The sequence below is a fragment of the Psychrobacter sp. NPDC078409 genome (assembly GCF_050268505.1).
Taxonomy (GTDB): Bacteria; Pseudomonadota; Gammaproteobacteria; order Pseudomonadales; family Moraxellaceae; genus Psychrobacter.
This window is the reverse complement of record NZ_JBNNGW010000003.1, coordinates 461,372-576,714: the sequence shown is the minus strand read 5'-3', so window position 1 is coordinate 576,714 and position 115,343 is coordinate 461,372. Positions and strand designations below refer to the sequence as shown.

98 protein-coding genes, 2 tRNA genes, 1 pseudogene and 1 riboswitch (1 of these 102 cut by a window edge) are annotated in these 115,343 nt (G+C 42.9%); of the genes and pseudogenes, 55 read left to right on the top strand and 46 right to left on the bottom strand.

The genetic code is table 11. The annotated features are described in order from the left end of the window. The 6 genes and pseudogenes from dnaA to ACQKC9_RS08415 all read left to right on the top strand — a co-directional run. On the top strand, positions 1–438 hold the 3' end of the coding sequence (gene dnaA / locus ACQKC9_RS08440; protein WP_427621366.1) for a chromosomal replication initiator protein DnaA. 1,002 nt of this gene lie to the left of the window's left edge; the window shows 438 of its 1,440 coding nt (coding positions 1,003–1,440); its start codon lies beyond the left edge, outside the window; the stop codon is at positions 436–438. Positions 439–598: 160 nt separating this feature from the next. Further along, the gene (gene dnaN, locus ACQKC9_RS08435; protein WP_427621365.1) at positions 599–1,774 is read left to right on the top strand and encodes a DNA polymerase III subunit beta; all 1,176 of its coding nucleotides are present in this window, start codon (positions 599–601) and stop codon (positions 1,772–1,774) included. A 138-nt stretch (positions 1,775–1,912) separates the two neighbouring features. After that, positions 1,913–3,124: a DNA replication/repair protein RecF gene (gene recF / locus ACQKC9_RS08430; protein WP_427621363.1), complete on the top strand. Its 1,212-nt coding sequence runs from the start codon at positions 1,913–1,915 to the stop codon at positions 3,122–3,124. 532 nt (positions 3,125–3,656) lie between these two features. Next, positions 3,657–6,272, top strand: a complete 2,616-nt coding sequence (gene gyrB / locus ACQKC9_RS08425) for a DNA topoisomerase (ATP-hydrolyzing) subunit B (protein WP_427621361.1) — start codon at positions 3,657–3,659, stop codon at positions 6,270–6,272. A 126-nt stretch (positions 6,273–6,398) separates the two neighbouring features. Then, a pseudogene (locus ACQKC9_RS08420) lies at positions 6,399–6,614 on the top strand (manganese efflux pump MntP family protein); the annotation flags it as partial. A 39-nt stretch (positions 6,615–6,653) separates the two neighbouring features. Then, positions 6,654–7,022 carry a manganese efflux pump MntP family protein gene (locus ACQKC9_RS08415; RefSeq protein ID WP_427621360.1) on the top strand — a complete coding sequence of 123 codons (369 nt, stop codon included), beginning with the start codon at positions 6,654–6,656 and terminating at the stop codon, positions 7,020–7,022. Positions 7,023–7,132: 110 nt separating this feature from the next. Here ACQKC9_RS08415 and rlmF read toward each other — a convergent pair whose 3' ends face one another. Both rlmF and ACQKC9_RS08405 read right to left on the bottom strand, forming a co-directional pair. After that, on the bottom strand, positions 7,133–8,170 hold the full coding sequence (gene rlmF, locus ACQKC9_RS08410; RefSeq protein WP_427621359.1) for a 23S rRNA (adenine(1618)-N(6))-methyltransferase RlmF: 1,038 nt from the start codon (positions 8,168–8,170) through the stop codon (positions 7,133–7,135). Positions 8,171–8,257: 87 nt separating this feature from the next. Further along, positions 8,258–9,013 (bottom strand): LysE family translocator, encoded by a 756-nt coding sequence (locus ACQKC9_RS08405; RefSeq protein WP_427621357.1) that lies wholly within the window; start codon positions 9,011–9,013, stop codon positions 8,258–8,260. Positions 9,014–9,251: 238 nt separating this feature from the next. Here ACQKC9_RS08405 and ACQKC9_RS08400 point away from each other — a divergent pair, with 238 nt between their 5' ends. Beyond that, on the top strand, positions 9,252–10,052 hold the full coding sequence (locus tag ACQKC9_RS08400) for a crotonase/enoyl-CoA hydratase family protein (RefSeq protein ID WP_427621355.1): 801 nt from the start codon (positions 9,252–9,254) through the stop codon (positions 10,050–10,052). A gap of 195 nt (positions 10,053–10,247) precedes the next feature. On the opposite strand, the gene ACQKC9_RS08395 is transcribed toward ACQKC9_RS08400, so the two are convergent. Next, positions 10,248–11,066, bottom strand: coding sequence for a hypothetical protein (locus tag ACQKC9_RS08395; protein ID WP_427621354.1), 819 nt, complete (start codon positions 11,064–11,066; stop codon positions 10,248–10,250). Positions 11,067–11,432: 366 nt separating this feature from the next. On the opposite strand from ACQKC9_RS08395, the gene ACQKC9_RS08390 reads away from it, so the two are divergent. Continuing rightward, positions 11,433–12,593, top strand: coding sequence for a MalY/PatB family protein (locus ACQKC9_RS08390; RefSeq protein ID WP_427621353.1), 1,161 nt, complete (start codon positions 11,433–11,435; stop codon positions 12,591–12,593). 201 nt (positions 12,594–12,794) lie between these two features. On the opposite strand, the gene ACQKC9_RS08385 is transcribed toward ACQKC9_RS08390, so the two are convergent. Continuing rightward, positions 12,795–14,963, bottom strand: coding sequence for a YadA-like family protein (locus ACQKC9_RS08385; RefSeq protein ID WP_427621351.1), 2,169 nt, complete (start codon positions 14,961–14,963; stop codon positions 12,795–12,797). Positions 14,964–15,657: 694 nt separating this feature from the next. On the opposite strand from ACQKC9_RS08385, the gene guaA reads away from it, so the two are divergent. After that, on the top strand, positions 15,658–17,268 hold the full coding sequence (gene guaA / locus ACQKC9_RS08380; protein WP_057757585.1) for a glutamine-hydrolyzing GMP synthase: 1,611 nt from the start codon (positions 15,658–15,660) through the stop codon (positions 17,266–17,268). Positions 17,269–17,498: 230 nt separating this feature from the next. Further along, positions 17,499–19,232 (top strand): DUF262 domain-containing protein, encoded by a 1,734-nt coding sequence (locus tag ACQKC9_RS08375; RefSeq protein WP_427621349.1) that lies wholly within the window; start codon positions 17,499–17,501, stop codon positions 19,230–19,232. 130 nt (positions 19,233–19,362) lie between these two features. Here ACQKC9_RS08375 and ACQKC9_RS08370 read toward each other — a convergent pair whose 3' ends face one another. From ACQKC9_RS08370 to ACQKC9_RS08360, 3 genes are all read right to left on the bottom strand, one after another. Further along, positions 19,363–20,379, bottom strand: a complete 1,017-nt coding sequence (locus ACQKC9_RS08370) for a YhdH/YhfP family quinone oxidoreductase (RefSeq protein ID WP_427621348.1) — start codon at positions 20,377–20,379, stop codon at positions 19,363–19,365. A gap of 192 nt (positions 20,380–20,571) precedes the next feature. Then, positions 20,572–21,549 carry a zinc-binding dehydrogenase gene (locus ACQKC9_RS08365; RefSeq protein WP_427621347.1) on the bottom strand — a complete coding sequence of 326 codons (978 nt, stop codon included), beginning with the start codon at positions 21,547–21,549 and terminating at the stop codon, positions 20,572–20,574. Positions 21,550–21,784: 235 nt separating this feature from the next. Beyond that, positions 21,785–22,039 carry a DUF2798 domain-containing protein gene (locus ACQKC9_RS08360; protein ID WP_101204702.1) on the bottom strand — a complete coding sequence of 85 codons (255 nt, stop codon included), beginning with the start codon at positions 22,037–22,039 and terminating at the stop codon, positions 21,785–21,787. A gap of 343 nt (positions 22,040–22,382) precedes the next feature. Between ACQKC9_RS08360 and ACQKC9_RS08355 the strand changes: the two genes are divergently transcribed. Further along, positions 22,383–23,102, top strand: a complete 720-nt coding sequence (locus ACQKC9_RS08355; protein WP_427621346.1) for an aspartate/glutamate racemase family protein — start codon at positions 22,383–22,385, stop codon at positions 23,100–23,102. A 25-nt stretch (positions 23,103–23,127) separates the two neighbouring features. On the opposite strand, the gene ACQKC9_RS08350 is transcribed toward ACQKC9_RS08355, so the two are convergent. Further along, entirely contained in the window at positions 23,128–24,171 is a 1,044-nt protein-coding gene (locus ACQKC9_RS08350; RefSeq protein ID WP_427621345.1) for an NAD(P)H-dependent flavin oxidoreductase, read from the bottom strand. A 217-nt stretch (positions 24,172–24,388) separates the two neighbouring features. Between ACQKC9_RS08350 and ACQKC9_RS08345 the strand changes: the two genes are divergently transcribed. Next, positions 24,389–25,297 (top strand): abortive infection family protein, encoded by a 909-nt coding sequence (locus tag ACQKC9_RS08345; RefSeq protein WP_427621344.1) that lies wholly within the window; start codon positions 24,389–24,391, stop codon positions 25,295–25,297. Positions 25,298–25,422: 125 nt separating this feature from the next. On the opposite strand, the gene ACQKC9_RS08340 is transcribed toward ACQKC9_RS08345, so the two are convergent. From ACQKC9_RS08340 to ACQKC9_RS08325, 4 genes are all read right to left on the bottom strand, one after another. Next, positions 25,423–25,800 carry a DsrE family protein gene (locus ACQKC9_RS08340; RefSeq protein ID WP_102078217.1) on the bottom strand — a complete coding sequence of 126 codons (378 nt, stop codon included), beginning with the start codon at positions 25,798–25,800 and terminating at the stop codon, positions 25,423–25,425. Positions 25,801–25,977: 177 nt separating this feature from the next. After that, positions 25,978–26,529 (bottom strand): acyl-CoA thioesterase, encoded by a 552-nt coding sequence (locus tag ACQKC9_RS08335; RefSeq protein WP_057757622.1) that lies wholly within the window; start codon positions 26,527–26,529, stop codon positions 25,978–25,980. Positions 26,530–26,588: 59 nt separating this feature from the next. Next, positions 26,589–27,686, bottom strand: coding sequence for a YheT family hydrolase (locus ACQKC9_RS08330; RefSeq protein ID WP_427621343.1), 1,098 nt, complete (start codon positions 27,684–27,686; stop codon positions 26,589–26,591). A gap of 207 nt (positions 27,687–27,893) precedes the next feature. Then, positions 27,894–28,496 carry a YigZ family protein gene (locus tag ACQKC9_RS08325; protein WP_414559790.1) on the bottom strand — a complete coding sequence of 201 codons (603 nt, stop codon included), beginning with the start codon at positions 28,494–28,496 and terminating at the stop codon, positions 27,894–27,896. A 197-nt stretch (positions 28,497–28,693) separates the two neighbouring features. Between ACQKC9_RS08325 and ACQKC9_RS08320 the strand changes: the two genes are divergently transcribed. Together ACQKC9_RS08320 and ACQKC9_RS08315 are read left to right on the top strand one after the other, a co-directional pair. After that, a complete protein-coding gene (locus ACQKC9_RS08320) occupies positions 28,694–29,398 on the top strand; it encodes a pseudouridine synthase (RefSeq protein ID WP_057757631.1) in 705 nt (234 codons plus the stop codon). 377 nt (positions 29,399–29,775) lie between these two features. Then, positions 29,776–30,840: a disulfide isomerase DsbC N-terminal domain-containing protein gene (locus ACQKC9_RS08315; protein ID WP_427621341.1), complete on the top strand. Its 1,065-nt coding sequence runs from the start codon at positions 29,776–29,778 to the stop codon at positions 30,838–30,840. Positions 30,841–30,993: 153 nt separating this feature from the next. On the opposite strand, the gene ACQKC9_RS08310 is transcribed toward ACQKC9_RS08315, so the two are convergent. Further along, positions 30,994–31,644 (bottom strand): DUF2939 domain-containing protein, encoded by a 651-nt coding sequence (locus ACQKC9_RS08310; protein ID WP_057762251.1) that lies wholly within the window; start codon positions 31,642–31,644, stop codon positions 30,994–30,996. Positions 31,645–31,687: 43 nt separating this feature from the next. On the opposite strand from ACQKC9_RS08310, the gene ACQKC9_RS08305 reads away from it, so the two are divergent. The 4 genes from ACQKC9_RS08305 (at position 31,688) to ACQKC9_RS08290 (ending at position 35,220) form a co-directional block, all read left to right on the top strand. Further along, entirely contained in the window at positions 31,688–31,816 is a 129-nt protein-coding gene (locus ACQKC9_RS08305; protein WP_265089150.1) for a hypothetical protein, read from the top strand. A gap of 251 nt (positions 31,817–32,067) precedes the next feature. Then, positions 32,068–33,204: a molecular chaperone DnaJ gene (dnaJ, locus tag ACQKC9_RS08300; protein ID WP_057757637.1), complete on the top strand. Its 1,137-nt coding sequence runs from the start codon at positions 32,068–32,070 to the stop codon at positions 33,202–33,204. Between the two features lie 172 nt (positions 33,205–33,376). Next, on the top strand, positions 33,377–34,207 hold the full coding sequence (gene dapB, locus ACQKC9_RS08295) for a 4-hydroxy-tetrahydrodipicolinate reductase (protein ID WP_427621340.1): 831 nt from the start codon (positions 33,377–33,379) through the stop codon (positions 34,205–34,207). Between the two features lie 77 nt (positions 34,208–34,284). Further along, positions 34,285–35,220 carry a hypothetical protein gene (locus tag ACQKC9_RS08290; RefSeq protein WP_427621339.1) on the top strand — a complete coding sequence of 312 codons (936 nt, stop codon included), beginning with the start codon at positions 34,285–34,287 and terminating at the stop codon, positions 35,218–35,220. 78 nt (positions 35,221–35,298) lie between these two features. Here ACQKC9_RS08290 and ACQKC9_RS08285 read toward each other — a convergent pair whose 3' ends face one another. From ACQKC9_RS08285 to erpA, 8 genes are all read right to left on the bottom strand, one after another. Then, positions 35,299–36,474 carry a type III PLP-dependent enzyme gene (locus tag ACQKC9_RS08285; protein WP_427621428.1) on the bottom strand — a complete coding sequence of 392 codons (1,176 nt, stop codon included), beginning with the start codon at positions 36,472–36,474 and terminating at the stop codon, positions 35,299–35,301. Positions 36,475–36,621: 147 nt separating this feature from the next. After that, complete coding sequence (gene def, locus ACQKC9_RS08280; protein ID WP_057757649.1) at positions 36,622–37,176, bottom strand: peptide deformylase; 555 nt, start codon at positions 37,174–37,176, stop codon at positions 36,622–36,624. A gap of 233 nt (positions 37,177–37,409) precedes the next feature. Continuing rightward, complete coding sequence (locus ACQKC9_RS08275; protein WP_057757652.1) at positions 37,410–37,664, bottom strand: GlsB/YeaQ/YmgE family stress response membrane protein; 255 nt, start codon at positions 37,662–37,664, stop codon at positions 37,410–37,412. Between the two features lie 336 nt (positions 37,665–38,000). Further along, on the bottom strand, positions 38,001–39,482 hold the full coding sequence (gene mpl / locus ACQKC9_RS08270; RefSeq protein ID WP_427621338.1) for a UDP-N-acetylmuramate:L-alanyl-gamma-D-glutamyl-meso-diaminopimelate ligase: 1,482 nt from the start codon (positions 39,480–39,482) through the stop codon (positions 38,001–38,003). Between the two features lie 261 nt (positions 39,483–39,743). Then, on the bottom strand, positions 39,744–40,382 hold the full coding sequence (locus ACQKC9_RS08265) for a copper resistance protein NlpE N-terminal domain-containing protein (protein WP_427621337.1): 639 nt from the start codon (positions 40,380–40,382) through the stop codon (positions 39,744–39,746). Positions 40,383–40,822: 440 nt separating this feature from the next. Next, on the bottom strand, positions 40,823–41,335 hold the full coding sequence (locus tag ACQKC9_RS08260; RefSeq protein ID WP_057757661.1) for a disulfide bond formation protein B: 513 nt from the start codon (positions 41,333–41,335) through the stop codon (positions 40,823–40,825). Between the two features lie 125 nt (positions 41,336–41,460). Then, positions 41,461–43,035, bottom strand: a complete 1,575-nt coding sequence (gshA, locus tag ACQKC9_RS08255; protein ID WP_427621336.1) for a glutamate--cysteine ligase — start codon at positions 43,033–43,035, stop codon at positions 41,461–41,463. 353 nt (positions 43,036–43,388) lie between these two features. Continuing rightward, positions 43,389–43,769 carry an iron-sulfur cluster insertion protein ErpA gene (erpA, locus tag ACQKC9_RS08250; RefSeq protein ID WP_057757666.1) on the bottom strand — a complete coding sequence of 127 codons (381 nt, stop codon included), beginning with the start codon at positions 43,767–43,769 and terminating at the stop codon, positions 43,389–43,391. A gap of 661 nt (positions 43,770–44,430) precedes the next feature. On the opposite strand from erpA, the gene ACQKC9_RS08245 reads away from it, so the two are divergent. Beyond that, positions 44,431–46,452: an ATP-binding cassette domain-containing protein gene (locus ACQKC9_RS08245; RefSeq protein ID WP_427621335.1), complete on the top strand. Its 2,022-nt coding sequence runs from the start codon at positions 44,431–44,433 to the stop codon at positions 46,450–46,452. A 72-nt stretch (positions 46,453–46,524) separates the two neighbouring features. Here the strand turns inward: ACQKC9_RS08245 and ACQKC9_RS08240 are convergent, their stop codons facing one another. Then, positions 46,525–46,887 (bottom strand): septal ring lytic transglycosylase RlpA family protein, encoded by a 363-nt coding sequence (locus ACQKC9_RS08240; protein ID WP_057757673.1) that lies wholly within the window; start codon positions 46,885–46,887, stop codon positions 46,525–46,527. 499 nt (positions 46,888–47,386) lie between these two features. Here ACQKC9_RS08240 and ACQKC9_RS08235 point away from each other — a divergent pair, with 499 nt between their 5' ends. From ACQKC9_RS08235 to ACQKC9_RS08220, 4 genes are all read left to right on the top strand, one after another. Beyond that, positions 47,387–47,878, top strand: a complete 492-nt coding sequence (locus ACQKC9_RS08235) for a DUF3015 family protein (protein WP_427621334.1) — start codon at positions 47,387–47,389, stop codon at positions 47,876–47,878. Between the two features lie 128 nt (positions 47,879–48,006). Then, positions 48,007–50,061, top strand: coding sequence for a DUF4105 domain-containing protein (locus ACQKC9_RS08230; protein ID WP_427621333.1), 2,055 nt, complete (start codon positions 48,007–48,009; stop codon positions 50,059–50,061). A 151-nt stretch (positions 50,062–50,212) separates the two neighbouring features. Next, complete coding sequence (locus ACQKC9_RS08225; protein WP_427621332.1) at positions 50,213–51,238, top strand: DnaJ C-terminal domain-containing protein; 1,026 nt, start codon at positions 50,213–50,215, stop codon at positions 51,236–51,238. Positions 51,239–51,338: 100 nt separating this feature from the next. Continuing rightward, on the top strand, positions 51,339–51,662 hold the full coding sequence (locus tag ACQKC9_RS08220; protein ID WP_102083164.1) for a chaperone modulator CbpM: 324 nt from the start codon (positions 51,339–51,341) through the stop codon (positions 51,660–51,662). 81 nt (positions 51,663–51,743) lie between these two features. On the opposite strand, the gene sstT is transcribed toward ACQKC9_RS08220, so the two are convergent. From sstT to ACQKC9_RS08200, 4 genes are all read right to left on the bottom strand, one after another. Next, positions 51,744–52,946, bottom strand: a complete 1,203-nt coding sequence (sstT, locus tag ACQKC9_RS08215) for a serine/threonine transporter SstT (protein WP_057757687.1) — start codon at positions 52,944–52,946, stop codon at positions 51,744–51,746. A 294-nt stretch (positions 52,947–53,240) separates the two neighbouring features. Beyond that, positions 53,241–53,738 (bottom strand): DNA polymerase III subunit chi, encoded by a 498-nt coding sequence (locus ACQKC9_RS08210; RefSeq protein ID WP_427621331.1) that lies wholly within the window; start codon positions 53,736–53,738, stop codon positions 53,241–53,243. Between the two features lie 7 nt (positions 53,739–53,745). Continuing rightward, positions 53,746–55,401, bottom strand: coding sequence for a leucyl aminopeptidase (locus tag ACQKC9_RS08205; RefSeq protein ID WP_427621330.1), 1,656 nt, complete (start codon positions 55,399–55,401; stop codon positions 53,746–53,748). Positions 55,402–55,626: 225 nt separating this feature from the next. Further along, positions 55,627–56,244 carry a cysteine hydrolase family protein gene (locus ACQKC9_RS08200; protein ID WP_427621329.1) on the bottom strand — a complete coding sequence of 206 codons (618 nt, stop codon included), beginning with the start codon at positions 56,242–56,244 and terminating at the stop codon, positions 55,627–55,629. 493 nt (positions 56,245–56,737) lie between these two features. Between ACQKC9_RS08200 and ACQKC9_RS08195 the strand changes: the two genes are divergently transcribed. Next, entirely contained in the window at positions 56,738–58,054 is a 1,317-nt protein-coding gene (locus ACQKC9_RS08195; RefSeq protein WP_427621328.1) for an LPS export ABC transporter permease LptF, read from the top strand. After that, positions 58,054–59,262, top strand: a complete 1,209-nt coding sequence (gene lptG, locus ACQKC9_RS08190; RefSeq protein ID WP_427621326.1) for an LPS export ABC transporter permease LptG — start codon at positions 58,054–58,056, stop codon at positions 59,260–59,262. Before ACQKC9_RS08195 ends, lptG begins: the two co-directional genes overlap by 1 nt. Positions 59,263–59,374: 112 nt before the next feature. Here lptG and ACQKC9_RS08185 read toward each other — a convergent pair whose 3' ends face one another. Next, positions 59,375–59,983 (bottom strand): class I SAM-dependent methyltransferase, encoded by a 609-nt coding sequence (locus ACQKC9_RS08185; RefSeq protein ID WP_102092644.1) that lies wholly within the window; start codon positions 59,981–59,983, stop codon positions 59,375–59,377. 241 nt (positions 59,984–60,224) lie between these two features. On the opposite strand from ACQKC9_RS08185, the gene ACQKC9_RS08180 reads away from it, so the two are divergent. Beyond that, positions 60,225–60,668: a PH domain-containing protein gene (locus tag ACQKC9_RS08180; RefSeq protein WP_427621325.1), complete on the top strand. Its 444-nt coding sequence runs from the start codon at positions 60,225–60,227 to the stop codon at positions 60,666–60,668. Positions 60,669–60,731: 63 nt separating this feature from the next. Here ACQKC9_RS08180 and ACQKC9_RS08175 read toward each other — a convergent pair whose 3' ends face one another. From ACQKC9_RS08175 to recN, 7 genes are all read right to left on the bottom strand, one after another. Then, a complete protein-coding gene (locus ACQKC9_RS08175) occupies positions 60,732–61,061 on the bottom strand; it encodes a DUF3817 domain-containing protein (protein WP_427621324.1) in 330 nt (109 codons plus the stop codon). Between the two features lie 60 nt (positions 61,062–61,121). Then, entirely contained in the window at positions 61,122–62,060 is a 939-nt protein-coding gene (gene xerD, locus ACQKC9_RS08170; RefSeq protein ID WP_427621323.1) for a site-specific tyrosine recombinase XerD, read from the bottom strand. 66 nt (positions 62,061–62,126) lie between these two features. Further along, positions 62,127–62,453: a sulfurtransferase TusA gene (tusA, locus tag ACQKC9_RS08165; protein ID WP_427621321.1), complete on the bottom strand. Its 327-nt coding sequence runs from the start codon at positions 62,451–62,453 to the stop codon at positions 62,127–62,129. Between the two features lie 83 nt (positions 62,454–62,536). Further along, positions 62,537–63,031, bottom strand: a complete 495-nt coding sequence (locus ACQKC9_RS08160) for a hypothetical protein (RefSeq protein ID WP_427621320.1) — start codon at positions 63,029–63,031, stop codon at positions 62,537–62,539. Between the two features lie 86 nt (positions 63,032–63,117). Continuing rightward, positions 63,118–63,699, bottom strand: coding sequence for a Holliday junction resolvase RuvX (gene ruvX / locus ACQKC9_RS08155; RefSeq protein WP_427621319.1), 582 nt, complete (start codon positions 63,697–63,699; stop codon positions 63,118–63,120). A gap of 50 nt (positions 63,700–63,749) precedes the next feature. Further along, positions 63,750–64,313, bottom strand: a complete 564-nt coding sequence (locus ACQKC9_RS08150; protein ID WP_319050758.1) for a YqgE/AlgH family protein — start codon at positions 64,311–64,313, stop codon at positions 63,750–63,752. A gap of 166 nt (positions 64,314–64,479) precedes the next feature. Next, positions 64,480–66,159 carry a DNA repair protein RecN gene (gene recN, locus ACQKC9_RS08145; protein WP_427621318.1) on the bottom strand — a complete coding sequence of 560 codons (1,680 nt, stop codon included), beginning with the start codon at positions 66,157–66,159 and terminating at the stop codon, positions 64,480–64,482. Between the two features lie 764 nt (positions 66,160–66,923). On the opposite strand from recN, the gene ACQKC9_RS08140 reads away from it, so the two are divergent. Both ACQKC9_RS08140 and rlmB read left to right on the top strand, forming a co-directional pair. Beyond that, positions 66,924–67,259: a pyrimidine/purine nucleoside phosphorylase gene (locus ACQKC9_RS08140; RefSeq protein WP_057757729.1), complete on the top strand. Its 336-nt coding sequence runs from the start codon at positions 66,924–66,926 to the stop codon at positions 67,257–67,259. Between the two features lie 223 nt (positions 67,260–67,482). Continuing rightward, positions 67,483–68,253 carry a 23S rRNA (guanosine(2251)-2'-O)-methyltransferase RlmB gene (rlmB, locus tag ACQKC9_RS08135; protein ID WP_102078746.1) on the top strand — a complete coding sequence of 257 codons (771 nt, stop codon included), beginning with the start codon at positions 67,483–67,485 and terminating at the stop codon, positions 68,251–68,253. Here the strand turns inward: rlmB and coaE are convergent. The 4 genes from coaE to pilB form a co-directional block, all read right to left on the bottom strand. Beyond that, positions 68,216–68,902: a dephospho-CoA kinase gene (gene coaE / locus ACQKC9_RS08130; RefSeq protein ID WP_427621316.1), complete on the bottom strand. Its 687-nt coding sequence runs from the start codon at positions 68,900–68,902 to the stop codon at positions 68,216–68,218. The two genes, rlmB and coaE, sit on opposite strands and share 38 nt — an antisense overlap. Before the next feature lie 126 nt (positions 68,903–69,028). Continuing rightward, a complete protein-coding gene (locus tag ACQKC9_RS08125) occupies positions 69,029–69,928 on the bottom strand; it encodes a prepilin peptidase (protein ID WP_427621426.1) in 900 nt (299 codons plus the stop codon). 7 nt (positions 69,929–69,935) lie between these two features. Beyond that, positions 69,936–71,159: a type II secretion system F family protein gene (locus ACQKC9_RS08120; protein WP_427621315.1), complete on the bottom strand. Its 1,224-nt coding sequence runs from the start codon at positions 71,157–71,159 to the stop codon at positions 69,936–69,938. Positions 71,160–71,378: 219 nt separating this feature from the next. After that, entirely contained in the window at positions 71,379–73,088 is a 1,710-nt protein-coding gene (gene pilB, locus ACQKC9_RS08115; protein WP_427621314.1) for a type IV-A pilus assembly ATPase PilB, read from the bottom strand. A gap of 384 nt (positions 73,089–73,472) precedes the next feature. Here pilB and tpiA point away from each other — a divergent pair, with 384 nt between their 5' ends. From tpiA to pnp, 14 genes are all read left to right on the top strand, one after another. Further along, complete coding sequence (gene tpiA / locus ACQKC9_RS08110) at positions 73,473–74,285, top strand: triose-phosphate isomerase (protein ID WP_427621312.1); 813 nt, start codon at positions 73,473–73,475, stop codon at positions 74,283–74,285. Positions 74,286–74,499: 214 nt separating this feature from the next. Next, positions 74,500–74,808: a preprotein translocase subunit SecG gene (gene secG, locus ACQKC9_RS08105; RefSeq protein WP_021814138.1), complete on the top strand. Its 309-nt coding sequence runs from the start codon at positions 74,500–74,502 to the stop codon at positions 74,806–74,808. Between the two features lie 141 nt (positions 74,809–74,949). Further along, positions 74,950–75,033: transfer RNA gene (locus ACQKC9_RS08100), tRNA-Leu, on the top strand. A 123-nt stretch (positions 75,034–75,156) separates the two neighbouring features. After that, a tRNA-Met gene (locus ACQKC9_RS08095) sits at positions 75,157–75,233 on the top strand. Positions 75,234–75,685: 452 nt separating this feature from the next. Further along, positions 75,686–76,186, top strand: coding sequence for a ribosome maturation factor RimP (gene rimP / locus ACQKC9_RS08090; RefSeq protein ID WP_057757748.1), 501 nt, complete (start codon positions 75,686–75,688; stop codon positions 76,184–76,186). 135 nt (positions 76,187–76,321) lie between these two features. Then, positions 76,322–77,806, top strand: a complete 1,485-nt coding sequence (gene nusA, locus ACQKC9_RS08085) for a transcription termination factor NusA (RefSeq protein ID WP_057757751.1) — start codon at positions 76,322–76,324, stop codon at positions 77,804–77,806. Positions 77,807–77,953: 147 nt separating this feature from the next. After that, a complete protein-coding gene (gene infB / locus ACQKC9_RS08080) occupies positions 77,954–80,680 on the top strand; it encodes a translation initiation factor IF-2 (protein ID WP_057757754.1) in 2,727 nt (908 codons plus the stop codon). A 201-nt stretch (positions 80,681–80,881) separates the two neighbouring features. Continuing rightward, positions 80,882–81,271 (top strand): ribosome-binding factor A, encoded by a 390-nt coding sequence (locus ACQKC9_RS08075; protein WP_102078739.1) that lies wholly within the window; start codon positions 80,882–80,884, stop codon positions 81,269–81,271. Between the two features lie 9 nt (positions 81,272–81,280). Further along, positions 81,281–82,372 carry a tRNA pseudouridine(55) synthase TruB gene (gene truB, locus ACQKC9_RS08070; RefSeq protein ID WP_427621311.1) on the top strand — a complete coding sequence of 364 codons (1,092 nt, stop codon included), beginning with the start codon at positions 81,281–81,283 and terminating at the stop codon, positions 82,370–82,372. 400 nt (positions 82,373–82,772) lie between these two features. Then, positions 82,773–83,297 carry a type 1 glutamine amidotransferase domain-containing protein gene (locus ACQKC9_RS08065; protein WP_427621310.1) on the top strand — a complete coding sequence of 175 codons (525 nt, stop codon included), beginning with the start codon at positions 82,773–82,775 and terminating at the stop codon, positions 83,295–83,297. A 97-nt stretch (positions 83,298–83,394) separates the two neighbouring features. Continuing rightward, on the top strand, positions 83,395–83,556 hold the full coding sequence (locus ACQKC9_RS08060; RefSeq protein ID WP_185156577.1) for a hypothetical protein: 162 nt from the start codon (positions 83,395–83,397) through the stop codon (positions 83,554–83,556). A gap of 113 nt (positions 83,557–83,669) precedes the next feature. After that, a complete protein-coding gene (locus ACQKC9_RS08055; protein WP_427621309.1) occupies positions 83,670–83,846 on the top strand; it encodes a hypothetical protein in 177 nt (58 codons plus the stop codon). Positions 83,847–84,223: 377 nt separating this feature from the next. Then, entirely contained in the window at positions 84,224–84,490 is a 267-nt protein-coding gene (gene rpsO, locus ACQKC9_RS08050) for a 30S ribosomal protein S15 (RefSeq protein WP_045443035.1), read from the top strand. A 690-nt stretch (positions 84,491–85,180) separates the two neighbouring features. Then, positions 85,181–87,283 carry a polyribonucleotide nucleotidyltransferase gene (gene pnp, locus ACQKC9_RS08045; RefSeq protein ID WP_101204658.1) on the top strand — a complete coding sequence of 701 codons (2,103 nt, stop codon included), beginning with the start codon at positions 85,181–85,183 and terminating at the stop codon, positions 87,281–87,283. Positions 87,284–87,402: 119 nt separating this feature from the next. On the opposite strand, the gene ACQKC9_RS08040 is transcribed toward pnp, so the two are convergent. The 4 genes from ACQKC9_RS08040 to ACQKC9_RS08025 all read right to left on the bottom strand — a co-directional run bounded on the left by ACQKC9_RS08040 (position 87,403) and on the right by ACQKC9_RS08025 (position 91,160). Further along, positions 87,403–87,966 (bottom strand): hypothetical protein, encoded by a 564-nt coding sequence (locus ACQKC9_RS08040; protein WP_427621308.1) that lies wholly within the window; start codon positions 87,964–87,966, stop codon positions 87,403–87,405. Between the two features lie 34 nt (positions 87,967–88,000). Then, on the bottom strand, positions 88,001–88,549 hold the full coding sequence (locus tag ACQKC9_RS08035; RefSeq protein ID WP_427621307.1) for a hypothetical protein: 549 nt from the start codon (positions 88,547–88,549) through the stop codon (positions 88,001–88,003). Positions 88,550–88,691: 142 nt separating this feature from the next. Beyond that, positions 88,692–88,949 carry a YheV family putative metal-binding protein gene (locus ACQKC9_RS08030; protein WP_427621306.1) on the bottom strand — a complete coding sequence of 86 codons (258 nt, stop codon included), beginning with the start codon at positions 88,947–88,949 and terminating at the stop codon, positions 88,692–88,694. After that, positions 88,950–91,160, bottom strand: a complete 2,211-nt coding sequence (locus tag ACQKC9_RS08025; RefSeq protein WP_427621305.1) for a M3 family metallopeptidase — start codon at positions 91,158–91,160, stop codon at positions 88,950–88,952. 496 nt (positions 91,161–91,656) lie between these two features. Between ACQKC9_RS08025 and ACQKC9_RS08020 the strand changes: the two genes are divergently transcribed. From ACQKC9_RS08020 to ACQKC9_RS07970, 11 genes are all read left to right on the top strand, one after another. Next, positions 91,657–92,769 (top strand): hypothetical protein, encoded by a 1,113-nt coding sequence (locus tag ACQKC9_RS08020; RefSeq protein WP_427621304.1) that lies wholly within the window; start codon positions 91,657–91,659, stop codon positions 92,767–92,769. Between the two features lie 596 nt (positions 92,770–93,365). Then, positions 93,366–93,479, top strand: a riboswitch (guanidine-I (ykkC/yxkD leader). Between the two features lie 45 nt (positions 93,480–93,524). Next, on the top strand, positions 93,525–94,289 hold the full coding sequence (locus ACQKC9_RS08015) for an urea amidolyase associated protein UAAP1 (protein WP_427621303.1): 765 nt from the start codon (positions 93,525–93,527) through the stop codon (positions 94,287–94,289). A gap of 186 nt (positions 94,290–94,475) precedes the next feature. Further along, positions 94,476–95,177, top strand: coding sequence for an urea amidolyase associated protein UAAP2 (locus tag ACQKC9_RS08010; protein WP_427621302.1), 702 nt, complete (start codon positions 94,476–94,478; stop codon positions 95,175–95,177). Positions 95,178–95,236: 59 nt separating this feature from the next. After that, the gene (gene uca / locus ACQKC9_RS08005) at positions 95,237–98,890 is read left to right on the top strand and encodes an urea carboxylase (RefSeq protein ID WP_427621301.1); all 3,654 of its coding nucleotides are present in this window, start codon (positions 95,237–95,239) and stop codon (positions 98,888–98,890) included. 79 nt (positions 98,891–98,969) lie between these two features. Beyond that, complete coding sequence (gene atzF, locus ACQKC9_RS08000) at positions 98,970–100,796, top strand: allophanate hydrolase (RefSeq protein WP_427621300.1); 1,827 nt, start codon at positions 98,970–98,972, stop codon at positions 100,794–100,796. A 170-nt stretch (positions 100,797–100,966) separates the two neighbouring features. Beyond that, the gene (locus ACQKC9_RS07995; protein ID WP_427621299.1) at positions 100,967–101,992 is read left to right on the top strand and encodes an ABC transporter substrate-binding protein; all 1,026 of its coding nucleotides are present in this window, start codon (positions 100,967–100,969) and stop codon (positions 101,990–101,992) included. Between the two features lie 72 nt (positions 101,993–102,064). Continuing rightward, the gene (locus ACQKC9_RS07990) at positions 102,065–103,006 is read left to right on the top strand and encodes an ABC transporter permease (protein WP_319050728.1); all 942 of its coding nucleotides are present in this window, start codon (positions 102,065–102,067) and stop codon (positions 103,004–103,006) included. 15 nt (positions 103,007–103,021) lie between these two features. Continuing rightward, entirely contained in the window at positions 103,022–103,939 is a 918-nt protein-coding gene (locus ACQKC9_RS07985) for an ABC transporter ATP-binding protein (protein ID WP_427621425.1), read from the top strand. 244 nt (positions 103,940–104,183) lie between these two features. Continuing rightward, positions 104,184–104,939, top strand: coding sequence for an endonuclease/exonuclease/phosphatase family protein (locus tag ACQKC9_RS07980; RefSeq protein ID WP_427621298.1), 756 nt, complete (start codon positions 104,184–104,186; stop codon positions 104,937–104,939). A 186-nt stretch (positions 104,940–105,125) separates the two neighbouring features. Beyond that, complete coding sequence (locus tag ACQKC9_RS07975) at positions 105,126–106,157, top strand: NADP-dependent oxidoreductase (protein ID WP_427621297.1); 1,032 nt, start codon at positions 105,126–105,128, stop codon at positions 106,155–106,157. A 205-nt stretch (positions 106,158–106,362) separates the two neighbouring features. Beyond that, positions 106,363–107,205, top strand: coding sequence for an EcsC family protein (locus ACQKC9_RS07970; RefSeq protein WP_427621295.1), 843 nt, complete (start codon positions 106,363–106,365; stop codon positions 107,203–107,205). Positions 107,206–107,283: 78 nt separating this feature from the next. On the opposite strand, the gene ACQKC9_RS07965 is transcribed toward ACQKC9_RS07970, so the two are convergent. From ACQKC9_RS07965 to ACQKC9_RS07955, 3 genes are all read right to left on the bottom strand, one after another. Next, positions 107,284–107,901 (bottom strand): alpha-ketoglutarate-dependent dioxygenase AlkB family protein, encoded by a 618-nt coding sequence (locus ACQKC9_RS07965; protein WP_427621294.1) that lies wholly within the window; start codon positions 107,899–107,901, stop codon positions 107,284–107,286. Between the two features lie 3 nt (positions 107,902–107,904). After that, entirely contained in the window at positions 107,905–108,804 is a 900-nt protein-coding gene (locus ACQKC9_RS07960; RefSeq protein WP_427621293.1) for an alpha/beta fold hydrolase, read from the bottom strand. Between the two features lie 83 nt (positions 108,805–108,887). After that, positions 108,888–110,795 (bottom strand): ABC transporter ATP-binding protein, encoded by a 1,908-nt coding sequence (locus ACQKC9_RS07955; protein ID WP_427621291.1) that lies wholly within the window; start codon positions 110,793–110,795, stop codon positions 108,888–108,890. Between the two features lie 369 nt (positions 110,796–111,164). Between ACQKC9_RS07955 and ACQKC9_RS07950 the strand changes: the two genes are divergently transcribed. Together ACQKC9_RS07950 and ACQKC9_RS07945 are read left to right on the top strand one after the other, a co-directional pair. Beyond that, entirely contained in the window at positions 111,165–112,013 is an 849-nt protein-coding gene (locus tag ACQKC9_RS07950) for an EamA/RhaT family transporter (RefSeq protein WP_427621290.1), read from the top strand. 176 nt (positions 112,014–112,189) lie between these two features. Further along, positions 112,190–113,080: a fructose bisphosphate aldolase gene (locus ACQKC9_RS07945; RefSeq protein WP_427621289.1), complete on the top strand. Its 891-nt coding sequence runs from the start codon at positions 112,190–112,192 to the stop codon at positions 113,078–113,080. Between the two features lie 124 nt (positions 113,081–113,204). Here the strand turns inward: ACQKC9_RS07945 and thiC are convergent, their stop codons facing one another. Next, positions 113,205–115,319, bottom strand: a complete 2,115-nt coding sequence (gene thiC / locus ACQKC9_RS07940; protein WP_427621288.1) for a phosphomethylpyrimidine synthase ThiC — start codon at positions 115,317–115,319, stop codon at positions 113,205–113,207. Between the last annotated feature and the right edge of the window lie 24 nt (positions 115,320–115,343).

The following is a 115,343-nucleotide window of genomic DNA, read 5'->3' as shown; positions in this document are numbered from 1 at the left end:
TTCATTGCACAAAATGTGGTGTCTAATGTCAGACGTTTAGAAGGTGCCTTAAATCAGGTGTTTGCCAATGCTAACTTAACAGGGGCACAGATTACTCTTGAAATGGTGCAATATGCGCTAAAAGACATCGTTGCGATGCGTGTGCAAGCAGTCAATATGGATAACATCCGTAAGATAGTTGCTGAGTACTATGATGTCACGGTCAAAGATATTATGGGGCGTAAACGTACGCGTAGTATTGCAAGACCACGTCAAATAGCGATGGCTTTGTCGCGTGAATTAACAGGCGATAGCTTCCCTGAAATTGGTCAGTCGTTCGGTGGACGCGACCATACGACGGTGATGCACGCTTGCGATAAAGTAAATGAGTTAAGAGCAGCAGATCCTGCATTTGATAAGGATTATAAAACCCTAGCTCTGATGTTACAGGCAGGATAAAAGCGTTAGATATCGTTGTATTCTAGTAGATACAGATGGTTTATAATATCGAAAATATAAGTGCACAGATGCTCTGTAGATTATCGTCAGCAGACAAGGTATTATTGAGTCATTACGACAAATTTTTATAAAAGAATCATTCAAATAAGAGTAACTAAGCATGCAATTATCGATCAATCGAGAATCGTTACTAAAAGCTATCAACTTGATCGCCAAAGCCGCTGATAAACGCCACAATATGGTTATATTGGGTAATATTAAGCTACAGCTATCAGATTCTGAGCTTATCTTAACAGCGTCAGATTTAGAGGTAGAGCTGACATCGACATTGAAATTGCCTGCTGGTGCTTGTGTAGAAGCAGGTACAACGACGCTTCCTGCAACCAAGCTAAAAGATATTTGTAAATCGCTACCTGCCCAGGCGCAAGTTAATCTAGCAACTCAAGCAAATGAGCGTTGCTTGTTAACTAGTGGTAAGAGTCGTTTTACATTAGGGACACTACCAAGCGAAGACTATCCGAGCTTGGGTAACCCTGAAAATATCACACCTCTGACTATTAGCCGTAATCGTCTGACAGATTTGATTCACAAAACGCAGTTTGCAATGGCGATTCAAGATGTACGCTATTATCTAACAGGTATGCTCTTTGACGTTTCACAGCAGCAACTAACAACGGTAGCAACAGATGGCCATAGATTGGCATTAGCCCGTAGTGTTATCAATGTAAGCGCAGATCTCAATATGCAGGCTATTTTGCCACGTAAGGCAGTGATTGAGCTTGAGCGTTTAGCTTCTGAGCTTGGTAAAATGCTGGGTGATCAAGACAACGCAGTTACCCTAAGTTTTGGCCGAGAGTTTTTACAAGTAAGTTTGCCATTTGGTGATGTAGATAGTGCAGGGCAAGTTAGCCAAGATCTAATGGTGACATTTACCGCACGTTTGATTGATGGTAAGTTCCCTGATTATCGCCGTGTGATGCCGAGCAATACTGACAAGCTGGCTTTATTTAGTCAGGAAAAAATGACAGATGTTCTACGTCGTGTTGCCATCTTGAGTAATGAAAAATCTCGTGGTGTGGTCTTTAATTTTGCTAGCGATGGCATGGTCGAAGTACGTGCTAATAATGCTGAGCAGGATGAAGCAGTCGAGATGATACAAGCTAAGTATCAAGGTGAGCCAATGGAGTTGTCATTTAATGCTGCTTATCTGCAAGATGTATTAAGCGTTATCCAAGGCGATTTACAAATGCATATGAGCCAATCGAATGCCTCTGTATTGGTCAATCAACTAAATGATGAGTTCCATCAGTATGTCATTATGCCAATGCGTATATAATGCGTTTTTCTTTAGAAACAAACAAAATTGAATAGAAATAGTACGTTTCAAAGAGCTTTATTTTCAGTACTATATATTGGTTTTTAATAAACTTTTGCCTGCTAAATAAGTAGGCTTTAATGGGCGGCTATCGATACTATGATTGAACGTCTACAAATATCCCATCTTAGAAACCTTACTAAAATTAGTGTAGAGCCTGCTGCTTGCAACATTATTATCGGCGCAAATGGTAGTGGTAAAACCTCGTTGCTCGAAGCAATATTCTTGTTATCAAGAGGTAAGAGTTTTCGCCATCACCAGCCCAAACGTTATATCCAGCATCATCAAAACAATACGACTGTCCATGCTAAGCTCAACGATAGCCGTACTTTAGCTATTCAAAAGCAAGCAGATGCTACGACCATCTTACGCCTCAATCAAACCACTGTTTACAACCAAAGTGTCTTGACAGAGCAGCTACCTACGTTGCTGATAGATCCATCGTCAATGGATATGTTGGAGCAGGGAAGTGCGAGCCGTCGGCAGCTGTTAGATTGGTTGGTGTTTCACATGAAACAAGGTTTTCATCCACAATGGATGGCTTATCAACGCCTTCTAAAACAGCGCAATAGTTTGCTAAAAAGCACTCGTCATTTAACTCAAGCACAGCTTACTGAGCTAAAATCATGGGATAAAGGGTTGAGCAACCATGCTGCTTTGATTCATCATTATCGCGAGCAAGTATTTACTGAATGGCAGCCTTATTTTGCCAAGAGTATCGTACAGCTATTGCCTTCTTATGCTGAGCAACTGAGCCTAAGCTATAACGCTGGTTATGACACCAGTGTCGCGCTAGATGTGCAGCTTAATGAGCGGTTAGAGCAGGATTTGCAACTGGGATATACCCGTATAGGTAATCATCGTGCTGATATTCATGTGCATTGGCGTTCTGATGAGTCTATAAGCGACCAAACGACAGATGCCAGAACAGCATCTTTAGCACATAGTATTCAAACCAAATTACCGACTTTAAAAGAGCAGGCCGCCAATGTTTTGTCTCGCGGTGAAAAGAAGCTGCTCATAACTGCGCTACGGTTATCGCAGTTGCCGTTATTGCTCAATGATAATAAAGATAGTGGTTCGTTCGATAATAGCTCAACATCGAGAGCGACCCCTGTTGTGCTACTAGATGACATCACTGCAGAGCTAGACGACAGGGCAATAAGCATTCTTTTATCAACGTTATCGCAGCTACCTTGTCAGGTGTTCATGACCAGTTTAACGGATGATATCGTACCTCTGGTTAATGAGCTGTGGTCAAAACCTAAGTTGTTTCACGTGAAACAAGGCCAGATATTGTCTGTTGATTAATTCCTGTTGATTAATTCTTAGTCGCTTATCATCGCTTTAAGCATTTTCCTGCCTACTTGTAACTCCTTTTATACGTCCTTTATTGAGCATCACAGTCGCGACTATCACTCATATTAGCTATTAGGCTAAGACACTGACTCATAAGTCGTAAAACTCCCAGTAAACAGTGACTTACAGACAAAAAAATGCTAAAATAACCCTTTATTTTTGTCCTGTTCTCAGCAATTTATCTGATAGCATCATATAAAAGATTTCTATTTTTCGTTTCTTTATAAGTAGTTGATAATTAAATATTTTATTTATTTCAATAGTTTTAACAACGGCTAGCAAAATAAAGACTATTACTAATAAGTAATTTGCCAATTTTATCTCTATGCAGCCTTTTTGAGGTTAACGGTGGTTAGTGGTTTAGCCGCTCATATGCACTCTAAGTTATGAATAATAGAAGTTGATTTTAAGATGCCATCATGAGGTGCATTTTTATAAGTGCGCTGACAAAAACGGCTGATTATGGCTAGATTAAGGAATGTACATGAGTGATTCATTACCTATTGACCACGAGCAATTGATAGATGCCAGTGCTACTGAAGCCGCTGTGCCTACTGTAATTTCAGAAGTATTACCTTCTGATTATAGTTCTAAGGATATCCGTGTACTACGTGGGTTAGAGGCTGTACGCGTGCGCCCTGGTATGTATATCGGTGACACTGACGATGGCACAGGCTTGCATCACATGGTCTTTGAGGTCGTGGATAACTCTATCGATGAGGCGCTGGCCGGTCACTGTGATCAGATCGATATCATCATTCACGAAGATGAGTCTGTCAGTGTAATGGATAATGGCCGCGGTGTACCAGTCGATATTCATCCAGAAGAGGGTGTATCAGCGGCACAGGTCATTATGACTGTTTTGCATGCAGGCGGTAAGTTCGATGATAATAGCTATAAAGTATCAGGTGGCCTGCATGGTGTTGGGGTATCGGTCGTCAATGCGTTGTCTAAAAAGCTTGAGATGAATATCTGGCGTGAAGGCTATCATTACCATCAGACCTATACTGATGGCGTACCTGACGCCGACATTCAGCAGATGGAAGCGACCGATCAAACCGGTACGCAAATCCGCTTTTATCCAAGTAGCGACGTATTCACCGGTACAGTCTTTGAATATGATATTTTGGCAAAACGCCTACGCGAGCTGTCATTTTTGAACTCTGGTGTGCGTATCGTTCTGACCGATGAGCGTATTGATAAGCGTCATGAGTTTGAGCACAAAGGTGGTTTACTAGAATTTGTCAGCTATATCAATGCAGGCAAAGACGGTATCAATGAAGTCTTCCATTTTACCAGTCAACAAGACGATGGTATCAGTGTCGAGGTTGCGCTGCAATGGACCGATACGTATAACGAAAAAGTGTTGTGCTTTACCAATAATATTCCGCAAAAAGATGGCGGTACGCATCTATCAGGTTTCCGCTCAGCACTTACACGTGGCCTCAATAGCTATATGGATCGCGAGAATTTATTCAAAAAAGAAAAGGTCGCTGCGACTGGTGATGACGCTCGTGAAGGCCTAACGGCTATTGTCTCGGTGAAAGTGCCAGATCCAAAATTCTCAAGTCAGACCAAAGACAAGCTAGTCTCAAGTGAAGTGAAGTCTGCTGTCGAATCAGCGATGCATGATAAGTTCAATGACTATCTGCTAGAGAATCCAACTGCTGGTAAAGCCATTGCTAATAAAATTATGGAAGCAGCAAGGGCGCGTGACGCCGCTCGTAAAGCGCGTGAAATGACCCGTCGCAAGACGACTCTGGATATTGCAGGTCTGCCCGGTAAACTTGCTGATTGCCAAGAAAAAGATCCAGTACTATCTGAGCTATATATTGTGGAGGGTGACTCTGCAGGTGGCTCAGCTAAACAAGGTCGTAGCCGTAAGACCCAAGCTATTTTGCCACTAAAAGGTAAAATTCTAAACGTTGAGCGTGCGCGCTTTGATAAGATGTTATCATCTGCTGAAGTGGGTAACCTGATTACTGCATTAGGTTGTGGTATTGGTCCTGATGAGTATAATCCTGACAAAGTACGCTATCACAAAATCATCATCATGACCGATGCCGATGTTGATGGATCGCATATTCGTACGTTGCTATTGACGTTCTTCTTCCGTCAAACGCCTGAATTGATCGAGCGTGGTTATGTATATATTGCTCAGCCGCCGCTATACAAAGTGAAAAAAGGTCGTCAAGAGTTATACCTAAAAGATGACGAAGCGCTTAAAGCGTATCTATTGTCTTCAACCATTGACAATACTAAGCTGCATATCAGTGCCGATTCGCCTGCGATTACTGGTCAAGCGCTTGAGACACTGCTCAACGACTACAACCAGACACAGTTGATCAAGGCGCGTCTGCAGATTCGCTTCCCAGCGGTAATTTTGGACGCATTGACGCATACGCCAAAACTTAGCACTGACATGACTTATGATGAGTCTGCCATGCAGGATTGGAAAGCATCGATGCAGACTAAGCTTGATCACTTCGGTAGCGATCTAAGCCCTGAGATTGAATTGGTTAATATCCATGCGCCGCAGCCAAAAAATATGGATGCAGCCGCAGCAGATCTATTGGGTATGACGCCAGTAGTAGGTACTGAAGGCGGCGAAGCGTCAGATAGTGAGGCTTTATCTGCCAAGGCTCAATGGCTACCACGCGTCACGGTATACGTGCATCAACTGGCACACCATTACCTGTTAGATGCTAGCTTTATCAACTCGGGTGAGTATGGCAAACTGCTACGTTTATCAAGTGAATGGAATACGTTGCTTGAGAGCGATGCCTTTATTCGCCGTGAAGCGTCTGCGGGCACAACGAAAGATATCCCAGTACGTGACTTCGATTATTTATGGCAACAGATGATGTTGGATGCACGTCGTGGTCTAGCTATCCAACGTTACAAAGGGCTAGGTGAGATGAACGCCGACCAGCTATGGGATACAACGATGGACCCTGAAAATCGTCGTATGCTACGCGTTACTATCGAAGATGCTATCGCCGCTGACCATATGTTTACTTGCCTAATGGGTGATCACGTTGAGCCGCGTCGTATCTTTATTGAAGAGAATGCGCTAACAGTATCGAACTTAGATATCTAAATTTGAAATTGGTTACTGACAATTTATAAAAATACCGCTTTGATATTCAAGGCGGTATTTTTGTTTCACGTGAAACTCATTTGTTAGCGTTGCTATTATTTAATAATTACAATCTGTGGAAATCAAATGGTTGAAGTAATTTTACTCGCTATTGCTTTAGCGATGGATGCGTTTGCAGTGTCGATAGGGTTGGGTGCTAAGGCTCAAAAATACAGTCATCAATATATACTGCGCTTGGCTATCTATGCTGCGCTTTACTTTGGTATTGCTCAGGGCGTAATGCCGCTTATTGGATACTTATTGGGTGCGGCAATGTTGGGTTGGTTGGCCGCTGCTGCACCCTAGATTGGCGGTACTATATTGATTGCTCTAGGTGGGAAAATGCTTTATGAAGTGTTTACTGCTGACGAGTCAGATACTGACAGTGATGATCTGGACGTCAATGATGATGTTACTAACACTGATAGTGATACAGTAACAGCCACGAGTAAGCATGGACATATCAATCACCACACCATTTTTACCTTAGCGGTTGCAACCAGTATCGATGCAATGGCGGCAGGGTTTACGCTGAATTTATTGGCACTGAACGCGTGGTTAGCTTGCTTGATTATCGCTGTAGTAACCGCTATATTTGGCTGGCTCGGGATCTATTTGGGACGTCGCTCAGGCACATGGCTAGAGGATAAAGCTGAAGCATTGGGCGGTATCGTGCTTATTGCAATTGGTCTAAAAGTAATGTTTTTTTAGCTAATATATTTAGATTTTTACTGAGTATTTATAAAAAAGCACCGCTTTGAATATCAAAGCGGTGCTTTTTTGTTTCACGTGAAACTCGAATTAGTAATTTTGCTTAGTGATTATTCTTCGTCAGTGTCAAAGCGCCAAGCTAGTACGCGAGTGCTTTTCTGACCTTGGCTCATTTCGATAATACGCATTTGAGCGACGTCTAACTGCTTTAATAATAATTGCAATGGCTTAACGTTTTCAGATTTCGACACTAAGGTAGTGAACCAACCCACATGCTCTGCAAAGCTCTGGCTTTCTTTTGCCATCTTGGTCAAGAACGCAATCTCGCCACCTTCACTCCATAGCTCTTTGTGCTGACCACCAAAGTTTAGATTTTGCGCAGCGTTGCCTGATTTGGTTGAACTGCGGCTGATTTGCTCGCTTTCATTTTTACCACGATGACGCTGCAAATTATGCTGCTTGCGACTATTGGCTTCCATCGCTTCCTCTAATGAAGCATGAAATGGAGGGTTGCAAACCACGACGTCAAAATAATCTTGACGACCAATGATGTTTTTAAAGATAAACTTAGGCTCAGGCTGCAGTTTTACTTTGACCGCACTTTTCAGCTTTGGATTGGCTTCACAAATCAGCGCTGCGGTATTGACCGAGATAGGGTCAATGTCACTTGCCGTGAAGCGCCAGCCATAGCTCTGACTACCAACGATAGGGTAGATAGCACTGGCACCAGTACCGATATCAAGCGCATGAATCTCTTTACCCGTTGGAGGTGTGTTATCGGTGTTTACGTGAGTGGTTTGCGCCAACAAGTCCGCGATATAGTGAATATAATCGGCACGTCCAGGAATCGGCGGACATAGATAACCTTCAGGAATGTCCCAAAACTTAACCCCGTAATAGTTCGCTAACAGTGCTTTATTTAGCACGCGAACAGCCTGATGATCCGAGAAGTTAATCGTCGACTCACCTTTAGGGTTGGTAATGGTGTGGTCAGCAAGCTCTGGTAAGGCGCGAGTCAGTACCGCAAAGTCATAACGACCTTGGTGCGGGTTGCGTGGGTGCAGCTGACCGAGTTTCTTCGCGGTCGCAGGAGATCTGTTTCTGTGTTTACTATTTGCAGGGTTACGGGTCATGGGCTTACTTGTCATAATGTCAGGCTACGATATATGGATATAATTAACCAGTGTAGCAGATTTCGCAGGTTGCTAATTGTTTATCCGCGCTTTATCGGTCGCTTATCGATGACGTAATATCAAGTTAAGCCCTAATACGATCATCGCAGTACCCAATACGCGGTCGATCCAATGCTCAAATCTTTGGAAGCGTCGATGTACCGCAGGGATAGAGAGTAGCATGACGACCGTACTAAACCATGCCATCTGTAACACCATCATCCATACACCATAAATAGCCAATTGCCAAAGCGGGATGTCAGGCGACAATACAAGAGTAAAAATAGCTACAAAATAGACAGGTGCTTTTGGATTAAAGACATTACAAAGGAATCCGCGACGCAACGTAGCAAAGGTAGATTCGCTATTGCTAGATGATTTTTCGATAGTGGTTTCTTTGGTTGTAGGTGTGGTCTGGCTAGTAAGCGCATCTTGCGAAGTGTGAGTGCTTGAACCTACTTGTGAATCTGCTTTTTCTAAAGCATGTGTTTTTTCTAAAAGATGAGCTGTTTCTAAATCTGCTGGTTTTTTAGGCTTGGCTTGGATACCTTGCCAACCTAAATAAATCAGATAGCCGCCCCCCAACCATTTAATAGCAGTCAATAATGGCTGTGAATGAGCAATGACAGTCGCCAGTCCTAATACAGAATAGATAATATGGACGGCAAGACCCAAGGTAATACCGAGACTACAAATCAAACCTGTGCGTCGACCTTTTGCTAATGTCTGCTGCGAGACTAAGACAAAATCAGGGCCAGGTGAGGCCGCAGCCAATAGATGTACGCTAGTGATAAGTAAAAAACCGTGCCAAAATTCCATAAAATACTCTGAACCATATTTAGACCTGCAACATAGTTGCACTTATCGTAAATGAGGTCAACTTTTATCGATCTTTGCACTATGCGAGTCATCTCTATTGCTTGTGTTATAGAACGAGGGTGTCTATATTAAAGGTGACTTATCGCTCAATCTCTACCGATAAATTATTGAGATTCGACTATATAACCACTCATTATATGCAAAATATGCAAATAATTACTTTAACAAGGATGGAACCATGACTACGGATAGTAACGCCACAGAAAACCGCATCACTTATAACACGCAAGGCCATGTTTGCCTTGTCGGGCTAAACCGTGCCAACAAACGCAACGCCTTTGACAGTCATATGATTGCCCAACTGTCTGACGCCATGACTCGCTACGAGCAAGATGACAACTTACGTTGTGTATTGGTATTTGCCCATGGAGATCACTTTACCGCTGGGCTAGATTTGGTAGAGCTACAAGACAAGCTAAACGATGGCGTATTTGAGTTTAATGACGATCAAATCGATCCATGGGGCATTAGCGGGAAACTACGTACCAAACCTGTGGTCGTGGCGGTCAAGGGCACTTGCTTCACCGTGGCTATCGAGCTGATGCTAAACAGTGATGTGGTCATCGCTAGTGATAACTGTAACTTTGCACAAATGGAAGTCCAGCGCGGTATCATGCCATTTGGCGGTGCAACGGTACGCTTTGTCGCCGCTGCTGGCTGGCAAAAAGCCATGCCGTATCTACTCACTGGTAAAGCATTCGATGCGCAAACGGCCGATAGGCTGAATTTGGTCAGTGAAGTAGTAGCAAATGGGACTGAGTACGAGCGTGCATTAACGTTGGCAGAAGAAATCTGTAAAGCGGCACCTTTAGGCGTGAGAGGGGCATTGTCTTCAGCACAAGATGCCAGCCGTAATGGGGCAGCGACTGCATTGGCTAATATCCATAGCTATCTGCCGCCGCTGTTTCATTCAGAAGATGCCAAAGAAGGTGTAATGGCGATGGTTGAGAGACGTGAGGCGGAGTTTAAGGGGCGTTAATACTAGTATGGTTTAAGAGTTATTTCTCATAAGCAAAAGATAAAAGTTCGATATGTGTGATTATCTTTTAAACTTCCGTAAAAGTCCTGTTTAGTCGAACATACCACCCAAAAAAAACCTCGCAATCGCGAGGTTTTATTACTTTATCTAGCATGGCTGGTTATAGCTATACCAGTGTTATTGGCTTAACTATAATTATTTAGCTTTTTGGTAGTAGTCAACCATCATAGTACCCAAAGTGCCGTTGTCATCGATCGTAACGATTCTGACCGTACCTGATTGTGCTGCGGTACTCGACTGTACTTGTCCAGCGTTACCTAAGACAACTTGGTTGTCTTTAGATGCTTTTGCCTCGTTACCGATAGCGATACTGTTCATGCCGCCTGCCATAGATTTATTACCGACTGCGACCGAAGTCGCGCCTTGTGCCATAGCCGCTTCACCGACAGCGGTAGAGCGCATACCACTTGCATTGGCTAGATGACCAAATGCTTGTGCACGTTCAGCGGTAGCTTTTGACTGCCAACCGATAGAGGTTGAGCCTAGACCAGCAGCATTGGCTTCACCACCAATGGCAGTGGCTGAGTTGAGACCTGCATTGGCTTTATTGCCGACAGCAACCGTATCATTATTGCCACCTGCCATGGCTGCTTCACCGACAGCAGTAGAGCGCACACCACTTGCATTGGCTAGATGACCAAAAGCTTGCGCACGTTCGGCAGTGGCTTTTGATTGCCAACCGATAGAGGTTGAGCCTAGACCAGCAGCGTTAGCTTGACCGCCAACGGCAGTAGCTGAGTTTAATCCTGCATTGGCCTGACTACCGATGGCAACGGTATCATTGGTGCCGCTAGTCGTGGCAGCATTGCCGAGAGTGATAGCAGTGCTGCTAGTTACGTTTGCAGTTTGATGGTCAGTTCCTGTTGCCATAGCAGTGCAAGAAGCGGTTGCGGCAATGGCAAAGGTAAGGGCACTAATCTTTAGTACTGATTTCGGTAAAAAGTCCATTTTCATTCTTCATTCCTTTTTGTTAGCCTTGATGGCTTATTAGATAGTTTGGGTAGATGTTGATAGATTATAATCATGGCAACATCAGCGCACTTTGGCATAAATAACTTTATCATAGATAGAGTCCGAAACCTTAATGTAGCATTAATTTTTAATCATTATTGAAATAAAGTTTACTTTATATCTTTGACGGTTATTTAAGCCGATAAATGGATAATTAAGGTCTAAAAATACTTTAATTCTTTGTGAAAAATTGAATGCGCCTTAATCTACTAGAGCAGATAGCGTAGCGTATATTGATAATACAATGCATATATTGCGCTGTATTTTTTACGTTCCAAACCATTATTATTCCAAATAAGAAGAGTACCAATGCAATATAACTTTGATGAAATAATCGACAGACGCGATACCGGTTCACTCAAGTGGCACTATAGCGATGACACGATTGCGCTATGGGTAGCAGATATGGATTTTAAGGCTGCCACACCGATATTAAGTGCGGTTGAGCAAGTCATGCAGCATGGCATCTTGGGTTATACCAAACCTACTGACGCTTTATATAACTCGATTATGAAGTGGCATGGCAGTCGTTATGACTTGCAGTTAGAGAAGCAAAATATCTTGTTTTCCCTTGGTGTCGTGCCAAGCCTAGCGCTGATGATGAATGTCTTTACCAATGTAGGCGAGGCTGTAATGGTCAACGATCCTATCTATACGCCTTTTATGAGCAAGGTTGAGCAAAATGGCCGCAAGCTTGTACTTTCTACACTGAAGGAAGTCGAAGGTAAATATCATTTAGATTTGGCTGATATCGAAGCCAAAATCATCGAGCATGAGGTTAAGCTTTATCTACTGTGCAATCCACATAATCCTGGTGGTCGCGTATGGACGAGGAACGAGCTGGAAGCGCTACTTGCGATTTGTAAAAAGCACAACGTGGCGATTGTTAGTGACGAGATTCATCAAGATTTGACCTTGACTAGTCATACGTTTACACCATTTCTGACGCTGGCAGAAGGCTATGAGCACAACGTAGTCAGCCTGACTTCGATGACCAAAACCTTTAATATCGCAGGTATCAAAGGCTCTATGATATTTGCTAAAGATAAGGCGCTAATTAAAAAAATCAGTCAGCAGCAGCAGTTAAATGATGAGTACGAGCTAAATCTATTTGCGTATACAGCCATGCGTAGTGCTTACGAGCACGGCGGTGAGTGGCTAGAGCAGGCGCTTAGTTATATCGAAGCCAATATTGAATTGACCGTTCAGTTTTTAAATGAGCATTTGCCTGATATTAAAATCATGCGCCCAGAAGCATCGTACCTAATCTGGCTAGATTGCTCAGCGTATAGTCAAGACGATCAGGCGCTGTATGATGCGCTTAGAGCTGCTAAAGTTGAGCTTAATGCTGGCATTAAATATGGCGAGGAAGGACATTTAAAAATGCGTTTGAATGTGGCTTGCCCTAAAGAAGTATTGATAGAAGGGTTAAATCGTATGTGTACAGCCTTTGAAGCTATTCTCAAATAGAGTATCAAACAGATATAAAATGTAAGTTAAACATGTGCATTTATCCACTAGTCTGAAAGTTAGATTAGCTTTCTACTTATAGGCTTGATTATATTTGAGCAAATAAAAACCCCGCAATTGCGGGGTTTTTATTGGGCTTGTATTAATGGTTTTTGCTTTGTCTGTATAAACCAATGGTTTAAACAAATACTTATAAGTTACTTACCAAGCAAAAGTAACGCCGCCACGTGCGCCTACTTTACCAGTATCAGTACCAAAACCAGCGCCTGTCGAAATGGTAACACTGTCACTTACTCGTCCAGCAAACGATGCGCTGATCGCAGTGCTACTGTTGTAGTAGCCGGTACCGATAGTCATTGCATATTTCTTGCCTGAAGGAATAACCGGTGTCTCCATCGACAATGCCATGGCAATACCGTCTTCTGCTTCATCCAAACGATCTTCTTGACGATTGTACTGACTACGCAAATCGTTGAACTGTCTAGCGCTTGCAAATGAGTCTATACTACTGGTACCTAATGTACCGTTTGCATCAGCTGTCACGATACTGGTAGTCCCAGATTGTGACGCAGTGCTCGCTTGTAATTGACCTGTACTGCCCAAGATAATTTGGTCATCATTTGCAGCAGAAGCACCGTTACCGATAGCAATACCGTTTGAACCACTAGCAGTGGATTGGTTGCCTAGTGCGATAGATCCTGCGCCTTGTGCCATTGCGGCTTCACCAACAGCGGTCGAACGTACGCCTGTTGCAGAAGCTAAATGACCAAAAGCTTGCGCACGTTCAGCACTAGCGGTTGATTGCCAACCTATTGCGCTAGCTCCCGCTTGCGTTGCTTGAGCTTGAGCACCAACCGCAGTTGAAGAGGTACCAGAAGCTGTGGTTTGACGAACACCGCTTCTATCCCCACCGATCGCTACACCATCTAAACCTGACGCTACTGAGTTATTACCAATAGCGACGGCATTATCTGATTCGGCGCTAGCTGCTTCACCGACTGCTGTTGAGCGTAAACCAGTCGCTGATGCTAAGTGACCAAATGCTTGCGCACGTTCGCCAGTGGCTTCTGATTGCCAACCTACTGAAGTAGACCCTAAACCTGCGGCGTTTGCTTGGCCACCGACTGCGGTGGCTGAGTTCATACCAGCATTGGCTTGGTTACCAATCGCGACTGTATCATTAGTGCCACCAGCGACTGATTCGTTACCTAGTGCCACCGAGCGTTCGCCTTGTGCTTGCGCAGCTTCACCTACGGCGGTTGAACGCACACCGTTCGCTTGAGCCAAATGACCGAATGCTTGCGCACGTTCAGCATTTGCGCCTGATTGCCAACCGATAGCCGTTGCTCCTGGACCAGTCGCTACTGACTCGCCACCAACTGCCGTAGTAGAATTGCCAGTTGCATTGGCTGCATCACCTACTGCTAGAGCATCCACACCGTTAGCAATTGATTCGTTACCGATAGCGGTAGCGAAGCCAGATTGCGCGTCAGCGTTTTCACCAATGGCTAATGATCGCTCGCCTTGGGCGGTTGCTAGATGACCAAATGCCTGCGCACGTTCGCCAGTAGCTGCTGACTGCCAGCCTACGGAAGTAGACCCTAAACCTGCAGCATTGGCTTGACCGCCGACTGCGGTGGCCGAGTTCATACCAGCATTGGCTTGGTTACCAATGGCAACTGTATCATTAGTGCCGCCTGCTATTGCTGCCTCACCCACTGCGGTAGAGCGTTCGCCGTTCGCTTGGGCCAAGTGACCGAAAGCTTGAGCGCGTTCAGCATTTGCGCTTGACTGCCAACCAATAGCAGTTGCGCCTGGACCAGTGGCTACTGATTCGCCGCCAACTGCCGTAGTAGAGTTGCCTTGCGCACTAGCACCAGCACCGATTGCCACAGCGTCATTACCATTGGCATTTGAGCCAACACCGTCTTCGTCTAAAGTACCATCATTATTGACATCGTTATTACCACCAATCGCGATTGCACCATTGCCTGTTGCGCTTGCATCTTCACCGACAGCAACTGACTGAATACCGATTGCAGAGGTCTGATGCCCTAATGCAGTTGATCGATTGCCAGCAGTAACTGCTTGCCAACCGATAGCGGTTGCTCCTGGACCAGTCGCCACTGACTCGCCACCAACTGCCGTAGTAGAGTTACCTGTTGCAGCTGAGTCTGTACCAACAGCAAGGGCATCCACACCTGTTGCAGTAGAATTAACACCGCACTCTAGAGCAGTTGCGTCAGTGCCTGCATTACAGTCTGGCGTTGCATCAGCAAATGCAGAGACTGAGGTTAGTGTTGCTGCGGCAACCGCCAAAGTGAGTGAGCTAAGCTTAAGTGCTGAGCGTTTCGAGAACTCCATTTCCATAATTTTTATCCTTTTTTAAGGCCCTAAAGGCTCTAGGTTGGTTCAGTGGGTATTGAAAGAGGTGTTTGCACTATTCGTCAGTCTAAAATAACTTTACTGCCAGATAACTTAACAATTGACCTTACAAAGTTTTGTTAAACAGTCGTTAATAAAGTCACTTTTAACTATCGTCAGAACAATGCGACTTTGTATCTAAAAGCGCAGATTGTATCTGCATTAGTAAGAACTAATTAATAATGTACACTGCTCCGTAATAAAAATCGATTAATATTTTTCTATTGTTTCAATATGATATGATATTAAATAGATTTACTTCATGAACCTTGAAGAGTAAGTGTTAATTCAAGTGGTTGTATCATGAACTAGAACAATGAAAGTGATTTCGTAAAGTCTTATAGTTGCAGTATTTTTAGATGATTGTTGACTAATTAGCATCCTAAATCAGGTGGTACTGTAATTAAGCGATTGGGGTTGAAGACTAGTGCAAATTTTATAGGCTGTTTACGTGATTAGTAGAAAGTTGCTAGTAAAAAATGAGCGCCTATCAGGCTAGTTAAGAGTATTCATAAGCTTGATTAGGCAGTTTCTGATAAAAAACCTATTGAATAACGAAATTTTGCGGAGGAAGTAACCCTTACAGTGCGTAAACTTGTTAAAATAGGGCACCAATTTATCTATTGATGGATATCGATTTATGACCACTGCTGCTGCCACTCCTGCAATCAAAGAAGATCGCATCTTAATCCTCGATTTTGGCTCGCAATATAGCCAGTTAATCGCTCGCCGTGTGCGCGATTCTGGGGTGTTTTGTGAGATGTTCCCTTATGATATCGACACTCAGCGCATCATCGATTTTGGCGCAAAAGGCGTCATCTTGTCAGGTGGCCCTGAGAGCGTCCACGCAGAAAACAGCCCACGTATTAACGATGCGGTATTTGATCTAGGCGTGCCAGTACTAGGTATCTGCTACGGTATGCAAGCGATGGCAGATCGTTTCGGCGGGCAAGTTCATGCCAGTGATATTCATGAGTTTGGTGCAGCGACTATCGAAGTAAATGGTCACTCGCAGCTGACTGACGGTATCGAAGACAGCAAGACTGACGGCGCGGCTGCCAAGCTAAACGTTTGGATGAGTCATGGTGACAAGGTCATCGAAGTACCTGAAGGCTTTGACATCATCGCTAGCACGCCAAGCTGTCCGATCGCGATTATGGCCAATGATGACAAGCAATACTACGGCCTACAGTTCCACCCAGAAGTCACGCATACGCTACAAGGTCAAGCGCTGCTTGGTCGTTTCGTGCATCAAATCTGCGAATGTGCAGGTGAGTGGACGCCAGACAATATCGCTGATATGCGTATCGCACAGCTAAAAGAGCAAATCGGTGACAAGCAAGTATTGCTAGGTCTATCGGGCGGTGTCGATAGTTCAGTCGTTGCCGCGCTATTGCACAAAGCAATCGGCGATCAGCTGACCTGTGTGTTCGTCGATAACGGTCTATTGCGTCTGCATGAAGGTGACCAAGTGATGCAAATCTTTGCAGAAAACATGGGTGTAAAAGTCATCCGTGTTGATGCAGAAGATTTGTTCTTAGATGCGCTAGCAGGCGAGTCTGATCCAGAGAAAAAACGTAAAATCATCGGCAAAACCTTCATCGACGTATTCGCTGATAGCGCGCGTCAAGTGAGTGAGCAGAGCGATGGTAAAGTCGTTGAATTCTTGGCACAGGGTACGATTTACCCAGACGTGATCGAGTCTGCCAAGTCGCATCAAGGCAAAGCTCACGTGATTAAGAGTCATCATAACGTAGGCGGTTTGCCAGATGACTTGGCATTTAAACTGATTGAGCCGTTACGTGATTTGTTCAAAGACGAAGTACGTAAGCTTGGTATTACCTTGGGTTTACCAGCCAAAATGATCTATCGTCATCCGTTCCCAGGTCCAGGTTTGGGCGTGCGTATCCTTGGTGAAGTCAAAAAAGAATACGCGGATATCTTGCGTTTGGCTGATGCAATCTTTATGCAAGAGCTTGAGCGTTCAGGCTGGTATGACAAGACTGCACAAGCATTTGCGGTATTCCAACCAATTAAATCTGTCGGCGTGGTCGGCGATGGCCGCCGCTATGCATGGGTAATCGCGCTACGTGCGGTTGAAACCGTAGACTTTATGACGGCTCGCTTTGCGCATCTGCCGTATGATTTAATCGAAACGGTATCGAATCGCATTATGAATGAAATCGCTGAGGTATCTCGCGTGACTTATGATGTGTCGAGCAAGCCGCCAGCTACGATTGAATGGGAATAACAATTAATAAAAGCTATCAAATTAAAAACCTGATTAGCGTCGTCAAACTCGTTCAGCCTACTTGATGTAGTACTATTACTCGTTTTCCTCGCTACTCAAATTTTTTGAATTGATATACAGCTTGTTATAAATAAAAAACACTCAACTTGGTTGGGTGTTTTTTTTATTTATACAGTTAAGAGCAATAGCAAGGTACTATATTAAAATCAACTAACTAAGAGTTATATAAAATGGCTAATAAAAGAATAAAAGAGTTCTTTAACAGTAAGTTTTTTGAAATCCCGAAGTATCAACGTGGTTATGCTTGGGAAAAAAGTAATGTGAGAGACCTTTTTGAAGATATACAGGAAGCTATTGAAGTAAAAGCAAATCATTATATTGGAACTATTGTGTTATCAAAGACTGATAGGAACGATTATTTTTACGTAGTAGATGGTCAACAGCGGATTACTACTATAACGATGATAATTCATGCTTTAATTTCTCATATGGATGATGAAGATGCAATGTATTATCGTAGATTCTATATCAGAGAAGGTGATTACTATAGATTGGCTCCTTTAGGTAGAGAAAAGGATTTTTTCAAAGAGCTGTTAAAGAATGGAGCAGCAAGCTTGAATCCTATAAATAGAAGCCAAAGGTTACTCATAGAAGCATATCAAGAGATCATGGATATGTTTGAACATATTCTAAAAACTACTTCACCAAAGGTATATTTAGAAAGTATTGAAAATCTGCAAATTATGGAGTTTGTCGAAGAAAGTGAAGGAGATGCTATACGCATATTCCAAACAGTTAATGACCGTGGCAAACCCTTAACGAATATGGAAAAGACAAAAAGCTTATTAGTATATTTCTCGAATCGTTATTTAGGTGGATCACTTGATAGCTCGATAAATGAAGATTTTGGGAGTATCTTTGAATTATACGATCAAATTAAACTTACTGGACAACTTAACAACATCGACTTAATCTCAGGTCGCTACGGAGAGTTTACAGAAGATAATATAATGCGCTATCATTTTGTTACTTTCAGTAGAGAAAATTATGATCCAACAGCAAGTTATATATTGCAGTATCTAAAGAATGAGCTTAAAAAGTTACGAAAGGTTGAAAATGATAATATCAATCTTGAAAGCTTTATTAAAAATTATGTAGAGAGTTTGCTTGGATTTTTCGACTCGCTAAACGAAGTAATCCAAAAAACTAATACTGACGAAAGATATTTTAAAATATTTTCAATATTAGGTTTGTCTCCTACTCTATATCCTTTAATAACAGTACTGAATGGTCAAAAACGACTAGAGAATAAACTATTTACAGATAACAACTGTGCCTATAATTTCTTAGACTTAATAGAAATTATAGATGTAAGAGTGTACAAGATAAGAGGTACAGATCCTAAATCTGATATGGCTAGATTTGTTTACAAATACAATCATAGTAAAAATTTGATAGATGATCAGATTAGAGATGATTTGACGTGGTTCAACAGTAGATGGATGAGTGAAAGTGAGTTTAGAAATAATTTATTAGGATCTGTATACAAAAGAAGTAAGGCTGTTCTACCATTTATATTACTTGATTACTCAGAATTTCTATCAAGCTTCCGACATGAATTAGAAGACTTAAAAGATTTTGTGAAAACAAAAAGTTTGACAGTAGAGCATATACTCTCTCAAACACCTAAGTTTTCTCTAGATACGCACGGTTTTCAGAGTGAAGAAGAATATTTAGAGTTTAAAGATACAATGGGAAACTTAACATTACTTGAGAAAAGTATTAACAGTTCAGTAAAAAATAGGAATATACTTGAAAAAATTAGTTTTTATGACAAGAGCAAATTCAAGATGACTAAACTGCTAGCGACAGAAATTACATACAGTAATCAATTCAATAAAAAAGATATTGAAGCTAGAACTGAAGAACTAATGAAGTATATGGAAAGGAAGTGGTGGTGTTAATGCTCGTAGCATTATGAATTTAAAATCAAAGTAATTCTTACCTTAGTAGTAATAGCAGTAATTAATGATTTTTAGAAAATAAAAAAGCAGCACCTCAAAAGAGATGCTGCTTTTTTTACGAAAATTAGTTTTAAACCAAGACCTGACCCTTCACATTCACCACATAACGCCCAACCACTTTGCTCGACATAAAGCGATCTAGGTATTCTGGCGTTTGCTCAAGTGTAATCTCTTCACCATAGCTTTCAAGATTAGGCAGTTTCATATCAGTGGCGACACGTTTCCAGATGGCTTCTTTATCTGCTAGTGGAATATAGACCGAGTCGATACCCAATAATGATACCGCTCTAGTGATAAACGGCATGACCGTCATCGAAAACTCAGCGCCACCTGCTAGACCACAGCTCGTCACCGCGCCACCCGCTTTGGTTTGTTTGAGCAAGTTAGATAGGTAATCACCACCGATGGTATCAATGGCGTTTGCCCATAGCTCACGGCCGACAGGTTTGTTACCGATTTCATTGATGGTATCGCGATGACGTACTTCGCTTGCGCCAAGCTCTTTTAAATGCTCGCTTTGTTCTGGCTTACCTGAGAATGCAATCACGTCATAGCCGAGCTGCTTTAAGATAGCGATACTGATCGTACCTACGCCGCCTGTTGCGCCAGTCACAGCAACTGGGCCATCACTTGGTTTTGCACCCATTTTTTCTAACTTTTGGACACTCAGTGCTGCGGTTAGGCCGCCTGTACCGTAGGTCATTGCTTCTTTTAGTGTCAGCGTTTCTGGGCAAGGTAGCGCCCACTCTGCGGGGATTGAGATCATTTGACCGAGACCACCATCTGTGTCCATACCGAGATCATAGCCGAATACCAATACCTCTTGTCCTGCGCTAAACGTGCCTGATTTATCACTGACGACCACGCCAGCTGCGTCGATACCTGGGGTATGCGGGTACTGTTTGGTGATTCGTTTATTACCAGTGGCTGACATCGCATCTTTAAAGTTTAACGATGAATAATGCACTTCGATGAGCAAATCATTTTCTGGCAAGTCACTGACTTTGCGCTCTTGAATGCTTTTTTTGAATTCGCCATCGCTGGTTTCTTCGACAACTAAGGCTTTGAATGTTGTATCGTTTGACATAGCTATATCCTTATTAAATATTATTATTTGGGTTGATAGGTAACTGCTGATGAAACTAATTACTTTGAAATCATCATGACAACAGCATGGTTAAAATAAAAAAGCCCATAGTATTATCTAACGAGTAATACAAATGGACTTTTCATATTTATGATGCCTTTAATGACAATCAATGCAAGGTTAGAATATCACTTAAGGTTTTAGGATAACTTTACCTTTTTTGCTTGACTGTACTTTTCCAGATACGGCAGTTGTAATGTCATCTAGACTATAAATGGCTTCGATAGGGAGTTTTAGATCGCCATTCGAAGCACGCTCTAGTAGCTCATCGATTAGACGTTGTTTGTTTTCAAGATCCATTTCTTGACTGGTTTTACTGCCCCAGAAACCTTTTACAACGGCTTGCTTAAAGATCAAGCTGCCAGCGTCTAGTGCCATTGGTTTGCCTGACATGATACCAAATGAGACCAGCGTGCCTTTGCTGCCAAGTAACGATAGTAGCTCATTGCTCGATTCACCACCGACTGAATCGACGGCTGCTGTGATCTTGTTATCGCCGATGATGGCGCGAACTTGGTCTTTCCAGTCATCATCAGCTGTGACGACATTGTTTTTGATACCGAGCGAGGTCAGCTCTTCTATCGCGTCTTTACTACGTACGAGGTTAATCGTATTTACACCGCGTGCTGCTGCTAGCATCGCAAGCGTTTTACCCACCGCGCCGTTTGCCGCGTTATGAATAATCCATTGACCTTTATCTACTTTTAGGAACTCTAATAGCATTAGGGCAGACAGCGGCATAGCGATCAGCTGGGCAGCCAACTCGTCTTCGATGCTATCAGGCATGTTAAATACCATGCTGGCAGGTGCAACAAAATACTCCGCCCACGTCTCATGCACACTGGCACAAGCCACACGCTGGCCGACGCTTAGGTCTGTGACGTCATCGCCCACAGCATCGATAATACCTAGCGCTTCACTACCACCGATGGCTGGCATCTCAGGCTTATAGCCATATTGACCACTTACCGTTAGCAAGTCATGGTTATGGATAGGGGAGAGGATGGTTTTGATGCGGACTTCGTTGGCCGCAGGCTGCGGCATGGGGCTGTCACCAACGCTCAATACGTTGGAGGGTTTGCCAAAACTGTTATGAATAGCACTACGCATGATGATTTCCTTTGTTTATTTTTAATAATCGTATTCTAGTTATTTGATTGTCTGTCGGTGATGGACACTCGAAGAAAGAGTGCAATCAGCTAATAACAGTAGCAACTTTGATGGATTGTTATCAGTACTTTTTTGGTTAAGTAACGTTGTTGCTTACTGATGAGGACATTGCACAATCATGGCAAATTTAAGATAACGATATTATTGGGAATCATGCTGTAGCGCATAGTAGTATTCAATAAAACTCTATCCTGCTCAGTACATGCTCTTGTATTAGATAGGCGCAAATATATGCACTTGGCCACGCAAAGATAAAGGCCAATCCCCAAGAATGCATCAATTCTGTAAAAAAGCCATCAACGTAGCCTACTTTTACCAATAATAGCGCTGACGAGATAATAAGCGACATCATCATCGCCATCAGACCTGTAAAGATAAGGCGATAGAGCTTGCGACGAATGCGTATTCTGATAGTGGGGAAGTTGGTCATAGTATTTGGTGTCCTACAGGATGATAGCAATTAATGACGCTCAGCCTATGATGCTGGCGTATGGCACGAATATAATTATGCGGTAATAAATAAGCGTAACTGACAAGATAGTTGGCTACGAGGGCACATGATACGCTTCGAAAATGAGTAGGTAAAATCGTTATTATTAATGGTAGGGTTTGCGATATGTTATTAATATAATCATTGTCTTTAAGGCAGTATTTTAAAACTTTTTAAGATGTTATTTCTAAAAGGAATATCTCTAGAAATAGTGCGTTCTCAGCAGTCGGTTTTGCTACGATAACTTACTATAACTAAGACCAGAAACAACTAGGAGTATAGTATGGCAGTTCAAGAACAAAGAGGGTCTCAACAAAAAACATTAGGAATCATCGGTGGTATGAGCTGGGAGAGTACCGAGAGCTATTATCGTCTGATTAATGAAGGTATCAAGCATCAGCTTGGCGGACTACATTCAGCAGATTTGTTGATTCATAGTGTGGATTTTGCGTTGATCAATACGTTACAGGAGCAAGGCAGATGGGACGAGCTAGGTATGATAATGGCTAGCAGTGCTCAGCGTCTACAAGCAGCTAGCGTACAAGGAATCATGATTGCCTCTAACACGATGCACAAACTGGTCGATGACGTGCGCTCCGCCACAGACTTGCCGTTGACTCATATCGCTGATGCGACTACTGATGCTATCAAAAAACAAAATCTTACTAAAATAGCCTTACTTGGTACTCAGTTTACGATGACTCAAGATTTTTATAAGCAGCGTCTTATTGATGCGGATTTACAAGTATTGATACCAGAAGATGAGGCGAGAGCAGAAGTACATCGCATTATCAAAAAAGAGCTGTGTGTCGGTGAGTTTAAAGACAGCTCTCGAGAGTATTATCGTCAAGTGATTAAAGATTTGGCAGCGCAAGGGGCAGAGGGTGTGATCTTGGGCTGCACAGAGATTGGTCTACTTATTAAACAGGTTGATAGCCCGATACCTGTATTTGATACCACAGCTATTCATGCAGCTGCGGCGGTAGATTTTTTGTTAGAGTAGTTCGGACTGATAAAAATATTTAAGCCTATAACGTTTTTACCACTCGCTCAAGCAGTTCAAGCGTGCTCTCTTGTTTGACCAAAGTTATCCCTTGTCCTGCCCATAAAGATTGATGTTCTGCATCCATATTCTGAGACGCATGAGCTCGCATAGATTTGGACATGGCATTTAATTGTGGGTAGGGCGGTAGCTCATCTGCACTCTCAAATTGAGCAAAATCACGTAGATAATCGTTTAATAAACCACGAGCGAGCTTACCTGAGAATAATCGAGTTAAGCGTGTCTCTGAGCTGCGTCTGCTGTGACTGGCATCGAGTAAGGCTTGTTTATAAGTATCACTGATACCGCATTGGTCGGTGGTCAAAAACGCCGTCCCCATTTGTGCAAGCTCAGCACCTGCCGCTTGTATTGATTTGATGTCTTGTCCCGTCATAATGCCACCTGCTGCAATCAAAGAAATATCAGTACAGGCGCGGGTTTGGCCAATCAAAGTCAATAATCCCAATGGATCGCTTTCACTTTGCGGTAACCAACCACCGCGATGACCTCCCGCTTCGACCCCTTGTACACATACCGCATCTGCGCCAATATCTGCCCATGCTTTCGCTTCTAGTGGATGATTGGCGGTACCGATGACGCGCGTACCGAGACTTTGCAGACGCTGAACTTGCTCAGCACTGATAATGCCAAAGGTAAAACTGGCAACAGGAACGGGATTGTCATAGAGCACTTGTAGCTGCTCTGCGAAGCTCTGCGCTGGGCGTTCAGGTAGTGCAAATTTGATATTATTGTCTTGGTAGTACTCACTCAGCCAAGCGGGAATTGCGGTATCAAAGGTGCTCGACTCATACTCAGATAACACCATGAGATTAATCATAAAAGGACGGTCGGTGAGCGATTTAATGGTATTAATTTGGCTGGTCAAAAAATTTGGCGCAGTCATGCCAGATCCTAATGAGCCCAGTCCACCAAAGTTACTGACCGTCGCTGCCAGTTCAGGTGTGGTTGCTCCTGCCATTGGTGCTTGGATGATCGGGTAGGTGATATTAAGCGTATCAAGTAAGGTCATGAATGGTTCCTTTTTATTAGGATATTTACATGGCTTACTGTAGCAGAGGAAGGCGGTGCACGTGTTGGATAGTGTTTATTTAGTTGCTGAATAGGAAAAGTGAGTTTTGACTACGGTTTTGTAGTTAAGATATTTGACTATAAAACTGTAGTTAAAGCTTATTAATACATATACTTGAGATTACTAAATATCTAGCCAAAGAAAGTTGAAATAAATAATGAATAAAATATCTCAAATTACTCGACGCAATATATTTGATATCTTGAAGATAGAAGATATTTGGTGGGCAGGAAAGCTAGATGAAACAGAGTTTTTATCTAGAATTTATGATTTAGAAAGTATGCCTTCTACAGACTCTAGGTATGAAAATGCCATAGGTGACATATGGCAACATAGAATTAATAATTATGACTGGGAAGATGATTGGATATTTAGTGATGCAAGGTTTAACTTATTAAATTGTGATGATGTCACTCTTTTGAACTTTCTCTGTCTGATGATACATCCAGTGGTAAGAACAGATCAAAAGGAAGTTGAAAGAATAGCAAAGGTACTTAACGATAATTTGTATCATGATGAGTTCGAGATTGTTGAAACAACCAATATATCTGGTAGACCAGTTTTTAATGGAAAAATGAAATTCACAGGAAAAACATCGATTGAAAGAAAAAGTAATGAGATTAGAGTTATTTTTAACGCTGATTACGTTTCTCAGCAGATTAACTTAATGGAATCATCAATTGAAACTTCTCCCTATCAGGCTATAGGAGTAGCGAAAGAGTTGATTGAAACTGCTTGTAAATCAATCTTTAAAAGTAGGCAAGAAGAATACAATAAAAGCTGGGATTTATCTAAGTTAATGAAAGAAACCACTAAACTGCTCAAAATTACGCCTGATAATATATCTAATGAAGCAAAAGCAGCGAGCTCAATAAGACAGATTCTAGGTAGTTTGTCCGCTGTTGTCCAAGGCATTGCAGAGGTTAGAAACGAATATGGTAGTGGTCATGGCAAAGATAGTAATTTTAAAGGTCTACAACCTAGACACGCTAAGTTAGCAGTTGGAGCATCATCTACCTTAGCTATATATCTACTAGAAACGCATGAAATGAGAAAAGATAATTAAAATTTATCTTTTTAAGAAAGTTTTCTCACCTAGAAGGTAAAAAATAGGTCAGCTCTCAAGCCATCCAACGATGACTAAGAAACTGACCTATTCTTATAACTTTATTAACTAATTTTGCTTATATTTTAGTTCAACTGCAAAGACCCTTTTGCATTCATCAGTAGCTCAACCACATCATCACCGCTAATCACTTCAAAGCGCTTGTCGATATCTGACTCTTCTACACCGTTGTGTTTCATGCAAGCGCCGCAGACCAATACTTGACCACCTTTTTCAATAAAGGCTTCTAGTAACTCACCAGCTGGCTCAAACGGATCGCCAATATCTACATTGTCTAGCGCGTTTGGTTTTGCCAGATGTACGGCATCCACCATTAATATCACAGTAGCAGAATGACCTTTTTTCAATGCCACGCCTGCCATGGTAAACGCTAAGGTAATTTTGCTTGGGTTTGATTCGCTATTATCAAATAGCGTACCGACATAATCTGTTGTATTAGCCATATTATTCTCCTTATAAGACTATATTTGTTTTGTCTGAGTATGTACTCACTACTATCCTAACATTTATTATATGTATTTATATAATGAGTTGTTATGGAATAGTAGCTATAAGGTTGGTTGCTTATACCATCTGTTAAATAAGCTAAAAGTAATGGGTTTCTAGCTTATAAAATTAAGTTAGTCAGCTGTATCAACAGGCGGCCACGGACGATCAGCATCACTTTTGATCCACTCAGCTACGTAACCCGTTGGCGGTAGATCCCAATCAGATTGACCCAACGCAGCCAGTACTTGTGCCGTATCGATCACTCTACCACCCTTTGTCACACCAGTACGCAGTAGTCCAGATGAGCAGGGCTGGCCCTTGACCCACATTGATTGCTCTATATACAACCAGCGCGCATCGATACCGACGATTTTGGTCTTGAGCGTGACTTTTTGAAAGGCGCGAATACGCTTACGGTATTGAATAGTACTGCCAGCGATGACCAAACCCCAGCGTTGTTTTAACAACTGCTTGCCAAGCCCAGTCCGTACTGCAAAGTCCATACGACCCAAATCATAAAGCGTAAATACGCGGCCGTTATTCATCTCCAAAAAATTATCTATATCGGATAAGCGGCAGCGAAACTGAATCTCACTGGTGTCCTTAAACGTCAGTGTATCGCCCTTTTTTGCTTTTAGAGCAGCATGAGCGATGGTGCTAGCATAACGGATAAATGGGTACATAAAACACTCTCAAAAAGTTATAAACGTTGGCGTTATTATTTTGTCATTGATGACAGTGATTATTTATTGTCAGAGCCCACATCCTGAGAAGACTCGCTAGTAGAAGCCACGCCAATCCAATTAAAATAAGCGCTAACAGTTTCAGGTATCCAGTTAATATCGAATTTTGAAGTCTTCGACTCTTTATCATTGGTGACAGGCGATTTGCTTTTGGACTGACCGTTGTCTGAGCGATAACGCAAATAACCGATGTGTCCACCGTGCTCAGTATCTAAGATAGTGACACTCTCAGAGACATCATTTGGGGTAGCGGTAAAGCCAATAAAAGGATCATCTTTTGCACTAATGAGTAGCAGAGGGTGAGTAACGTTGCGCAAATACGGCATGGCGGATGCAGTATGGTAATAATCGTTTTTGGAGCGATATCCGTGACGCGGCGCGGTAAAGATGTCATCGAAATCACTGATACGATTGGCAGCTTTGATAGAGTTGATTTCATCTTGCGTAAGATCGTTTGCCAATGCTTTTTTGATAATTGGGTTAAGCAGATAAGGCGTATAGATACGATGACTCAAAAAGCTGTGCATAGTAATGGCAGCTGAAGACATATCGACTGGCGCGGAGATAACAACGGCAGCTTTACATAGGACTTTGTCCTCATATTCGCCCATGTATTTGGCCAGTGCATTGCCTCCTAATGAGACACCAACGGCATAGATATTGGCATACTGCTCACGCAAATTCTGTAGCGCATGATGCACCTCGTCAGTGTCGCCTGCATTATAAAATACTGTGCCACTAGCAGGAATACCACCGCAACTACGGAAATGTGCCACCACAAAATGCCAGCCTTGCGCGTGCATTTGGTACGCTAGTGCGCGAGCGTAATGACTATCACTACTGCCTTCCATGCCGTGGAATAAGACAATCAATGGGGTTTGCTCAAGCTCGCCATTTTTTGACACTTCTACAGGATGCGCATCATAAAAGTCATAGGCAATATCACTCTCGTCCAATGAGTCTTTTTCGACCACGCGGCGGTAGGTCGGTGCCTTTGGCGCAAAAAATTTGGGCAAGATGCTTTGCAGATGTGGATTGGTCAGCCAAAATGGTGGCTTAAAAGGGGCTGGAGAAAAAGGTTTGGTTGAAGTTGGCATATATTGGTCTTATTTAATGATCGTGGAAAAACAAATAGAGTAGTGTAATAAGGGTTTTTTTTTATCATAACGCCAGTACTTGTGAAAACCAATAATTTTCAGTGAACGCATGATTACTGAAAAGCAACTACTGAAAAATCTAACAAATAAATATATTGAACACAGAACTGTCCAAAATTTACGACGAGAGTAGTTAATCAGAAATTTTTAGTCTTCTGGTTTATCCAATACTCGACCATCCATTGCTAAGCGCGCTTTTAAATTTTCGACATCTGCTTCAGCAAGTGTGGCGGTTAAGGTCACTTGCTTACTATAGGCGACATCGTCGATATGACCGCCAAGGCTTTCTATCATATAGCGGCATTGCGCTTCAGTCGCAAATTCGGCCAGTATCTGAATCTGGGTCATCGGTACATAAGGGTTTAATATCATCTCGTCGACGGCCGCTTGAGCAGAGCCCGCATAAGCACGGGTAAGACCGCCAGCACCCAATTTGATACCACCGAAGTAACGCACCACAATGATAATAACGTTGCCGATCGACTTATGCTGCAGTACATTTAATATTGGCCTGCCTGCCGTACCGCTTGGCTCGCCATCATCATCGAAACCAGCACTAGTGGTATTATCTGGATCACCGATGATGTATGCCCAACAGAAATGTCGGGCATCGGGATATTGTTCGCGTAGTTGTTCCACGTGAAACATTGCTTGCTCGCGAGAGGTCACCGGATAGGCGTAAGCAATAAACTCAGATTTTTTAATTTCGAGTCGCGTGGTAACGGCACGTTTTAGTGTTTGATAGCTCATATTTCATCAGGCTTAGGTTGGATATGTTAAACTGGTCTGACTTTCACTGGCTTTTGTATTGAGCACAGTGTTCATTTAATTTTTCATTATAGTACCATTTCTAACCATCGAAGATAACGAGCCGCTCACGGCTGAGTGCTGGCGTCGTTAGTTTCTGATTTAGGGCTGGTATAATAAAACCGATGGTAGTAAATAGTATGCGTTTAGATAAATTCATTAGTAAAGCCACCGAGCTGTCGCGTAAAGAGTCAAAAAAGATCATGCACGCCGGCGAAATCACTGTAAACGATCAAGTGGTTAAAGACCCTGGCCTACATGTCGATGTGGTCAATGATGATGTGATGTGGGCGGGCGAGCCGTTGTCGGTTGCTGCGGGCAATCGCTATATCTTGTTGTATAAGCCTGAAGGCTTTGAGTGCACGCTCAAAGTTAAAGAATATCCAATCGTCACTGAACTGATTGCTGTACCAGAATTGGGCAGCTTGCGTATCGCTGGGCGTCTCGATGTCGATACCACTGGCGCATTGCTGATGAGTGATGATGGCGGCTGGCTGCACCGTGTCACCAGTCCTAAGCATGAGCATGCAAAGGTGTACGAGCTGACTTTGGCAGATGCAATGGATAGTGATGCACAAGAAAAAGCCGTTAAGAAAGTGGCTGAAGGCATCTTGCTTGAAGGGGATTACGAGCCAACCAAACCTGCTGTTCTTGAGTTCATCGATGAAAAACATGCACGCCTAACATTAGAGCAGGGCAAATACCATCAGGTCAAACGTATGATGGGTTACTTCGGTAATCGAGTCACTGAACTGCACCGCGCCAGTATCGGTCACATCAATCTAGAAGGTCTAGAAAAAGGCGATAGCCGTTTCTTAACGCCAGAAGAAGTTGCCAAGTTTTAATAAATGAGCACTGAGATTATTAAGCTTTGGCAATAATACTCATCTTGAAACTATCGTTTTGAACCCATTAGCAGCCGCTACTTAGTGTGCTGCTTTTTGCGGTCTGCTATATTGTATTTATGTCTACTATCTACCTGTGTTGCCTATCTCTTAAAGCTAAGTAGCAGTTTTGCGACATTAGCCATTTAGTGCTTTGCAAAACTATCCCATATGCTACAGTCTTTTTTATCTATATTTTTATGACAGACAACCCTTAAACCAATTCCAAAAATCTGACTAATCAGAAAATGTATTGCTACCTTTCAGTTAGTGGTAGATTTGGAATTGGTCTTAATATTGAAAACTGCTATTATTAAAAACCAGATAGGAATCTCTCTGTGACATTACCTGTATTAAAGTCCACTAGCCTGATCAGCGTCATACTATTAGCAACCACTGCTTGCGCTCAGCCAAGTCCAGCGGATGCTAATAGCAATAACGTAACGCAAAACACTACAAATTCGCAAGTAGCTGAAGCAGTGAGTGCGACTGTTGATAAGCGATTGCGTCAAATATTGACCCAAGCAGGCATCAAAACACAGATTACTTCTATTGTGCCATCCAAACTACCCAATATGTATCAAGTAAATTTAGCTGGCCAGTTGCCGCTGCACATCACCGAAGATGGTCGCTACGTCATTCAGGGTGAGCTACAGAAAAACCCAAGTAAGCAAGTTGTCACTAAAACACCATTACGTAGCACGAGTGCGCAGGTAGGCGAACCTGTCAATACGAGTGGCAAGTCTGACATGCTAGCAAATATGGCTGCGCTTAAGAACATGAGCGCTAAAACGCCATTCTTTTATACCGCAGTACCGGGTGTTATCTGGGGAGCAACGCTAGAAGGGGTGCCGTTTTTACTATCAGATGATGCGCAGTATATTACCGATGGTGAAATATCAGTCATCGAAAATGGTCAGTTTATCGGTCTCGATGAGAACTTTGAAAAACATAAAAACCAGTCTGTGTTTGCGTCATTGGACAAAAGCCAGTTGATTACTTATCCAGCAACCACTACTGAGAGAGCCGTTATCTATGTGGCGGATGATGTGAATTGCCCTTACTGCCGCCGACTGCATCAGCAAGTGCCCTCGCTTAATGCAAAAGGCGTGACGGTTAATGTCATCGGCTATCCGATATATGAGGCGTCACCGAAGCAGATGCGTGGTATCTGGTGCCAAGCGGATAGAGACAGTCGTCGTCAGGCATTTGACAAGGCAATGCTACAGGGTGAAATGACGCCTGCATCAGCAAGTTGTACAATTGACCATGTGACACCCAATCGTGAAAAAGCAGCTGGACTCGCGGTAATGGCGACGCCTGCAATCTATCGTGAAGATGGCATGCTATATCAGGCGAGTTTTGAGAGTCCAGAATTTCTAGAGTTCTTAGGTGTTGAATAATCAACTGGTATGGTTAAGTGTTTTTTAGTTTAAAAAATTAAGATATTTGACTGCTAAACAACGTAAAAAAACCGCCTTATGAATCAGTTCATAAGGCGGTTTTTTATGGTTCTATTCAGACATTTTTGCATCTCAAAAGCTGTCTTAAATAATTTATGGTAAGACGATATCAACGATTTTCCAATTGATAAGCCCTTCACGTTGCATCTCGATAGTGAGAGGGTAGCCTTTTACCTGACCACTAATACTAAAGCAGTTGATACCGCAGTAGCTCAGCGTTGGCTTCTCGCTGTCATTGCCTTGGGCTACTTGCTGCTCAAGTTCTGCCGCTTGTTTTTTCATGACTTGCTGCATTTGGCTTTTGACCACGGCATCGACATCACCGCGCTGAATGATTAAGCTCTGAATTAGGTTTTTCAAGTCAACTTGATCGCTAGCGATGGCCCATGCTGCGGCTAGCTCTTTGGTTGCTGTATTGGCTTGACCTTGGGTATTAATCACTTTTTCGATATTTTGCGGAGTGATAGCCCCTTCAACTGCCTGCGCGATAAAACCATTCGCGGCTTCGGTCAACGGCTCACCGCCCAACTCAGAAATTAGTGGGTACTTAGTCATTGTCGTCGCAAATTGGCTGGTTAGCTGATTTTGGACGCTTGGTCGCACTTGCTCATAATCAATAGCCGCTGCGATAGTGGCACCGTCTTTATCATCATAAGCGTTTTTGAGCTGATAAGCACTGTAATAAGGCGAACCTGCATACACTGCTACCGCAATGATGATTAATAGAATAACCAGCTTTTTCATAAGACTTGATACCTTGTCGCAATCGTCATCACTATGAGTATAAATGACCGTAGATGTGGCGGTAAATATTAGCACGACTGGGCATCGCTCAGGTACGAAAAGCTTTGCAGTAACCTTAATGAATCGTTTGGCTTTTGCCGCAGCGATGCCAACTGCTAATTTCATCATTTAAGAGCTTGATAAATCAGCAGACCATCTCCATAAATAGCGCAAACTTTTTATAATTGATTTGGCTAAGCAGCCTTCACCGTATTTGTTGGTTAAGTCTAAGCATTATGGTTCTATAGCATGGTGAGTTGTTATGTTTCATGTGAAACGTTATACATATCCATTAGCTAAGAACCACGAATAAGATTAAGACAATTATCAATTGAGCTGATGATTTGACGAACCGGTATGGCTGTAAAGACGATAGGAGAGAGCATGAGTAAGCGCGATTTTTATGAAATATTAGGTGTCAGCAAGACCGCTGACAGCAAAGAAATTAAGCGAGCCTACCGTAAGCTTGCCATGAAATATCATCCAGATCGCAACTCTGATGATCCTGATTCGGAAGACAAATTCAAAGAAGCTTCGATGGCTTATGAAGTATTGAGCGACGAAGAGAAACGTTCAGCCTACGACCGTATGGGCCATGCCGCTTTTGAAAACGGCATGGGTGGCGGTGGCTTCGGCGGCGCAGGTGGCGGTAACTTCCAAGATATCTTTGGTGATATCTTTGGTAACTTCGGTGATATCTTCGGTCAGCAGCGTGGTGGCGGCGGTGGGCGTTCGCGTCGCGGCTCTGACTTGCGTTATGTGATTGAGCTGACATTAGAAGAAGCCGTACGTGGCTGCAAAAAAGAAATCAGTTTCACGGCTCCTGCGCCTTGTGATACCTGTGATGGTAAAGGGGCAAAAAATGCTTCCGATGTTGTTACCTGTCAGACTTGTCATGGCCAAGGTCAAGTACGTATGCAGCAAGGTTTCTTTGCGGTACAGCAAGCTTGTCCTCATTGCGGCGGTACTGGTAAACAGATCAAAAACCCTTGTTCAGACTGTCATGGCAATGGCGTAAAAGACAAATCACGCACCTTAGAAGTCTCTATCCCTGCAGGCGTCGATGATGGTGATCGCGTTCGTCTAGCTGGCGAAGGCGAAGCGGGCGGTGCTGGCGTACAAAACGGCGATCTGTATGTCGAAGTACGCGTCAAACAGCACAATGTATTTACCCGTCAAGGCGCTGACCTATATATGGATGTACCCGTCAGCATTACTGATGCAGCGTTGGGTAAAGAAGTCGAAATCCCAACCTTAGATGGCAAAGTAAAAATCAAAGTGGCAGAAGGTACGCAAAGCGGTAAGTTACTGCGTGTACGTGGCAAAGGTGTAACGCCAGTCCGTACTACCATGAAAGGTGATTTGATTTGCCGTGTGGTTATCGAAACACCAGTGAATCTGACTCGTGAGCAAAAAGACTTGCTACGCCAATTCCAAGACACGCTGGATGACGACAGCAAGCACCAACAGTCGCCACATAAGAAGTCATTCTTCAAAAAAATCGGTGATTTATTCGATTAAGAAATAATCTAATTAAGTAGCTAGTATTAAACTAAGCCCAAAGGTTTCACATGAAACCTTTGGGCTTTTTATTGATGGTATAAAAAGCCATTCATGTGTCGATATTTGCTAAACTTACGATAAATATGGTCAAAAATAGTTTCACCAAATATAAAACATCTAAGGTAAGAGTATGAGCGAACAAGTAAATAATAAATCTATCAACGTTGGGGTAATCGGTGCAGGCGGACGTATGGGTCGTATGCTTATCGAGGCAGTACAGAATAACCCGCAAACTACATTAAAAGCAGCGATTGAGCGTCAAGGCTCTAGCCTAGTCGGTGCTGATGCCGGAGAAGTTGCTGCTATCGGTCATTTAAACGTACAAATCGTTGATGACTTAGCCGCTGTGATTAGTGATATCGATGTGCTGATTGATTTTAGCTTGCCTGACGCTACTGAAAAAAACATGCAAGTTTGTGCTGAGCATAATGTTGCTATGGTCATCGGGACGACAGGATTCAATGAACAGCAAGAACAAGTACTAGCAAAAGCAAGTGAGAAAATCACTATCGTATATGCGGGTAACTATTCGACAGGCGTTAATTTATCATTGAAGCTACTCGGTATGGCTGCCAAAGCGTTTGGTAATGATGCTGATGTAGAAATCATTGAAGCACATCATAAGCATAAAATTGATGCACCTTCTGGTACGGCATATATGATGGCTGAAGCCGTCGCAGAAGCGCGTGGACAAAACCTAAAAGACGTCGCTATTTATGGCCGCGAAGGACAAACTGGCGAGCGCGAATCTGGGACAATTGGTATTCACGCAGTACGTGGTGGCGAAATCGTAGGTGATCATACTGTGATGTTTATCGCAGATGGCGAAGTGGTCGAGATTACCCATCGTGCACGCGCGCGCATGACATTTGCAGCTGGTGCCGTACGTGCCGCAACTTGGGTCGTTGAGCAAGAAGTAGGTCAGTACAATATGCAAGACGTGCTTGGATTAAGTGACTAACGACTATTTATAGTTGACGGTCAAGTTTAGCGTTATGACTGATGGCTCGATGACTTGATAGCAGTAAGGGAGCAGGTATGAATAGTATCAAACGTTATATTAGTCATAGACTGATTGGTGCTACTTGTACCATCAACCTTACGAGCCGTGTATGTCTGTCTGTTGGTGCACTGAGTCTAGCGGTTCTACCAATTACCGTACAAGCTAGCACCTCTCAAACCTATGTTATCCATACTTATGGCGGGGCTAGTTTGTTACCTGCAGTAAGGCAGCTATTAAGTAGTAGCGCAGACGGTGGTACGGTGACTACCTATCAAGATAAATTGGTACTACAAACGACGGCACGCAATTATCAGGCGGTACAGCAATTGTTGTCTCAGATTGACCGTCAGCCACAGGCATTGACGGTCGCCGTACGTGTTGGCAATAGTAGTGGCCTGCAAGGTAATATTCAGCAAGGTCAGGTCATTATTACTAATCGTGGTATCCAAGGTGCAGGGGTTATTAGTCAGCGTAGCAGCCTGCAGCAGAGTAGTAATCTATATCAAGTACAAACATTATCTGGTAGTGCGGCGAGTATCAGCACAGGTACGCTCTACTCGTTAACTCAAACTTATAATGCTAATAACCATCCAACTTATCATCGTTCAGCTAACGATAATTTCAAACCACAGATTGTGATTCAGCAGCAAATACTACTGCCAACGACACAAGGGATTGCCGTCACACCAAGACTACTGCCCAATGGACAGGTGGAAGTACAACTCTCCCAAGTAGAAGAAAGGTTAGTGCAGCCGAATTCACCTTATAATAAAATGAGTTCTGCTGATAATTCTACTGGCAATGCTAGCAATGCTATTCGGGGTCAAAGATTTAACAGTACGATTATCGTGCCACGTGGACAATGGGTGACGATTGGACAAGTTTCACAAAACTCAAGCAGTAGCACCAGCAACGGTAGCCGAACTATTGATAACAATAATAGCGTGCCTATTTCTTTGCGAGTTGACTAGTTACTAAGTCGTTACGCACAAAAAAGCGCGATACGAGTATTAACCGTGCCGCGCTTTTTTGTGAAACAGTGTTAAGTACTAGTCAATATAAATCACTTCGAGCGGTGGGAAACCATTGAACTCTACCGATGAGTAAGAGTTGGTATAAGCACCAGTAGTGAGCCAGTAGATTTTGTCACCAATCTCAAGCTCTTCTGGTAGCTGATAGCCTGCTTCTTCATACATAATATCAGTTGAATCACAGGTTGGGCCTGCCAATACTACGGTGCCTTCACTGGTAGACGTTTCCATCTTAGGCGTATAGACAGGGTACTTGATAGCTTCACCTAGCGTCTCGATTAAGCCTTGGAATAGACCAACGTCGGTATATACCCAACGAGTCAAATCGGTATCAGACTTACGAGAGATCAGTACCACATCACTGACCAAAACGCCTGAACCACCAACCAACGAACGACCCGGCTCCAAAATAATCTCCGGCATCTCATTATCATCATAGTCATCAGTCAGATAGCTGGTAATCTCTTCCGCATAGACTTTGATAGGGTTAACTTCGCTGATGTAATTGGTCGGGAAGCCACCACCCAAATTAATCATTTGCAGCTTGATACCTTCTTCGTTCTTCATCCAGTCAAACATGTATTTAACTTTGGATAATGCATCATCCCATGCAGCGACGTCTTTTTGCTGGCTACCAACGTGGAACGAGATACCATAAGGAACCAAGCCCAGCTCGCGTGCTTGAACCAGTAGGTCGATTGCCATATTAGGATGGCAACCAAACTTACGTGATAATGGCCATTCTGCTGTCTCTGACCCTTGAACTAAGATACGAACAAATATTTTAGAGCCTGGAGCGTGTTTGGCAATGTTTCTTAGATCCGCTTCTGAGTCAGTCGCATATAGATCAATGCCTTTCTCAAAAGCATATTTAACATGTTCAGCTTTTTTGATGGTGTTGCCATATGAGATACGAGATGGCTCAACGCCGCAACCAAGCACACGATCAAGCTCATAAATAGAGGCACAGTCAAAGTTTGAACCAAGGTTTGCCAATAGGTCGATTACTTCCACCGCAGGGCTAGCTTTCATTGCATAATGCAGTTTCGCATTAGGAAACAGGCTTACCATTTCATGGTATTTAGTTTCGATACGACTAAGGTCAACTACTAAGAAAGGCGTCTCGCGACCTTCAGCAGCCTTGGTAAATTTCTGCCAGCTGGCAGGTTCAAAATATTGGTCAATTTTGATCATTGTCATAGTAGTAAACCTTTTGTGGAAACTGTATCGGTTAGAAAAATTATCGCCAAACAGTGAATGCTAAATATTAACACTCACTGTAGACGTAACTATGTGAAGGATAAAGACGAAATAAAAAAGATAAGAATAAAGAGTAGAGCTTTAAGAATTGACAGCTTGTGTCTGTTTTTCTGCTGATTGTGCTTCTTGCTTTTCACGTATTTTGAGAACTTTACGAACTTTATCACGAGCACGAGTCTGTTTAAGACGAGACAAGTAGTCAACGAAGATTACGCCATTTAGGTGATCCATTTCATGCTGAATACAAACAGCAAGCAGTCCTTCAACGACTTCGTCGATGACCTCACCGTTACCGTCTAACGCTTCGATACGGACTTTATTAGGACGTTCGACTTTGTCATAGACATCAGGTACAGATAAGCAGCCTTCTTCATACGGTTGCTTTTCTTCTACCAGTGGCGTGACTTTTGGATTGATAAAAACTCTAGGAGAGCTTTTGTCTTCAGACAAATCCATAACGATAAGCTGAATATGATGATCCACTTGACTGGCTGCAAGCCCGATGCCTTGAGCATCATACATCGTCTCGATCATGTCTGCGATTAAGGTTTTGATTTCAGCAGTCACTTCCTTGACAGGCTTGGCGATAGTACGCAAGCGAGGATCTGGGTAACTTAAGATAGGGAGTAGTGCCATAACGCTCACCTCAATGATAAGGACAAAATAGGATTGATATTATAAGATAAATGGGGACAAAAGTAATGCTTATCAATACTTTCGCAGTCATATGATGCTATATGCAGGTAGAAAGACTAAATTTCGATGATAAATAGCATAAAAAAGCCCTGCTTGACGCAAGGCTTTGTTTATATAGTATTTTAATTATCTAGTAATCATTTATGACCAAGCTATGCATGGCTTATGACTAATTATGCACGGCGTTTGTTTACAATCATTTCATATAGGAATAATAAGATAATTGCACCAATTACTGAGAATATAAGACCAGTGAAACCGCCATCAGCGTTAATACCGATTAGGCCAGCTAGGAAACCACCTAGCATTGCACCAACGATACCCAATACGATAGTCATAATCCAACCCATAGGGTCATTACCTGGTTTGATAGCACGTGCTAATAGACCTGCGACTAAACCTACAATAATCATCCAAATAAAGCTCATGTTATTCTCCTAATATTATTAATATTTATAATGTGTTACAAGTTTTGATAAATCTATTGTAAACACTCCTCGGACGCAAAAGTAAGCATAAAATGTTACTACTGTAGGGGCTATGTGAGGAAAAAGTCTGATTTGCTATCGAGTAAGGGCAATAAGTAAACGAAAGGTTACAAAGGTAGCAGTGGTACTAACAGCGTTTATCAATGTGGTACCTGTAGTGCCGAACTCATATAGTGAAGACATATAAATATTGGAAATAAAAAACGCAGCCATCTATTAGATGAGCTGCGTTTATATAAGAGAAGAGAGTCTGTTGCTTAACTCTAGCTAGGAGCTCTAGCCGTTATGTAATGCGGTTAACAAACGCTGATGAATCCCTTCAAAACCGCCATTTGACATGACCACAATCGCATCACCTGCTTTTGCATGACTGCTGATATGCTCAATAATAGCATCAATGCTTGATAGAACCTGTTGGTTGCCGATAGCGTCGCTAGTAGCCTTAGCTTGTTCGATGACCTCTTTTAAGCCCCATTCCAAACCAGTAGGCTCGTACCATAACGTGTAGTCAGCAAGTGCCGCTGATTGAGCCAAGCTGTCTTGATGAATACCCATTTTCATGGTGTTACTACGCGGCTCAATGATAGCCCAAATGCGTCTATCAGCCAGCTTCTTTTTGGCACCATCTAATGTGGTCGTAATAGCTGTTGGATGATGGGCAAAATCATCAAAGACTAAGATGTCATTGACGTCGCCAATCAGCTCCATCCGGCGCTTGATACCAGCGAAATCTGATAAAGCAGCACAAGAAGTCTCAACACTGACACCAACATCATAGGCAGCAGCTACAGCAACTAATGCATTATTGACGTTATGGATACCGCTCATTGACCAGTTTACAACGGCAGAGGCATCTTCATTAGCGGCAAAACTAACTTTGAACTTACTACCGTCTTCTTGAATCAGCTCAGACTGCCAGTCGCTACTATCTTTTAAAGCACGCGCATTTTCACTCGTATCATCTAAAGTAGAGTCGATGACGGCAGTACGCCAGATAGGTGTCCAAACCCCTTTCGCTAGCGTATCTTCTAAACTAATGGTCGCGGCTGGCATAATGATTTTGCCAGTGCTTGGAATCATGCGCACCATATGGTGGAACTGAGTTTGTATTGCATTGAGATCTGCGAAGATATCTGCATGATCAAACTCAAGGTTATTCAAAATAGCAGTACGCGGACGATAGTGAACGAACTTTGAGCGCTTATCAAAAAACGCAGAGTCGTACTCATCTGCTTCAATCACAAAGTAACCAGATTTATCATTATCGCTTTTATCAGCACCCAAATAGCTGCTGTGCGCAAACACTTGCTGTAAGTGCTCGTCAGTTGTATCAACTAGTGGTACACCGCCAATCAAAAACCCTGCGTCGATACCAGCATAATGTAATATCCACGCAAGCATAGTCGTGGTTGTGGTCTTACCATGCGTACCTGCAACGGCGATTACGTGGCGTGACTGCAATACTTGCTCAGATAAGAACTGCGGACCTGAGGTATAGCGCAAGCCATTATCTAGCATATACTCAATCACATCCATGCCGCGCTTCATCGCGTTCCCAACGACGACTAAGTCTGGCGTTGGTTGCAAATGTTCTACCAGATAGCCTTCTTCTATAGTCACGCCAGCATTTTCGAGTTGAGTGGACATAGGAGGATAGACATTGGCATCTGAACCTGTGACCGTATGCCCAAGCGCACGTGCTAGCAATGCCAGTGAGCCCATAAAAGTACCACAAATACCAAGGATATGAATATGCATAGACGTTCCGTACGCGCTTGAATGAAAAGAATAGAGAGCTGATAAAGTAAAGTGTGAAGTGCCTAGCTGTCATCAGTAAAAATAACCACTCTGATAAACAACGACCAATATATCAGCTGGGCAAACAAGCAATCATTGTAAAGTAAACCCTGTTCGATGACCAATAAAAAACGCCTAACAAGTAGGCGCTATGTAGCTAATGTAATTTGGTCATTTTAGTATGTAGCGATACGCCAACTAACAGTCAGCATGATGACGCTTTTATTTTCGTGATAACGTATAGTCATCCTCTAAATTATCGTGCTCATCGATCCGTATCAAATGATTGTCTTGGATATGGTAGGTCTCGATATTTTTCCCTTCATAGACAATGGTGATTTTATCATTGTCTTGTCGGTAGATACCCGATTCGAGTAGGGGTGTTTTTGGTTTTTCAGGATTATGATAATAACTTGCTTTTAGTACGGAACCATCGGCGAATAAGTTCAATGTAACGTCGATACTGTCGCAATCTGTACAAGAGACCATGCCGCCATAATCGCCCATCAATGTTGCTTGCAGCATACTGCTTTTTGCTTCTGATCGCTCCATAGAGCTGTCTGCATAGGTATCTTTATTTGACTGAGCAGCAGCAATTAATGATTGCCCTTCCACCATTTCGCTTGTCTCATCATCACTCGCTAGCTCAGCACTCTTAGCATTGTCATTTTGCAATGATTGTGAAGCCTCCTGCGACTCAGAACCAGTCGACGCGAACGTAGATACCATGTCTTTATCGGTATTGGACGAGGCACTATCACAGCCTACGAGTAGCACGCATAGTGACGCTACAAGTAACGAAGGACGCCACCGTTTTACGATAGCAAGCGTAGTAGAGCGAACGGGAGCAAAATATATCATGGTCATACCAAAAACAGTTTTTAACAAGTATTTTTCAAGCTCATCTATACTATCGACAACGTAAAGCCATTGTCAAAGAAGGATAATAAGGCATGGGCGCGTAGTAATAATATAAATTAAGAACTTGATAGCATTATCTTATATTCAAAATACAGATAGCTTATGAGTAGAAAGCGACAAATATCTAATGCTTATCCGTTTATAAGGTAAGCTGAGTAAAGATATCAAAGGCTTGAAAATATCTCTGTGGGCTTTTTGTTGTTGGCATTATATCTAAAAGGCATAAGTTGACATTAGCGATACCTGTTGGTATCGCTAATATGGTTTGTAAGGGCGAGTTAATAGTAGATAAAAAAACAGACATTGTATCGAAGATAGCAATGTCTGTTTTAAAAGCAGAAGTAAGAAAGAAACTTAACGTCTTATTGAGTCATACGATCTTAATTAGCAGATTTTACGATACGCATTAATATCAAGACATGTACGATCAGCAGCACACTGAATAGAATCAACGACTGCTCAGGAATACTTAATCCCATAAGCGTCCAATCAACAGAGGCGCATTCGCCAGATCCTGCAAATACTTCTTTGAATACTTGTAGGATAGGGAGGGTATCAAGCCAATAGTTCAGTCCTGGACCACAAGAAGGTACTTGGTCAGCAGGTAAATGTTGCAGCCATACATGGCGTGCTGCTACCGCAGTTGCCCAGCCGATACCTACTAGACTCCCAAGCCATAGCAATAGTCTTATCACTTTAGACTTAGGATTAAACAACGCTGATATCAGGGCAAATCCGCCCATGACGATTAGACCAACACGCTGAAAAATACAGAGTGGGCAAGGTGAAAGCCCTAGATGACGCTGTAGATAAAACAGCGCAAAACTCATGCCTATGATGGCCATTATCACCAAAAATACTTGCAGGTTACGGTAAGTGGTTAGCTGTCGCATTGTGCGGTTACTCTTATGGGTTTATCTATAATAGATGTAGGGTAGCAAATAAAATTAGGCGGTCAGAATTTCATAGTCAGGACTTAGCAATTAATAACTGGGAGTTACAAGCTAGTAATCAAGGCTTAGCGATACTGCTGTAAAAATTCCATAAAGTCTTCTGTTTCAGACTGCTCAATCTCAGCTTGCTGTAAGATAGATTTTTCTGCCAATACTTCGTATTTAGCTTGAGTGTTTGGATTAAGTGTTTGCTGTAGTAAAGACTCGCGATGCTGCTGAGCCAACGTAAAGCCAAGCTGCCATAAGCTGCCTAAGCGTTTACTGTCAGAATTTACTTGTGCAGAGATAGTCGACTCAGAGTGTCCTGCTTTGCCTTGCATCAATGCTACGGCCGCGCGGTAATCGTTACCACCGTAGTGAGCATCAAGCAGTGCAGCAAGCGGCTGCATACGTTCTAGATGCGTGAGCATCCAGCTTTCAAGTGACTGCTCTTGACCATTATTGATAATATGCAAGTCATCACGGCGACCTTCATTGACCACACGCTCAAGATTGATAGCGAGCGTGTCTTCTTCTTCAGGTAGCAAGTCTGGTGAGTCACTGAACAGACAGTACAATGCCATCACTTCTAGGAAGCAAGCACTAGATAGGCGAATACCTACGTCACTATATGGATCAAGATCGATAGCGCGGAACTCGACATAAGCGATACCGCGACGCTCAAGCGCTTCGGTTGGTGTTTCACCGCTCATTGCGATTTGTTTAGGACGAATAGGGCTGTAGTACTCGTTTTCTATTTGTAAAATATGATTATTGATTTGGATCGGGTTACCATCTTCGTCTTCTAGGCCAAGCTTAGCAAAGCTTTCGTGCGGTGTTTGAATGGCGCGGCGTAGACCATCGACATACTCTGGCAGATAGTTGTAACGGATATCAAGTTGCTCTTGCACGCTATTGGTATAGCCAAGCTTGCCCATACGCAGGCTAGTCGCAGCAGGTTTGTAATAGGTCGAATCATTAAGCAATTCTAAATCATGCTCACGCCCTGCCAAGAAACAAGGACATACGCTTGGACTGGCACCCAGCAAATATAAAACAAGGCTGGTCAAACGTTTAAAGTTACGAATCAACCCTAGGTACTTTTCGTTTTTGAACTCTGTCAATGTTTGGCTTTGTGCGGTCGGTGTTTGGGCTTGCCAAGACTCAAACAACGTATCACCAAAAGACAAGTTGTAATGTAGACCAGCAATCGTCTGCATGCGGCGACCATAGCGGATACCAAGGCCACTACGATATAGAGTTTTTAGCTTACCCGTATTAGAGCTACCATAATCAGCTAGTGGGATATCTTCGTCTTTAGAAGACAACATGCAAGGCATCGATAATGGCCACATCAGCTCACCTTCAGGTATGCCCTGATAGACCAATACGTGCAATTGGCGCAGCATATTTAGCGTCTCTTTTGGTGAGGACTTTGGTTCAGTGATGAGCTCAAGCAGGCTTTCTGAGTAATCGGTAGTAATAAAAGGATGGGTAAGCTTTGACCCAAGTTTGGCTGGATGCGGAGTCTGTGCCAAGAAACCATCAGGCTTTACGCGCAGGCCCTCTTTTTCAATACCGCGGAGCATACCCGTTAAGTGTTGGCTATCAAACCAATTAGGGATTTCGAAATTAACAAAGCTACTCGCAAAATTACTCATAATAGTCATCTATTGTTATTTATTATGGCGGATCAAAACACGATAAGCGTTTGTCCATAAAATAGGTAAATGTTAGGTCAATAATTCCGTCAGTTTAGCTCAAAGCTGTCTTGAAAACCACGGACAATTACAAATACGATAAGCTTTAGGCAACGCGATTTGTGAGGATTTTGACCCTATTTTTAATATAAATTCATCTCGAATATAGCGTTATTCTAGCCAGACAGTTTGATAAAAAAAGCATCTACCTGAGAGATAGATGCTTTGTTCATTATGCCTACAAGCCATTTGACATGGTGTTCGCACACTATTGCATTATCTTAATAACTATAGCGCGACCGCGTCTATTTGGCTTATATAGAGAATGACGAACCGCAGCCGCACGTGGTCGTGGCATTTGGATTGGTCACAACAAAACGTGCCCCTTCCAGACCTTCGGTATAGTCAACGGTAGAGCCTTGCAAGTATTGATAGCTTAGCGAATCGACGACTAACGTCACATCACCATTATCAAAATTGGCATCGTCTTCGTTTAGATCGTTGGCAAAGTTAAACCCGTAAGAGAAACCAGAACAACCGCCACCTGTCACATAGACACGTAACATAAGATCGCTATCGCCTTCTTCTTCGCGTAGACGGCGTACTTTTTGCGCCGCACTATCAGTTAGGCTTAATACGGTTGGGTCTACTGGCTGGCTTGAGCTTGGGCTAAATTGGTTGGCTGATTCGTTCATATCTACCTCAGTTGCTAGGATCAAATGCGGTCGTCGTCCTGTTTGGGTTTGCAATAGGGTACTTGCAAATAAAGATACGCACGGCGTTTGATTTAATTGGGTGCTGTCATTATGGCAAAGCTATTGGTGCATTATAAGCTGTTTGTACAATTTCAAAATAGTATTTGTGCCACCACAATGTTTTATTGGCTCTATTGATGGTGGGCACTTATCTTTTAGCAGTATATCATAATGGGGGTGCTGATTCGTTTGTCAAGAGTGATGCAACTACTGAATTTTACTAACGAATAGCAATGATCTAATTTTGATGTTGAATTGTTCAAAATAACTGCGTCAATGGGCTAAACCAATAACCAGACTAAAAAATAATAGCGTGTGACTATATAAAACACTACTTAATAATATTAGGCAGTCTTAAAGCTTATTAGTCATATTACGGTATTTTACGGCCATAACCTTTATAATAGTAACAACCATGTATGAGCTTAAGAGTCGCTTGTGCAACGTAAGGTGTTTAGCGTAATAAATACTTAGTTTTGAAATAGTTATTTAATTGTTTGCCTATGGGGCAAGCGTTTGAAATAATAGCCGCCAGTTGGCATACCCCATGTGTGTTTCTTATTGCCCTATATCTATATTATTGTTGAGATGAAGAAATTATATGATCGAATTTAAAGACGTTGGTGTTCGCCGTGATGGTCGTGAATTGTTTGCAGGTGCAAGCTTTCAGCTCCATCCAGGTCACAAAGTTGGACTGACGGGCAACAACGGCACAGGCAAATCTACCTTATTTGCGCTATTACTGACGCAGATGGGTACAGGCGATACAGAGGTCACCCTTGATAAAGGTGAAGTCAGTATTCCTGATAGCTGGCATGTGGCGCACATGGCACAGGAAGTTGGTGCTACGACGCAGTCTGCAATCGATTATGTATTGAGCGGTGATGAGCAGTGGTATGAAATTAATGCGGCGCTAAATGATTTGAGCAGTGTCAGTGATGAGCAAATTGGTGTGTTGCACCAGCAGTTCGATGAAATCGACGGATATCGTACGCCGACTAAAGCGGCACAAATTATGGCAGGTCTTGGTTTTAAAACTAGCCAGCATGAGCTGCCAGTAGAAGGGTTTTCTGGTGGTTGGCGTATGCGCTTAAACCTCGCCAAAACCTTGATGAGCCGTGCTGACTTGATGTTACTCGATGAGCCAACCAACCATTTGGACTTGGACGCTATCTTGTGGCTTGAGACATGGATCAATGCCTATATGGGTCTGGTCATCGTCATCTCGCATGACCAGGCGTTTTTAGATGCGACAGTCGGTCATATCCTACATGTAGAGCAACAAAAAATCACCCTATATACTGGTAACTATCAACAGTTTATTCGTACCCGTCACGAGCGTATGGCGCAGCAGCAGCAAGCGTTTGAGAAGCAAGAAGCGACAAAGGCTCACTTGGATGACTTTATTCGTCGTTTCCGTGCTAAAGCCAGTAAAGCCAAGCAAGCACAGAGCCGTATTAAGCAGTTAGAGCGTATGGCAGAGCTATCACCAATGATGGCTGACAATCCGTTCTCGTTCCAATTCTATGAGCCAGCAAACATGAGCTCACCACTAATTGAGCTGACCAACGCAGATATTGGCTATAGTGAGACACCGCTTCTACACAATGCCAATGTACAGGTTACCCCTGATACCCGTCTTGGCTTACTAGGTATGAATGGCGCTGGTAAATCAACGCTGATTAAAGCCTTAGTCGGTGAGCTTGGCGTACTAACAGGGAAGTATCGTGTTTCGGATACCCTAAAGCTCGGCTATTTCAATCAGCATCAAATGGATATCCTAGATGCCAAAGCAACGCCTATAGAGATGCTACGTCGCCTAGCAGGTAAAACCTCTGATGCGATGCTACGCTCATTTTTGGGTAGCTTTGATTTCCGCGGTGAGCGTATTGATACACCAAGCGAGCTATTCTCAGGTGGCGAGCGCGCGCGTTTGACCTTGGCATTGATCGTTTGGCAACGTCCAAACGTCCTTGTACTCGATGAGCCTACCAACCATTTAGACTTACAAATGCGTCAAGCACTGACTATAGCTTTACAAGGCTTTAAAGGTGCAGTGGTACTGGTCTCGCATGATCGAGAGTTGATTGCCAATGTCTGTGATGAGCTGTATCTGGTACACGATGGTATTATCGAAGAGTTCGATGGCGACATTGGTGACTATGGTAAATGGCTAGCAGAGAAGCGCAAGCAAGAGAACGCATCAGATAAAAATACAGGCAAGAAAAAAAGCAAAAAAGAGAGCAAGAAGTTTGTTTCACGTGAAACAGATAATAGCCAAGCAAGTAATAAAGCATCTGATAACTCATCAAATAGTAAAGCTGCAACACCTGCACTTAGTAAAGAAGAGCAGCGTAAGCTAGCGGCTGAACAGCGTAAGATGACAGCACCTATCCGCCGCGAGATAGAGGAAACAGAAAAGACACTGGCTAAGATTGATAAGCAGCTTGTAACGCTTGAAGAAAAACTGGCTGATACAGAGCTGTACGAAGAGAGCCGTAAGTCTGACTTGCTTGTATTACTCAATGAGCAAACAGCGCTACAGCAGCAGCATAGTGATAATGAAGAGAAGTTACTACTATCAATGACGACTTTAGAAGAGATGGAAGCTAAGTTCGCATAAAGCGTTCTAGATAGTTAGTTATATAAGCAGACATAAAAAAGGGATGGCATAAGCCATCCCTTTTTTATTACATTATTCCTTACGATATTTGCCATCACCGTACGACAGTATTTCCATCGTGGTCGTACAAAGCTGACAGTTTATTTCACCAGCAGCGGCTTTTGATAAATCAAGGATACGACCTCTAATAAAAGGTCCTCTGTCCGTGATTTTTACAACGACGCTCTGCTTTGTCTTTTGATTGGTTACTTGTACCTTCGTGCCGAACGGTAACGTGCGATGTGCAGCGGTTAGAGAGTTCATGTTGAAGATACTACCACTAGCTGTGCGCTTACCATGAAACTTACTACCGTAGTAACTGGTATTGGCTGCAAAAACTGTGGTGCTAAGTAGTAGCGATAAAGTGACAACCAAAGACTTGATTAAATAAGACATTTAATACCTTTAAGCAATTAATAAAATAGACAGATGCTCTTGCCTACGTTATCTATACTCCCTATGAGTATGAATAATAGGGGATTCTACAAGAGCTAGCTTGTCATATTATTACTGCCGTGTAAAAAACTCATGAGGTCAAATAGCTGTTTTTTAAGGAAAAATAGCTATTTTTTAGCAAAAATAATGATGGCGTAGGTACTAAAATTAGACTTATAAAGAGTGATTCTCATAAATAACCCGACAAAATATTGGAAAGCCAACCACATAATATAAATAGGTAATATATAAAGACCAAATCTATCGATATAGCATAATTATCGCTATGAAAGCTCAAATAGAAATAGATAATATAATGTAAAAAAACCTTGCTATATTCTTACTATTTTGTAGAATGCATAAGGTTAAACATTATTCTAGAGTATCTATCAAATGTACTCATGATAAGTTTGATCTTTTATCAAATAATCTATTTTTTATCGTCTTTCGAGGAAGTTTTATGTTGAAAAAAATTGCGTTCGCTTCAGTTGTCGCGGCAATGATTCCGTTTAGTACAGCGAATGCTGATCTTGGCTCTAAATTTAAAAAAGTAGAGACTGGTCGTACGATTGAGCAAGTATACAAAGAATGTGGTATTGGTGGCGCTTTGTTCGGTAATTCAAGTCCTATCCTTGCTATTATCTCTAATGTGACTTGGGATTGGGGTACTACCGCTGCGACTTCTAATTCTATGTCTCCTGAAACTTGCCAAGGTGGCAACGTTAGAGCTGCTGTTTTGATCAAAGAAACATTCCCAAGTGTGGAAAAAGACTTAGCTTCAGGCCAAGGTGCTCATTTATCTGCCCTACAAAGCGTTGCCAACTGTGATTCAGCTGCTAGTGTACGCGCACAATATGGTCAATATACTCAGACCTCTGCCTATCGTACTGCTACGCAAGATCAAAATGCTGAGACGCTATTTAGCATCGTTAAGCAAAGCTGTGCTATCTAAATATTGAAAATGCTAGGTATTAAATTTTTAGTTTAATACTCAAAATTTTGATAATTTAATGATAAAAACACGTAAACCTAGTGCTTACGTGTTTTTTATTGCTCATGTATTTATGGTATCTAAATAAAATGCAAAAGATGTTTTTATGGGGCGCCTGTTTGGCTGCTACGACTATTTGCAACGCAGAAGTTGATGAAACGAAAACCTATGCTGCAGCGCCCGTAACCGTAGATAAAGAAAATAAGCTCTCTTCTAGTAATGATTCGGCTATCGCAGCAGACATGGCTTTAAGTGATCCCGTGAACTTGTCAGATATTGTGCAAAGCGTACAACGACTCACTGACTCGCAGATACAAGAGCAAAACCGGAACTCTCAAAAAGATACCGCTATTGACCTCATAAAACTAAAATCATTGGCTAAGCACTCCCAGTGGCAACATTTATTATTTTATAAAAATGGCAAGGCTGAAGTCATCTCACCAGATTTTTATTTAACCAATCCTAAGCCTCGTTCGAAACGCAATTTTGATCCCTATGCAGAGCTTATAGCAACGATAGAGCAAATAAATAATGAGGGCGTAGTTTGTAAGTATCCAGCCAGATATTTATGGCTTAATCATCATCTACCAGAACTGAACGTCGATCTCAAAAACTGCTCAAAATTACCCGATGCGAATCAAGAAATAAGCTTGATCCTAGTAAGCAGCTATCTAAAAAACCCAGCTTCTTCATTTGGTCATGTACTGGTCAAAACCAACACGCCTATAGATAATGCAAATAATACGAACAGTGATGTCAGAGAGCTATCTAGCGAGGACTTACTTAATAACTCATACAACTTCGGCGCTCGTATTCCAGAAAATGAGAACGGTGCGATGTACGCGCTAAAAGGACTATTTGGGTTTTATGATGCTGGGTTTTCAGAGACGGAATTTTTTAAACAAGACGCGGTATACTCCAAGAACGAGCAACGTGATATGTGGGAGTACGTGCTCAATCTAGATACCTTTGAAACGCAATTATTGAACTATCATTTGTACGAAGCAAAGTCCGCTCGATTTGACTATTACTTCATCAAACAAAATTGTGGTTATCGCTCAGGAGAGATACTTGAGCTGATAAGCGACATAAAAACGACTGAGCGAGTAGGTCCTTGGTATGCGCCAGACTATGTATTCGATCAGCTATTAGAACACGACAACGGCGCTGATTCATTAGTGTCTTCAGTACGCTATTTGCCCTCTGAACAGACGCAACTGCGCGATAAGTTTGTACAATTATCTAAGCCAATACAAGCCATCATAAACTCTGTCATTCGTACAGAAAACACTGCCCTGCTTGCTACTTTAAACGCGGACGATAGGGCGGTTGCGCTTGATTTTCTGATCTTACATCGTACTTATAAAATCACCCAAGACGATACACCGAAGCAGCGAGCTTTCAAAAGCGAATTGCTCAGTCAGCGTTTTGCGCTACCAGCTAGCAATGGTTTGGCTCAGCTGACTGTACCGAACAAAGCATCACTAGCATTGAGTAACAAAACCACGCAGACTACCGTCGTTTTATCTGACGAGAGGGCAGAAGTTGGTTTATCGCTATTTGTAAAAGACCCGCTTAACGCTCATACGGGTATTGATAAACGTTTTGAAGCCGTAAAAGCGTCACTGGGTTATAACTTTGATGAGCACCAATGGGCATTGACGGATTTTATATTTTTAGACATGCAGCAAATTGAAGATCTTAGACAACCGTTATCAGGCGAACCTAAACTGTCTTGGCAACTAAAAACAGGCGCTCGTACAGACATGTTTACTGGCAATCGACATAGCCCTTATGCACAAGCTGGCGTTGGCGCAGGCGCTAAGTTTGGTAAACATATACTTGGCTATGGTATGGTCAATGCGACGGTCCATGATCAAGATAGACACGCAGATATCAGTATGGAGCTTGGCTTACGTATGAAACGTAATAACCAAAGTGCTGAATTGTCTTACGTAACTTCAAAGCGAGAAGGGCGCGCTGCTATTGATGTTGCCAAATTGACATTACGCCAGCAGCTATCAAAGAATAACGATGCTAGGATTACAATGACATATTCAGACACTGTGATGGCCGATAACGGCGTAGTGTTAGGTGATTCAAATACGATAGATGCTGCTATCGCTTGGCATCACTACTGGTAATATTTATATAACGGTGTTTGTTGTAATTGTTGTTATGATGATAAGTAGGCTACAAAAATTGCTATAGCAGAATCTAGTAGCTATCTATACCGTATCGTTTGAAATTGGCAGACTGATACCACTAATATGTTTTTATTTTGGGGAAAATAACATGGCAGAGAAAAACTACTATGACATTTTAGGGGTCAAAAAAGACGCCTCAGACGCTGATATCAAAAAAAAATACCGTAAGCTCGTTCGTCAATACCATCCCGATGTTAGTGATCATCCAGACGCTGATAATAAAATTGCAGAAATAAACAACGCTTACGAAACGATCAGAGATAAAGACAAGCGTGCTGAATATGACGCTATGCTCAATAATCCGTTTGCAGGTCAAAGTAGATCAAGTGGGTTTGGGGGCAGTGGGCAAACTGGCGCAGGTCAAGGTGGTTTTCGCTGGGAAGATATCAAAGATCAGTTTGGCGACGGTGAGGCCTTTGGTGATGGTGGTTTTCGCTTCGATGACATTTTTTCAGCATTTGGTCGCGGCGCACGTGGGTCAGCTGGTGGACAAACCGGCAGTCGCTCTCAAAGCAGCGGCTTTGATCAATTTGGTGGTGGCTTTGGGACGCAAGACAGCAAAGGTCAGGATCAGCATGCCGAGATTACCGTTGATTTATCTTCAGTCTATAGTGGCGACGACTACAGCATTAAGCTAAATGTCCCTGTTCGTCAGCCCAATGGTAATGTCGACTATGACAATAAAACCCTTAAGATAAAAATTCCTAAAGGTATTACTGACGGTAAGCAAATTCGTTTGGCAGGGCAAGGCGCTGCTGGTAGCAGTAATGGCAAAAATGGCGATTTGTTTTTGAAGGTTAAAATTCGTCATGATGCCAATATTCGTATAGAAGGCGCAGACGTTTATCAAACCGTGAATATCGCACCGTGGGAAGCGGCATTGGGTGAAAAAATCAATGTCAGTACGCCAGCAGGTACGCTTGGTGTGACCATTCCTAAGAACAGCAAGTCCGGTAGTAATTTACGTCTTAAAGGCAAGGGTATTCCTGCCAAGCAAGCAGGCGACTTGTATCTAACTCTAAATATTGTCAACCCTGATGTCAGTAACGATGCGTCGATACAGGCTTATGAGCAGCTAAAACAAGCCTTTGCTGATACCAATATTAGTCGTTAAACAAGATTATGAACAACCGTTATTTATTACTGAAGTAATAGACGAATAGCAGAGATGAATACGATACCGATGAAATAAAGAGAAAACGAGGATAATAGCTATGAACCACTCGACTGAATTTACAGACATCATCATGAGCTTAGATGAACTGGTCTCTGCCTGTGGCCAAGAGCGCCAATGGGTCATCGAATTAATCGAAGAAAATATCATTGAATATGATGTACCAGAACATGAAAAATTTACTGGTTATCAGCTGACGACAGTGCGCCGTGCATCGCGATTGAGTCGTGATTTTGAAGCCAGCGTACCAGCAATTGGTTTGATACTTGAGCTGTTAGATGAAGTTGAGCAACTGCGCCAACTTAAACGTCAGATAGAGCAGCAAACACCAGTCATCGAAGTCGACATAGACAACCTAAAGTAATCAAATAATCAAAATAACATGTAAAAAAAGGGCCCTTTAAAGGCCCTTTTTTTATGTCTATAGAAAACACTTCAGCAAAAATTAACGCGAATAAGTAGGATCAGCTGCTGCTGTAAACAACACATCAGTAGAAGAGTTCAAGGCAGTCTCAGCTGAATCCTGAATCACACCGATGATAAAGCCAATCGCAACCACTTGCATCGCGATATCATTTGGAATGCTAAATAAGCTAGCAGCGAGTGGAATCAATAGTAATGAACCACCAGCAACACCAGAAGCACCGCAAGCACTAATCGTAGCAACCAGGCTGAGTAGCAGCGCTGATGCAAACGTCACTTCGATACCCAACGTATGAGCGGCAGCAAGCGTTAAGACATTAATGGTAATCGCAGCACCAGCCATATTGATCGTGGCACCTAGTGGAATGGTTACCGAATAAGTGTCTTCATGCAGTCCAAGCTTACGGGCAAGGTTCATATTGACTGGAATATTGGCCGCTGAACTGCGTGTAAAGAAGGCAGTAATTCCTGATTCGCGCAGACATCTGAACACGAGTGGATAAGGATTTTTACCCGTTTTAATAAGGACGATAAGTGGATTGGCAACCAACGCAATGAATAACATGCAGCTGATCAATACCATCAAGATACGTGCGTAGCCTGCCAAAGAAGCAAAGCCTGTCTCAGCAACCGTGCTAGCAACTAGGCCCAAGATACCAAATGGGGCTAAAGCAATAATCCATTTAACCACTTGTGAGATGGCATCAGCGAAATCACCGACAACATTACGAGCAGTATCACTGGCTTGGCGCAATGCAAAACCGATAATAATTGCCCATGCTAAGATACCAATATAGTTGGCTTCAGCGATTGCATTGATCGGGTTGGCGACCAAGTTCATGAGCAAGTTCGTCAAGACTTCTTTTAGGTCAGCAGGTGGTACTTGCGCGATATCGGCGTTGATCAAGACAAGCTCTGTCGGGAATAAAAAGCTGGCACCGACTGCCGTTAGTGCTGCCAAAAAAGTGCCAAACATGTACATGATAAGCACAGGCTTTACGTAGACTTCATTGCCACTGCGATGTTGACTAATGGCTGCCATAACCAGAATAAATACTAGGATGGGAGCGACTGCTTTTAGTGCGCCGACAAAGAGTGTACCAAGCAACCCTATGGCGGTGCCGATACTTGGCGCCAGCCAACCAATCAATACCCCTAACACCAAACCAATAATAATAAGCGGCACCAGCCCTATACGCTGATACATCGCAATTAATGAACGCATCTGTACACCCTCAAGTCCGTTAAAAGTAAGTGAATTGTCACAACAGAAAATTTATCGAAGGATGGTAGCATTTTTTGACATATTCGCATACCGCTCATAGCAGTGGATACTGTGCACAAATGGAGGGATAGCAGAGTTATATAATTAGTATAAAAAAGGATGCAGCACTTATAGGCAGGGGTTAGCTATTCAGAATACCTCATCTATAAGAGAGCAGAATTAGGGATATATAGCGTAAGGAGTATGTTTTGCTGCAAAAATAGAAAAAGATACGAGGGGATGTAAACAGTAGAGCTACACTTTAAAGTGGGTCAGATCGTAACCTAATTGCTGGTAGGCTTTATATTTATTGCGACCTTCTTGGGTACTTGCAGCATCAGGTCGGATCAGCTCAAGGACTCGAGAGGGTTTTGAATTATTAGTAGCAGCCATAAAATCGTTGACCGGACGTGTCGTCGTATTGAGCACGATGCCATTAAAATCAGCTGGCATATGATTGCCTAATAGTACAGGCGCTAATAATTTATGAGTAACAATGTTGATATTGCTATCATCAGTATCTCTATCATTGGTACTTTTATTGTCATTATCAGAAAGACATTGATGCGGTATAAAACTCGTGGAATCTTGTGCCCAAAGCGCCGTATCTAGATTTGCTAGTAATGTCTTATCTTCAATTAAAATCAGCAAAGACTGAGCGCTTTTGTTAAGCGCCGTCTGAGTCAGCTGACAAATAAAGCCCAAGAAATCTTGGGCCTTAATTTCACTTAATACATAAAAACTAATTTTCATAAATGGATTAAGCCATCTCTGCGCTGTTTTTTAGATATTGCATAAACAATGGCACAGGACGTCCAGTGGCTGCTTTGTCTTTACCTGAGTTCCATGCAGTACCAGCGATGTCTAAATGCGCCCATGCTTGACCTTCTTCAATGAAGCGCGATAAGAAGCAGGCAGCAGTTACGGCACCAGCACCTTTACCACCAATGTTTTGCATATCAGCAATTGGTGAATCAAGCTGAGCTTGATATTCATCATCTAAAGGCATATGCCAGATAAGATCGCCTGATAGGTTGCTGGCATTTTCTAAATCAAACAGGACATCTTCATCATTACTAAATACGGCTGAACGCACATGGCCTAGCGCAACCACACAGGCGCCAGTCAAGGTAGCAACATCGATAATGGCTTTTGGCTGATAACGCTGCACGTAGCACAAGGTATCTGCTAGTACCAAGCGACCTTCAGCATCAGTGTTCAAGATTTCGACTGACTTACCATTCATTGCTTTAACGATATCGCCTGGACGTGTTGCATCACCTGATGGCATGTTTTCAGCACAGGCTAGCGCACCAACGACATTGATTGGTAGACGAGCTTCGCACAACGCTTTGATTGTACCAAGTACTGACGCCGAACCACCCATGTCAAACTTCATCTCATCCATCGCCGCACCTGGTTTGATTGAGATACCGCCTGAATCAAAGGTTACGCCTTTACCGACTAATACGATAGGTGCGTCGTCACTGGTCGCTTGTGCATTGTCATTGCTATTTTTGCTTGCATTTTTAGCTGACTTTTTAGTTGGTAGTTTATCGGCTAATGCCTTTAGACCACTTACTTTTGCGTTAGTAGTGGTTTGCTCAGTAGTGCCTACATTTGAACTAAATTCTGATTTACCACGGTACTCCATGAGTACCAGCTTACCTTCTTTGGTAGAGCCTTGTGCAACGGCCAAGAAGCAATGCATACCTAGCGCTGACATCTCGTCCTCACCTAGTACCTTCACGGTTAATAGGTCAGGGTAAGTTTTCGCAAGCTCTTGAGCTTGTTCAGCCATATAAGCTGGGAAGCAAATATTGCCAGGCTCATTGGCCACATCACGAGTGAGGCTCTGACCAGCAAATACTGACTGAGCAAATGCTAGCGCAGGCTGTAGTGACTCATCAGCTAACAGATAAACATCAGTCAATACAGGCGTGGCTTGCTCAGATTTATATTTATCAAAGCGGTAGCTCGCTGCCAACAGATTAAGCGCAAATTGACCGAAGTGATTTTCTTCTAGCGCATCACCCAAGGCAACAGTGATAGAAGACACACGCTTTTGTGTGCTGCTATAGATAGTATTGGCGATTTTTTGCAGCACTGTATTGTTGAACTTATCAGTATTGCCTACACCGACCAATAGCAGTTGTACAGGGTTTTGCTTAGTGGTTTTTTTATCACCTGCCAGCGCATAATCAGCAACAGTCTCACAAGTAGTACCCTTGAAATGTGATACTTCAATCAGCTGCTCAATGCGAGCGGTATATTCGGTCAGCACAGATTCAGCCAGAATGTTTTTCTTGTCATCGACTAAAACAACCAGACAAGCATCGTCTTTACTTTTGGCTTCTTTTTTCAGGATTTTCTGCGTATGGGTCTTTGGTAAATGCTGAGATAATTTGATATTCATATAGTTATCCTTATTAGAGTTATGAAAATTGCAGGATTTGGATGACTGCTTATACCTGTCAGATTATTAGATTATTTGGTCTGTTGAGCAATCACAGTAGTGTAGCATATTGCGATAATCGTGCGCAGTTAGCAAGCCTTAGGTAATACGTTTGAATTATTATGCTGTGCTAACTTACGCTATGGTTTAGCGGTTACATTATCATTTTTCGATGATGCCAACATATTAGCCATTGATCAATTCATCGGTCGTTACCATCGCGGCAAATCTGTCTTGTAGTGCGGCCATGGCAGTATCATGCATGATTTCAGCGCTTATCGGCTTTCTTGTAGCGCTCGGTAGGTCGCGAGTGGCACAAGCATCATGGCAGACAAAACTATCGAAACCTAAATCAAATGCGGCGCGGACACTTGAGCTGACGCACATATGACTCATAAAACCCGCAAAAATAATCTGCTTTTTTTCTGCTGCTGAGATCAATGATTGTAATTGCGTATCATAAAAGGCATTCGGATGCTTTTTGGCAATCACTGTTTCGCCATCTTGTGGCTGCAACTGTTCGACGATCTCAACATTAGCTGATAAAGGGTCAAAGACATTGCCATTCTCGGCACCGTGATGATTTATGTGAAAGATAGGTAGATCTTGCTGACGCGCTTTATCGAGTAGTAAACGTGCGTTGGCGATGGCTTTTGCCCCAGCGTCCCCTAATGGCATAGCGCCATCGACATATTCATTTTGATAATCGATAAGAACGAGTGCGCAATTTGACCAATCAAGCGCATCAAAAGTGCCGCCAGCGAGTTCAAGTAGGGTAGAGGGTGTAGAGGTCGTTTTATTCATTAGTATTATTCTCCGTTTGACGATATAAGTATATTTTTCTATCAGTCAGTCTAGCAATTAATAACAGAGATAAATGTTCGATGATACGAATGACAAACAAACCTTTCTAAAATAAATAAAGCAAAAACTTAGCGCTATAAATACTATCAATTCAATGTAATTTGAGGTTTTATCAATTATTTATCCAATATTTGCTATATTTGTTATTTGCTGTTAATAATGCGCTCTCAGCAAGGTGTAGGTAATGTTTTCAAACACATTTCACAGCCATTTTTGGACAAAACATGCTAGCATTAGCGGTTATATCTGTCGCTTGTGTTTATTGAGTATGACTAACCAGTTGCTTAGTAACGTTTACCGTTATTTGAGTATGTAAATGTCCCATATCATGCTGGTGATATGTCGTCGTACGACCTAAATAGTCAATAAGCTCATCATCAATTGCGCACATACCAACCGTTTAAGAGTACCCATTGTGATATTACGCCGCTACATGACACAACAAGTTGCCTCAACCACTGCCTTAGTGTTGGGGTTTTTGGTAGTGATGATGCTCGGCGGTCGTCTGATACGCTATTTTGGCATCGCTGCTGAAGGTCGTTTGGACGTCAGCCTACTGTTTACTATCATTGGGTATAACCTGCCGTACTTTTTAGAGCTCATTTTACCGTTAGCATTCTTTATCGCTTTGATGCTCGTATTTGGCCGCTTATATGTCGATCAAGAAATGGCAGTGATTAATGCTAGTGGCGTATCTCGAGGTAAGCTTGCTCGATTGATGACACCGTTAATATTGGCGCTGTTCGTTGGTGAAGCGGCGCTATCTGTCGTCGGCAAGCCTTGGGGTGTCCGCTCTTCTGAGGCTGTGTGGCAGCAGCAAGCATTAACCAGCGCGTTTGATTTGATTCGTCCGAACGAGTTTATCAGTAGCGGTAATTATCATTTGTACGTGGGTAGTCTCAGCGATGATAAGAAAAAACTGCAAGATGTGATATTAATCCAATCTGAACCTGCGAAAAAAGGTAGTGCTGCTGAAAGTGTCGATGCTAATGCCAATGCCACTGATATGAATAATACGATTGACAGCGAGACGGCCGAACAGATTGGCATCTCTGATATCCCTAAAGATATTATAAATAGTGGTGCAAAGGACATTAGCAAAGACACCATTACGCTGGCTAAGCGTGCTGAGCAAGTGGATACCGGCAATAGCGGCGTGACCCAGTTAGATCTGTTTCAAGGACGTCGTTACGAAGTTGGCGCAGGCAGTCTGAAATATAATCAAGTCGCTTTTGATCGTTATCGCATCACCTTGACTGAGTCTTCACAGGAAGTTATCACCGAAGACAATATCGAAACGCAAAAGATTGGAGCATTGTGGCAGGCCGCCACGAGTAGCTCACCATCAGGCTCTAACAGTGCAATGCGTGCTGCACAAGGTGAGCTTGGCTATCGTTTGGCGCTACCATGGCTGATGATTATCGCGCCTATGTTGGCCGTACCACTGGCGCAAGTCCGTCCGCGTCAAGGACGTTGGCTGCGCTTGTTTCCTTCTATCTTATTATTTGTCAGCTGTGCATTAGGTATCATCTCGCTCAAAAACGCAGTGAGCAAAGACAGCATCAGTGTATGGGCGTATGCATGGCTTATCTTAGGATTTATGGCATTGGCGCTTTATATGAATTGGGGTAGCCGTGTGCAACATCGATTGCGCTTTCGCAAACAAGAAAACAGGCTAGCCGCTGCCGCAACTAACTCAGTTAGCGACATCGATAATCAGAACAACAGCTCACAAGGAGGGCAGTCTTAATGCGCTCTTTATTTGCTAAGTCAGCCAAGTCTGATCAATTGGCTAAAAAACCTGCCAATCTAAAAGTCCTTAGCCGCTATGTCAAACTCAACGCTCTATTGGCTATTATCGCTGCCGTCATTGGTTTGTGGGCTTTACAGCTGATTTTCTCTTACTTATCAGAGCTTGATTCGTTAGATGATAACTACACTATGGGCGAGGCGCTCAAATATATCTTTTATCGTTCGCCTTACTTTTTAGAGCAATTTATCCCAACGGGTGCGCTATTGGGTGCTGTCATAGGGTTGGGTTTGCTAGCTAATAAAAGCGAGCTGGTCGTCATGCGCGCGGCTGGGGTCAGTATCTATCGTATCGTCGGCTGGGTATTGCAGCCCGCTTTGATATTTGTACTACTGGCATTGGCTATCAATCAGTTCATCCTACCGTCTTCTAACCAGTTGGCAAAACAGATTAATGATGAAGACAGCATCTCACTGGTCACCTCGGTACGCGGCTATTGGACGATACAGCCGCGATTCGAAACCTCAGAAGATGGCAGTGCTACACCTGATGGTAGCGACGTTTTATATATTGATTATGCTGATGTCGCGGGCAATATTGGCGAGGTGAAACGTTGGCATTTGGACAACAATGGTAATTTGCAAACCGCTGTCCATGCGGAAGGTGGAAAGTATACTGGCCGTGAACCAATTGATGTAAATAGCGAAAAGCCAAGTGAGCAGTATCGTTACGAGTGGCAGTTAAACGATATGGTTAAGCTCTTCATCAATCAGGGCTTTGAGAGTAGCCAAGCCATTTCACCATCAGATACGCTAAGCTTACCCTTTGCCCCAGAGTCTGTGTATCTGCTAACGCGTAAGGCAGAAGATTTATCATTGACGCAGCTGTATGAGCATCGCACGTTTATGCGTCAGCAGGGCAATCGTTCTTTAGATCATGAAGTCGCATTTTGGCAAAAGCTACTATCGCCATTGTCGATATTGTCGCTAGTGATTGTCGCCTGCTCATTTGTCTTTGGCTCGCTACGGACGCACAGCTTAGGCTTGCGTATCGTCGTGGCATTGTTGTTTGGTTTGCTATTTAGCTATATACAAGATTTAGTCGGTTTTGTATCGCTAGCCACAGGCTTTTCACCAATGCTCATGGTGCTATTGCCGATTATCGGCAGCGCGCTATTAGGCGGATATTTGATAAAACGCCAGATGTAGAAAGACAATTAGTCATACAAAATAAAAAAGCACGCTAAAACTAATTTAGCGTGCTTTTTTATGTCAATTTCAATTTTAGTTTAAATGACTGAAAATCGATCAGAAGTTAAAACTAGTCTTTGGTCGCCATCGTAATCGTATAGGTTTTACCTTGCTTGATTTTGTCGCTATTGCCAAACACTTCGGTAAATGAGCGCTTCACAAATTGGCGTAGGCCATTGATGGTCACGACATAAAAACGGCCACCTTTACGCATGCGCGCATAGGCATCGAGGAAGTATAAATAATGCTGCTCTTTGCCTACTTTGGCTGGCAAGTTGGACATCACAAGGCTAAAGTCTTTGTCTTTTGCCACATGATTAAAGCCATTTGATAAATGCACATCGACATTGTTTAGACCATTTTTTTCACAGTTACGGCGTGCGTATTCTACCGCCATAAAGTCTTTATCAATCAGCGTATGCTGACCATTTGGACATTCACGCGCTGCTGTCATACCAAGTACACCATAACCACAGCCTAAGTCGATCGAATCATCATCTTGTTCAAAATCCACATAATCAAGTAGCATCAAGCTACCGTCATCGAGCTTTTGCGGTGAAAAAATACCCCACGTGGTCGCAAAATCAAACGGCTTACCTAGCACTTCTTGGCGAAAATTGATATCTTCGCGCCAGTGTTCGGCGTTTTTTAACAGGTCAGAAGGTGGTCTATGGCTCATGGGATTCTCGGATAATAGATAGGTAAAAGGTAGTGCGCAGCCCAGTTAGGTAGCATGTATATCATGACGCACTTTAATAAGGGTATTGTAACGAGAAAAGGGCAGGTTTGCAGCTATCTATTTATGGAACTGCATTTTGCTATGTCGTAAAAATTTTTAAGAAAAAATGCTAGAGATATTAGATAAGAGGTATCGCTTAAGATAGAATCAAATCTAACCTGATAGTCTCTAAGTGTTATTTATGCCAGACATTATATTCGTATCCAAAGTAGACTTCTGGCTTGCACTGTTACTTTGGGGTTTGAGTTTATTTACTGTGTCTGTTCCATTATGGCAGTGGAAGCGAGATGCTCAAAAATCCCTCATACAAACTATATTAATGACGGTTATTCTCATCCCTTTTGCAGCACTAATGCTCATCCCTTTTTTCGGTACTAAGTACATATTAACGAATGACCAACTACAAGTAGATAGTGGGTTCTCTGTTCAAAAAATTGAAATTACAGATATCACCTATATTACGCCGACTCGAAGTATGAGTTCTGCGCCAGCACTATCATTAGATAGGATTAAAATATTATATAACGATGAAGAAATACTAATTTCACCAAAAGACAAATCACGTTTTTATCGCGAGATACGGGCACGTAATCCTAGAATAGTGATAGATGCAGCAGGCGAATAGAGTGTCATTATAGTTAGCCGCATTCAGCTATACATCGTTCTTGATATTGAAGGTTTCTTGAAACTACTTCCCCAAACTCTTCTTCAGTAAATGATCAAATATAAAGGGCCCAAATGGCAAAAATGAGCCAAGCACACCAGCAGGCAAAGCCCAAAGCGGCATTCTTATTCTACTCGCGGTGATGATTAACACCATGACATAGGCAACGAATAATACCCCGTGCACTGGACCAACATAGCTTACCGCTTCTGGAATATCGAGCATATATTTGAGTGGCATCGCGATACCAAGTAACAATAGAAAAGATGTACCTTCTAAATAACCCATGATAGTGAGGTTTCTAAGTGCAGAGTTTTGACTCTTTGTTAATGTAGACGGTTGAGCTTGCGACACGATATATTCCTTTTACAATCATCAATAATATTAGATTTCAATGCTGCCCATATGACAAGGCTACCCACGTGGGTGATGCTCCGCATGTAATTTCTGCAATCTCGCCGTTGCTACATGAGTATAGATTTGCGTGGTTGATAAATCGCTATGCCCTAGCAATAACTGCACACTACGCAGGTCTGCACCATGATTGAGTAAATGCGTGGCAAAGGCATGACGTAGCGTATGCGGTGATAATTCTTTATCGATACTGGCAACTTTGGCGTACTTCTTAAGTAAATACCAAAAGTTCTGCCGTGTCATATAGCCGCCTTGCGCCGTCAAAAATACCGCTTGGCAATTGCCCGATTTTAAATGCGCAATCAAGTCGCCACGCCCATGAGACAGATAATCTTCCAATGCATCCGCTGCATATTCGCCGAGGGGCACCAGTCGCGTTTTATTCCCTTTCCCTGTGATTTGTAGCCAACCAGAGTTAAGATTCACTTGCTCTAATGAGAGGTTAATCAACTCACTCACCCGCAGACCGCAGGCATATAAAACTTCTAGCATGGCTTTATCACGCAGTCCAAGCGCGGTACTGGTATCAGGTGCGGCAAGTAGATTATCGACATCAGCCTCAGCTAAGTCTTTTGGCAGCGGACGTCCGAGTTTTGGACTTTTGACACGTTCACAAGGATTATCTTCACGCAGATTGCTAGCAATCATCCATAGATAAAACTGGCGCAAGCTTGAGAGCATGCGTGCTTGGGTACGTGGGGTTTTGCCATCTTGAGCAAGCAGGGACAGACAGTGCAGCACATCATCAGGCTGCCAACGTGTCAGGGCGATAGAATTGGTCAGCTCACAAGAGCGTAGGTCGCGGACGTACGCATTACGAGTACGCGTCGCTAGACCGCGCGCCAGCATGGCTTGACGAAACTCAGTCATATAAGCTGGCTCATCATCGACCGCCAATGCTTTAGGTTGACGCTGTTGCACGGCACGATCACGGCTCATAAGACAATACTCAGGTAGGGGTTAAGTTAGCGATGACAGATAGTTATTAAGATAACATCAAACTTATCATGCCATCTTTTTCTTAACCAGATAGCGATATAGCGTCACGCTTGCAGGCGTATCATTATCGCTATCGATAGTGATTTCATCAGGATCAGCGTCTAAGCTCACGTTTTCGGCCAGTGTTTCTTGACCGATTAGCTCATGACCCAGGTGACGACAGAAATTCGGAATGTCGCGCGTGGTAGCCGGATCCGTCGCCAATATTTCAATCACTTCGCCGCCATCTGCTTTACGAATGACGCGGTGTAGCATCATGACAGGCTCAGGACAAATCAGCCCTTGAGTATCTAAGTGATGGTGGATAGGCGTGTCTGGTATCGAAGTGTTCATAGTCATTATCATAAAGCTAAATAAGTGGGTTTAAGGATGAGTAGTTTGCTTAAGTGCTTATCGCGGCGTACTTTGTAGATCGTCTACGCTTTAGTACTTTCAGCCTCTTCGTCGACTTCAGGCACATCAGCTACTTCTAAAAAGTTAAAAAACCGCTTAAAACTTACTTTAAATAAGAATGCTACGCCCAGCCAACAAGATAGTCCTAACCATGCAGTATCAGCAAAAATTAATCCACCAACCAATATAATGGTTGATACACCAATACTCATGGCAATCATCGATGGTTGATTTAAGCGATAACGATAAACGACCAACGCATCATAAATAGTAATGGGTATCGTGAGGGCTACTAAGGCATAGGGTAAGTTGTAAAATAGTTGATAAAGCAGCTGGTTATCATGGAAAGCTTTGATACTAGCAATCGTGCCAAAGACCACAAATGCAAAAATAGCCACATAAATGAGATAAATCGCTATTTGGTTGGCACGTTGTGCGCCTTTAATACGGGCAATAGCAAGTGGAGCAAAACCATGCTGTGACTTATGTTGCGAGGGTTGGTCTGAGACAGTGGTCATAGTAATCAGTCATTTATCCGTTGAGAGGTATGATGTATCGAAGTGACATTATAGCCGCACACGTGTCTTTTACCTATTTGGCTGCTTTATTCTGCCTTGATTGCATCGATAGCGATACTACTATTAGGATCAGCAAAATAGGTCGACATTAGGATACAAGCGGAGATATCATCGATTGGGTCACGTTCGTTTTTGATCCAACCATTGTCCCATGCGATTTCTCTTGCTTCGATTGAAGTCAGCCGCTCATCACACAGTGATACGGTCACTGGCAAATGTTGCTCCATCACTCTATGGGCCAGACGACGAGCGAATTTGTGTGCTCGTTTTGAAAGCATAGAGCTAGTGCCATCCATATTAAGCGGTAGGCCAACCACGACTTGCGCCACGCCCCAGACTTTGATGATACCAATTAGATTGTCCCAATCTGGCTGACCGTTATTCATCGCCAATATGTCAAAGGCACGCGCTGTCTGCGTAATGGTATTACCGAGCGCCATACCCATCTTTTTGACGCCGTAGTCTAGCGCCAAGATAAGATGCGGCTTTACCTCTGGCTCGATAGTTTCAGCAGTGCTATTGCTATCGTTATCGAGAGTATCAATATCAATATCAATGTCATTATCTATAGCGTCTGTGCTATTGGCTGTAAAAGTACTATCTACCATAGTAATGGGTATCCTTTATGTCTTTATCTAAATTCGCAGAGCGTATGAGATCACGCATGACCTATGTCGCTACTAAGATAGTCAAAGTTGACACCGATTTTGTCGGCTGCGATTTGCCAGCGTTCTTCAAACGGTGTATCAAATAATAAATTTAGATCGGCAGGGCAGACTAACCAATCACCATTACCCAGCTCTTGGTCTAACTGTTTCTTACCCCAGCTGGCATGACCTAGGCACAGCTGATAGTGACCGACACCTTGACCTGCGGCAATACGCTTCAGAATATCTTGGCTAGTCGTGATGCAAACGTTCTCTGAAATAGCAAAAGAAGACGCCCATTCTGGCTGACCAGTATGCAGCACAAAGCCAACCTCAGGATACATAGGGCCGCCTTCTAATGCCACATCCTCCATCACCTGTGGATTGGTCACTTCAATGTCTAAATCTTCTAGCAGCTTACCTACGCGAGATTGCTCAAGCGGACGATTGACCATCAGACCTAGCGCACCATGCTTGTCATGACGGCAAATATATATAAGTGCCTGCTCAAACCTTGGGTCTGACAGCTCAGGTGCTGCAATCAAAAAATGATGGGTCAAATTGGTTTTAGACATAGAAACAAACGCAACCTAATAATAAGGGTGAAAGACCACTATATGGTGATAATCAATAGAAAAGCAAGATTTGCACTAATTGCTACTGACCATCATACAGACTCAGCTAACCATCCGTTTTGATGAAAACGAATGATTATTTAACGTTAGATAGGTCAGACAAGTGTTATTTAACATCGGATAATAAGCTGCGAGCATGATCGCGCGTGACATCAGTGATAATAACACCACCAGACATACGCGCCAGCTCGTCTACTTGTGCACTGTTGGTCAGTATGAGTAGTTCGCTTTCGGTCTGTTCTTGATGGTGCTTTTGTACCAAGATATGTTGATGCGCTTGCGCTGCGACTTGCGCTTGGTGCGTAATAGCTAACAATTGCTGTGTTTGGCCAAGTGAGCGTAGCAGTTCGCCAACCACTTGCGCAGTACCGCCACTGATACCGACATCGACCTCATCAAATACTAGCATAGGCTTGGCGGCGTTGTTATCAGCATTGGTCGCTTGTAAGACTTGCATCACGAGTGCCATACGTGACAGTTCACCACCTGAGGCAATTTTGTGTAGGGGCTGCATTGGCATACCAACATTGGCACTGAATAATAAATCAATATCAAAACAACCTTGTGCATTATACTGACTAGGTTCGGTTTTTTTGGTAAAAACAAATTCACAGCGAGCATTAGGTAGCGCAAGCGGTTGTAGTTGTTTAATAAGTTGCTTACTAATTATCGGGGCAGCTTTTGTGCGCTCTTTATTTAACTGTGTCGCCAGAGCGAGATAGTCTTGCCAAGCCTGCTCAATTTGCACCGCAATTGCATCACTGCTTGGCTCGTTCTCTAGCTGCTCTAATTGCGCCTCCCAACCCTTTGCTTCATCAATTAAATCACTCGCTGGCAAGCTGTGCTTACGTGACAAACGATGTCCCAAGCTGATTAAATTGTCTAGTGTTTGCAGGCGTTCAGGGTCAGGTAGCTGCTGTTCGGCATAATCTGATAGCAGGGCAGTTACCTCAGTGATTTGCTGTTGAGCTAGGTGGAGCTGTTCAGAAGCTTGTTCAAACGTTTGACTGACGCCTACTTGGTTGTCACAGAGTTTGATCGCTTGCCCAAGCAAGGTCATCACATCTGGCTCATCGGTATCATTGTCGAGCAAATGCAAGCCATGACTAGCCTCTTGCATTAAGGCTTCAATATTGGAAAGCTCTTCATGTTCAGATTCAACTTCTGCGTAGTCCACAGCCAATAATGGCGCAATATCTGCTAATTGGCTCTGCAACAACTGAATACGATCTTGACGCTGGGCTTCGCGGCTCGCGATGTCATCCGCTCGACGTTTTAGCTGCTGATAGGCTTGATAGCTACTGGTAGTTTGAATGGCTAACGGTGTTATCTGTGCCATCTCATCAAGCCATTGCACCACAAATTGTGGCTTGAGCAATGCTTGCTGAGCATGTTGGCTATGTATATTAACCAGTAAAGTGCCTAAACTCTTTAGCTCCGCTAAGCTAACCGGTGAACCATTTAGCCATGCTTTTGAGCGGCCAGTATTGCTTAATTGTCGACGAATAAGTAATTCAGGCTCTTCTAGCGGTCGATCATTTTTGGTAAACCACTCAGCGACGACGCTATTATTTTCTACATCGAATTGAGCGTAGATATCTGCATGCGCGGCGCCATGCCTGACCATTGCACTGTCTGCTCGCTCACCGACACACAGTGATAGTGCATCTAGCAATAACGACTTGCCAGCACCTGTTTCACCAGTGATGACATTAAAACCTTCAGCCACGCTCAGCTCATGCTGAGCAATCAACGCAAACTGATGTAAAGTTAACGATACTAGCATCAACGCCTCTCAGGACAGACAATGGACATCATATAAATCTTAGGAAGCCATCTATAAATAGGGTGAATGAGGAAGTGAAAATATCTATTTAAACTTGCTAATTAGATAAATATTGTAGGCAAATAGTATGGTGTTAAATGTGCGTAAATACAAACTTTAAGACGAGGCATAACAGAATTTATTATTGGGAGATTACCATAAAACTATTAAAAACTGACAATAAATCATCAACATAATATCTATAATATTAATCATTAGGGTCATTGGATATTCAAAGATAAGCATAGTATGCAAAGAAGTATTTTGACTGATAATGATAAAGATATACCTAAAATAATGGTCTAGCATCCGCCTAGAAAAATACCAAATGAATATTAAACGAACGGGTAGATACTTGCCACCAAATAGAATTTTCCTAGTCGCTTTAACAAACTTTATAGATATAATGTGGTAGCATAATCTCACATAATGATAAACTCTTCTTATGAGTTTGATGCGCTATGCAACCTAATAACGAGTCATAATTTTGTAAAATTGTAGGCGTATAGTGGTAAAAAACATGCCACTCGATCATTATTCAAAAGCGTTTTCATAGAACCTGTGGCTACCTTTAGCGCGCAGATATCTACTATAGAGGGATAAAGTATCAAAGCAGGCGTGTTTGCTTACTGGTCGCGTATTTGAAGCCCAGTGCAACTCTGTCAGTACTTTAACCTGTTGCTTATTTTTTAGTTTTGCCATAATTATTTGATAAGGAAGCCACTATGACAGCGGCGCAATTTACTAACGTAACAGTTAATGCCCAAGCGACAGTATCTTATGATGGTCGCTGCTCAAGCCATACCATTATGTTTGAGGATGGTCGCCATAAAACGCTAGGCGTGATCTTACCTTGTGACAACTTGGTTGAGCATTATCACTTTAGCACCAACACCTCTGAGCGTATCGAAATCACCAGTGGTGAGTGTGAAGTGAAGATCAATGGTGATGATGAATTCAGCTACTACCGTGCCGGTCAATCATTTGTCGTTGAAGGCAATAGCGGTTTTAACCTACGTACTGAAGAAATTGTTCAATATGTCTGTCATCTAGAAGGCTGATATTATTAATAGGGCGCTTGAGCTTTCATTCTAGTGTCTGTTCTATCACACATTAGTGTTTCGAGAAAATAAACAATATCGGATTGGTATTGTTTATTTCTTTTTTTTGACGTTTGGTTTACTGTTCTCTCAACATCAATGGGTCATGACACGTAAAATCTACGTTATCTTCTTTTATCCCATCGCCTAGTGCGATATCCACTTTATATTTAGTAGGCCTATTATGGCAAAACCCATTTATTTTTACGGCATTCATGCCATTGATGCGTTACTTGAACATCGTCCTCTTGATGGTCTTAGTTTGTTTGTGCAGCAAGGGCGTGAGAGTGACAGTCATGTACAAGCTATCATGGCCGAAGCTGAAGCAAACGGCATTAGCATCCAACCAACCCAAAAAGACAAGCTGACGCAGTTATGTGGCAGTCCGCAGCATCAAGGTGTGGTACTCAATGCTCGTCCGTTAGGTTTTGCTGATGAAGGTTTGCTTGATACTATTATTGGTCGTGAACAGTGCTTGTTATTGGTACTAGATCAAATCACAGATGCACATAACTTTGGCGCTTGCCTACGCACCGCAGTGGCTATGGGTGTGGATGCAGTGGTTTGTCCAAAACACCATGCAGCGAGCCTAACGCCAACAGTCGCTAAGGTATCAGTTGGCGCAGCAGAGATGATGCCGATCGTCAGCGTGACCAACTTGGCACGCACGTTGTCGCAAATCAAAAATGCAGGCGTTTTCGTATTTGGTACGGCACTTAGTGAAGAGGCTAAGCCAATACATGCCGCTGACCTAACTGGCAAGACTGCTATTATTATGGGTTCAGAAGGAGAGGGTATGCGTCGCCTGACAATGGAAAGCTGTGATGAGTTGGTTTATATTCCAATGTCAGGAAACGAGCATGGTAATCTACAGAGCCTAAACGTGAGTGTTGCTACTGGCATGGCGTTGTATGAGGTTAATCGCCAGCGAACTTTAGCTGCTGGGCAAGCGTAAGATACTCTTGGTGCAAGGGTTCTAACTGTAGATATAGAGAGGCAAGGTCGCTCTCATTGAGTATGACATTGTCTGCATGACGATTACGCTCTTCACGACTAAGCTGATTGGTCATAATAGCCTTAATCTTTTGTATGCTTTGATCATCACGCTGACTGGCACGCGCAAGCTGCGTGTCTTCGGTCGCATCCATGACTAAAATACGTTGACATAAATTGGCCAGTCCTGCTTCTGCCGCCTCTATAAGTAGGGGCGCAGACAAGATTATATACGGTGAAGTACTAGCATCTAGCTGTGCTTTTGCTGTCTCACGTATCGCTGGGTGCGTGATAGCCTCAAGCTCAATCAGCGCTTCAGGATTTGCAAATACGTGTGTACGTACAGCAGCCCTATCCATAACACCATCATCCGTCAATATCCAATCACCAAATTTCTTCTGGATTTTCTGCAGAGTGGCGCTGCCTTTAGTGACAATCTCATGGGCGATCACGTCTGCATCAATAATATCGATGCCTTGCTCAGCAAACCAAGCACTAGCGGCAGATTTGCCACTACCGATACCACCCGTCAAACCAACCACAAGCTTCTTATTTTTTGGTTGTGTGGTTTGTGGTTGGTGTGAATAAGAGTGCGATGTGTTTTTTGACATAATAATGGCTTATCTGACAGATAGAACAATGAATGCAGTTACAAACTCACAATCGGCCTTTTAAGGCTTTATTTATGAGTCACTGCCGAAAATTTACTACAATAATCTAGGGTGCGCTATTAGTTATTAGACATACATACCGAGATACCAGCTGACGATATCTGAGCCGTATAATAAAGCAACAATACCTGCGATAGCGATATAAGGCCCGAAAGCAAAAGGTCGGCTTTCACCTTGTTGTTTCATCAAGATCAACCCGACGATAGAGCCGAGTAAAGACGATAGTAGAATAATCAAAGGTAACATCATAGGCCCAAGCCAAGCACCTAATACTGCCAGTAGTTTAAAATCCCCTTGACCCATTCCATGTTTTTTAGTGATTAAGTAAAACACCTTGACTACTATCCATAGTGATAAAAACCCAAGTAGTAATCCCCATATCGACTGTGTTGGTGAAACGAACCAGCTTTGTGAATTCACCGCCAACCCTAAGCCTGCCAATGGAAAGGTTAGACGATCAGGTAGTAGCTGTGTATCAAAGTCGATACCTGTTAGAGCAACCAGTGTCCATACTAAAATCAATGCGGACAAACCTGTAGCATTTACCCCAAACTTATATATTACTAATACGGATAAGAGGGCAGTGACTAGCTCAACGAGAGGATAACGTAGACCGATAGCGGCTTTGCAATTTGAGCAGCGTCCGCGTAGTAATAGCCAACTTATCAAAGGGATGTTTTCATACCACTTAATTTTATGTGCGCAATGAGGGCAGCGTGAAGCTGGGCGACTTAAAGTAATCGGTTGGTCAGTAGCGACAATATTTGCTATGGGTAGCGTATGCTCGCGTGGCATATCTGCCTGTTCAGACATAAACTGGCTACACTCTTGTCTCCAACCATACACCATCATCAATGGTATGCGATGAATCACGACATTTAGAAAACTGCCAACACAAAGACCTAATAGGCCGAATAAGAATAAAGCTAGGGTAATGTTCTCTTGTAGTAACTGTATAAATTGCATCAAATCATTATCCTACTACTGCGCCCATTTGGAAGATTGGCAAGTACATTGCGATGACTAGGCCACCAACTAATACACCTAACACTGCCATAATTAACGGTTCCATTAAGCTGGTCAATCCATCAACCGCATTATCAACTTCATTTTCATAGTAAACAGCTACTTTGTCTAGCATTTCTTCTAAGCTACCAGACTCTTCGCCAATACCAACCATTTGAATAACTAGGCTCGGGAATAGGTTGGTCGAGCGTATGGAAAACTGTAATTGCTGGCCAGTAGATACGTCATTCTTAATTTGCTGAGTGGCATTATAAAATACGACATTATTGGTCGCACCAGCAGTAGAGTCTAGGGCATCGATAAGTGGAACACCCGCGGCAAAAGTTGTAGATAGTGTACGAGAAAAGCGTGCAATAATCGCTTGATAGGCGATATTGCCGAATATTGGAGCTTTTAGCGTAGCACGGTCCAAAAAGTCACGGAATTTTTTTGAACGTTTTTTAGCTTCTGAAAAACCGATGATTGCACTGCCGATAGCAATGATAAGTATAAACCACCATGCCTGCATCCATTCGGACATACCAACAACCATTTGCGTAAACGCTGGTAGCTCTGCGCCAAATGATTCAAATAAATCAGAGAATACTGGTACTACTTTTATCAATAGAATCATAGTAACAATGATAGCAACTACGATAACAGCAATAGGGTACTTCATCGCCTTTTTGATTTTTGCTTTTAGAAGTTCACTCTTTTCTTTGTAAGTAGCGACTCGTTCGAGCATCGTTTCAAGTGCACCTGATTGTTCACCAGATTCGACGAGTGAGCAGAATAAATCATCAAAGTAACGAGGATGTTTGCGCAATGAAGAAGCAAAGGTGCCACCTGCTTCAATATCTGCTTTTATTTTCAATACTAAGTCTTTCATACTAGGATTATCGAGGGAGTCGGCGACAATTTCAAAAGACTGGGTTAAAGGTACGCCCGCTTTCATCATTGTTGCTAGTTGCCGAGCAAAAATAGCAATATCAATGGCTTTAATGGCTTTTTTGAAAGTATAAAGTGGTTTTGGCTTTTTCTTAATCCCTTTAACCGTGATACCTTGTTTACGTAGGGTTGCTTTCGCTAGCTCTAAGTTACGACTGGTGGTTTCGCCCTTTACCTTCTGTCCACGTCGGTTTACACCGTCGTAAACGAAATCTAACAACATATCGGTCTTAGCTTTTGCCATAGTACTACCCTCAAAATTGTCCAATATATATTGTAAGTTTACAATAGAATACCAGACTTGAGATACTAGTCAGGCATACTTTATTTTAGCGTAAAAAACCAGTGTCCATCTGTTTTATTTTTAAAGATGTACGATAGACGATGTTGCTAGTTTATAGATTACTTAATAACTAAAAGTTAAACGCCAAGAAATAGTAGATACATTCTATGATTTCACTTATTATTCAGAAGTTACCCGCATCATTTCTTGAATACTCGTGACACCTTGCAACACCTTTAAAATTCCAGAACGACGCAAATCGCGAAAACCATTTTTAATGGCAGCGTCTTTGATATCTATTGCGTTACCATCTTCCATGATAATGCGTGAAATATCAGGACTCACTTTCATCACTTCATAGATACCTACACGGCCTTTATAACCTTCACGACATTCATTACAGCCGACTGGTTCATAAATGACATTGTCAATGTTATCTAGATCAGTATCAGTAAAACCAATCTCTAATAAGCTCTGACGCGGGATGTTAATAGGTTTTTTGCAGTTCTTGCAGAGACGTCGTGCCAAACGTTGAGCAATGACTAGGTTGACTGATGTGGCAATGTTAAAGGAGGCGACGCCCATATTGCGTAGGCGCGTTAATGTTTCAGGTGCCGAGTTAGTATGCAAAGTAGAAAGAACCATATGACCTGTTTGCGCCGCTTTAATCGCAATCTCAGCAGTCTCAAGGTCACGAATCTCACCGACCATGACAATATCAGGATCTTGACGTAAAAAAGACTTTAGCGCATTGGCAAATGTTAGACCAACTTTGGCATTAACATTGACTTGGTTAATCCCTTCAAGGTTAATTTCGACTGGATCTTCAGCCGTTGAGATATTGGTTGCGCCAGTATTCAAGATGTTGATACCAGTGTAAAGTGATACTGTCTTACCAGAACCAGTAGGACCAGTGATAAGCAACATGCCTTGTGGTTTGTGTAATGCCTCTAAAAACATTTCCTGCTGATCTGGTTCATACCCCAATGCATCAATACCTAGCATAGCTGATGATGGATCAAGGATACGCAAAACAAGCTTTTCACCGAATAACGTCGGTAATGAGTTTACCCGGAAATCAATGGCTTTATTCTTAGAAATTTTTAGTTTAATACGCCCATCTTGCGGTACCCGACGTTCTGAGATATCCATTTGCGACATGACTTTCAAGCGTGCTGCAATTTTATTCGCAAGTTGAACCGGTGGGCTGGCCATTTTTTGCATGACGCCATCGACACGAAATCGTACTCTAAAAGATTTTTCGTATGGCTCGAAATGTAAATCAGAAGCACCCATACGAATGGCATCGACTAGCATTTTATTGACGAACTTTACAACAGGTGCTTCGTCGATACCGTCATCAAGCTTGGTCTCGTTTTCTTTTTCCTGTCCATCATCGAAATCGACATTTAAATCACTGTTAGAAAAACTATCAAAGCTTTGCATCGTATCTGCGTATGCACTTTCAATACGCTTTTTGAGCTTATTTTCTTCGACAACAATGGTTTCTATCGATAGCCGAGAGTTAAAGGCAATCGCATCAATGGCGTCAACGCGTGTTGGATCACTCAGCGCGACAAACAGACGTTGTCCTCGTTTAAAGAGTGGTAAAGCATTAAACTTGCGAACGATTTTTTCATCCACCAAGTCTTTTGGAATAACATCAATGTTTAATGCATCAAGATCGAATAGAGGGTCGCCGAAAGCTTGGGATAGCATTTGGGCAAGTAGATAAGCATCGGCCAATTTATTGTCTACCAGATAAGGTACCAGTCCTATTTGCTGCTGCTGCGACTCAATCTGTGCCGTCTTCATGTTCGCTTCGCTAACGACACCGTCGCTAATCAGTTGCTGCGCTAGACCACCGTACTTACTGGTTGCGATAGACATTATAACCTCTCCTTTGATACAAAATATTCTGTAGAACTGCTTGGTATTACACGCTACATACTTGTTGTTGCTAGTTGATAACTCGCTATAACTGTCTTGCTTTGTTTATCTTATCTACCTGTATATCTATATATAGAACCAGCAACAATATTTGATTTTATAAACTCTGTAGTATAGAACTTTACTTTAGTTTGAAAAATTTATATATACCATTAGACGACTAGCTCGTAAAAATAATGGTCGATTGATGCATTGTCTGTAGATAAGTTTGCAGAAGTGATTCTGCTCATGGTGGCACGCTACTATAGCACTTACGAATTATTTGTTATACTGACGCGCATATTAGCCGAATTGGCATGAATACATGAGACAAGGTAAATAAGTATGCAAGCTTGGGTAATTGGCAATTGGAAACAGAATCCTGCGACTAACAGTGCTGTCAATGCACTATTGGACGACTTATTGACTAAAGTTAATACTGAAGAACAAGCCAACTCGCAGGTGTCAAAAAACCGCTGTAAATTAATGGTAGCACCCAGTTGTGTTCATTTAAATACAGTGAGTACGCGTCTAGCAGATAGCTCAATACTCTGTGCCGCACAGGACATTAGTACTTATAGTTCAAGTACAGGAGCTTATACTGGTGACTGCTCAGCACAACAGTTAGCAGATGCAGGTGCTACTTGGACGCTACTTGGCCATTCTGAGCGTCGCCAATATTATAAAGAGTCTCATGAATGCCTGATAAGCAAATTGTCTCATGCGTTTTCCCAGAACTTAGGCGTGGTGTTTTGCATCGGCGAAACACAAGAGCAGTATGACAATAGTCAAACACTCAACGTTATCAATGAGCAACTCTCGGTTATTAAAGACTTACTGACTCAGCAGCCAGATTTAGCATCATCGTTATCTGAACAGCTGCTCGTCGCTTACGAACCTGTATGGGCCATTGGTACAGGTAAAGTGCCTACTGTGGCAGAAGTGAGTAAGACTCATCAGTACATCAAACAAACGGTTGCAAGCTTTGCTGATATAACAGATACGATTACCGTGCTGTATGGCGGTAGTGTTAATGCTGATAATGCCAATAGCTTTGCTTCTGACGCTATGATTGATGGCGCATTAGTAGGCGGTGCTTCATTAAAAGCAGAGAGCTTTCTAGCGATTGCCGATGCCTTTAACCAAGCCAATGCTTAAATGAATAAATAACGCTCAGATATCAAGATCATAGCTTATAGACAGTATGCTTTTATCAGTTAGTAAAAGTAGGTTTAACACTGCCCTTGCAATCGTGTACAATGCGCCTTATTTATATAGTCGATTTGGCATTTGATCATGCCGATTGTCATTCTATTAACCTTACGTTTTATTTTCCGTTATCAGTCGTCATTACGCGGCAAAAGAGGCCACCATGTTTACGTTTATATTAGCCCTGCATATTATTGTGGCCATTGCCATGATCGGCCTGATTCTGATACAGCATGGTAAAGGGGCAGATGCTGGAGCTTCTTTTGGTGCCGGTTCATCAGGTACCGTGTTTGGCGCAGCAGGAACTGCTAACTTCTTGACGCGTGCCACGGCAGTACTAACGGTCATATTTTTTATTACTAGTATGACACTTGCTGTTCATGCTCGTAAGCAAGCAGAAGATCAGTTTCGTCTAGATGCGCCAGTTTCAGCACCGCAAACGCCGCGTCCATTGACTCAAAATCCTGAGTAAGCCTCTTTTAAGTAGGCAGCGCTTGCTATTTTGGTAGGTTAGATTTACAATGCTTTCCTGTTTTCGCAACTCCTGTTCTATAGATGCCTACCTTAAGCATCATTGATTATAGATTGGATGATAGAGACAGAGCAGTACAATGCGATTGTGGTGGAATGGTAGACACGCCATCTTGAGGGGGTGGTGGCGAAAGCTGTGGGGGTTCAAGTCCCCCCAATCGCACCAAGTTTTACAGACGCAGCATAGCGTTAGGTTGGATTTTTAGCAGGTAATACTTATTTTATAATTAATTTAAAAAAAGTATTGACACTTCTACGAAACCTCCCTATAATATGCGTTCTAGATTGATGCGGGGTGGAGCAGTCTGGTAGCTCGTCGGGCTCATAACCCGAAGGTCGTTGGTTCAAATCCAGCCCCCGCTACCACTTTTTATACTGATGTTTTGTACACTAAATTTGTCAGTACCGATTAGCCCACCATTATGTTTGTGGGTTTTTTTGTATCTGAAGGTCAGTGTTATCGCGGTATCTATCCTACTTATGCTAAGCTCTAAGTCTATAGAGTACGATATTACTCGTCACTGGTCATCATCGGCCGCTACCGGCACGATGCTTCTTAAGCAACACTATCTTTTATTCCTCATACTTTTATCGATAGTAGTGCTTTATAAATAATAAAAGCATTGTTTGGCCGAGCTTGATGTTTTTTACGCTCGTCCCTATATAAATGCACAATATGTATCATATATTTGTGATTTAAAATTATATACTGACCGTGATTCTTATCATCATAAGATTGTTATATATAGATAAGAGTCAATCTTTAATACGGTTTACTAAGTACGATAGATAAGTGAATAGGAAAATACAAAGAGATTATGAAGCTTTCGACTAAAGTTGCAGAACTGACTAATATTATTGCCCCTGCCGTGGCCGCTTGTGATGTGTCACTGTGGGGTATCGAGTTTGCGCCACAAGGTCGTCGCTCTTTACTACGTATCTATATTGAGGCATTGCCAGAAGAGCAAGCCCAAGATAAGCAAGTAACGATTGAAGATTGCGCGGCAGTAAATCACCAAGTAAGCGGTATCTTGGAAGTTCATGATCCTATCGCTGGTGAGTACATCTTAGAAGTATCTTCACCTGGTTTTGATCGTGCGTTTTTCTCAGATGAGCAAATGCATGCGTATGTTGGTCAAACTGTGAGCTTGCGTCTGATTCAAGCCATCGGTACAGGCGATCAAAAACGTCGTAAAGCCACAGGTACTTTAGATAGTATTGATGAAAACTCTTTAAAACTGACGTCAAGTGATGGCGAGCAGTTTGAGATTGCATTAAGTAATATTGATAAAGCCAATTTGATTTATGAAGATGCCTAGATTTTTACTAGGGTAACTGTTTATAAATAGACAGTTTTATCTTCCAATAGCTTATGTGGCTTATAGCAACTATATAATAGCAGCACCCAAATTATAAAATTTAAGTCAATTAAAAAATGATAGGACAGGTATAGCATGAGTCGTGAAATCTTAACGGTAGTAGAAACTGTCAGTAATGAAAAGGGCTTAAATCCTGAAGATATCTTTGAAGCAATTGAAGACGCTTTGGTGGTATCGACTAAGAAAAAAGTATATACCGAGCAGCCAGAAGTGGCTGTACGGGTAGCAATCGACCGTGCAACTGGCGATTACGATACTTATCGTTACTGGACAGTGGTTGCAGATGAAGACCATGAAATGCCAGCTTGTCAGCTTGCTATCACCGATCTTGATCAGGAAGAATGGTCAATTGGTGATATTAAAGAAGAGCAAATTGAATCAATCGAATTTGGTCGTATTGCTGCTACTCAAGCCAAACAGGTCATCATTCAAAAGATTCGTGAAGCTGAGCGTGCACTAGTTGCAGACGCTTTCGAGCCGCGTGTTGGTGAGATGATGTATGGCGAAGTCAAAAAACAGACTCGTGATGGCTATATCATCGATTTGGGTGACAATGCTGAAGGTTATTTGTCACGTGATCAAATGTTGCCACGTGAACAACTCCGTGCAAAGTCGCGTATCAACGCTATCTTGTACCATGTGAACCGTGAAAACCGCGGTGCACAGTTACTGTTATCTCGCACACATCCTGAAATGTTATCAGCATTGATGCAAAAAGAAGTGCCTGAGATCGCAGAACAAATTATCGAAATTCGTAACGTCGCTCGTCTGCCAGGTACTCGTGCTAAAATAGCCGTGAAGACTAACGATCATCGTATTGATCCAGTTGGTGCCTGTATTGGTATGCGTGGTACACGTATCCAAGCAGTACAGCAAGAGTTAGACGGTGAGCGTATTGACGTGGTGGTATGGTCAGATGATCCTGCCCAGTTCATCATCAGCTCTCTAGAGCCTGCTGACGTAAGCAGTATCATTTTAGATGAAGATACTCAAACAGCAGACATTATCTTTAGCACAAATGATCAGTTGGCACGTGCTATTGGCTCACAAGGTCAAAACGTACGTCTAGCGTCTGAATTGACGGGCTATAAGCTTAATATGATGCTCGAAGAAGAGTATCAGCAACGTCAACAAAACGAATCAAAAGCGTTTATTGAATTATTCTATGAGCGCCTAGAAGTAGATAAAGATTTAGCACAGGCGTTGGTTGATATTGGTTTTACCAGTATCGAAGAAGTTGCCTATGTACCAGTTGAGACTTTCTATGATATCGAAGGTCTAGACGATGAAGCGATTGATATGATTCAAGAGCGTGCTAAAGAAGTCGTCATCGCTGATGAACTGGTCAAACAACAGAACATGAAAGAGCCAAGTCAAGAGCTTCAAGAGCTTGAAGGTATGACAGTCAGTTGGGCTTATAAAATGGCGCAAAAAGACATCATTACTGTTGATGACTTGGCAGAACAAGCCGTCTTCGATCTAGAAGATATCGAAGGATTAGACTCTGAAACTGCAGGAAAACTCATCATGAAAGCTCGGGAATCTTGGTTCGATGAATAAGCGGTAACTGCATATCGCTGTCTTTTGGTGATATGCTATTGAGAATAAAGCGCTGATATTATTTATAAGTATCAGCCTTAACCCAATCATTTGTAGCCAACAACTGAATTGAACATATAGCAAATAATAGACAGTAGGTGATAATAAATGGCAGATAAGACCGTCAAAGAACTGGCAGAAATGGTAGGCAAAACTACAGATGCTGTAAAGCAGCAATTAGTAGATGCTGGCCTGCCTGCTCGCGCAGAGGATGACCTAGTCACCGAGCTTGAGCAAGAAAAGCTGGTGACGTATTTAAAGCAAAGTCATGGTCAACAAGAAAAGCGTCGTATTAGTCTTAAATCTAAGACGACCAGTACTGCACGTGTGACCGGCTCTTCTGGTAAATCTAAGAGCGTCAACGTAGAAGTGCGTAAAAAGAAAGTATTTGAAAAGCCTGATCCGGAAAAAATGGCTGAAGAGCTAGCCGCTCGTGAGCAGGCTCTAATTGAGTCTCAAGAACGTGCAGCCAAAGAAGCTGAAGAACGCGCCGCTACTAAGAAGAAAGCGGAAGAGCGTCAAGCAGCAACGCTAGCAGCAATGCGTGCAAGCTTAGGCTCTAGCAAAAAATCAGACGACAAGAATGATGATATTTCTACATCAGTTGTCGTCAAAAAAGGCGGCAAAGCGACGGCTGAAGTTAAGCCTAAAGAGCAGCCGAAAAAGAAAGTTGCTGCAACTAAGCCTAAAGTTGAAACCGCTGCTGAGCGTAAAGCTCGCGAGACTCGTGAGAAAGAAGAAGCGCGTCTGCGTGAAATCGAATTAGAAACCCGCCGCACACAAGCTGAAGAAGCGCAAAAGCGTACACTTGAGCAAATGCGTAAAATGGCTGGTAAATATACAGATCGTGAACCTGTTACTGAAGTACGTAAAGATGAGCCATTGGCTGAAGGTTTGGTCGGTGATGCACTAGAAGAGTCTTTCGAAAAAGAGCGTCGCGAAATTAAACGTGGTTCGAACAGTACTGGTACTCGTGGTCGTCGTCGTAAGAACCAAGATGAGCGCGAAATCAAAAACCGCAAAAACGGTTTGCGTTCAACTCAGGCGTCACAGCATAAGTTTGAAAAACCTGTTGAAAAAATCGTCTATGATGTTGAGATTAGCGAGCAAATTTCAGTTGCCGATCTTGCACAGCGTATGGCGGTTAAAGCTCGTGAAGTAACCAAATTACTTATGAAAATGGGTGAAATGGCTCGTGAGTCAGATACGATTGATCAAGCAACCGCAAGCCTGCTTGTTGAAGAAATGGGCCACAACCCAGTACCAGTTAGTGATACTAAAGTCGAAGATGACTTACAGTACGCAGTTGATGAGCGTAGTAGTAACATCCAGACTCGTCCACCAGTAGTGACTATTATGGGTCACGTCGATCATGGTAAGACCTCACTACTGGATAAAATTCGTGAAACGAAAGTTGCGAATGGTGAAGCGGGCGGCATTACACAGCATATCGGTGCTTACCATGTAAAAACTGATCGCGGTGTTATTACTTTCCTTGATACTCCAGGTCACGCAGCGTTTAGCGCAATGCGTTCACGTGGTGCTCAAGCGACTGATATCGTTGTATTGGTGGTTGCAGCTGACGATGGCATGATGCCACAAACAGCAGAAGCCATTGATCATGCACGTGCAGCTGGTACGCCGATTATTGTTGCTATCAACAAAATGGATAAGCCAGGCGCTGATCCTGACCGTGTTCTTAATGAATTAACGACGAAAGAAGTTGTTTCAGAAGAATGGGGTGGTGATACACCAATGGCTCGTATCTCAGCTAAAACAGGCGAAGGTATTGAAGACTTACTAGAATTCATTAGCTTACAAGCTGAGCTAATGGAACTAGAAGCGCCACTAGACGGTGCTGCTCAGGGTGTGGTTATTGAATCAAGACTTGAAAAAGGTCGTGGTCCTGTCGTTAGTGTCCTAGTTAAAAAAGGTACATTGAAACAAGGCGACTTGGTTCTAGCTGGTGAGCACTATGGTAAAGTTCGTGCATTAACAGACGAGCATGGCCAACGTATCAAATCAGCTGGTCCTTCTATCCCTGTAGAGATTTTAGGTCTGCCTGAGACACCTGCTGCTGGTAGCGAGTTCCTAGTTGTGACGGACGAGAAAAAAGCTCGTGAAGTTGCGGACTTTAGAACCAACCGTGAGCGTGAGCGTCAACTTGAGCGTCAGAATGCCATGCGTTTAGAAAGCATGTTTGATCAGATGGGTCAAGGCGATGTGTCATTCTTGAATATCGTACTAAAAACAGACGTACGTGGTTCACTTGAAGCACTACTAGCTGCCCTAAACGAATTGTCTACTGACGAAGTAAAAGTCAGAGTGATCAGTTCAGGCGTTGGTCCTATCTCTGAGTCTGACGTAACCCTTGCAGAATCTAGTGAAGCGGTACTGTTAGGCTTTAACGTTCGTGCAGATGCTACCGCACGTCGCAAAGCAGACACTGCTAACATGGATATTCGCTACTATAGCGTAATCTATGGTTTGATCGATGATGTGAAATCAGCAATGAGCGGTATGCTTGCTCCTGAACATCGTGAGAAAATCCTTGGTGTTGCAGACGTTCGTGAAGTATTCCGTTCTAGTAAGTTTGGTGCTGCTGCTGGTTGTATGGTGGTTGAAGGTACAATCTATCGCAACAAACCTATCCGCGTATTGCGTGATGATCAAGTTATCTTTACTGGTCAACTGCAATCATTACGTCGCTATAAAGAAGACGTTAATGAAGTACGTACTGGTATGGAATGTGGTCTGGCCGTTCGTGGCTATGATGTTGAAGCTGGCGATAAGATCGAAGTCTTTGAAATCCAAGAGTTCGCACGTACTATCTAAAGCTGCTGTTCAATAGCAGAGTATGTCTTAATGCAATATGCGTAATCCGCTGAGCTGTTTATATACTTTGCTAATATTCAGCTGTACTTAGGCCTAACAGGTACATCCTGCTAGGCCTTTTTTAGCACATATCAGTGCAACATTTATTAATCAGCAGACTTATACAGTAATAAAATAAGCCCATTAAAGTAAGGTAATAACATGAACCAACGTTTACAAAGATTATCGGATCAGATTCAGCGTGAGCTTGCTGTTCTTATTCGTGATGAAGTCAATGACCCTCGTCTAACAGGTTTTGTCACAATCTCTAGTGTCAAAGTTAGCCCAGATTTAGGCTATGCGGACGTCTATGTCACTATCATGGAGCCTGAGCTCAATGATGCTATGAACAAAACTAATCATGAAGAGAGCATCAAAGTATTGAATAAAGCAGCAGGGTTTTTGCGTACGGAACTAAGCCATAGCTTAAAAACACGTACTACGCCGCGCTTACGTTTTCATTATGATGAAGTAACGGCTCGTGGTAACTATATGATGGACTTGATTAGTAAGGCCGTGACTAAAACTGAGCAAAACGAGAATGACGAGTAAATTATTATTATGTCTATAGCGTCTAAGCAAGTTGATAAAAAAGCCAATATGACACCTGAAAAAGTGAAAGTTTCAGGTGTCATATTGGTGGATAAACCCAAAGGTATGACCTCGCAGCAAGTTGTGTCAAAAGTGAAGTATTTATTTAAATCAACGATACACGATAGTAAAAAGGCAGGACATACAGGAACGCTTGATCCGATGGCAACTGGCCTGTTGCCTATTTGCTTGGGTGAAGCCACCAAGTTTAGCCATTATCAACTGGATGCTGATAAATCTTACCAAGCGACTATTTTGCTAGGTAGTCAAACCGATACTGGTGATGCTGATGGCCAAATCGTAACGCAGGCTTCTATCCCAGAATTTGATGAAGCATCATTGGCGACTATTGCCCAGCAGTTTTTGGGTGCTCAGCAGCAGATACCACCGATGTATTCAGCGCTAAAAAAAGATGGTAAAAAACTGTATGAATATGCTCGCGCTGGTATTGAGGTTGATAGACCGCCCAGAGATATCACGATTAAAGCAATCAATCTACAGATGATAGATGATACCCAGATTAATCTCACGGTTACTTGTACGAAAGGTACTTACGTACGTGTATTAGCGGAAGATATTGCAAAGCAGCTAGGTACGTTAGGACATTTGACGGTATTACGTCGTACACAAGTAGGGAGCTTTAGCATTGATGATGCGATCGCTTTATCATCGTTAGAAGAGCATGGTTTAGAGGAGCGTCAGTCTTGGCTACTGCCCATTGACGCTTGTATTGATATCAATGCTGAACTGACGCTGACAGAGGAGCAATGCGCTCGCGTACATATGGGGCAGCGCCTAAACGTATTTGATGAGCTGACAGGTAAGCTCAAAGATTATGTTGCTAATATGGTTTCTAACCAGCTGTCTAATGATAGTTCTGTCGGTATTGATGATGATGCTAGTACTCACAGTAAAGCTGATACTGGTCTTGATGCGCCTCAGTTCCTAGAGCATGAAATACCTATTGATATACGTTTACTTAATGAGCAGGGAGAGTTTCTTGGTCTGGGGTCTGTGAGCTTAAACGGACGTCTACAACCTAAGAAATTGATTCAGCGCTAATAGTGACGTTTTCATCAATGTTACTTAAATAGAGAAACTACCACCTAACATTGGCCTGATTTACTAATAGTTTACACTAATCACATACCGTCACATTTTATTGCAGGTTTCGCCTATGGTGAAACCTGTTTTTTTTGTACTCTATATTCATCAGATAAGGAAAGCTGAGCTAAAAAATAAAACGGATAAGTATTATAAGAATAAAAAATTGCTATAAAGCAAATAATTAAAATAATAGCTAATTAAAAGTAATCAATTAGAAGAAAAAAGTAATACAGAAAGGACGCATTTGAATAGAAATAAAATAGTTCAAAGGAAAATACACTACTGAATAATAATAAAATTAGCTCATAAAAATATACTGGCTCACAAAAACTAATAGATAAGAAGAAGGAAAGTTATGAAAACGATCGCTTTTTTACTACATAACCATTTCGAACAAGCAGAGTACGAAGACGTCAATAATCAGCTGAAAGATAAAGGCTATAAGACACTTCTCATAACAACAAATGATAAAAAAGAAGTGCAAGCCATGCAGCAAGACGTAGATAAGAGTGATACTTTTACTGCCGATATCTTTGCAGAAGATGCTAACGTCTCTGACTATGATGCATTGGTGTTACCAGGCGGTACTGTCAACGCAGATACTATTCGTGGTAATGAAAAGGCTCATCAAATCATCAATGCTATTCATGAAGAGGGAAAGCCATTAGCTGTTATTTGCCATGCTCCTTGGGTTCTCATCAATACAGGTATTGCTAAAGGCAAAACCCTTACCGCTTATCCTACATTGCAACTAGATTTAGAAAATGCTGGAGCAAACTACGTAGACAAGACAGTACAAGTAGATGGTAATCTTATTACCTCGCGTAACCCAGACGATATACCTAATTTTGTTGATGCTTTAGATAAAGCATTATCTTAGAATTTTGACTTCTAACTAAACAAGTTCAATTACCTAAGTACTATTAAATTTCAAATTTTTATAACTAACATTTATAACCATAACTAAGGAACATACTATGTCAAACTCTAACCCAAATGATACTAAGCTTGAGCAACAACGTTCTGATTCAGCAGAAGCAGCACTTAAAAGTCAAACTGAAGACAATCATAGTGAAAACAGTGAAGCAGCAGCAGAACGTATCGCAGCTAATTTGGAAAACGCAAAAGAAGACAAGTAAGTTTTTAATATGCCACCTGTAATAGGTGGCATTGATATATTTATAGTTTGCACGTCTTATGATCGATGAGTGCAACGACAGTTAGTCCACAGAACAATAATTTAGGAGCTAATATGAGTAATTCACCGAACAATATGGACGAGCAAGAAAAAGAGATTGAAAAGCTTGCAGAAGAAATCAATCCGAGTGAGCATACTGCCCCAGACAGCCTAGCAGAAGTGACTACTGCCGCGCCTCTTGAAGATGATGAACTAGGCGGCAATGCGAAAAAGTCTGACGCTAATAAGTAGCCTAGTAGTCTCTTAATAGATAGTTATCTATTAAATACTAGTTACCAGTGACCAAAGGTAGCTTTACAAGTATTATGAAAAACTGCTGCTAGTTCAGCAGTTTTTTGTTATAATTACCCCCACATTTAAATTAGGTTTTGATTGAAGTACTGTCACTAGCTCATTACTTTGATTAAGTAGTGCTATAGCTAAATGCAATGTACGATTCAAAACATGCTAAATGGTTGTTAACTGAGCTTGTCGTACACTAGGTCAACTCTAGTAATGCAGGGTTGTCCTGAATGGCGTACAGGTTATTTTATTTATTATTCTATTGCTTTAATACTGACTCAAATTGTAGCCTGTATTTAAAGTTTTTAGCATTGCCGGAGATATTTATGCTAACTAATACCGATCGTGAACAAATCATCGCTCAATACCAACGTGGCGAAAATGACACTGGTTCTCCAGAAGTTCAAGTAGCTTTGTTGAGTGCTCGTATCAATGATTTGCAGAACCACTTTAAAGCACACAAAGCTGACCATCATAGCCGTCGCGGTCTTATCCGTATGGTTAACACGCGTCGTAAACTGCTTGATTACTTAAAAGGTAAAGACCTTGGTCGTTACACTACTCTAATCAGCCAGTTAGGTCTACGTCGTTAATCTAACGACAATAGTACGAGTGGATGCTGAATTTTTTGCTAAATCGCTTGGAAATTGTTTGTTGTTATCGATAAAATAGATTTTTCTAAAAACGGTGTGGAATAGTTTCACGCCGTTTTTTTATGCTTATTCGTTTTAGATACCGTGCTCAAATAGTGATAGCTATAGCTCCTTCTATAGAATAGTTAAGAGGGATACTGGTATAAACTGTACTAACCAAGTCTCAAGTACGGTATTTTCTGACGATAATTGCGCTACTGTGCAATTAATTGGTCAATGGCTATAAATCACTGTAAAATAATGCCTTGTGAGTTTGATAGCGCATCTGCTACAGATATGGCGATTATTGATAAGATACTTATTATTTGGCTTGGTAATCGGCGCAGATAGCTGATATTTGAAAGTTCAGAAAATAGCCTGTAGGGTTTTTAGCATCGAAGTCTTTTGACTTAATGTCTTTTTGATAGTATTTATAGTAAAGCCAAAATTGCACGACCGAATATACATAATAGTACGATGTCTAACTCAGACAAATATATGAGATAACCAAGTAACGTTATTGGCATTGGTTGCGATGATTTCTAATAGAAAGCATGTCAACTGATAGCCATATACACAGAATTTTAATGACAGATATCAGCTTTTTTTGACGCTGATATCAGTTTTGTCAGTCAACATTAGGAAGATTATATGACAATGTTCAACACCATTAAGCGTGAATTTCAGTATGGCAACCAGCAGGTTGTTATCGAGACAGGCCGTATTGCCCGTCAAGCAAACTCTATTTTAGTACACATGGGCGGCGTAACAGTATTAGTTGCAGCAGTCGTAAAATCAGAAGCTAAAGAAGGTCAAAACTTCTTTCCGCTAACGGTTAATTATCAAGAAAAAATGTATGCAGCGGGTAAAATTCCAGGTGCTTACGGTAAACGTGAAGGCCGTGCGAGCGAATTTGAAACTTTAACTTCACGCTTGATTGACCGCCCGATTCGTCCGCTATTCCCAGAAGGCTACGTAAACGAAATCCAAATCACTGCTACAGTTGTATCATCAGATAAAACTCAGTCTGCAGATATCGCTGCACTAATTGGTGCTTCAGCAGCATTAGCTATTTCTGATGCACCATTTAATGGTCCTGTTGCTGCCGCTCGTGTTGGTTTCATTAACGGCGAATACGTTCTAAACCCAACGTCTGAGCAGCTTGAAACCAGTGATCTAGATTTGGTTGTAGCTGGTACTAAGTCTGCGGTATTGATGGTTGAGTCTGAAGCGGCAGAGCTGTCAGAAGACCAGATGCTAGGTGCAGTATTGTACGGCCATCAGCAACAACAAATCGTTATTGATAACATTGCGTCAATGGCTGAAGAAATTGGTACTGCTAAGCAGCAATACTCTGCTCCTGAGCGTGACCAAGCCCTTACCAGCAGCATGAAAGAGCAGTTCGGCGAGCAAGTTGCTGACGCTTATACCATTACTGATAAGCAAGCACGTTACACGAAGCTTGATGAAATCAAGCAATCAATTATTGACGCACTTGCTGGTGATGCTGAGTCAGAGACTTATGCTGATACCGTATCTGAGCTTAAAGAAATTTATAACGACCTTAAATATCGCACCGTTCGTGACAACATCTTGTCAGGTAAGCCACGTATCGATGGTCGTGACCCTGAGACAGTTCGTGCGCTTGACGTGCAAGTTGGTGTATTGCCATACACGCATGGTTCAGCATTGTTCACACGTGGTGAGACGCAGGCATTGGTTACTACCACACTTGGTAACAGCCGTGACGTCAACATGATTGACTCACTAGGTGGCACGATTCGTGACCATTTCATGCTGCATTACAACTTCCCGCATTTCTCAGTTGGTGAAACGGGCCGTGAAGGTATTCCAAAACGTCGTGAAATCGGCCATGGTCGTCTAGCACGCCGCGGTGTACAAGCGATGTTACCAGATAGTGAGCGTTTCCCGTATGTGATTCGTGTGGTATCAGAAATTACTGAATCTAACGGTTCATCTTCTATGGCTTCTGTTTGTGGCGCAAGCTTGGCATTGATGGACGCAGGCGTACCATTAAAAGCACCAGTTGCTGGTATCGCGATGGGTCTGGTTAAAGAAGGCGATCGTTTTGCTGTATTGTCAGATATCTTGGGTGATGAAGATCATCTAGGTGATATGGACTTTAAAGTAGCCGGTTCTAAAAATGGTATCACTGCACTTCAGATGGATATCAAAATCGAAGGTATTACCCCTGACATCATGGAGCAAGCGCTTAAACAAGCTCATGCAGGTCGTATTCATATCCTAGAAGCAATGAACCAAGTATTGCCTGAGAGCCGTACTGAAATCAATGCTCATGCACCAAACTACGCGGTTATCGAAATCAACCCAGACAAGATTCGTGACGTTATCGGTAAAGGCGGCGCAACTATCCGTCAGCTAACGGAAGAAACTGGCGCGGTTATCGATATCGATGATGCAGGTACTATCCGTATCTTTGGTGAAAACAAAGCAGCGACCAAGGCAGCTATCGGCAAAATCGAAGCACTAACTGCTGAAGTTGAAGTTGGTAAAACTTATGAAGGTACCGTTGCTCGTATCGTCGACTTCGGTGCATTTGTAAATGTCTTGCCAAACACTGATGGCCTAGTACATATTTCACAAATCGCAGAAGAGCGCGTAGAGAATGTATCAGACTATCTAAAAGAAGGTCAGGTCGTTAAAGTACTCGTACAAGACGTTGACAACCGTGGTCGTATCAAACTAACTATGAAAGGTGTTGAGCAGAACTAATACTCAATATCTGATGTGGTTTAAGTAATAAAAAACCGCCTTGAAATGCTCGTTATGAGTATTCAAGGCGGTTTTTTTATGTGCTCAAAAAGACGATGACTGGCTAGCTAAAAGGCCATTTATAACTCAATGCTTTTAGGCAGATGTATATCGATACGAAGTTTTGGTAGGTCTTGTAAGTACTCAGTTAGTAATGGCAACGTATCAGCATGCCAGTCTAGGGGCAGAGTATCTGCTATAGTGCTTTCATTGGATACGATATCACGTGGTTTGCCTGAGATAAGCGGCCGAGCAAGTAATGCAACTCTGCGTATGCCTTGGTAACGTATAAGCGGCATTATTTGCTGTTGCAAATCAATCAAGGCAGCAGTCAGCCAACGTGTGCGCGCTGGATGATAAGGATGGTTTGATATCACAAGGTTGGCAATATAGTTTGGCTGGTTACCGTTACTACTGATACCAAGTCCGACCTGCTCACGTGTACGCTTATTAAGTAAGCAGCTACCAACATTCAGACTACCATCGCGGCACGCGCGATGATAGCGACTATAATTATCAGGAAATAGAGTTTTCGCTCGTGTAAGTACAGGATCTAAAACGACACCAGCATTGTTGACAGGTAAAACAAGCAACTGTGCATTGCTATTTAAAATAGAGGCATGTGTGAGTTGTAAAATCGCCATCGTAAGCCTCTCTATAACCAAATCAAGTATACGGTTATTGAATCGTCGATTTATTAGAGTCGTTTGCTTCTAATTGAGCAATTTGTTGTTCGAGTAGCGCAATTTGTTCTGCCTTCATATCAGTCAATTGCTTATTCATAGCCACTTGTTCAGCGGCTAACTTTTCTTGTTCGGCCAGTCGCTGACGTTCATCTTCTAAACGATCAATCTCTTCTTTCGCCAAGCTATCATTTTCTGGTAGAGGCGCATCTAATATAGCAGTAGGATTTGGTATCGCCGTACTGTCATTATTTGCTTCTTCAGAGTGTTTGTCAGTGAGTACACCATCGTCAATCACAGAGTCATCTGTTATATCAGATATATTATCTGTTGTTGACTCTATCGGCGTTTGCTCAGTTGCTGGTGCTGAAGTAGCGTTATCTATAGGGAGTGTGGACTGAGTGCCAGACCTTCCTACGATAAGGTAGACAATGACGATAAGTAGCAATACTGAGATAAGTATTGCCAAAATTTTCTGACGTGATTTAGTCTGCTTTTTCTTAGAAGTGTGGGTTGATGAAGGCCGGATGTTGTCTGGTTTCATATTGTGATCGATTCATGTTAAGAATATAAGTAGCCATACTATAGCAAACTCAAAATAAAAAGCCCATCTATTGATAGATAGGCTTAATAGACCATTAAATAATAAAGTATTTAATCTAGTTTCAAGTGTAAGTGCTAGATAGCTAAGGTTTGAATTTTACAGTACCGCTGGTGCCAGTTGCCATCGCATCACGAGCCATCTGATCTTCTAAATGGTTCTTGGCACTAATGGCATCAGGATCGGGACGGTGCTCTGTGTGTCCGCACTGAGTACATTCAATATACTCATCTGGGGCAGGATTCACGATATTAACTTGCACCACAGCGTCCATCTCCTGACATTTCGGACAGCGCACCCCTGCTAAAAATCGGCGCTTAGGACTAGATGACTGATAACGCATTTAAATGACCTCGCGCGTCGTTTGAGTGTTTGCGGCATCGATATTTTTAACATCAGTGAAACCATTATGACGTAGCAAGGCATCGATACTAGCGCTACGACCACGGAAGTTTTCAAAGTTGGTCTTCGCTGGGAAACTGCCGCCAACAGATAAGATAGATTCACGGAACGCTTTACCTGTCGCTGGGTTGAAAATACCGTCTTCTTCAAACTTGCTAAACGCATCCGCTGATAGCAGTTCCGCCCATTTATATGAGTAATAACCTGCAGCATAACCACCCGCGAAGATATGACTAAAACCATTAGCAAAGCGGTTATAGTCAGGTGTTTGCATAACGGAGATATCATGACGGACAGTATTGAGCGTCTCTAAAATACCATCGTAATTAAGTGCTGGCGTATGAGCATGAATGAGTAAGTCAAATAGAGCAAACTCTATCTGACGCAGCGTTTGCATGCCGCTTTGGAAATTTTTCACTGCTAATAGTGCATCGAGCTTGTTTTTAGGTAATGGCTCACCAGTCTCAACGTGGCTGCTGATAAGGGCGATACCTTCAGCGTCCCAAGCCCAGTTTTCCATAAACTGACTAGGAAGTTCGACCGCATCCCACTCGACGCCATTGACACCAGCGACATCACCGACCGTGACTTGAGTCAATAAATGATGCAAGCCATGACCAAACTCGTGGAATAAGGTTAATACTTCATCATGGGTCAACAGACTAGGTTTGCCGTCAAGTGCTGGCGTGAAGTTACCAACCATGAAGCAAACAGGCAGCTGCTGATGGTTTTGTTCTTCATAGCTATAGCGAGATTGGAAACCACTCATCCATGCACCGCCACGCTTACCACTACGTGCAAATAAGTCAAAGTAGAAGCCACCAAGTAAGCGATCATCAGCGTCGAATAATTGATAAAAGCTTACATCGTCATGCCAGCGCGAGACTGAGTCACTTTCTGCATCTTTATAACTTTGCTCTTGTACTTTGATACCGTATAGACGCTCAACGATAGTAAACAAGCCATTAATCACTTTAGGTAATGGGAAGTATGGACGAATTTCCTCTTGCGATAAGCTGAACTCACTTTGTTTTACTTTTTCAGCGATATAGGCGCTATCCCACGGTTGCAACTCGTCAATGCCATAATCGCTTGCGTATTTCTGCAGCTGTGCCAAATCTGCTTTGGCAGCAGGAGTCGCTTGCGTTGCTAAGTCACGTAAGAATGTTTCAACTTCTAAGACACTGTCTGCCATCTTGGTCGATAGCGATACTTCAGCATAATTTGCAAAACCAAGTAGCTTAGCCTTTTGCTCACGCAAACTCAGAATTTGACCCATAATATCAGCGTTGTTTAGCGACTCACCTTTTGCATTGGTATGCGTATCAAACTCAGAAGCACGCGTAACGTAAGCACGATACAGCGTTTCCCGTAAGCTGCGCTCGTCCGCATGAGTCATAATCGCTAGATATACAGGGATATTCAAACTGGCCACATAGTAAGGAGTAGGAAGTGCATCTATATCGGCTTGGCTAAGAGCACCGCTAGCAAGCTCACGCGCTTTGTATTGCTCGCCTGCATCTGCCAGTAGGGCCAAACCACTCTCTGTTAGACCCTTTAATTGAGAGTCTTCTAAAGGCAGGGCAAGTGCTTGCGTCGCATCCAAGATATTGTCCGAAAAGGTTGCAGACAAGGTAGATAACTCACTTTGGATAGCGGCAAATTTTTCTTGCTCAGCTTGAGGTAATGCAACGCCTGATAACTCAAAACTACGTAATGCCAGTTCGATTGCACGTGCACGAGCAGGCTCTAACGTAGCAAAGAAATCTGTGTCATTGACGATAGTTTGATAGCGATTAAACAAAGGCTGATGTTGTCCAACTCGTGTACCGTAGGCAGATAGCTTTGGTAGCAGTTCATGGTGAACATGGCGAATCTCATCGTTGCTCATCACGCTATTGAGATGCGACAAAATACCCCAGCTACGATCTAATGCCAAATTAATATGATCAAAGCTCATCACATCTGCCAAAGCTTGTTCAGCGCTTATCTTTTCAGCACTTGTTTTTTCAGCACTGTCGCTTTCTATCGAGGTTAAGGTATCTAAAAAAGCATTGGCAGCATCAATGGCGTCAATCACTTGATTTTGTAAGGTATGTGGCGCAGTGTCGGCAAAATCGACAAGGCGTAAATCTAAAGGAGAAGGTGTCATATAGGTATCCGATATCAATGAATTATTATTAATCAAAATGAGAATGAGATAAATCTGGCTACTATGGAGATATACAGTGTGTTCTTGTTTTATATATAGATTATATAAAAGATGGGTTCGTTTGGTAAAAATACAACCTAAGCACTTTTATACGATTCAAGTGAGTAAAACAGTACTAGCAATCTGAAAGTAAACGTTGAGATTCTGGTATTTAGATTCCACTTCTCAAGATAATTATCTGAATATGTAGTTATGCTCGCTAAGAAAGTTCTTTAACAATATAGAGTGCTCTACTTACAAAGCGCTATCATTTGCTTGCAAATTAACCCTACAGGGAGTGGGGTATAGCTGTTAGCATCAAGATAATGGAATTTAAATATTATGCATCAATGAGATGCAAGAAAAACACGGATAGAAATTTCTACGCTTATAACAGTATATGAGTGAAGAGATACATAAAGTTAAAAATGAACGATAATAAAACAAGGAGCAATATATGAAAGCGACTCTTAAAAGTTTACGTGAAACTAAAGCTAACCCTGCAGTAAGTATCTTTGTGAAAACGCATCGTGAACACCCAGCTAATGAGCAAGATCCTATTGCTCTAAAAAATCAATTGAAAGTTGCCGAAGATCGTTTGGTAAATGAATATGATAAACGTACAGCGACTACCATTCTAGATAATATTCAAAATAAAATCAGTGAGCTCAATCACAATTATAACCTCGATACATTAGCTATATTTGCTAGTACAGATGATGTGCAAGTCATCCGTATGCCAATTGATACAACAGAACGTGTTGTGATCTCAGATAGATTTGCTACGCGTGACTTGGTTCGTGATATGGCAAGTGCGGTTCATTATTATACTGTGGTCTTAACCCGTGACAATGCTCGTTTGATCGAAGCATCTAATGACCGCGTTGTGAGAGAATTCGATAAAGATGACGATGCACAAAACAACATGGAGAACATTCAGTTCCCTGTTGAAAACAACGGACTATACACAACAGGTGACGGTGGCTCAGATCGTTCATCAAATAATGAAAGCAGTCACTTAAAAGAATTCTTTAACCAAGTTGATAAAAGCGTCCAAGAACTATGGGGCGAGCATAAAATGCCTCTTGTTATAGTTGGTGATGCAAAAAATATTGGCTACTATAAAGAAGTCTGTGATCGTCCAGACAACATCATCGCTACAGTGTCGAACGCAACCAATTTAGAAGACGGTAGTGCTCAGCATATCGTAGATAGTGTACAAGAAGCCGTAGAAGAGTATCGCACTTCACTGCACAAAGCTGCATTGGGTGAAATCGATAAAGCTCGCGGTGCGAATATGTTGCAGACTGATCTGCAGGAAGTATATCGCAGTGCCTTCCAAGGGGCTGGCGAGACACTTTATGTACGCCGTGGCTATATACAGTCCGCTAAGATTGACGAAAAGGCACAAACGTTAAGTCCTGCCAATGATGCTACTACGGAAGGCATCACAGATGATGCAATCGGTGAAATCATCGAACACGTCATTCATAATGGCGGCGAAGCTGTATTTATGCCACAAGACATCATGGGTGAAGATCAACCAATAGCGCTAGTAACTCGCTACTAATCTGACGATGACACCTATACGCGATGTTCATTTATGAATCAGCCATTGATAATACATAGGTGTAATATGAGAGCATTGGTTCAATACGAGCCAGTGCTCTTTTTATTGTTCAATATCAGCAATTTTCAATATATGTTAAAGGCATTGGTTCACATTGAGCCAGTGCTTTTTTATTTTTAGTATTTAATTTATGAAAGATTAAAACTAAATATTAACGTGTTTTTAACACGGTTCAGAATGGAGCGGTATTTATTATTATGGTGCACAATGCTCTACTATAGTGCGTTTTTTAATTTGTATATAAATCAGTCTATACTTCATTTTAGTTGCTGCCACAAAACACGTTAAATCTTTATTTTGAAATAATACTAAACTCATTACTATTTAACCAATCCATATATATCAAGCTATAAGCGTACCTAGGAGCCTGTTTATTTCGCAGAAATAGGATAGATATCGCGAATTTTTTAGTGCGCTAACTTTACTTTGTGCGAAAATTAAAAGACAAGTCGATAGCGATGGATGACGGCTGGCACACCGCTTGCATTGTTAATATTACACGGTTAACTACCGTTTATTATTAATCTAAGAGCTAAAAAAATGCCGTCTAGGGTTCCGATATAGTAGAGGAAGGCTTTCTAAAACTATATGACTGGTCCGAGAGATGGCGGTTCGAAAGAACTACACGGAGGGATAAAAGCCCGGGAGACTCTAAGTGACACTGTTCACTTAAGCTCATAACTGTGGAGTTTTTTATGTCATCCGTTTCAATTACTACTTCCGATAGCTCGTATTCAGATCGTTTCACCATGTCTTTACCAGGTGGCCACCATTGGTGTGGACGTATCAATAAAAACACTGTATTAACGCTCAAATCACTGGCAGCCAATGCCAATGCTAGCCTATATGTGGTCAATGCTGATGAGAAGCTTGAACGCTTCAACATGCCAGATAGTCTAAAAGCACAACACACCTTATACCTATCTGAAGGTCACGTACTCTACTCCGATATGGGCCGAGTGCTGGCCTCTATTATCAGCGATGACCATGGCTGGAACGATGCCATTTGTGGCCCTAGCACCGCTGCTATGATCAGCTCACAATATGGCAAAAAAACTTTCCAAGATGCTCGTAATGAGCGCTATCAAAACGGTCTTGACGGACTGCTAACAGAGATGTCGAAGTTTGCGTTAGATGAGCGCGACCTTACGGCAACGGTCAATCTGTTCTCCAAAGTCACCCCCGATCTACAAGGGCGGCTGTCCTATATCGCTGCTGACAACACCAACCAATCTATCGCCCTACGGTTTGAGATGAATTGCTTAGTATTCATCTGTAACGCCCCGCACCCGCTTGATCCATCAGACATCTATGATCCAGCTGATATTGAGCTAACCATTCAGCAGGCAGCGCCTATAGTGCCAAAGTCAGAGTCTGATATCTGCCGTGACTCTTGCTCGCAAAACCAACGCGGGTTTGAGAACAATGCACGCTATTTTGGCGACTATACGAACGCCTAACTAAAGGCAGTATTCGATAGGCGAAAGCAGCTATTAAATGTTTATCAATTAAGCGGCGTTAAGTACTAATCAAGTGGTTATCAATTTCTAATTTTTGACTGACAAAACGAGTTTTATAGGCTCATTCACATAACATTTATGCCTATAACGTTTACAACCAGTCATATCAACTAAGAGAGCAGACTCATGACAACTAACAATGATACTAAAAATAAAGATCAAGCTATTCAAAATCCAGCATCAACAACTTTAAAGTCAATCGATCCCAAGACGATCAAGCTACGTGAGGTTTGTGCTGCTGGAGAGGGATGGATGGCAGAGGTTAAGAAAAACCAGACCTTGCGCATTATAGATACTGAAGGCAATCAGGCAGTCGATACCTTGTTCATAAGCTGTACCGATATTGCTGAACGTTATAGTGCCACGGATACATTGGCACAAAATCAAAAGCTGTTTTTGGAGATGGGCAGTCAGCTATTCACTAATAGAGGGCAAGTCATTGCCACTATCACAGATGACACTTGCGGTCGTCATGATACGTTGGGCGGTGCATGCTCATGTGAGAGCAATACCGTGCGTTACGCTCATGATACTTATCCCATGCATAGCTGCCGAAACAACTTTATGCATACCCTAGCAACGCATCCAGTTGCTCAAAAATATAATCTAAACCTACGTCATGTCGGACCAAACATCAATTTCTTTATGAACGTGCCTATTACGCCTGATGGTAGTTTGGCGTTTGATGATGGTATCTCAGCTCCTGGTAAATACGTCGATATCACCGCTCAAATGGATATGATTGTCCTTATATCGAACTGTCCTCAGCTCAACAATCCCTGCAACGGCTATAACCCCACACCCATTGAGCTGGTGATTTATGAGTAAGTAAGCGATTTTCGAACAAGACGATACTGCCTATTAATGAGAATGCTGAGGAAGTTGTGATGTTTAAAAAAGTATTGATTGCCAATCGTGGTGCTATTGCTTGCCGAATTATACGTACCTTAAAGCAAATGGGTGTCGGCTCAGTCGTTGTCTATACCGATGTAGATCGAGGCTCACTACATGTCAGTCAGGCTGATGAAGCCATAAACATCGGCTCTGGTCCTGCCAGTGATAGCTATCTAAATATGGATAAAGTATTGCAAGCAGCGATTGATTCAGGCGCAGAAGCAATTCATCCTGGCTATGGGTTTTTATCAGAAAACGCGGCATTCTGTGATCGCTGCAGTGATGCTGGAATCGCTTTTATTGGGCCAACCTCTGAGCAGCTGCTGAGCTTTGGGCTCAAGCATACGGCTCGTAAGCTCGCCATTGATAGCCAAGTGCCATTGTTACCCGGTAGCGAACTGCTACAAGATGTGGATGAAGCATTACGTGAGGCCGAGCGTATTGGCTACCCTGTCATGCTGAAAAGCACTGCAGGCGGCGGCGGTATCGGCATGCGTCTGGTATGGAATGAGGTCGAACTAAAGGATGCTTATGAGTCTGTGCATCATTTGGCACAAAGCAATTTTAGTGATGCTGGACTATATCTCGAAAAATTTGTAGAGCATGCTCGCCATATCGAAGTGCAAGTATTTGGTGACGGGGCAGGTAATATCATCACCTTAGGAGAGCGTGACTGTTCTATCCAGCGTCGTAATCAAAAAGTGATTGAAGAAACGCCAGCGCCCCTATTATCAGATGCACAAAGACAAAACCTACAAGAGGTAGCGACTAAGTTGATGCAACAAGTCAACTATCGCTCTGCTGGTACCGTTGAGTTTGTGATGGATGTGTCGACGCAAGACTTCTATTTCTTGGAAGTGAACACGCGCTTGCAAGTTGAGCATGGTGTCACAGAAGAAATCTATCACGTGGACCTAGTACGTTGGATGATTGAGCTGGCTGCAGGCGAGTTCGTGTTGCCAGAGTTGCCATTGCACGCATCAGGACATTCGATTCAGGTGCGTCTGTATGCCGAAGACCCTGTCAAAAGCTTTCAACCAAGCACGGGGATTTTAACGGATGCTTATTTTGACCCAGCCGCTCGTGTCGAGACGTGGATAGAAACAGGCAGTGAGGTATCAGCCTTTTATGACCCGATGCTAGCAAAAATCATCGTTACGGCACCTGACCGCAAGCAAGCATTGGAGAAAATGAGCCAAAGTTTGGCTATGTCACGTATGGCCGGTCTTGAAACCAATCTTGAATATTTACAGCAGATCGTGGCCTCAGAGATGTTTTATGCAGGCGAGCAGACCACAAGGTTTTTGAACACTTTTACATGGCTCAGTCAAAAAATTGAAGTATTGCAGTCGGGTGTACAGACAGCCGTGCAAGATGTACTTGGCCGAGAAGGTTACTGGGATGTGGGCGTACCTCCATCAGGTGCGATAGATGGTCTGAGTCTCAATACGGGTAATCAGCTGTTGGGTAATCCATTTAACACCGCAGGTCTTGAGTGCGTGGTTACTGGACCGACCTTATTGTTCCATTGCGACAGTCAGATTGCCATTACTGGCGGTAGCATGGCCTGTACGTTGGATGGTGTAGAGCAGCCAATGTGGCAAACCATTCCTGTGCGCAAAGGCCAAAAACTCATTTGCGGCAATATCACTTCAGGCTGCCGAAGCTATATCGCTATCAAAGAGGGCATAGATGTCCCTGAATATTTGGGTAGCCAAGCGACCTTCAGTTTAGGTCAGTTTGGTGGTCATGCTGGTCGTAATTTGCTCATTGGTGACATGCTACCCGTTGTACAGTGCGATACGTCCATTGCTACTAAAGCCTTACCTGCTGCCCAGCAACCAGCGTTTAATGGATTATGGCAAATCGCAGTCATGTATGGACCACATGGCGCGCCAGATTTCTTTACGGACACTGATGTGACGCAGTTCTTTGAACATGAATGGGACGTTCATCACAACTCTAGCCGTACCGGTATCCGTCTGGTCGGACCCAAACCTGAATGGGCGCGTGAAGACGGCGGCGAGGCGGGACTGCACCCATCAAATATCCACGATAATGCTTATGCCGTCGGTGCGATTGACTTCACAGGGGATATGCCGATCATTTTAGGCCCTGATGGACCAAGCCTCGGCGGCTTTGTGTGTTTGAGCGTCATTGTCGCAGGTGAACGCTGGAAAATGGGACAGCTCAAAGCAGGTGATCGAGTGCAGTTTATTCCCGTCAGCTACGATCAAGCCGCACAATTACATCAGCGTTACGATGACATGCTACGGGCTGATGACTGTCATTTGGTTGATTACAGTTTGCCCATTCATACAGAAAACGCAACATTGCAAACAGCCATACTAGACACTTTACCCATCAATAATGACCAACCAAAAGTGGTGTATCGCCCTGCTGGAGACAGCTATATATTGATTGAGTATGGCGAGCAGGTGCTTGATTTGCAATTGCGCTTCCGCGTTCAGGCATTGATGGAGTGCCTACAAGCACAGCATATCGATGCCATTATCGATATGACGCCAGGTATTCGCTCACTATTAGTGCATTACCATTCATTGAAATTGCCACAGGCAGCACTGTTGGCAATCCTCAAGCAAGCAGAAAGCGCGTTGCCCGATATTAAGAATATGCAAGTGCCGTCCAGAATTGTTCATTTACCCATGGCGTGGGCTGACTCTCAGACTAAGCTAGCAACTGAGAAGTATCAGCAACTTGTCTATCCTGACGCACCTTGGTGCCCCGATAATATCGAGTTTATCAGACGTATCAATGGCTTGGCCTCTGCCCAAGCGGTCAAAGATATTGTCTATGATGCCAGCTATTTGGTTATGGGACTTGGTGATGTTTATTTGGGTGCGCCTGTTGCCACACCGCTCGATCCCAGACACCGTTTGGTCACCACCAAATACAATCCTGCCAGAACATGGACACCAGAGAATGCGGTGGGTATCGGCGGCGCTTATATGTGCATCTACGGTATGGAAGGCCCAGGCGGCTATCAGTTCGTCGGTAGGACGCTACAAATTTGGAACCGCTATCGCTCGCATCCAAGCTTTGAAGCCGAAAAACCATGGTTACTACGATTCTTTGATCAAATTCGTTTTTATGAAGTCAGTGAAGAAGAACTGTTATCGATGCGAACTGCCTTTAAGGCAGGTGAGCTATCGATTGAGGTTGAGGATAGTGTGTTAAACCTCGCTGAGTATTACGAGATGTTGCATGAAAACAAGGACAGTATTCAGACGTTCAAAGATCAGCAACAAGCCAACTTTGATGCAGAGCGACAACGTTGGAAGCAGCAAGGACTTGATCAGTATGTTGGCGAAGATATTGACGCGGTAGAAGTATCATCAGAAGTCTCTGTACCTGAGGGCGGGGTAGTTGTCAAAGCTCATATGATGGGCAGTGTCTGGAAGATTTCTTGCGCGGTAGGTGATGTAGTCGACGAGGGGCAGACCTTAGCAATCATAGAAGCCATGAAAATTGAGATACCAATTGTCTCACCCGTTGCGATGCAGGTCGTGAGTATTGAAATTGAGATTGGTACTACAGTGAAACCCGAGCAGCCTTTATTTGTACTTGCACCCATTACTGCTCACGAGACATTGGTGGCAGACTCAGACATACACGAAGAAAGCTGATGCTGTACGGACTCATCTAGCCGATAGTGAGATAGCAAAACAACGATAAAAATGGCGAAGAATAATAGAGAGAGCAACTATGCAAAAGAATTGGACGATCAAAGATTGGCAAAGCGCTTATGCCGAGGGAACTACCCAGCTAAGTGATCTATTGGATTATGTGGCGGGTATTAGCAATGATAATAATGCTTGGATTGAGATTGCGACTCCTGAGCAGCTGACCGCTCAGATTGACAGTATCGCCACGCAAAACTCCCAAGACTTACCGCTATACGGCATACCGTTTGCGGTAAAAGACAACATTGATGTGGCAGGGTTTCATACCACGGCAGGATGTACAGCCCCTTTGTATTTGGCTGACAAAGACGCACATGTGGTCGCCAAGCTCAAGTCGGTAGGCGCTATCGTCATCGGCAAAACCAATCTTGACCAGTTCGCGACAGGACTGGTAGGTACGCGCTCACCTTATGGGGCAGTGGCCAACAGTTTCAATCCTGAATATATCAGTGGTGGCTCAAGCTCAGGCTCTGCGGTCAGTGTGGCAAATGGCATCGTGCCTTTTGCATTAGGAACGGATACAGCAGGCTCTGGACGTGTGCCTGCAGGCCACAATAATATAGTGGGTTTGAAGCCTACAAAAGGCTGGTTCTCCAGTACGGGTCTCATTCCAGCGTGTCGATTACATGATGTGATTTCTATTTTTGCGCTGGGTGTTGATGATGCGTGGCAAGTAGCTCAGATAATGAAAGGCTATGATGAAGAGGATGATTACAGTCGTATCCATCCTGCCACTGCGTCAGTCGCCTTTAGTCTTGGCAAAATCGCTATCCCTGATACCTTAGAGTTCTATGGTGATACCGAGTCAGAGCAGGCTTTTGAGATAGCCATCTCGCAGCTACAGACGATGGGTTATGAGGTCACACCAATAGACTTTACGGTCTTTAATGAGTTAGCAGATGCGCTCTATAACGATAGCTGGGTTAGTGAACGCACCTTTGCCATCGATCAGCTCGTCGAGCGTGATGAGCTGCTGCCTGTCACTCGCCAAATCATCAGTCAAGCTGAGAACTACAATGCGGTTGATGCAATGAGTGCTGAGTATTCGCGCGCTGCACTAAGTCGCCTTATTCAACAAATGCTATCTGAATTTGACGCATTAATGGTGCCAACTGCGCCGACTATTTATACCATCGATGCGGTCAATGCTGATCCGTTAACGAAAAACAGTCATATGGGTGCTTATACTAATTTTGTGAATCTAGCGGACTTATCGGCGTTGGCGTTGCCGAATCTAATTGCTAGAGACGGATTACCGCGCGGTGTGACCTTTATCGCTATGGGCTGGCATGACGAAGCTTTAGCCAATTTTGGTCATCAGTGGCAGACCGCTCTGGATATACCAATGGGAACCTCTAACCATCGTTATCACTCCGGCACCTCTCAAACACAAACAGCTCAATCTGATCAACCACAATCGCTTATTCCACTAAGCACAGATGACAGTGATAGTAGTGTGGCGTTAGCAGTGGTTGGTGCGCATTTGAGTGGTATGCCACTCAATTATCAGCTGACTGATAGAGGCGGTGTGTTGTCTGAGCAAACTCAAACGGCAGCCACTTATCAGCTCTTTGCATTGGCAGGATCGACACCTGCCAAACCGGGACTGAAACGACACGACGAAGGACGCTCGATTGCAGTAGAAGTCTGGCTAATCCCTAAAGCGAGATTTGGCGAAATCGTCAACGAAGTGCCATCACCATTAGGTATCGGCAATGTTGAATTGGCAGACGGACGCTGGGTCAAGAGCTTCATTTGTGAAGAATACGGGTTTGAGGGTGGCACAGATGTGACAGCATTCGGTGGTTGGAAAGCTTACATAGCCCAGCAAACAGAATCGGTTACTTAGATGGCTGCCCAAATAGTTATGTGGTCAGTACTTATTCAGCAGTCAGATTGACTCAATTGACTAATGAGCCAAAAATAGTAGCGCCAGTAATATTCTCTCTCGTGGTATTGCAAACAATAATCAACGGACATTCCCATAATGGGCTTGTCTTTATTCAAGGAGCAAAACTCATGAATCGACGCTTATTTACTTTTGCGGTTCTCTCAAGCTTTATGTTATTTGGTTGTGACAATACGGCTACCGTCTCAGCACCTGAGGGCGAGGCAACATCAGAAAAAGTCACTGCCGCAAATGATGATCCGATTTCTATTGGTTACAGTGATTGGCCTGGCTGGGTGGCTTGGCAGATTGCGATTGATAAAGGCTGGTTTGATGAAGCTGGCGTGAATGTTGAGTTTAAGTGGTTTGATTACTCTGCCTCGTTATCTGCATTTGCCTCTAATCAGCTGGATGCCATTTCTGTGACCAATGGCGACAACCTGGTGAACGCTGCGAGTGGTAGTGAAGGCATTATTATCTTGGTCAACGACTACTCAGCAGGTAATGATCAGATCATTGCTAAATCATCAGTCACTAGCATAGCGGACCTAAAAGGCAAATCAATCGGTGTCGAAAAAGGCTTAGTAGATCATTTACTGCTTAATAGCGCGCTGGCTGACAATGGCTTGACAGAGGCTGATGTGACACTGGTCAATGCCACCACAAACGAGCTACCGCAAGTTTTCACAAATGACAGTATTGACGCTGTCTCCATTTGGCAACCCAATGCCAATCAAGCCCTAAAAAATGTACCAAGTGCTAAGGCTATCTATACCTCAGCGGATAAGCCCGGTCTTATTTATGACACGCTAGCCGTCAGTCCTGCCAGTCTATCTGCGCACAAGGCAGAGTATGCCAAAATCATTCAGGTGTGGGGCAAGGTTGTCAATTATATCAATGACCCAGCGACTAGAGGTGATGCGATCAGTATTATGTCTAACAAGGTCAACGTGCCTGCTAGTCAGTACAGCGCTTTCTTAGATGGTACTAAACTGATGGGTATTGAAGATAACAAGAGAATCTTTGCAAAATCTGATGAGCTCAGCTCTATCTATGGATCTAGCTATCATGTCAATCAGTTCAATATTGACAATCAGATTTATGATCAAAAGCTTGATATCGATAAATTGATCTATCCTGACTTGATTAATCAGTAAGGATAAGTGCCGCTTTATCTATTGCAAAGGCAGTGGTTGTTGAGTCTTCATCATCGTTTTAGAGGGTAGCCCATGAGTCATATCAACACATATCTAACTAAGAAAACCACTCTTGGGCTCAATGTACTCTCATTTTTGATTCCGATCTTACTATGGTGTGCGGTCAGCTACCTTCCTTTTATCTGGCATCCACAAGTTGAGATTACCGATGCTGGCGCGAGTACTTATCTACAAGAGGGTAGCCGCATTGATAAAGAGGTATTTTACCGCGAAGCACAAGATGCGATGGCCTCTGATGCAGTACCACCGCAAGGAAAACTGGTCAATCCTGTCTACTTGCCAGCACCGGATGAGGTAGCCACAGCGATGGTCACTGCCTTCGTCACCCCGCCTGCGCAAGCGGATGGACCGTGGTTACATGAGAGTCTCTGGCAGAGTATCCGTACGGTATTTATCGCTTTTTTTATCTCGTCTATCGTCGGTATTCCGTTAGGGCTGCTGTGCGGATTTTCTCAAAAAATCGCACAAATTACTCAGCCCTTCGTGGAGTTCTTTCGCTATCTACCAGCACCCGCATTTGGACCTTTGGCCGTGGCAGTGCTTGGTATCTACGATGGACCAAAAATCGCCATCATCGTGATTGGGACTCTATTTCAGCAGATTTTAATCATTGCAAATACCACGCGTACTATGGATCTTGGTCTGATTGAGGCTGGTTATACGCTAGGCACGACCAAACTAAAAAGCTTCTTTTATGTACTGCTGCCTGCCGTCTTGCCCGACGTCTATCGAGACCTGCGTGTTCTACTCGGCTGGGCATGGACGTATTTGATTGTCGCTGAACTGATAGGGACGACATCTGGTATTACTTGGTTTATTGTGCAACAAGCCCGCTATCAGCATTTTGATAACGTCTATGCAGGTATTCTACTCATTGGGTTTATCGGTTTAGGTACAGATATCTTGTTGTACCAGCTCGGTAAAAAACTCTTCAAATGGAAAGCGAGTATTTAAATGAGAAATAACGATATGGTCTCTTCCGTCCCTGCAGATAGTGCTAGCACCACCCATAGCGGTGCCACTGATTATTTCAAAGCTTTGTATCAGAGAAATGTAGTGTTGCAAGTTGATCAATTGACCCAGTCGTTTGATCAAGGTGGTAGCCAAAAAGTAATATTGAAAGATGTCAGCCTAAAAATCTATGAGCGTGAGTTTGTATGTGTGATTGGTCCTTCTGGTTGCGGCAAGTCAACACTGGGGCGTATCGTTGCAGGCTTAGATGCGTATCCTAGCGGCGAGGTAGTCGTTGATAAAGAAAAAGTCAAAGGCCCAAGTGCTAGCCGCGGCATGGTTTTTCAAGGCTATACGTTATTTCCTTGGAAAACAGTCAAAGAAAATGTGATGTTTGGTCCTATCATGGGTGGCCGCAGCAAGTCGAGTGCAGAGCGTAGCGCTCGTGAGTGGCTTGATGTGGTCGGACTGACTAAGTACGAAAACCACTATCCGCATCAACTGTCTGGCGGTATGAAGCAGCGTGTTGCGATTGCTCGCGCTCTAGTCAATGAGCCAAAGGTATTGATCATGGATGAGCCGTTTGGCGCACTTGATCCTTATACGCGTCAAAAAATGCAAAAACATCTACTAGATTTGTGGCGCAATATTGACATTACTATTGTATTTATTACGCATGATATGGATGAGGCGGTATTACTGTCAGATCGTATCGTGGTACTCAAGGCCAATCCAGGAGAGGTACAAGAGATTATTGAAGTGCCGCTCGCACGTCCTCGTTCTCCCGATATTGTGACAGACAGTCATTTTTTACAACTAAAAACTCGTATCAATAGTATCGTTCACAATCCACAGCCTATTATTGATCCTGCGTTGACAGATATGCCTGATATTCCACGTATGACGCCTTTAGACACACACAAATCCGTAACATAGCCATTTGTTTTGAATTGACAAAGGCAGCGTTTGATCTCCATGCTAACCAGCACAATCGTTGCTAACCGTATGGCGCAGCGTTTATGCGTTATTATCAGTCATAAAAGCTGTAACTGGTTTATAGGTTTTGCTTAGCAATACTACTACGAGTTATCTCTGATTAACTACTGCTGATAAATACGACTGCTGTTATACTCAGTAGCGTATTCATCTGCTTGCTGATCTATTTATGACGAACAAATTTATGACTACCACCTCTTTTATTTTAACCAGCTACAACATCCACAAAGGCATGTCACCGCTGAATCGCCAAGTGAAGATGCAAGGTATTGCTCAGGCGCTAGAGTCTGTGGGTTCAGACGTCTTGTGTTTGCAAGAAGTGCAAGGCCAAAACCTTAAACGTAATATGCAATATAACGAGTACCCAGATCAATCACAGCATGAATGGTTCGGCGAATTTTTAGATTTGCAAAACAGTTACGGTAAAAACTCAGAGTATGAAAACGGCCACCACGGCAATGCAGTATTGAGTCGCTTTCCGCTAGATCCCAAACACAATGTAAATATTACGGTCAACAAGCTTGAGCAGCGCGGGGTTCTGCACTGTGAGGTACAACCTGTCGGTTGGAAGATGCCAGTTGTGGTGCTGTGCGCACACTTGAATTTGTTTGAGCGTGATCGTATCAAGCAGTATCAAGCGATTAGCGACTATGTTCGAAATGAGATTGCACCGGATCAGCCGCTTATTTTAGCAGGCGATTTTAATGATTGGAAAAAGATGTCTTGTGACAAACTGGCATCAGATCTCGGTATGATAGAAGCGTTCAAACATTGTCATGGCAAGCTGTTGCCAACCTTTCCCGCAAAACTGCCAGTACTCAGCTTAGATCGTATCTACGTGCGCAATTTGCTTGTGAAGGATGCTTGGGTACATACTGGAAAGCCTTGGTCATCGCTATCGGATCACCTGCCTATCAGTGCAGAGCTGATGCTACCCTAATACCTAACTATAATAATTCGTCTAAATGTATTATATTAGCAATCTATTGATATATGAACAATTGTCTTTATTGATCACATTATCGATTAAACATGTTTTCGATGGAAAGTGCTATTAACAGCACAACGTTTCAATAAAATGAATAACAAGTACAGCCTAATAAACAAAATATAAGGATATTCTACGATGGCAACAGCGTCTACTACTGATAATAATCAACAAGCTAACCACGACATACCTAAGACACAGCACGCCGTACTTATACGCGAGTTCGGTGAGCCTGAAGTAATGAAATACCAAGATGGTGCTGATGTCCCTGAGCTCCAAGACGACCAAGTACTGGTAAAAATTGCCTATGCTGGGATTAACCCTGTCGATTATAAGACCCGCCAAGGTAAAGGCTGGGGCGCGGAAAACATTCGTAAAGATAAGTTTGAGAATGATCAGCCAGCTATTTTAGGATTCGATGTATCAGGCGAAGTAGTCAGCAGTAATAGCGATGAGTTTGCTATCGGCGATAGAGTAGCGGCCTTGACCTTTAGCGGTGGCGGCTATGCGCAATATGTGGCAGTAGATGCCAAGTTGCTTGCAAAAGTACCAGACAATGTCACTTTAGAGCAGGCAGGTGCTTTGCCTTGTATCGGACAAACAGCACTACAATTCGTAGATTTTGCTGATATAAAAACAGGCGAGCATGTGGTGATTAATGCACCTGCAGGCGGTGTCGGTCATTTGTTGATCCAATTGCTCATGAATAAGGTGGCGCAAGATAACGTCAAGGTGACGGTAATTTGCTCACCAGAAAAGTACGCCAAGCTTGATGAGTTAATAGACGTATCTAAGCTGGCGGGTTGGATAGATTATACCAAAGATGAAGCGTTTCCTGACCTACAAGCCGATATGCTACTTGATTTAGTCGGTAATGATGCAGGTGTCCGCGCGCTTAGCGTGCTCAAATCAGGCGCCCGCGTGAATGTGTTACCTACCATTTGGGTAGATAAGCTCAAAGAAGCAGGCAGTCAAAAAAACCTAAACGTCGCGGGTTATAAGTCGCAACGTAACGGTGAAGATATGGCGCGTGTTTTACAACAAGTGGCTGATGGTAAGCTAATCTTGAAGATTCAAAAGATCTATCCATTATCTGAAGTTGTTGCCGCTCACCATGAGCTACAAAAAGGCGATGCCTTTGGTAAGATTGTCTTGGCAGCCGCTGATTGAGTGTCATGATCGCTCAAATATTAGGCAATATTAATCGGTATGTGGTCAGATTTATTAGTAATGGGATGTCTGTTGAAACCCAAGAAAACCAACTAATGACTTAACAAATCATACAAAAGTTTTATTTTGGACAACAGAACGTCCCTGTAGTCGCCGCTTATTTATCATAAGATAGAAAGTGAATGATACTAATAAAGGGAATAATATGACGACTAACAAAAAAACAAATGACCACATTGCTTACGAAGCCAAAGTCCGTGAAGATATAGAAGCGTGGAAAAATCCTGATAAAAGTGTACTTGATAAAGCGCTGTCCGTTATCAACAAACCCATCGCCCAGGCAGGTGATGCACTCATGAATGCGCCGCAATTTGGTGATGCGCTGACAAAAGCCACAGAGCAGTCTATCACCGCTTTGAATGATGCCGCAAACTGGACATTGAATAATCAGGACGTCATCGATGCTTACCAAAATGAGTCTGATATTGCAGGCTCTTCTATCACTACATTCTCTGATATTGAACGCTTAGCGATCGCTGTCGTTGACAAGCAGGTTGAACTGTTTAAAAGCAAATATGTGGCGTTAACGAGTGCCCAAGGGGTGACCACTGGAGTCGCTGGTTGGGTAGGTATTCCTGCTGACGTGGTCGGTCTCATTACAGCAAATCTACGTGCGATTGGTGAGTATGCGACTTATTATGGTTTTGACATTAATAATAAAGGCGAGCAGTTGTTTGCCATGTCTTTACTAGCGGTGGCGACGTCTGCATCAGCCGAGGAGCGCAAAGCTGCTTTGGATAATACTGATGCAATGGTCAAAGATCCACAGACGCAGGCATTTAACCAAGTTAACGAAGAGGTCATGTCACGGGTAGTGCGTCAAACGGCAACCAAAGTGGCGACCAATATGGTCAAAACAAAAGCGGCGCAGATTATTCCAGCAGTGGGTGCGGTGGTCGCAGGTGGTGTTAATGCCAGTTATACTGCTAGTGTTTGTGAAGCAGCGCATCAATGCTACAGAGAGCGTTTTTTGGATCGTAGTGCATAACTAAGATCTGTGCCTGGCTACTAACCGTACATAAAATTAGATGGTTCAATCAGCACATGGCTTAATATAGCGCCGTTATTAACGTGTGAGCATATGCCGAAATGTCAGGCTGATCCGTCCAGTAGCTACGGTCTTCGTTTTTGTAATGGTGTGCTTCCAAAAGTTTTGCGTCGCGCCATGCATGACAATTAATTGACCAGACTCAAGATGAAGTTCAACTTTGTCTTGAGTTTTTTTATGCTTAAAAACAAATTTGCGTGTGGCACCTAGAGATAGAGATGCAATAATTGGCTGATGACCAAGCTCTTTTTCGTCATCCGCATGATAACCCATACCGTCAGTCCCAGAAGGGTAATAGTTGAGCAAGCAGGTATTAAAATCGACCACAATACCAATATTTGCCAAAGCCTGCTCGATCTGTTGTTTCACGTGGAACACTGCATTTGACCACGGTACTGTCTGCCGTTTGTGCCCTGAATACTGATAGTCTGCCTCCGTCTCTCCCATCCAGACGATTTGACGGGTCGTGATATGGGTCTTACCAAACAATGTGACGATGTCTGGCTGCCACGGCAACTCATCTAATAGAGTGTCATAGAGAATATGAGCATCGTCGATAACGATACCCAAGTCATTAACCTTACCATCATAAGGTAACAAGTTATCGGTAGGAGCAGGGGCAAAGAGGTCAGTCATAGATTAATGGTCGTTATTTGCTGTTTGATAGTGATCATTGATAACCTGAGCACAGAGTGTAGGCGCCTCAATCGGCAGTAGATGACCATAATCTGGCAATGAGATTAGACTGCCATCAGGTACAAACTTGCGCCAGTTTTTACGTACTTTATTACTGATAAACAAGGTAGGCTTACCGGTGATTAACGTGTAAGGGCAGCTTAATTTTTTGAGCGCAGCATCGATATGAGGCGCACCAAAATAGTTTGCCAGCTCTTGCTCAGGTGCAAACATAAGCGTGTAGCTGCCATCAGTATTTTTGCTCAGACTTTGCTCAGCAAATATCTGCAAGTGTGTATCACTGATACGCTTATAAGCACGCTGCGCGCGTAGGCTCTGGTAGTAGTCATCAGTACTCGACCAAGTCGACTGCTTGGTTGATGTGCTTTTGAACGGTTCTTGGCTAAGCAGTACAGAGCGAGGTAATAAATTATATAAAGTGGCTTGGTTTTTGGTAAATGTGACAGGTTCTATGAGATACAGCTGCGAAAACAGCTCTGGACGCTTGGCAGCAGCGATTGCCGTGGCCGTTGCGCCTTGCGAATGTCCAATACCCACGACAGGCTTATCTTGCGTTTGTTCTAAAAACTCAATCAGCATATCAGCATCTTGCTCACGTGTGAGGCGACGGCTGTGCGGTTTATCATACCAGTAACCGCGCAAGGCAAGTGAACTCATCTCAAATTCAGCCGTCAGCTCGCTTAGTAGCGGCATGTAGGTACCAACTGTAAAACTGTTACCACCATAAAAATGCGCTGGCGCACGCTGAGTCATCGTTGACTCTACTGACTGATTGAACTGGCTAAGGTTATAGTAGCGTGCTTGTTTTCCGCTAAGGGTAATGCTGCGTGTGAATGCGTCCATAAAATAAACACTTCCTTGTGACTTATTTTCTGTGATTTATGATTTATTTTTTGTGATCTATTGGCTTATATTTTTAGTGAGTCTTAGTTGTCTTCACCTAAGAAGCCACCGCTTTGACGCTGCCACAATCTGGCATAGACGCCGTTTAACGCTAGTAGCTCATCGTGGCTACCTTGCTCGATGATACGTCCTTGATGCATGACGACCAGTCTATCTAGCGCAGCAATGGTAGAGAGTCGATGGGCGATAGCGATAACCGTTTTGCCTGTCATAATGTCATTTAGACTCTCAGTAATAGCATACTCAATCTCAGAATCTAGCGCACTTGTTGCTTCATCTAAGAGCAGAATCGGCGCGTTTTTTAGCATAACACGTGATATGGCGATACGCTGACGTTGACCACCAGAGAGTTTGACTCCGCGTTCACCTACTTGCGTATCGAGACCTGTATTGCCTTTATCGTCATATAAGTCTTTGATAAAGTCCCATGCTTGGGCTTGTTTTGCTGCAAACATAATCTCCGCGTCAGTAGCATCAGGGCGACCATAAGCGATGTTTTCACGCACAGTACGATGCAGCAACGAGGTATCTTGAGTTACCATACCTATTTGTTGACGCAAGGATTCTTGAGTGACGGCATCAATAGCTTGACCGTCGATCAAGATTTTTCCGCTATCAACGTCAAAGAAGCGCAGCAATAAGTTGACCAAGGTCGATTTGCCAGCGCCTGAGCGCCCGACCAGACCAATTTTCTCCCCTGGTTTGATGTCTAGATGAAAGTTATCTAGCAGTTTGGTATATGAGTTAGGTGTGTGCGTAGTGCCATCATGAGACTCGCTGTCTTGCACGCGCTCCTCTTCTTCAGATTCATAACTGAAATCAACATGCTCAAATACAATACGACCATCAGTGACAGTAAGCGCGCTTGCATCAGGTTTATCAACGATCGTTTGCGGTGCTGACAGTGTACGCATGCCGTCTTGCACGGTACCGATACTCTCAAACAAACTGGCTGTCTGCCACATGATCCAGCGCGTCAGACCATTTAGACGTAACGCCATAGCGGTCGCCGCCGCAATTGCCCCGACACCCACAGCACCTTGTTGCCATAAGTACAAACCAATACCTGCCGTACTACTGACCAAAATAACACTGATGAGGTGGGTTGAGACTTCCAGATAGCTGACCCAGCGCATTTGTGCATGTACCGTACCCAAGAACTGTCCCATGGCGTTTTTAGCATAACCCAGCTCACGACGTGAATGGCTAAAGAGCTTGACGGTCATGATATTGGCATAAGCATCTGTGATACGCCCCGTCATTAGAGCACGAGCATCAGCTTGAACGATGGCAGTGTCCTTGAGCTTAGGAATAAAGTACCAAATCGTTAGTGCTACTAACACCAACCAAATAATAAAAGGTATGAGCAGCAGACTGTCTAGGTTAAATAAAATCACCCCTGAGGTGATAAAGTAGACAGAGACATACATAAACATATCAGTGACAGTCATGACCGTATCGCGGACAGCGAGTGCGGTCTGCATTACCTTAGCTGAGACACGTCCCGAAAACTCATCCTGATAGAACTGCATGGATTGCCCAAGCATGCGCTGATGAAAACGCCAGCGCATTTGCATAGGAAACACACCTTGCAAGGTCTGGAAGTGGATAAACGATGACAAGGCAATCCACAGTGGGCTAACTATCATGACAGCGAGCATGATGAGCAACATGTCGCCTTTTTCTACCCATAAGTTTTGCGGTGTATAAACGCCCAACCAATCGACGATATTACCTATCCAAGCAAACAGCATGGCCTCGTAGATACCGATACCAGCGGACAAAATCATAAAGATTAGTAGCCAGCCGCGTAGGCCATTGGTACATGCCCACAAAAACTTCAGCATACCATCGCGAGGTGATGGCAATGGCATGGGTGTGTCTGGAAAGGCGGGTAGGCGGTTTTCAAAAAAGCGAAATAAAGCATTCATAGGCAGTAATAAAACATCAATAGCAGTACGTCAAGATGAACGAGAGGACTCGTTATCTAGAATCTTTACTTTTGTGATTGGGATTAGGTGCTATTTTAGCAAAATTACTAATCATACCTGCATGCTAATTGTAATTTGCTTAAGAATAGCTATGTTTTGAAAGCTTCAGTTATAACCATAATAAATAGATTGCTGTAGAAAATATATTTTGTTACATTCTACATCCAAACTTATTCACGGTTTAAATATTGCTTTTATAAGTATGATTTTATTGCAAAAATCAGCTGATTAGCAGTTATTTTATTTAATGGTCTTTATAAATATACGAACAGTAATAACTCAACATTGAAGTTCAAAAGGTAGCAGTGAATGATGTATTTAATAATAGCGGTGCTATGCAGTGTCGCCGTCTCAGTACTTTTGAAAATATTGCGCCAGAAAAATATTGATATTCGTCAGACCATCGTAGCAGGCTATCCTGTGGCTTTTTTACTGACTTGGGTATTACTAAAACCTGATGTGGGTGCCATTCATGCGCTTGATAGCGCTTGGGGCATCATCATCGCGCTTGGGGTACTATTGCCTGCCGTATTTATCATTCTGGGACGAGCCATTGAGGCGGTGGGGATGGTAGCAACCGACGCGTCTCAGCGCTTATCACTTATTATTCCTATCGTAGCGGCTTTCTTGCTATTCGGTGAGGTGCTGACTGGTACACGTATACTTGGATTGGCGTTAGGATTTTTGGCATTAGGTGCGCTTGTCTATCGACCACAGCATAACGATATTACTCGGCAAGCAAAGCATACGCCACTATGGTTATTCGGGGTATGGGCAGGCTACGGCATTATTGATATTTTGTTCAAACAAGTTGCCAAACAAGGGGCGGCCTTTCCGTTGACTTTATTGGTTAGCTTCGGGGTAGCAGGTGTATTGCTTTTAGTCTATTTACTGGTCACACAGGTACGTTGGCAAAAACAAGCACTTATGACAGGCTTGCTGCTCGGTACATTAAACATGGGCAATATCTACGCCTATGTGCGGGCACACCAAGTGCTGCATGATTCTCCTAGCATTGTTTTCACTGGTATGAATGTCGGTGTTATTGCCGTAGCGACATTGATTGGCGTAGGTGTATTTAAAGAGCAGCTGAACCGTATCAATATAATAGGATTAGTATTGGCAGTCTGCTGTGTAGGGGTGCTGTTTTTGGCGTAATGGACTCTGTCCAAAAGTATTGGCTTCATGATTTTTTAGCTATATTGTCACGTATCCTATATAGGCATACAAATCATCCTATGATAAGGTTATCTACAAATAAAACGGCTTGTATGGAATAAAAAAGCTTAGTTTATGATACTTAACTTAACCAATAAAAATAGGATGCAGGCTCAATGGAATACGATAAGCAATTACAGCGTATAAAAAATGGTTCAGGTTTTATTGCTGCTCTTGATCAAAGTGGTGGCAGCACACCAAAAGCGTTAGAGACTTATGGTGTCAACAGCGACGCTTATGATAATGATGAGGCCATGTTTGATTTGGTTCATGAAATGCGTGCTCGTATTATGACGTGTGATTGTTTTGATAGTGAGCGTGTACTTGGTGCAATTTTATTCGAAGATACCATGGAGCGCGAAGTCAACGGTAAGTCGACGGCCAATTACCTATGGGAAGATAAAAATATCGTACCATTTCTGAAGGTAGACAAAGGTCTGGCTGAGCAAATGAGCGGCGTACAAGTTATGAAGCCGATTCCGAATCTGGATCTATTATTAGATAAAGCAAAAAACTATCCCGTATTTGGTACTAAAATGCGCTCAGTCATCTATGAGCCAAACGTCGATGGTATCGAGCTTGTGGTACAGCAGCAGTTCGATGTGGCTAAGCAAATTATTTCAAAAGGCTTGATGCCTATCGTCGAGCCAGAGGTCAATATTGATAGCACTCAAAAGCATGAGTGCGAGCTACTGTTGAAGGCAGATATCCTGCGCAATCTGGAACGCTTGAATGACGAACATCAAGTGATGCTTAAGCTGACGTTACCAGAAGAGGCAGGGTTTTATCAGGAGCTGATTGATCATCCTAAAGTGCTCAAAGTAGTGGCGTTATCTGGTGGCTATAGTCGTAGCGATGCTTGTGCCAAGCTCAAACAAAACCCAGGTATGATTGCGAGCTTCTCGCGTGCTTTTACCGAAGGCTTGAGTAAGCAACAAAGCGATAGTGAGTTTGCTGAGACCATTAATGCCTCAATTGAAGAGATTTATGAAGCGTCGAAAGTGTAAACGTAGTAAATAAAAATTCGCACATAAATCATAAGTAAATAAGCCGAAAAAAGCCCTACTAGATAAGTACGCAAATACTTAAATAGTAGGGCTTTTATTATGTCAAAAGTATAGGTTATTAATCCTACACCTCTTTATATAACTGACGTCCTTCGTTGTTATATTTTTTAGTCATCTCCGCCATGCCTTGACGAATTTCCTCAGCAGTGGCTTCACCAACTTGTCCAACGAGCTCTGTATCTACCTCTTTGATCAGATGACCAGCATCGGTTAAGTCGCCTGTTTGCGGCGTTACTTTTTGGTTGGCGGCATCTTTATCCAGCCCTGCTGCATATTCGCGCACGTTTTGAGTGATTTTCATTGAACAAAACTTAGGCCCACACATGGAGCAAAAGTGTGCCGATTTGTGTGCGTCTTTTGGCAACGTCTCGTCATGATATTCACGTGCAGTATCAGGGTCGAGCGCTAGATTGAACTGATCATCCCAGCGGAATTCGAAACGTGCTTTAGATAGTGCATTGTCACGTGCCTGTGCTCCTGGATGACCTTTAGCAAGGTCAGCAGCGTGTGCAGCGATTTTATAAGTAATAATTCCGTCTTTGACGTCTTTTTTGTTTGGTAGGCCTAAGTGTTCTTTTGGCGTGACATAGCACAGCATCGCTGTACCAAACCAACCAATCATTGCAGCTCCGATGGCGCTAGTGATGTGGTCGTAACCTGGGGCGATGTCTGTGGTCAATGGCCCTAAAGTATAGAAAGGCGCGTCCGCACAAAGCTCAAGCTGCAAGTCCATGTTTTCTTTGATGCGGTTCATCGCGACGTGTCCAGGGCCTTCGATCATTACCTGTACATCGTGCTCCCATGCCACTTTAGTCAATTCACCAAGCGTACGTAGCTCACCGAACTGTGCTTCATCATTGGCATCTTGCAAGCAGCCAGGGCGTAGGCCATCACCTAAACTAAACGCCACATCGTACTGTTTCATAATCTCGCAGATATCTTCGAAATGCGTGTATAAAAAGCTTTCTTTATGATGGGCTAGACACCACTGCGCCATGATAGAGCCGCCGCGTGAGACGATACCTGTCAAACGTTTTGCGGTAAGTGGCACATAGCGTAATAGTACGCCAGCGTGAATAGTAAAGTAATCCACGCCTTGCTCTGCTTGCTCAATCAACGTATCACGGAATATCTCCCATGTAAGATCTTCAGCGACGCCATCGACTTTTTCTAATGCTTGATAAATCGGTACCGTACCAATCGGCACAGGAGAGTTACGGATTAGCCATTCACGAGTTTCATGAATGTGATTGCCCGTTGATAAATCCATAATGGTATCCGCACCCCAACGCGTGGCCCACGTCATTTTGGATACTTCTTCATCGATAGACGAGCCTAGCGCTGAGTTACCGATATTGGCATTGATTTTCACCAAGAAATTGCGTCCGATGATCATCGGCTCAGATTCAGGGTGGTTGATGTTGTTTGGGATAATAGCGCGTCCAGCCGCCACTTCATCACGAACAAATTCAGGGGTGATGATTTGAGGCGTATTGGCACCGAAGCTCTCGCCATCATGTTGACGCATATCGGTCAGTTCATGCTGCTTTTGCGTTTCGCGTATGGCGATATATTCCATTTCAGGCGTGATGATGCCACGGCGCGCGTAGTACATTTGCGTGACGTTCTGTCCTGCTTTGGCGCGACGCGGTTTATCAATATGAGCAAATCTAAGATTGGCAGTGCTGATATCACGAGCACGTGCTTGTCCGTATGAGCTAGATAGGCCGCTTAATTGCTCGGTATCACCACGTTCTGCGATCCAGTTCTCACGCAATTTTGGCAATCCACGTGTTAGGTCGATATCGACATTAGGGTCGGTATATACACCTGAGGTGTCATACACATAAAACGGCGGATTATGCTCACCGTCTTTATCTCCAGTACCACCAACAGGCGTATCAGCCAAGCTGATTTCACGCATCGGTACTTGGATGTCAGGTCTTGAGCCTTCGATATAGACTTTTCTGGAGGCAGGTAGAATACGGTGTAGGTCGCGCGCATCTTCTTCGAAACGGGCATCACTTGCGGCACGGTGAGCAGGGGTTTTTAGCGCATCTGCTTTTTTATCTGCTTTGACGTTGGTTGTGTCAGCAGCATTTGAAGCAAGCGTTGAGTTGTCGGCTGGGTTATGCGTTTGGGCTTTCGGTGCAATTGAGGTAGTGTCTGCAGTAGTCATATGCTGTCCTAGCGTGTTGGTTTT

Coding starts and splice junctions, on each gene's coding strand:
- dnaN (WP_427621365.1), top strand. CDS start 599: ATGCAATTATCGATCAATCGAGAATCGTTACTAAAAGCTATCAACTTG.
- recF (WP_427621363.1), top strand. CDS start 1,913: ATGATTGAACGTCTACAAATATCCCATCTTAGAAACCTTACTAAAATT.
- gyrB (WP_427621361.1), top strand. CDS start 3,657: ATGAGTGATTCATTACCTATTGACCACGAGCAATTGATAGATGCCAGT.
- ACQKC9_RS08415 (WP_427621360.1), top strand. CDS start 6,654: ATGCTTTATGAAGTGTTTACTGCTGACGAGTCAGATACTGACAGTGAT.
- rlmF (WP_427621359.1), bottom strand. CDS start 8,170: ATGACAAGTAAGCCCATGACCCGTAACCCTGCAAATAGTAAACACAGA.
- ACQKC9_RS08405 (WP_427621357.1), bottom strand. CDS start 9,013: ATGGAATTTTGGCACGGTTTTTTACTTATCACTAGCGTACATCTATTG.
- ACQKC9_RS08400 (WP_427621355.1), top strand. CDS start 9,252: ATGACTACGGATAGTAACGCCACAGAAAACCGCATCACTTATAACACG.
- ACQKC9_RS08395 (WP_427621354.1), bottom strand. CDS start 11,066: ATGAAAATGGACTTTTTACCGAAATCAGTACTAAAGATTAGTGCCCTT.
- ACQKC9_RS08390 (WP_427621353.1), top strand. CDS start 11,433: ATGCAATATAACTTTGATGAAATAATCGACAGACGCGATACCGGTTCA.
- ACQKC9_RS08385 (WP_427621351.1), bottom strand. CDS start 14,963: ATGGAAATGGAGTTCTCGAAACGCTCAGCACTTAAGCTTAGCTCACTC.
- guaA (WP_057757585.1), top strand. CDS start 15,658: ATGACCACTGCTGCTGCCACTCCTGCAATCAAAGAAGATCGCATCTTA.
- ACQKC9_RS08375 (WP_427621349.1), top strand. CDS start 17,499: ATGGCTAATAAAAGAATAAAAGAGTTCTTTAACAGTAAGTTTTTTGAA.
- ACQKC9_RS08370 (WP_427621348.1), bottom strand. CDS start 20,379: ATGTCAAACGATACAACATTCAAAGCCTTAGTTGTCGAAGAAACCAGC.
- ACQKC9_RS08365 (WP_427621347.1), bottom strand. CDS start 21,549: ATGCGTAGTGCTATTCATAACAGTTTTGGCAAACCCTCCAACGTATTG.
- ACQKC9_RS08360 (WP_101204702.1), bottom strand. CDS start 22,039: ATGACCAACTTCCCCACTATCAGAATACGCATTCGTCGCAAGCTCTAT.
- ACQKC9_RS08355 (WP_427621346.1), top strand. CDS start 22,383: ATGGCAGTTCAAGAACAAAGAGGGTCTCAACAAAAAACATTAGGAATC.
- ACQKC9_RS08350 (WP_427621345.1), bottom strand. CDS start 24,171: ATGACCTTACTTGATACGCTTAATATCACCTACCCGATCATCCAAGCA.
- ACQKC9_RS08345 (WP_427621344.1), top strand. CDS start 24,389: ATGAATAAAATATCTCAAATTACTCGACGCAATATATTTGATATCTTG.
- ACQKC9_RS08340 (WP_102078217.1), bottom strand. CDS start 25,800: ATGGCTAATACAACAGATTATGTCGGTACGCTATTTGATAATAGCGAA.
- ACQKC9_RS08335 (WP_057757622.1), bottom strand. CDS start 26,529: ATGTACCCATTTATCCGTTATGCTAGCACCATCGCTCATGCTGCTCTA.
- ACQKC9_RS08330 (WP_427621343.1), bottom strand. CDS start 27,686: ATGCCAACTTCAACCAAACCTTTTTCTCCAGCCCCTTTTAAGCCACCA.
- ACQKC9_RS08325 (WP_414559790.1), bottom strand. CDS start 28,496: ATGAGCTATCAAACACTAAAACGTGCCGTTACCACGCGACTCGAAATT.
- ACQKC9_RS08320 (WP_057757631.1), top strand. CDS start 28,694: ATGCGTTTAGATAAATTCATTAGTAAAGCCACCGAGCTGTCGCGTAAA.
- ACQKC9_RS08310 (WP_057762251.1), bottom strand. CDS start 31,644: ATGAAAAAGCTGGTTATTCTATTAATCATCATTGCGGTAGCAGTGTAT.
- ACQKC9_RS08305 (WP_265089150.1), top strand. CDS start 31,688: ATGACCGTAGATGTGGCGGTAAATATTAGCACGACTGGGCATCGCTCA.
- dnaJ (WP_057757637.1), top strand. CDS start 32,068: ATGAGTAAGCGCGATTTTTATGAAATATTAGGTGTCAGCAAGACCGCT.
- dapB (WP_427621340.1), top strand. CDS start 33,377: ATGAGCGAACAAGTAAATAATAAATCTATCAACGTTGGGGTAATCGGT.
- ACQKC9_RS08290 (WP_427621339.1), top strand. CDS start 34,285: ATGAATAGTATCAAACGTTATATTAGTCATAGACTGATTGGTGCTACT.
- ACQKC9_RS08285 (WP_427621428.1), bottom strand. CDS start 36,474: ATGATCAAAATTGACCAATATTTTGAACCTGCCAGCTGGCAGAAATTT.
- def (WP_057757649.1), bottom strand. CDS start 37,176: ATGGCACTACTCCCTATCTTAAGTTACCCAGATCCTCGCTTGCGTACT.
- ACQKC9_RS08275 (WP_057757652.1), bottom strand. CDS start 37,664: ATGAGCTTTATTTGGATGATTATTGTAGGTTTAGTCGCAGGTCTATTA.
- mpl (WP_427621338.1), bottom strand. CDS start 39,482: ATGCATATTCATATCCTTGGTATTTGTGGTACTTTTATGGGCTCACTG.
- ACQKC9_RS08265 (WP_427621337.1), bottom strand. CDS start 40,382: ATGATATATTTTGCTCCCGTTCGCTCTACTACGCTTGCTATCGTAAAA.
- ACQKC9_RS08260 (WP_057757661.1), bottom strand. CDS start 41,335: ATGCGACAGCTAACCACTTACCGTAACCTGCAAGTATTTTTGGTGATA.
- gshA (WP_427621336.1), bottom strand. CDS start 43,035: ATGAGTAATTTTGCGAGTAGCTTTGTTAATTTCGAAATCCCTAATTGG.
- erpA (WP_057757666.1), bottom strand. CDS start 43,769: ATGAACGAATCAGCCAACCAATTTAGCCCAAGCTCAAGCCAGCCAGTA.
- ACQKC9_RS08245 (WP_427621335.1), top strand. CDS start 44,431: ATGATCGAATTTAAAGACGTTGGTGTTCGCCGTGATGGTCGTGAATTG.
- ACQKC9_RS08240 (WP_057757673.1), bottom strand. CDS start 46,887: ATGTCTTATTTAATCAAGTCTTTGGTTGTCACTTTATCGCTACTACTT.
- ACQKC9_RS08235 (WP_427621334.1), top strand. CDS start 47,387: ATGTTGAAAAAAATTGCGTTCGCTTCAGTTGTCGCGGCAATGATTCCG.
- ACQKC9_RS08230 (WP_427621333.1), top strand. CDS start 48,007: ATGCAAAAGATGTTTTTATGGGGCGCCTGTTTGGCTGCTACGACTATT.
- ACQKC9_RS08225 (WP_427621332.1), top strand. CDS start 50,213: ATGGCAGAGAAAAACTACTATGACATTTTAGGGGTCAAAAAAGACGCC.
- ACQKC9_RS08220 (WP_102083164.1), top strand. CDS start 51,339: ATGAACCACTCGACTGAATTTACAGACATCATCATGAGCTTAGATGAA.
- sstT (WP_057757687.1), bottom strand. CDS start 52,946: ATGCGTTCATTAATTGCGATGTATCAGCGTATAGGGCTGGTGCCGCTT.
- ACQKC9_RS08210 (WP_427621331.1), bottom strand. CDS start 53,738: ATGAAAATTAGTTTTTATGTATTAAGTGAAATTAAGGCCCAAGATTTC.
- ACQKC9_RS08205 (WP_427621330.1), bottom strand. CDS start 55,401: ATGAATATCAAATTATCTCAGCATTTACCAAAGACCCATACGCAGAAA.
- ACQKC9_RS08200 (WP_427621329.1), bottom strand. CDS start 56,244: ATGAATAAAACGACCTCTACACCCTCTACCCTACTTGAACTCGCTGGC.
- ACQKC9_RS08195 (WP_427621328.1), top strand. CDS start 56,738: ATGACACAACAAGTTGCCTCAACCACTGCCTTAGTGTTGGGGTTTTTG.
- lptG (WP_427621326.1), top strand. CDS start 58,054: ATGCGCTCTTTATTTGCTAAGTCAGCCAAGTCTGATCAATTGGCTAAA.
- ACQKC9_RS08185 (WP_102092644.1), bottom strand. CDS start 59,983: ATGAGCCATAGACCACCTTCTGACCTGTTAAAAAACGCCGAACACTGG.
- ACQKC9_RS08180 (WP_427621325.1), top strand. CDS start 60,225: ATGCCAGACATTATATTCGTATCCAAAGTAGACTTCTGGCTTGCACTG.
- xerD (WP_427621323.1), bottom strand. CDS start 62,060: ATGAGCCGTGATCGTGCCGTGCAACAGCGTCAACCTAAAGCATTGGCG.
- tusA (WP_427621321.1), bottom strand. CDS start 62,453: ATGAACACTTCGATACCAGACACGCCTATCCACCATCACTTAGATACT.
- ACQKC9_RS08160 (WP_427621320.1), bottom strand. CDS start 63,031: ATGACCACTGTCTCAGACCAACCCTCGCAACATAAGTCACAGCATGGT.
- ruvX (WP_427621319.1), bottom strand. CDS start 63,699: ATGGTAGATAGTACTTTTACAGCCAATAGCACAGACGCTATAGATAAT.
- ACQKC9_RS08150 (WP_319050758.1), bottom strand. CDS start 64,313: ATGTCTAAAACCAATTTGACCCATCATTTTTTGATTGCAGCACCTGAG.
- recN (WP_427621318.1), bottom strand. CDS start 66,159: ATGCTAGTATCGTTAACTTTACATCAGTTTGCGTTGATTGCTCAGCAT.
- ACQKC9_RS08140 (WP_057757729.1), top strand. CDS start 66,924: ATGACAGCGGCGCAATTTACTAACGTAACAGTTAATGCCCAAGCGACA.
- rlmB (WP_102078746.1), top strand. CDS start 67,483: ATGGCAAAACCCATTTATTTTTACGGCATTCATGCCATTGATGCGTTA.
- coaE (WP_427621316.1), bottom strand. CDS start 68,902: ATGTCAAAAAACACATCGCACTCTTATTCACACCAACCACAAACCACA.
- ACQKC9_RS08125 (WP_427621426.1), bottom strand. CDS start 69,928: ATGCAATTTATACAGTTACTACAAGAGAACATTACCCTAGCTTTATTC.
- ACQKC9_RS08120 (WP_427621315.1), bottom strand. CDS start 71,159: ATGGCAAAAGCTAAGACCGATATGTTGTTAGATTTCGTTTACGACGGT.
- pilB (WP_427621314.1), bottom strand. CDS start 73,088: ATGTCTATCGCAACCAGTAAGTACGGTGGTCTAGCGCAGCAACTGATT.
- tpiA (WP_427621312.1), top strand. CDS start 73,473: ATGCAAGCTTGGGTAATTGGCAATTGGAAACAGAATCCTGCGACTAAC.
- secG (WP_021814138.1), top strand. CDS start 74,500: ATGTTTACGTTTATATTAGCCCTGCATATTATTGTGGCCATTGCCATG.
- rimP (WP_057757748.1), top strand. CDS start 75,686: ATGAAGCTTTCGACTAAAGTTGCAGAACTGACTAATATTATTGCCCCT.
- nusA (WP_057757751.1), top strand. CDS start 76,322: ATGAGTCGTGAAATCTTAACGGTAGTAGAAACTGTCAGTAATGAAAAG.
- infB (WP_057757754.1), top strand. CDS start 77,954: ATGGCAGATAAGACCGTCAAAGAACTGGCAGAAATGGTAGGCAAAACT.
- ACQKC9_RS08075 (WP_102078739.1), top strand. CDS start 80,882: ATGAACCAACGTTTACAAAGATTATCGGATCAGATTCAGCGTGAGCTT.
- truB (WP_427621311.1), top strand. CDS start 81,281: ATGTCTATAGCGTCTAAGCAAGTTGATAAAAAAGCCAATATGACACCT.
- ACQKC9_RS08065 (WP_427621310.1), top strand. CDS start 82,773: ATGAAAACGATCGCTTTTTTACTACATAACCATTTCGAACAAGCAGAG.
- ACQKC9_RS08060 (WP_185156577.1), top strand. CDS start 83,395: ATGTCAAACTCTAACCCAAATGATACTAAGCTTGAGCAACAACGTTCT.
- ACQKC9_RS08055 (WP_427621309.1), top strand. CDS start 83,670: ATGAGTAATTCACCGAACAATATGGACGAGCAAGAAAAAGAGATTGAA.
- rpsO (WP_045443035.1), top strand. CDS start 84,224: ATGCTAACTAATACCGATCGTGAACAAATCATCGCTCAATACCAACGT.
- pnp (WP_101204658.1), top strand. CDS start 85,181: ATGACAATGTTCAACACCATTAAGCGTGAATTTCAGTATGGCAACCAG.
- ACQKC9_RS08040 (WP_427621308.1), bottom strand. CDS start 87,966: ATGGCGATTTTACAACTCACACATGCCTCTATTTTAAATAGCAATGCA.
- ACQKC9_RS08035 (WP_427621307.1), bottom strand. CDS start 88,549: ATGAAACCAGACAACATCCGGCCTTCATCAACCCACACTTCTAAGAAA.
- ACQKC9_RS08030 (WP_427621306.1), bottom strand. CDS start 88,949: ATGCGTTATCAGTCATCTAGTCCTAAGCGCCGATTTTTAGCAGGGGTG.
- ACQKC9_RS08025 (WP_427621305.1), bottom strand. CDS start 91,160: ATGACACCTTCTCCTTTAGATTTACGCCTTGTCGATTTTGCCGACACT.
- ACQKC9_RS08020 (WP_427621304.1), top strand. CDS start 91,657: ATGAAAGCGACTCTTAAAAGTTTACGTGAAACTAAAGCTAACCCTGCA.
- ACQKC9_RS08015 (WP_427621303.1), top strand. CDS start 93,525: ATGTCATCCGTTTCAATTACTACTTCCGATAGCTCGTATTCAGATCGT.
- ACQKC9_RS08010 (WP_427621302.1), top strand. CDS start 94,476: ATGACAACTAACAATGATACTAAAAATAAAGATCAAGCTATTCAAAAT.
- uca (WP_427621301.1), top strand. CDS start 95,237: ATGTTTAAAAAAGTATTGATTGCCAATCGTGGTGCTATTGCTTGCCGA.
- atzF (WP_427621300.1), top strand. CDS start 98,970: ATGCAAAAGAATTGGACGATCAAAGATTGGCAAAGCGCTTATGCCGAG.
- ACQKC9_RS07995 (WP_427621299.1), top strand. CDS start 100,967: ATGAATCGACGCTTATTTACTTTTGCGGTTCTCTCAAGCTTTATGTTA.
- ACQKC9_RS07990 (WP_319050728.1), top strand. CDS start 102,065: ATGAGTCATATCAACACATATCTAACTAAGAAAACCACTCTTGGGCTC.
- ACQKC9_RS07985 (WP_427621425.1), top strand. CDS start 103,022: ATGGTCTCTTCCGTCCCTGCAGATAGTGCTAGCACCACCCATAGCGGT.
- ACQKC9_RS07980 (WP_427621298.1), top strand. CDS start 104,184: ATGACTACCACCTCTTTTATTTTAACCAGCTACAACATCCACAAAGGC.
- ACQKC9_RS07975 (WP_427621297.1), top strand. CDS start 105,126: ATGGCAACAGCGTCTACTACTGATAATAATCAACAAGCTAACCACGAC.
- ACQKC9_RS07970 (WP_427621295.1), top strand. CDS start 106,363: ATGACGACTAACAAAAAAACAAATGACCACATTGCTTACGAAGCCAAA.
- ACQKC9_RS07965 (WP_427621294.1), bottom strand. CDS start 107,901: ATGACTGACCTCTTTGCCCCTGCTCCTACCGATAACTTGTTACCTTAT.
- ACQKC9_RS07960 (WP_427621293.1), bottom strand. CDS start 108,804: ATGGACGCATTCACACGCAGCATTACCCTTAGCGGAAAACAAGCACGC.
- ACQKC9_RS07955 (WP_427621291.1), bottom strand. CDS start 110,795: ATGAATGCTTTATTTCGCTTTTTTGAAAACCGCCTACCCGCCTTTCCA.
- ACQKC9_RS07950 (WP_427621290.1), top strand. CDS start 111,165: ATGATGTATTTAATAATAGCGGTGCTATGCAGTGTCGCCGTCTCAGTA.
- ACQKC9_RS07945 (WP_427621289.1), top strand. CDS start 112,190: ATGGAATACGATAAGCAATTACAGCGTATAAAAAATGGTTCAGGTTTT.
- thiC (WP_427621288.1), bottom strand. CDS start 115,319: ATGACTACTGCAGACACTACCTCAATTGCACCGAAAGCCCAAACGCAT.